The organism is Agrobacterium tumefaciens, from assembly GCA_025560025.1.
Lineage (GTDB): Bacteria > Pseudomonadota > Alphaproteobacteria > Rhizobiales > Rhizobiaceae > Agrobacterium.
On record CP048486.1, the window covers coordinates 1257843 to 1372576 of the forward strand.

Annotated in this window: 107 protein-coding genes and 1 tRNA gene (2 of these 108 cut by a window edge); 47 read left to right on the forward strand and 61 right to left on the reverse strand. The window is 60.0% G+C overall.

Going from position 1 to position 114734, the window contains the following annotated elements; translation table 11 throughout:
* From fhuB to FY152_19745, 4 genes are all read left to right on the forward strand, one after another.
* On the forward strand, positions 1–826 hold the 3' portion of the coding sequence (gene fhuB / locus FY152_19730) for a Fe(3+)-hydroxamate ABC transporter permease FhuB (GenBank protein ID UXS34364.1). The gene continues 1139 nt to the left of window position 1, outside the view; 826 of the gene's 1965 nt are visible here — the last part of the coding sequence; its start codon lies beyond the left edge, outside the window; its stop codon occupies positions 824–826.
* 34 nt (positions 827–860) lie between these two features.
* A complete protein-coding gene (locus FY152_19735) occupies positions 861–1670 on the forward strand; it encodes an ATP-binding cassette domain-containing protein (protein UXS34365.1) in 810 nt (269 codons plus the stop codon).
* 248 nt (positions 1671–1918) lie between these two features.
* Positions 1919–2446, forward strand: coding sequence for a DUF992 domain-containing protein (locus FY152_19740; GenBank protein UXS34366.1), 528 nt, complete (start codon positions 1919–1921; stop codon positions 2444–2446).
* Between the two features lie 89 nt (positions 2447–2535).
* On the forward strand, positions 2536–2943 hold the full coding sequence (locus FY152_19745) for a cytochrome c family protein (GenBank protein ID UXS34367.1): 408 nt from the start codon (positions 2536–2538) through the stop codon (positions 2941–2943).
* Positions 2944–2946: 3 nt separating this feature from the next.
* Here FY152_19745 and recX read toward each other — a convergent pair whose 3' ends face one another.
* The 6 genes from recX to FY152_19775 all read right to left on the reverse strand — a co-directional run bounded on the left by recX (position 2947) and on the right by FY152_19775 (position 9026).
* A complete protein-coding gene (gene recX, locus FY152_19750) occupies positions 2947–3537 on the reverse strand; it encodes a recombination regulator RecX (protein ID UXS34368.1) in 591 nt (196 codons plus the stop codon).
* A 71-nt stretch (positions 3538–3608) separates the two neighbouring features.
* Positions 3609–4529 carry an SMP-30/gluconolactonase/LRE family protein gene (locus tag FY152_19755; protein UXS34369.1) on the reverse strand — a complete coding sequence of 307 codons (921 nt, stop codon included), beginning with the start codon at positions 4527–4529 and terminating at the stop codon, positions 3609–3611.
* A gap of 35 nt (positions 4530–4564) precedes the next feature.
* Positions 4565–5512, reverse strand: coding sequence for an ABC transporter permease (locus FY152_19760; protein UXS34370.1), 948 nt, complete (start codon positions 5510–5512; stop codon positions 4565–4567).
* On the reverse strand, positions 5509–6450 hold the full coding sequence (locus tag FY152_19765; protein ID UXS34371.1) for an ABC transporter permease: 942 nt from the start codon (positions 6448–6450) through the stop codon (positions 5509–5511). Before FY152_19765 ends, FY152_19760 begins: the two co-directional genes overlap by 4 nt.
* Entirely contained in the window at positions 6447–7910 is a 1464-nt protein-coding gene (locus FY152_19770; GenBank protein ID UXS34372.1) for a sugar ABC transporter ATP-binding protein, read from the reverse strand. Before FY152_19770 ends, FY152_19765 begins: the two co-directional genes overlap by 4 nt.
* A 99-nt stretch (positions 7911–8009) precedes the next feature.
* Positions 8010–9026, reverse strand: coding sequence for an ABC transporter substrate-binding protein (locus tag FY152_19775; GenBank protein ID UXS34373.1), 1017 nt, complete (start codon positions 9024–9026; stop codon positions 8010–8012).
* 304 nt (positions 9027–9330) lie between these two features.
* On the opposite strand from FY152_19775, the gene FY152_19780 reads away from it, so the two are divergent.
* Both FY152_19780 and FY152_19785 read left to right on the forward strand, forming a co-directional pair.
* Positions 9331–10566 (forward strand): GAF domain-containing sensor histidine kinase, encoded by a 1236-nt coding sequence (locus FY152_19780; protein ID UXS34374.1) that lies wholly within the window; start codon positions 9331–9333, stop codon positions 10564–10566.
* Position 10567: 1 nt separating this feature from the next.
* Complete coding sequence (locus FY152_19785; GenBank protein UXS34375.1) at positions 10568–11290, forward strand: response regulator transcription factor; 723 nt, start codon at positions 10568–10570, stop codon at positions 11288–11290.
* Between the two features lie 3 nt (positions 11291–11293).
* On the opposite strand, the gene FY152_19790 is transcribed toward FY152_19785, so the two are convergent.
* Both FY152_19790 and FY152_19795 read right to left on the reverse strand, forming a co-directional pair.
* Positions 11294–12310, reverse strand: coding sequence for a DNA topoisomerase IB (locus tag FY152_19790; GenBank protein UXS34376.1), 1017 nt, complete (start codon positions 12308–12310; stop codon positions 11294–11296).
* Between the two features lie 104 nt (positions 12311–12414).
* The gene (locus FY152_19795; protein UXS34377.1) at positions 12415–13644 is read right to left on the reverse strand and encodes a PQQ-dependent sugar dehydrogenase; all 1230 of its coding nucleotides are present in this window, start codon (positions 13642–13644) and stop codon (positions 12415–12417) included.
* A gap of 184 nt (positions 13645–13828) precedes the next feature.
* On the opposite strand from FY152_19795, the gene FY152_19800 reads away from it, so the two are divergent.
* Entirely contained in the window at positions 13829–14014 is a 186-nt protein-coding gene (locus FY152_19800; GenBank protein ID UXS34378.1) for a hypothetical protein, read from the forward strand.
* Here the strand turns inward: FY152_19800 and FY152_19805 are convergent, their stop codons facing one another.
* Genes FY152_19805 through FY152_19815 form a run of 3 tightly spaced genes read right to left on the reverse strand, consistent with a single transcriptional unit; the run spans position 14015 to position 15946 of the window.
* A complete protein-coding gene (locus FY152_19805; protein ID UXS34379.1) occupies positions 14015–14641 on the reverse strand; it encodes a class I SAM-dependent methyltransferase in 627 nt (208 codons plus the stop codon).
* A gap of 8 nt (positions 14642–14649) precedes the next feature.
* A complete protein-coding gene (locus tag FY152_19810; GenBank protein UXS34380.1) occupies positions 14650–15318 on the reverse strand; it encodes an RNA pseudouridine synthase in 669 nt (222 codons plus the stop codon).
* Positions 15319–15358: 40 nt separating this feature from the next.
* Positions 15359–15946 carry a YigZ family protein gene (locus tag FY152_19815; protein ID UXS34381.1) on the reverse strand — a complete coding sequence of 196 codons (588 nt, stop codon included), beginning with the start codon at positions 15944–15946 and terminating at the stop codon, positions 15359–15361.
* 52 nt (positions 15947–15998) lie between these two features.
* Between FY152_19815 and FY152_19820 the strand changes: the two genes are divergently transcribed.
* Complete coding sequence (locus tag FY152_19820) at positions 15999–17243, forward strand: TIGR03862 family flavoprotein (protein ID UXS34382.1); 1245 nt, start codon at positions 15999–16001, stop codon at positions 17241–17243.
* On the opposite strand, the gene FY152_19825 is transcribed toward FY152_19820, so the two are convergent.
* The 3 genes from FY152_19825 to FY152_19835 all read right to left on the reverse strand — a co-directional run bounded on the left by FY152_19825 (position 17235) and on the right by FY152_19835 (position 20384).
* Positions 17235–18296 carry a glycine betaine/L-proline ABC transporter ATP-binding protein gene (locus FY152_19825; protein UXS34383.1) on the reverse strand — a complete coding sequence of 354 codons (1062 nt, stop codon included), beginning with the start codon at positions 18294–18296 and terminating at the stop codon, positions 17235–17237. The genes FY152_19820 and FY152_19825 overlap by 9 nt on opposite strands.
* Entirely contained in the window at positions 18289–19176 is an 888-nt protein-coding gene (locus FY152_19830; GenBank protein UXS34384.1) for a proline/glycine betaine ABC transporter permease, read from the reverse strand. Before FY152_19830 ends, FY152_19825 begins: the two co-directional genes overlap by 8 nt.
* Positions 19177–19385: 209 nt before the next feature.
* Positions 19386–20384 carry an ABC transporter substrate-binding protein gene (locus FY152_19835; protein UXS34385.1) on the reverse strand — a complete coding sequence of 333 codons (999 nt, stop codon included), beginning with the start codon at positions 20382–20384 and terminating at the stop codon, positions 19386–19388.
* Between FY152_19835 and FY152_19840 the strand changes: the two genes are divergently transcribed.
* Together FY152_19840 and FY152_19845 are read left to right on the forward strand one after the other, a co-directional pair.
* Complete coding sequence (locus FY152_19840; GenBank protein ID UXS34386.1) at positions 20362–20649, forward strand: hypothetical protein; 288 nt, start codon at positions 20362–20364, stop codon at positions 20647–20649. The genes FY152_19835 and FY152_19840 overlap by 23 nt on opposite strands.
* Before the next feature lie 98 nt (positions 20650–20747).
* Positions 20748–23720, forward strand: a complete 2973-nt coding sequence (locus FY152_19845; GenBank protein ID UXS34387.1) for a PAS domain-containing protein — start codon at positions 20748–20750, stop codon at positions 23718–23720.
* A gap of 18 nt (positions 23721–23738) precedes the next feature.
* On the opposite strand, the gene FY152_19850 is transcribed toward FY152_19845, so the two are convergent.
* The 10 genes from FY152_19850 to FY152_19895 all read right to left on the reverse strand — a co-directional run bounded on the left by FY152_19850 (position 23739) and on the right by FY152_19895 (position 36222).
* Positions 23739–24683, reverse strand: coding sequence for a glyoxylate/hydroxypyruvate reductase A (locus FY152_19850; GenBank protein UXS34388.1), 945 nt, complete (start codon positions 24681–24683; stop codon positions 23739–23741).
* Between the two features lie 129 nt (positions 24684–24812).
* Positions 24813–27161 (reverse strand): polysaccharide biosynthesis tyrosine autokinase, encoded by a 2349-nt coding sequence (locus FY152_19855; protein UXS34389.1) that lies wholly within the window; start codon positions 27159–27161, stop codon positions 24813–24815.
* 108 nt (positions 27162–27269) lie between these two features.
* Entirely contained in the window at positions 27270–28175 is a 906-nt protein-coding gene (locus tag FY152_19860) for a UTP--glucose-1-phosphate uridylyltransferase (GenBank protein UXS34390.1), read from the reverse strand.
* A gap of 67 nt (positions 28176–28242) precedes the next feature.
* A complete protein-coding gene (locus FY152_19865; protein UXS34391.1) occupies positions 28243–29238 on the reverse strand; it encodes a glycosyltransferase family 2 protein in 996 nt (331 codons plus the stop codon).
* On the reverse strand, positions 29238–30182 hold the full coding sequence (locus FY152_19870) for a glycosyltransferase family 2 protein (protein ID UXS34392.1): 945 nt from the start codon (positions 30180–30182) through the stop codon (positions 29238–29240). Before FY152_19870 ends, FY152_19865 begins: the two co-directional genes overlap by 1 nt.
* A complete protein-coding gene (locus FY152_19875; GenBank protein ID UXS34393.1) occupies positions 30179–31177 on the reverse strand; it encodes a glycosyltransferase family 2 protein in 999 nt (332 codons plus the stop codon). Before FY152_19875 ends, FY152_19870 begins: the two co-directional genes overlap by 4 nt.
* Before the next feature lie 17 nt (positions 31178–31194).
* Positions 31195–32376 carry a glycosyltransferase family 4 protein gene (locus FY152_19880; protein ID UXS34394.1) on the reverse strand — a complete coding sequence of 394 codons (1182 nt, stop codon included), beginning with the start codon at positions 32374–32376 and terminating at the stop codon, positions 31195–31197.
* 61 nt (positions 32377–32437) lie between these two features.
* The gene (locus FY152_19885; GenBank protein ID UXS34395.1) at positions 32438–33229 is read right to left on the reverse strand and encodes a family 16 glycosylhydrolase; all 792 of its coding nucleotides are present in this window, start codon (positions 33227–33229) and stop codon (positions 32438–32440) included.
* A gap of 4 nt (positions 33230–33233) precedes the next feature.
* Positions 33234–34343 (reverse strand): acyltransferase, encoded by a 1110-nt coding sequence (locus tag FY152_19890; protein UXS35122.1) that lies wholly within the window; start codon positions 34341–34343, stop codon positions 33234–33236.
* Positions 34344–34743: 400 nt separating this feature from the next.
* The gene (locus tag FY152_19895) at positions 34744–36222 is read right to left on the reverse strand and encodes a lipopolysaccharide biosynthesis protein (GenBank protein ID UXS34396.1); all 1479 of its coding nucleotides are present in this window, start codon (positions 36220–36222) and stop codon (positions 34744–34746) included.
* A gap of 118 nt (positions 36223–36340) precedes the next feature.
* Between FY152_19895 and FY152_19900 the strand changes: the two genes are divergently transcribed.
* Both FY152_19900 and FY152_19905 read left to right on the forward strand, forming a co-directional pair.
* Complete coding sequence (locus FY152_19900; GenBank protein UXS34397.1) at positions 36341–37306, forward strand: glycosyltransferase family 2 protein; 966 nt, start codon at positions 36341–36343, stop codon at positions 37304–37306.
* Positions 37307–37358: 52 nt separating this feature from the next.
* On the forward strand, positions 37359–38327 hold the full coding sequence (locus FY152_19905; GenBank protein ID UXS34398.1) for a polysaccharide pyruvyl transferase family protein: 969 nt from the start codon (positions 37359–37361) through the stop codon (positions 38325–38327).
* 150 nt (positions 38328–38477) lie between these two features.
* Here FY152_19905 and FY152_19910 read toward each other — a convergent pair whose 3' ends face one another.
* Positions 38478–39470 (reverse strand): glycosyltransferase family 2 protein, encoded by a 993-nt coding sequence (locus tag FY152_19910; protein UXS34399.1) that lies wholly within the window; start codon positions 39468–39470, stop codon positions 38478–38480.
* A gap of 110 nt (positions 39471–39580) precedes the next feature.
* Positions 39581–39859 carry an exopolysaccharide production repressor exox gene (locus FY152_19915; protein ID UXS35123.1) on the reverse strand — a complete coding sequence of 93 codons (279 nt, stop codon included), beginning with the start codon at positions 39857–39859 and terminating at the stop codon, positions 39581–39583.
* A 320-nt stretch (positions 39860–40179) separates the two neighbouring features.
* Between FY152_19915 and FY152_19920 the strand changes: the two genes are divergently transcribed.
* Complete coding sequence (locus tag FY152_19920) at positions 40180–40446, forward strand: hypothetical protein (GenBank protein ID UXS34400.1); 267 nt, start codon at positions 40180–40182, stop codon at positions 40444–40446.
* Positions 40447–40519: 73 nt separating this feature from the next.
* Here FY152_19920 and FY152_19925 read toward each other — a convergent pair whose 3' ends face one another.
* Both FY152_19925 and rpsU read right to left on the reverse strand, forming a co-directional pair.
* Entirely contained in the window at positions 40520–41416 is an 897-nt protein-coding gene (locus FY152_19925; protein UXS34401.1) for a tetratricopeptide repeat protein, read from the reverse strand.
* A gap of 135 nt (positions 41417–41551) precedes the next feature.
* Positions 41552–41779: a 30S ribosomal protein S21 gene (rpsU, locus tag FY152_19930; GenBank protein UXS34402.1), complete on the reverse strand. Its 228-nt coding sequence runs from the start codon at positions 41777–41779 to the stop codon at positions 41552–41554.
* A gap of 319 nt (positions 41780–42098) precedes the next feature.
* On the opposite strand from rpsU, the gene FY152_19935 reads away from it, so the two are divergent.
* Genes FY152_19935 through soxG form a run of 5 tightly spaced genes read left to right on the forward strand, consistent with a single transcriptional unit; the run spans position 42099 to position 47594 of the window.
* Positions 42099–43352, forward strand: a complete 1254-nt coding sequence (locus FY152_19935; GenBank protein UXS34403.1) for a sarcosine oxidase subunit beta family protein — start codon at positions 42099–42101, stop codon at positions 43350–43352.
* Entirely contained in the window at positions 43352–43762 is a 411-nt protein-coding gene (locus tag FY152_19940; GenBank protein UXS34404.1) for a hypothetical protein, read from the forward strand. Before FY152_19935 ends, FY152_19940 begins: the two co-directional genes overlap by 1 nt.
* Positions 43763–43775: 13 nt before the next feature.
* On the forward strand, positions 43776–44090 hold the full coding sequence (locus FY152_19945) for a sarcosine oxidase subunit delta (GenBank protein UXS34405.1): 315 nt from the start codon (positions 43776–43778) through the stop codon (positions 44088–44090).
* A complete protein-coding gene (locus FY152_19950) occupies positions 44087–47047 on the forward strand; it encodes a sarcosine oxidase subunit alpha (protein ID UXS34406.1) in 2961 nt (986 codons plus the stop codon). Before FY152_19945 ends, FY152_19950 begins: the two co-directional genes overlap by 4 nt.
* Entirely contained in the window at positions 47040–47594 is a 555-nt protein-coding gene (gene soxG, locus FY152_19955) for a sarcosine oxidase subunit gamma family protein (protein ID UXS34407.1), read from the forward strand. The genes FY152_19950 and soxG overlap by 8 nt, the downstream gene beginning before the upstream one ends.
* A gap of 77 nt (positions 47595–47671) precedes the next feature.
* Here the strand turns inward: soxG and FY152_19960 are convergent, their stop codons facing one another.
* The 13 genes from FY152_19960 to FY152_20020 all read right to left on the reverse strand — a co-directional run bounded on the left by FY152_19960 (position 47672) and on the right by FY152_20020 (position 64624).
* On the reverse strand, positions 47672–48280 hold the full coding sequence (locus FY152_19960; GenBank protein UXS35124.1) for a metalloprotease: 609 nt from the start codon (positions 48278–48280) through the stop codon (positions 47672–47674).
* A 142-nt stretch (positions 48281–48422) separates the two neighbouring features.
* Complete coding sequence (locus tag FY152_19965; GenBank protein UXS33297.1) at positions 48423–48947, reverse strand: hypothetical protein; 525 nt, start codon at positions 48945–48947, stop codon at positions 48423–48425.
* Positions 48948–49038: 91 nt separating this feature from the next.
* Positions 49039–50094 (reverse strand): DUF2332 domain-containing protein, encoded by a 1056-nt coding sequence (locus FY152_19970; GenBank protein UXS34408.1) that lies wholly within the window; start codon positions 50092–50094, stop codon positions 49039–49041.
* A gap of 28 nt (positions 50095–50122) precedes the next feature.
* Complete coding sequence (locus FY152_19975) at positions 50123–50845, reverse strand: transporter substrate-binding domain-containing protein (GenBank protein ID UXS34409.1); 723 nt, start codon at positions 50843–50845, stop codon at positions 50123–50125.
* A gap of 36 nt (positions 50846–50881) precedes the next feature.
* Positions 50882–51370, reverse strand: a complete 489-nt coding sequence (locus FY152_19980) for a MaoC family dehydratase (GenBank protein ID UXS34410.1) — start codon at positions 51368–51370, stop codon at positions 50882–50884.
* Positions 51371–51424: 54 nt separating this feature from the next.
* A complete protein-coding gene (glgX, locus tag FY152_19985; GenBank protein ID UXS34411.1) occupies positions 51425–53380 on the reverse strand; it encodes a glycogen debranching protein GlgX in 1956 nt (651 codons plus the stop codon).
* A 283-nt stretch (positions 53381–53663) separates the two neighbouring features.
* Positions 53664–55292 (reverse strand): alpha-D-glucose phosphate-specific phosphoglucomutase, encoded by a 1629-nt coding sequence (locus FY152_19990; protein ID UXS34412.1) that lies wholly within the window; start codon positions 55290–55292, stop codon positions 53664–53666.
* A gap of 4 nt (positions 55293–55296) precedes the next feature.
* On the reverse strand, positions 55297–56739 hold the full coding sequence (gene glgA / locus FY152_19995; protein ID UXS34413.1) for a glycogen synthase GlgA: 1443 nt from the start codon (positions 56737–56739) through the stop codon (positions 55297–55299).
* 5 nt (positions 56740–56744) lie between these two features.
* Positions 56745–58007 (reverse strand): glucose-1-phosphate adenylyltransferase, encoded by a 1263-nt coding sequence (gene glgC, locus FY152_20000; protein ID UXS34414.1) that lies wholly within the window; start codon positions 58005–58007, stop codon positions 56745–56747.
* A 21-nt stretch (positions 58008–58028) separates the two neighbouring features.
* Positions 58029–60236: a 1,4-alpha-glucan branching protein GlgB gene (gene glgB, locus FY152_20005; protein UXS34415.1), complete on the reverse strand. Its 2208-nt coding sequence runs from the start codon at positions 60234–60236 to the stop codon at positions 58029–58031.
* Positions 60236–62698, reverse strand: a complete 2463-nt coding sequence (locus FY152_20010) for a glycogen/starch/alpha-glucan phosphorylase (protein ID UXS34416.1) — start codon at positions 62696–62698, stop codon at positions 60236–60238. The genes glgB and FY152_20010 overlap by 1 nt, the downstream gene beginning before the upstream one ends.
* 441 nt (positions 62699–63139) lie before the next feature.
* Positions 63140–63910, reverse strand: coding sequence for a class II glutamine amidotransferase (locus FY152_20015; protein UXS34417.1), 771 nt, complete (start codon positions 63908–63910; stop codon positions 63140–63142).
* Positions 63911–64624 (reverse strand): aspartate/glutamate racemase family protein, encoded by a 714-nt coding sequence (locus FY152_20020; protein ID UXS34418.1) that lies wholly within the window; start codon positions 64622–64624, stop codon positions 63911–63913. It abuts the gene before it with no gap.
* A gap of 167 nt (positions 64625–64791) precedes the next feature.
* On the opposite strand from FY152_20020, the gene FY152_20025 reads away from it, so the two are divergent.
* Positions 64792–65253, forward strand: a complete 462-nt coding sequence (locus tag FY152_20025; GenBank protein ID UXS34419.1) for an Lrp/AsnC family transcriptional regulator — start codon at positions 64792–64794, stop codon at positions 65251–65253.
* Positions 65254–65271: 18 nt separating this feature from the next.
* Here FY152_20025 and FY152_20030 read toward each other — a convergent pair whose 3' ends face one another.
* The 3 genes from FY152_20030 to FY152_20040 form a co-directional block, all read right to left on the reverse strand.
* On the reverse strand, positions 65272–66261 hold the full coding sequence (locus FY152_20030; protein UXS34420.1) for an aldose 1-epimerase: 990 nt from the start codon (positions 66259–66261) through the stop codon (positions 65272–65274).
* Between the two features lie 171 nt (positions 66262–66432).
* Entirely contained in the window at positions 66433–67326 is an 894-nt protein-coding gene (locus tag FY152_20035) for an NAD(P)-dependent oxidoreductase (protein ID UXS34421.1), read from the reverse strand.
* A gap of 86 nt (positions 67327–67412) precedes the next feature.
* Positions 67413–68168, reverse strand: coding sequence for an SDR family oxidoreductase (locus FY152_20040; GenBank protein ID UXS34422.1), 756 nt, complete (start codon positions 68166–68168; stop codon positions 67413–67415).
* Between the two features lie 216 nt (positions 68169–68384).
* Between FY152_20040 and FY152_20045 the strand changes: the two genes are divergently transcribed.
* The 7 genes from FY152_20045 to cydX all read left to right on the forward strand — a co-directional run bounded on the left by FY152_20045 (position 68385) and on the right by cydX (position 76734).
* On the forward strand, positions 68385–69416 hold the full coding sequence (locus FY152_20045) for an L-idonate 5-dehydrogenase (protein ID UXS34423.1): 1032 nt from the start codon (positions 68385–68387) through the stop codon (positions 69414–69416).
* 280 nt (positions 69417–69696) lie between these two features.
* On the forward strand, positions 69697–70275 hold the full coding sequence (locus FY152_20050) for a GbsR/MarR family transcriptional regulator (protein ID UXS34424.1): 579 nt from the start codon (positions 69697–69699) through the stop codon (positions 70273–70275).
* A gap of 17 nt (positions 70276–70292) precedes the next feature.
* Complete coding sequence (gene cydD / locus FY152_20055; GenBank protein ID UXS35125.1) at positions 70293–72089, forward strand: thiol reductant ABC exporter subunit CydD; 1797 nt, start codon at positions 70293–70295, stop codon at positions 72087–72089.
* Positions 72086–73777 (forward strand): thiol reductant ABC exporter subunit CydC, encoded by a 1692-nt coding sequence (cydC, locus tag FY152_20060; protein UXS34425.1) that lies wholly within the window; start codon positions 72086–72088, stop codon positions 73775–73777. The genes cydD and cydC overlap by 4 nt, the downstream gene beginning before the upstream one ends.
* Before the next feature lie 69 nt (positions 73778–73846).
* A complete protein-coding gene (locus FY152_20065) occupies positions 73847–75424 on the forward strand; it encodes a cytochrome bd-I ubiquinol oxidase subunit CydA (protein UXS34426.1) in 1578 nt (525 codons plus the stop codon).
* Positions 75425–75430: 6 nt separating this feature from the next.
* Entirely contained in the window at positions 75431–76588 is a 1158-nt protein-coding gene (gene cydB, locus FY152_20070) for a cytochrome d ubiquinol oxidase subunit II (GenBank protein UXS34427.1), read from the forward strand.
* Positions 76589–76611: 23 nt separating this feature from the next.
* A complete protein-coding gene (gene cydX / locus FY152_20075) occupies positions 76612–76734 on the forward strand; it encodes a cytochrome bd-I oxidase subunit CydX (protein ID UXS34428.1) in 123 nt (40 codons plus the stop codon).
* 85 nt (positions 76735–76819) lie between these two features.
* On the opposite strand, the gene FY152_20080 is transcribed toward cydX, so the two are convergent.
* The 7 genes from FY152_20080 to FY152_20110 all read right to left on the reverse strand — a co-directional run bounded on the left by FY152_20080 (position 76820) and on the right by FY152_20110 (position 82222).
* Complete coding sequence (locus FY152_20080; GenBank protein UXS34429.1) at positions 76820–77008, reverse strand: hypothetical protein; 189 nt, start codon at positions 77006–77008, stop codon at positions 76820–76822.
* A 22-nt stretch (positions 77009–77030) separates the two neighbouring features.
* Positions 77031–77441: a DUF3597 domain-containing protein gene (locus FY152_20085; GenBank protein UXS34430.1), complete on the reverse strand. Its 411-nt coding sequence runs from the start codon at positions 77439–77441 to the stop codon at positions 77031–77033.
* A gap of 12 nt (positions 77442–77453) precedes the next feature.
* Positions 77454–77705 carry a GlsB/YeaQ/YmgE family stress response membrane protein gene (locus tag FY152_20090; protein UXS34431.1) on the reverse strand — a complete coding sequence of 84 codons (252 nt, stop codon included), beginning with the start codon at positions 77703–77705 and terminating at the stop codon, positions 77454–77456.
* A 152-nt stretch (positions 77706–77857) separates the two neighbouring features.
* A complete protein-coding gene (locus tag FY152_20095) occupies positions 77858–78715 on the reverse strand; it encodes a carboxylating nicotinate-nucleotide diphosphorylase (protein UXS34432.1) in 858 nt (285 codons plus the stop codon).
* A 1-nt stretch (position 78716) separates the two neighbouring features.
* Positions 78717–80282 (reverse strand): L-aspartate oxidase, encoded by a 1566-nt coding sequence (locus FY152_20100; protein ID UXS34433.1) that lies wholly within the window; start codon positions 80280–80282, stop codon positions 78717–78719.
* A complete protein-coding gene (nadA, locus tag FY152_20105; GenBank protein ID UXS34434.1) occupies positions 80279–81250 on the reverse strand; it encodes a quinolinate synthase NadA in 972 nt (323 codons plus the stop codon). The genes FY152_20100 and nadA overlap by 4 nt, the downstream gene beginning before the upstream one ends.
* 69 nt (positions 81251–81319) lie before the next feature.
* Positions 81320–82222 carry a hypothetical protein gene (locus FY152_20110; protein UXS34435.1) on the reverse strand — a complete coding sequence of 301 codons (903 nt, stop codon included), beginning with the start codon at positions 82220–82222 and terminating at the stop codon, positions 81320–81322.
* Positions 82223–82428: 206 nt separating this feature from the next.
* Between FY152_20110 and FY152_20115 the strand changes: the two genes are divergently transcribed.
* Together FY152_20115 and FY152_20120 are read left to right on the forward strand one after the other, a co-directional pair.
* Complete coding sequence (locus tag FY152_20115) at positions 82429–82803, forward strand: PAS domain-containing protein (protein ID UXS34436.1); 375 nt, start codon at positions 82429–82431, stop codon at positions 82801–82803.
* A gap of 51 nt (positions 82804–82854) precedes the next feature.
* The gene (locus FY152_20120; GenBank protein ID UXS34437.1) at positions 82855–83355 is read left to right on the forward strand and encodes a thermonuclease family protein; all 501 of its coding nucleotides are present in this window, start codon (positions 82855–82857) and stop codon (positions 83353–83355) included.
* A 75-nt stretch (positions 83356–83430) separates the two neighbouring features.
* Here FY152_20120 and FY152_20130 read toward each other — a convergent pair.
* Positions 83431–83506 (reverse strand) — tRNA-Ala (locus FY152_20130).
* 152 nt (positions 83507–83658) lie between these two features.
* Entirely contained in the window at positions 83659–84045 is a 387-nt protein-coding gene (locus FY152_20135) for a TIGR02300 family protein (GenBank protein UXS34438.1), read from the reverse strand.
* Positions 84046–84247: 202 nt separating this feature from the next.
* On the opposite strand from FY152_20135, the gene FY152_20140 reads away from it, so the two are divergent.
* Both FY152_20140 and rpsA read left to right on the forward strand, forming a co-directional pair.
* On the forward strand, positions 84248–84928 hold the full coding sequence (locus tag FY152_20140) for a (d)CMP kinase (protein UXS34439.1): 681 nt from the start codon (positions 84248–84250) through the stop codon (positions 84926–84928).
* A 150-nt stretch (positions 84929–85078) separates the two neighbouring features.
* On the forward strand, positions 85079–86779 hold the full coding sequence (gene rpsA, locus FY152_20145) for a 30S ribosomal protein S1 (protein UXS34440.1): 1701 nt from the start codon (positions 85079–85081) through the stop codon (positions 86777–86779).
* A gap of 99 nt (positions 86780–86878) precedes the next feature.
* Here the strand turns inward: rpsA and FY152_20150 are convergent, their stop codons facing one another.
* From FY152_20150 to FY152_20165, 4 genes are all read right to left on the reverse strand, one after another.
* Positions 86879–88417: a hypothetical protein gene (locus tag FY152_20150; protein ID UXS34441.1), complete on the reverse strand. Its 1539-nt coding sequence runs from the start codon at positions 88415–88417 to the stop codon at positions 86879–86881.
* 260 nt (positions 88418–88677) lie between these two features.
* Positions 88678–88986, reverse strand: coding sequence for a hypothetical protein (locus tag FY152_20155; protein ID UXS34442.1), 309 nt, complete (start codon positions 88984–88986; stop codon positions 88678–88680).
* 49 nt (positions 88987–89035) lie between these two features.
* Positions 89036–90265, reverse strand: coding sequence for a hypothetical protein (locus FY152_20160; protein ID UXS34443.1), 1230 nt, complete (start codon positions 90263–90265; stop codon positions 89036–89038).
* An 83-nt stretch (positions 90266–90348) separates the two neighbouring features.
* Positions 90349–90975: a ribonuclease D gene (locus tag FY152_20165; protein ID UXS34444.1), complete on the reverse strand. Its 627-nt coding sequence runs from the start codon at positions 90973–90975 to the stop codon at positions 90349–90351.
* A 176-nt stretch (positions 90976–91151) separates the two neighbouring features.
* On the opposite strand from FY152_20165, the gene FY152_20170 reads away from it, so the two are divergent.
* The 8 genes from FY152_20170 to FY152_20205 all read left to right on the forward strand — a co-directional run bounded on the left by FY152_20170 (position 91152) and on the right by FY152_20205 (position 99645).
* Positions 91152–91766: a nucleoside 2-deoxyribosyltransferase gene (locus tag FY152_20170; GenBank protein UXS34445.1), complete on the forward strand. Its 615-nt coding sequence runs from the start codon at positions 91152–91154 to the stop codon at positions 91764–91766.
* A complete protein-coding gene (locus tag FY152_20175) occupies positions 91763–92512 on the forward strand; it encodes an SDR family oxidoreductase (protein ID UXS34446.1) in 750 nt (249 codons plus the stop codon). Before FY152_20170 ends, FY152_20175 begins: the two co-directional genes overlap by 4 nt.
* 554 nt (positions 92513–93066) lie before the next feature.
* A complete protein-coding gene (locus FY152_20180) occupies positions 93067–94254 on the forward strand; it encodes an aminopeptidase P family protein (GenBank protein ID UXS34447.1) in 1188 nt (395 codons plus the stop codon).
* A 120-nt stretch (positions 94255–94374) separates the two neighbouring features.
* Positions 94375–95979 (forward strand): ABC transporter substrate-binding protein, encoded by a 1605-nt coding sequence (locus FY152_20185; protein UXS34448.1) that lies wholly within the window; start codon positions 94375–94377, stop codon positions 95977–95979.
* A 62-nt stretch (positions 95980–96041) separates the two neighbouring features.
* Positions 96042–97049, forward strand: coding sequence for an ABC transporter permease subunit (locus FY152_20190; GenBank protein UXS34449.1), 1008 nt, complete (start codon positions 96042–96044; stop codon positions 97047–97049).
* Complete coding sequence (locus tag FY152_20195; GenBank protein UXS34450.1) at positions 97046–97960, forward strand: ABC transporter permease subunit; 915 nt, start codon at positions 97046–97048, stop codon at positions 97958–97960. The genes FY152_20190 and FY152_20195 overlap by 4 nt, the downstream gene beginning before the upstream one ends.
* A 3-nt stretch (positions 97961–97963) precedes the next feature.
* On the forward strand, positions 97964–98803 hold the full coding sequence (locus tag FY152_20200) for an ABC transporter ATP-binding protein (GenBank protein UXS34451.1): 840 nt from the start codon (positions 97964–97966) through the stop codon (positions 98801–98803).
* The gene (locus FY152_20205) at positions 98800–99645 is read left to right on the forward strand and encodes an ATP-binding cassette domain-containing protein (GenBank protein UXS34452.1); all 846 of its coding nucleotides are present in this window, start codon (positions 98800–98802) and stop codon (positions 99643–99645) included. Before FY152_20200 ends, FY152_20205 begins: the two co-directional genes overlap by 4 nt.
* Before the next feature lie 56 nt (positions 99646–99701).
* Here FY152_20205 and FY152_20210 read toward each other — a convergent pair whose 3' ends face one another.
* Together FY152_20210 and FY152_20215 are read right to left on the reverse strand one after the other, a co-directional pair.
* Positions 99702–101171 carry a mannitol dehydrogenase family protein gene (locus FY152_20210; protein ID UXS34453.1) on the reverse strand — a complete coding sequence of 490 codons (1470 nt, stop codon included), beginning with the start codon at positions 101169–101171 and terminating at the stop codon, positions 99702–99704.
* Positions 101172–101295: 124 nt separating this feature from the next.
* Positions 101296–101970, reverse strand: coding sequence for a GntR family transcriptional regulator (locus FY152_20215; protein ID UXS34454.1), 675 nt, complete (start codon positions 101968–101970; stop codon positions 101296–101298).
* A 277-nt stretch (positions 101971–102247) separates the two neighbouring features.
* On the opposite strand from FY152_20215, the gene FY152_20220 reads away from it, so the two are divergent.
* Positions 102248–103366, forward strand: coding sequence for a mandelate racemase/muconate lactonizing enzyme family protein (locus FY152_20220; GenBank protein ID UXS34455.1), 1119 nt, complete (start codon positions 102248–102250; stop codon positions 103364–103366).
* A gap of 186 nt (positions 103367–103552) precedes the next feature.
* On the opposite strand, the gene FY152_20225 is transcribed toward FY152_20220, so the two are convergent.
* The gene (locus FY152_20225) at positions 103553–104575 is read right to left on the reverse strand and encodes an LLM class flavin-dependent oxidoreductase (GenBank protein UXS34456.1); all 1023 of its coding nucleotides are present in this window, start codon (positions 104573–104575) and stop codon (positions 103553–103555) included.
* Positions 104576–104711: 136 nt separating this feature from the next.
* Positions 104712–105629 carry a LysR family transcriptional regulator gene (locus tag FY152_20230; protein ID UXS34457.1) on the reverse strand — a complete coding sequence of 306 codons (918 nt, stop codon included), beginning with the start codon at positions 105627–105629 and terminating at the stop codon, positions 104712–104714.
* 232 nt (positions 105630–105861) lie between these two features.
* Between FY152_20230 and FY152_20235 the strand changes: the two genes are divergently transcribed.
* From FY152_20235 to FY152_20270, 8 genes are all read left to right on the forward strand, one after another.
* Positions 105862–107070: an ABC transporter substrate-binding protein gene (locus tag FY152_20235; protein UXS34458.1), complete on the forward strand. Its 1209-nt coding sequence runs from the start codon at positions 105862–105864 to the stop codon at positions 107068–107070.
* A 25-nt stretch (positions 107071–107095) separates the two neighbouring features.
* Complete coding sequence (locus FY152_20240) at positions 107096–107881, forward strand: ABC transporter ATP-binding protein (GenBank protein UXS34459.1); 786 nt, start codon at positions 107096–107098, stop codon at positions 107879–107881.
* A gap of 1 nt (position 107882) precedes the next feature.
* The gene (locus FY152_20245) at positions 107883–108584 is read left to right on the forward strand and encodes an ABC transporter ATP-binding protein (protein ID UXS34460.1); all 702 of its coding nucleotides are present in this window, start codon (positions 107883–107885) and stop codon (positions 108582–108584) included.
* Between the two features lie 2 nt (positions 108585–108586).
* Positions 108587–109474: a branched-chain amino acid ABC transporter permease gene (locus tag FY152_20250; GenBank protein UXS34461.1), complete on the forward strand. Its 888-nt coding sequence runs from the start codon at positions 108587–108589 to the stop codon at positions 109472–109474.
* Position 109475: 1 nt separating this feature from the next.
* Positions 109476–110483: a branched-chain amino acid ABC transporter permease gene (locus FY152_20255; GenBank protein UXS34462.1), complete on the forward strand. Its 1008-nt coding sequence runs from the start codon at positions 109476–109478 to the stop codon at positions 110481–110483.
* Positions 110484–110558: 75 nt separating this feature from the next.
* Positions 110559–112154 (forward strand): GMC family oxidoreductase, encoded by a 1596-nt coding sequence (locus tag FY152_20260; protein UXS34463.1) that lies wholly within the window; start codon positions 110559–110561, stop codon positions 112152–112154.
* Positions 112155–112167: 13 nt separating this feature from the next.
* Positions 112168–113052 carry a 3-hydroxyisobutyrate dehydrogenase gene (gene mmsB, locus FY152_20265; GenBank protein UXS34464.1) on the forward strand — a complete coding sequence of 295 codons (885 nt, stop codon included), beginning with the start codon at positions 112168–112170 and terminating at the stop codon, positions 113050–113052.
* Positions 113049–114734: the 5' portion of an acetoacetate--CoA ligase gene (locus tag FY152_20270; protein ID UXS34465.1), read on the forward strand. It continues 270 nt past the right edge of the window; 1686 of the gene's 1956 nt are visible here — the first part of the coding sequence; its start codon is at positions 113049–113051; its stop codon lies beyond the right edge, outside the window. The genes mmsB and FY152_20270 overlap by 4 nt, the downstream gene beginning before the upstream one ends.

Sequence of the window (114734 nt, forward strand, 5' to 3'; positions counted from 1 at the left end):
AAGCCTGCTGCCGTTCCGCTGGCCGCGGCTGGTGGCTGCCATGGCCGCTGGCGGTCTTCTGGCCATGGCGGGTGCGCTGCTCCAGCGGCTCACCGGCAATCCCATGGCAAGCCCGGAGGTGATCGGCGTCAGCGGCGGTGCAGGCCTCGGTTTTGCCGCCGCCATCACGATTTTTCCGGCGGCCGGTCTTTTCGAACTGTTCGTTGGCGCCGGCATCGGCTCGGCCGTGGTCATGATCCTCGTGCTGTTCTTTTCGGTGCGCCGGCATCTGGCACCAGAAAAAATACTGCTCGCCGGCATCGCCATCAGTTCGCTTTGCTCGGCGGTGCTCTCGGCGCTGCTTGCCATTGGCGACCAGCGCGCCTGGCAAATTCTCGCCTGGCTCAGCGGCTCGGGTTCAACGGCGACGCCCGTTTCGGCGATCTTTCTTGGGGTGCTTTCCATCGTGCTGCTTGCGGGTGCGCTTTCGGTGACGCGCTGGCTGACGATCCTGCCGCTCGGCAGGGATGTGCCGCTCTCGCTCGGTCTGCCGCTTGGTGCTGCGCGCATCGCCGTCATTGCGGTGGCAGGCATTGCCACGGGGGCTGCCTCGCTGCTGGTTGGTCCCCTGAGTTTCGTCGGGTTGATGGCGCCGCATATTGCGCTTCGTGCGGGTTTCACCACGCCGCGCGACCATCTGCTCGCCTCGTTCCTGTTCGGCGCGGTGCTGATGGCGCTTTCAGACCTCGGGGCGAGGACCATGACCTTTCCTTATGAACTGCCGCTCGGCCTTTTTGCGGCTCTTGCCGGTGCGCCCTACCTGATCTGGCTTTCAGGCAGGCGCTGATGTTGTCTTTGAGCGATTTACGGAGATGAGAACCATGGGTCAGGCTGCACTTGCCGTCAATTATGACGATATCCCGCTTTTTTCACTGGAAAAAGTGACGATGGAGGTGCCGGGCAGGACATTGCTGCATCCTCTGACGGCAAGCTTTCCGACCGGCAAGACGATCGGCCTGATCGGCCATAACGGTTCCGGAAAATCCACGCTGCTCAAGATTCTCGCACGCATTCAGGAGCCGACGGCGGGTAGCGTCTCATTTGAGGGAAAGGCGCTCGGAAACTGGGGCAATCGCGAATTTGCGCGAAAGCTGGCCTATCTGCCGCAATATACGCCGGCCGCCTCCGGCATGCTGGCCAAGGAACTGGTGGCACTTGGCCGCTACCCCTGGCATGGCGCGCTTGGCCAGTTCACCCGGGCGGATCAGGACAAGGTGGACGAGGCCATCGAGCTGACCGATACGGTGGCCTTCAGGGACCGGCTGGTGGACACGCTTTCAGGCGGTGAGCGCCAGCGCGTATGGCTGGCAATGCTGGTTGCCCAGAACGCTGAAAGCCTGCTTCTGGACGAGCCCATTTCGGCGCTCGACATGGCGCACCAGCTCGAGGTTCTCTCCCTGGTGCAGAGACTGTCGCGGGAAAAGGGTCTCGGCGTCATCGTGGTGCTGCATGATGTCAACATGGCGGCGCGGTTCTGCGACGAGATCGTCGCGCTCCATTCCGGAAATCTGATTGCAAGGGGAACGCCTGAAGAGATCATGACGCCGGAGACGCTGGAGCGGATTTATGGTGTGCGCATGGATGTCATGACCCATGCCGCAACCGGCCTTCCCGTCGCTTTGCCGCTTTAAGCTTGTTGCAGCAAAACAACGCGCGGAAAAGCCTGCTGTTGACAGTAATTCTCCCGGCATTTTTCGCCCTAACAATGTCTTAATGGCATCCTACCGCCAATAGACATTGTTAACTGTTTTGCTTTCCTTGCATCCAATTAAGTTGTTTTGGATCGATTCTGGGGAACAAACGTTAACAGTGCGGAATTCAATATCCGGAGAGGGCAAGAAGGGCTGCTGCGGGTAGGAATGAAACAGGAGAAAATCAGATGAAAAAGGCTGTTGCCGTAACTTTTGCCGCATTGACGATGGGCTTCGGCGGAACCGTTTCCGCACTTGCTGCCGACCTTGCAAGATATGAACCGGCTCCGCAGGAGCAGGACGACCGCAACGGCGTCAAGATCGGTTACCTTACCTGCGATATCGGTGGTGGCGTCGGTTACGTGATCGGCTCGGCCAAGGAACTGGATTGCACCTTCCAGTCTACGCTGGGCGCTCGCCGCACCGACCATTACACCGGCGCGATCCGCAAGATGGGCGTCGACCTTGGCTTCACCACGCAGGGCCGTCTGGTCTGGGCTGTTTTCGCCCCGACGGCTGGTTACCACCGCGGCTCGCTCGGCGGCCTTTATCAGGGCGCAACGGCTGAAGTCACCGTCGGTCTCGGCGTCGGCACCAACGTTCTCGTTGGCGGCACGTCCGGCTCCATCCAGCTGCAGACGGTCAGCGTGACGGGTCAGGTTGGCCTCAACCTTGCCGCCACCGGCACCTCGGTGACGCTGACGGCCATGAACTGATCAGCGAGATGCCCGGTGTATTGCGCCGGGCATTCTGTCGCATGTCTAAACACGCCCTCTTCGTTGTCAGACGAAGAGGGCGTTGTATTATGCGGATCATGATTTCCACATTCAAAAGTGTCGCGGCGGTCACCGCCTGTTCTTTCCTTCTTGCGACAGCCGCTTTTGCCGAGGGCGATGCGGCCCATGGGGAAAAGGTCTTCAGCCGCTGTTCCACCTGTCACAGTGTCGACACCCCGCGCACTCGCATGGGCCCGCATCTGATGGGTGTCGTCGGCAGGCCGATGGCTTCCGTGGCCGATTACGGTCATTATTCGCAGGCGCTGAAAGATGCCGGTGCGGCTGGCCGGGTGTGGTCGGAGGATGAACTGCAAAAATTCATCGCCAGCCCGAAGAAGGCGATACCGGGAAATGCGATGCGTTTTTTTGGACTCTGGAGCGAGACGGATATTGCGGATCTGATCGCCTATCTGAAAACGCACCCCATGCCGCAATAGCGGTCAGAGCGGTGCTTCAGCGATAACCTCTTCCGCTTCTTCGAAGGTCATCGCCATGACTTTCGCGCCGATCTCGAAGCTGAAGCCATTGCGGGCGAAGGCGGAGAATTCCTTGGCCTTGCGCTTCTCGTCCAGTTCGACACGACGAAACGGCCCGAAGGCGCGCTTGCGGGCGAAGATGACGGCTGCGACCAGATCATCGGTCTCTTCAAGCGCAACGGCGGCCGTTTCCCGTGCGATGCCCTTGGCCTGAAGTTTCTGCGCGAGCCCGCGTTTCGACTTGCCGCTGCGCTGGCCACTCCGCACGGCGATTTCCGCATAGGCGGTGTCGTCGAGCGCCTTGATGCCATAAGCGAAGGTCACGGCAAATTCGCCAAGCGCCTTCACCTGTGCCGGGCTGATATCCTCGAATTTTTCCCGCGCCTTGCGCATGATGGCGTCGCGCAGCTGCTTTTCCGTCATCATGCGCTGTTCCAGCCGGTAAAGAGCGGAATTGCGCGCCCAGGACAGCATGCGGCTGGTGGGTTCAATGGCCGGCGCGTCGCCGTCCACGGCCATATCGTCGGTCAGGAAGGGGCTGGAATCGTCGTTCATTCCGCTTTTATAGCGCGGTGAACCCGTCTTGCCAGTTCCTTCCCGTCCCGTTTCCTCCGGTTTTCAGTAGCTCAAGGTGTTTGCGCGCCGGTTGCGGCGACATAGACCGAGTAAAGCGATTTCGTCGCGGTGATGAACAGGCGGTTCTTTTTCGGGCCGCCGAAGGTGAGGTTCGCGACCGTCTGCGGCACCTTGATCTTACCGAGGAGCGCTCCTTCGGGGGAAAAGCAGTGAATGCCGTCGCCGGCGCTGGTCCACAGGTTGCCGGCAGTATCCAGACGGAAGCCGTCCGGCAGGCCATTGTCGAGGTTGCAGAATTCCCGGCCGTTGGTGAGCTTTACGCCATCCACCACATCGAAGACGCGGATATGGCGGGGGCGGGAGACATCGTGGCTGTAGGAACTGTCGGCGACGTAGAGCTTTGTTTCATCAGGCGAAAAGGCAAGCCCGTTCGGCTGCATGAAGTCGTCGATGGCGATCGTAACCTCTCCCGTTGCGGGATCGAGCCGGTAGACATTGCGCGTCTTCTGTTCCGGCTCGGCCTTGTACCCCTCGTAATCGGAAAGAATGCCGTAGGTCGGGTCAGTGAACCAGACGCTGCCATCGGATTTGACCACCACGTCATTGGGTGAGTTCAGCCGCTTGCCGCCGTAGCTGTCGGCGAGAACCGTGATCGAGCCGTCCACTTCGGTACGGGTGACGCGGCGCCCGCCATGTTCGCAGGAAACGAGCCGTCCCTGCCTGTCGCGGGTATTGCCATTGGTGAAGTTGGAGGGTTCGCGGAACACCGAGATTCCGCCATCCGGCACCCAGCGCAGCATGCGCTGATTGGGAATATCGCTGAACAGCAGGCAGTTCAGATCGGCAAACCACACCGGGCCTTCGGCCCAGCGGCAGCCGGAATAAAGCTCTTCCAGTTCGGCATTGCCGACGATCAGATGGCGGAAGCGGTCATCGTGGATTTCGTAAGGGGAGGTCGTGTCTGTGGTCATGAGCGTGGTCCGCTTGGGGGCTTGTCGTTATGGGGTCAGCGCGTGGCCTTGGGGCCGCTTGCCAGAAGAATGACGGAGATGATGATGAGGCCGGTGAGGATGAGGCGGATGCCGGCGCCGAAACCATAGGTGTTCAGCATCGACACCACCAGGAACATGAAGAGCGATGCCCCCCATATGCCGGGAACGTTGGAATCGCCGCCCGCCACCGCCGTTCCTCCGATGACGACGACGGCGATGGACATCAGCAGATATTCCGAGCCCATATTGAGCGCCGCCCCGCCGGAAAAGCTGGCGAGCAGATAACCGGCAATCGCCGCCAGCACCGCGCAGAGCACATAGGTGACGAAACGTGCGCCGTCCACGGGAATACCGGTCATGCGAGCGGCGAAGGTGCTCTGGCCGATGGCGGAAATCCAGCGACCGTAAAACGAGCGGTCGAGCAGCAGCCAGGCGATGACGGACAGCAGCAGGGCCACGAGGGCGACGTTCGGAATGCCGAAGAAACTTGACGTGGCGAATGTGGCCAATGTTTCCGGCGGCTTGATGCGCAGGCCGCGGTTCGACCAGATGGCGATGGACTGCACGATGAAGCTCATGGAGAGCGTCGCGATGATCGGCGGGATGCGCAGGAGCTTGATCAGCGCATAATTGCCGATGCCGATGGCGATGCCGATCAGAATGGCGATCAGCAGTCCGGGCAGGATGAGACCGTCGGACACATCCATGAATTTCAAGGCCAGCGTGCCTGACAGCGTCATCGTGGCGGGAACGCAGAGGTCGATATTGCCCGGCCCGAGCGTGATGACGAACATCTGGCCAATGCCGACGATGACCGAAAAGGCCGCGAAGGTGAGGGCGGCATGCGACAGGCCGAAGGAGCTTGCGCCGCCGGTGAAGAGCACGGTGACGATCCAGACCGCAATCGTTGCGGCAAAAGACCAGATCCATGGTTTTCTGGTGAGGGAAGAGAGCCCGTTCATTGGTTTTTCTCCCGCTTTTCAAGACGGTTGAGCAGAATGCGCAGCGCCAGCACGATGATGAGGATCGCCCCCTGCGCGCCGATCTGCCAGTCGGGTGAAATGCGCATGAAGGAGAGGAACGAACCGGCGAGCGTCAGCGTCAGTGCGCCGATGACCGCGCCGATAGGCGATACCCTTCCGCCGACGAATTCGCCGCCGCCGAGGATGACACCGGCAATCGAGAGCAGCGTGTAGCGCAGCGCGATGTTGGCGTCGGCCGATGTCGTCAGCCCGACAAGGGCGATACCGGACAGCACCGCGAAGAAACCGGCCAGCGCAAAGGTGGCGGCGCGGATGCCGACGACCGACCAGCCGGAGCGCTCGACCGAACGGAAATTGCCGCCGACCCCGCGCATCAGCACGCCGAAGGAAGAGCGCATGACGATGTAGTGGGCGACGACCGCGATCACGATGCTGGCGACGATGGCGATCGGCACGAAAGGCGGTTTTGCCGTCATCAGCGCTCGGATGAAGGCGGGGGCCTGGCCGCCGGGCGAGGGGAGAATGAGAACGGCGAGACCGCCCCAGACGAAGCTCATGCCGAGCGTGACGACGATGGAGGGCAGGGCGCGGATATGGATGATGGCGCCCAGCAATGCGTAAACCGCAATCGCACCGGCAAAGATCGCAATGCCGAGGATCGGCGTGGTTTGCAGGAAAGTGGCGGTCACACAGGCGCAGAAACTGACGAAGGTGCCCATCGACAGATCGAGATCGTTGACCGACATGATCAGCATCTGCGCAATGGTGGCGAGCGCAATCGGCACCGCCAGATTGAACAGCAGGTTCATGCCGGTATAGCTCATGGCGCGCGGCTGCATGTAGAAGACGGCGGCGAGCAGGAAGGCGAGCGAGGCGGCGGGAATGATGAGGCGGAGCGCGTTTGCCGAGAGTTTCATGCGTGGTCTTCTCCGGCAAAGGAGGCCGCCAGCACATTCTGCTCGGTAATATCGTCGCCGACGAGTTCCGCCTGGATGGCGCCGTCGCGGAACACATAGACCCGGTCGCAGAGACGGATTTCGTCCATTTCGGTGGAGTACCAGATGAAGGTGCGGCCGTGGGAGGCTTCGGTTCTCAAGATGTCATAGACCTCCTGTTTGGTGCCGATATCGACGCCGCGCATCGGGTCGTCCATCAAAACGGTGCTGGCGGTGGTGGCGAGCGCGCGGGCGAAAAGCACCTTCTGCTGGTTGCCGCCGGAAAGCGAAAGGATCTTGTTGCCCATGTCGGGCGTGCGGATTTCGATACGCTTTTTCCATTGCGCCCCAAGCTCGGTTTCCCTGCCCCTGTCCACCATCCCTGCGGCTGAAATATCCCTGAGCGAGGCGATGGACAGGTTTTTGAGGATGCTCCACAGCGGAAAAGTGCCGTTCAGGCTGCGGTCGCCCGCCACGAAGGCGAGATCGGTCTTGCGCGCGGGCAGCCAGCTATTGTTGCGGGCAAGATAAAGATCGAGAAGCGCTTCGGTCTGGCCATGGCCGCCGAGACCGGCAAGGCCGACGATCTCGCCGCGAAAGGCTTCGAAGGCAAGGCCTTCGCCCCGGCGTGCCGGCATGGAAAGCACCTTCTCGCCTGCCTTGCGGCTTTCACCCCGCCGCCTGTCCTGTTCCTTGACGACGCTGCCCATGGCCTCAACCAGCGAGCGGGTGGTGAAGTCGGCTGCCTTCCGGTCGGCAACCACCCGGCCATCCTTCATCACCACGATACGGGTGGCCGTCGAAAGAATTTCGCCGAGAATATGCGAGATCAGCAGAACCGAGCCGCCCTCACGCACGAAACGGCGGACATAATCCATCAGTTGCTCGGCGAGACCGGCATCCAGCGAAGAGGTGGGTTCATCGAGGATCACCAGTCTCGGCGCGTGCGGTATGCGGCAGAAATTGATGGCGATTTCCACCATCTGCCGTTCGGCGATGGAAAGTTCGGCGATGGTCAGCTCGCAATCGATGCCGTGGCCGGGGAAAATTTCATCCAGTGTCTGGCGGATCGTCGTCAGCGCACGGTCGCGCCAGTTTCGCCCACCCGTGGCGGCATGCATGATGCGGACATTTTCGCTGATCGTCAGGTTCGGGCAAAGCGACAGTTCCTGAAACACGCAGCGAACGCCGTTCGCGCGCGCGGCGGCAATGCCGTGGCGGTTTTCGTTGCCGCCATAGGAAACGGAACCCCCATGCGGCGTCAGCCCGCCATTGATGACGTTGACGATGGTGGACTTTCCCGCGCCGTTATGGCCGACGAGCCCGAGGCATTCCCCAGCGCGGATGACGAGATCGGCCCCATCCAGCGCCCTTACCGCGCCGAACACGACCTTGACGCCGCGCGCAGCGACGACTTCTTCCGCCTCGATGATGTCATTCATGAGCAACTACGCCAGTGATGTGAAAATCGGATAATATGGTGGCTATTGCGGCGCCCGTTCCGGGAGCGCCGCAATAGTCAGGCTCTGGGCCGATCCGGCCTATTTGGCCGATGCGATGGCCTTCTGGGCGTCTTCCTGCGAATATTCCACATTCGCCACGCCGCCCTTCTGGGTCGTCTTCAGGTTTTCCTCGAGATTGGCCTGATCGATGCGCAGGAAGGGCACGGTCAGGTCCTTCTTCACATCCTTGCCGTCGAGGATTTGCTGCGCCACCCAGAAAGCCAGCGTCGAGACGCCGGGAGCGATGGAGACGGACATGGTCTCGTAACCGCTTGCGTCCTTCTGCTGCTTCCACCATTGCAGCTCGTCTTCGCGGTTGCCCATGACGATGGTGGGTGTCGGGCGCTTGGCGGCGGCAAAAGCCTGTGCCGCGCCGTAACCGTCGCCGCCCTGCGTCACGACGGCCGCGACTTCCGGAAGGCTCGGCAGGATGCCGGCGACGGCGCGCTGCGCCACATCCTGCGCCCAGTCGCCATTGACGGAACCGACGATCTTGAACTGCGGGTTCTTGGCAACGCCCGCGGCGATGCCGGCGTGGATCTCATCATCCACCGAAACACCCGCAAGGCCGCGAATTTCGAGCAGGTTTCCACCCTTCGGCATGGCCTTGGCGAGATAGTCGATCTGGCTTTCGCCCATCGCCTTGAAATCGACCGCGATGCGCCACGCACAGGGCTCGGTTACGATGCCGTCGAAGGATACGACGGTGATGCCGGCATCGCAGGCTTCCTTCACCGCGCCGTTAAGCGCGGTCGGCGAAGCGGCATTGATGACGATGGCGTCGTAACCCTGAAGAATGAGGTTCTGGATCTGCGCGGCCTGTTCGGTCGCCTGGTTTTCGGCAGTCGTGAAGGCGTCAGCGGCGGCGACCTGCTTGTCTGCAACCGCCTGCTTGGTGATCTTGTCCCAGCTCGTCAGCATTGCCTGACGCCAGGAATTACCGGCATAATTGTTTGAAAGCGCGATTTTTTTGGCCGACGTATCGGCATGAGCGGTGATCGGCAAAGCTGCGCATGCGACAGCGGCCGATGCCAGAAGCATCTTCCTGAAAGCCATTTGATTTCCTCCCTCGTGGCTTGCCCTTTTCGAGCCCGGAATCCTCGCACGCCGCAAATCTCCTCGGCGGCAGGTGGAATTCCTTTGCACTGGAGCTCCTTTCCCCAGTAGAAGCGAGAATGACCAAGAAGATTTGGCTTGTATAGGCGGATCGCGGCAATCTTCCTGCGGGTTTCCGCAGAAAGCATGCGGGAACCCGCAGGACGAAACGCCACTGCCGGGCGCAGAATGGATGATGCGGCGCCCTAGGGGTTGAAGCTTCGCCGCGATGGTCGAAGGCAGGCGCTTGGGAGGGCGTCCGCACATGCTGGATACGCCGAAAAGCGCTCTTTTTCATCATTATATGGGCATTTCGCGGCTGCTTGCCGGGCAGCTCGAATTTAATGCCATCATCCAGGCGGTCGCCACCGAGATCAGCCACATTATCCCGCATGACCATATGGATGTCTGCATCAAGCAGCTGGATGACAAATATCACATCGCCTATGAAAGCGGTCTGGCCAGTGCCTGGAGCAGGCTCCCGCCCGCCCTTCTGACCGGCAGCCCGATCCGTTCGCTGCTGTCAGGCGAGGTGGAATACCTCCTGAGCGGCGACGCCTGCGCCGATCCGCGCTTTCATTTCGAAGGGTCGTTTTCAAGCCCGATCATCGAACTCAACCTGCATAGTCGCCTGCATGTGCCGATGAAGGTGCATGGCGACATTATCGGCGCGCTGAGTTGCTCCTCCCACCAGTCGGACGCCTATACGATGGAGGATGTGGCGAATGCCCGCGCGGTCGCCGATTTGCTGGCGCCCTATTTCTACGCCATCCGCGCCGCCGAGCAGGCCAAACGCTCCGCCATCGAGGAAGCGCGCGCCAATGCCCGTGAGGAGGGGTTGCGGCTCGGCGCGCTGCAATTGACCGAGGCGCTGGAGGCCGAACGGCAGCGCATCGGCATGGATCTGCACGACCAGACGCTGGCGGACCTGACGCGGCTGGCGCGGCGCATCGAGCGCATGAGCCATACCCCCGACCTGTCAGGCGAGATGCTGGAGCCGGTGGTGCGCAGCCTGCAGCATTGCATGCAGGATCTGCGCGAGATCATCGAGGAGGCGAAACCTTCGATCCTGCAATTGTTCGGCGTCGTTGAGGCCATCGAGACCTATGTGGACCGCTCCGTGCGCGATAGCGGGTCTGCAATTGACTGGTCGGTGACGGATGAGACGGACGGGCTGGTGGAAAGGCTGGACAAGACGGTGGCCATCTCGCTGTTCCGCATCGTGCAGGAGGCGGTGAACAATGCCATTCGCCATGCGCAGCCCGAAGCGATTGCCGTGAAACTGACCGCAATCGACGGCGGCTTGCGGGTGACGGTCAGCGATGACGGCAGCGGCGGCGGCGAAGGCGGGGCCTCCGGCGGCCTCGGCATCGGCAATATGAAGACGCGGGCGCGGCTGATTTCGGCGAGATTCGATATTGGCGGCAATGGCACGGGAGCGGGAACCCGCATCACGGTGACGTTGCCGGCAGGTGCTTTCGACCGGCGGGAGGAGTTGTGACATGGACGTGCTGATCGTCGAGGACGATGCGCTGCACCGGGCCTATCTGAACGAGGCGGTAAGAGCCGCGCTGCCGGAATGCGACAAGGTTCTGGAGGCGGCAAACGGAAGAACCGGCGAGAAGCTCGCGCGCGAAAATCGCGCCGCCCATATCGTCATGGATTTGCAGATGAACGAGCGCAACGGCATCGAGGCGGCGCGCACCATCTGGAAGGAAAGGCCCGATACCCGCATCCTGTTCTGGTCCAACTATTCCGACGAGGCTTATGTGCGCGGTGTTTCCCGCATCGTGCCGGAAGGGGCCGCCTATGGTTACGTGCTGAAATCGGCCTCCGATGACCGTCTGCGGCTGGCGCTGCGCAGCATCTTCATCGAGGCGCAATGCGTGATCGACCGGGAAGTGCGCGGCCTGCAGGAAAAGAGCCTCGGCAAGGCCCATGGCTTTACCGATTCCGAATATGAAATCCTTGTAGACGTCGCGCTCGGGTTGACCGACAAGGCGATTGCGCGCCGCCGCAATCTGTCGCTGCGCAGCGTACAGAATCGGCTGCAAAGCCTCTATGAGAAGCTGAACGTGCATCAGGCCGCCGGCGATGACGAGGCAGAAGGCCGGTATAATCTCAGAACCCGCGCCGTTACCGTCGCTTTCCTGCGCAAGCTGTTGAATTACAGCGCGCTGGAAAGGGCCGAGCGGGAGCTGGCGGAATGGGCCGGCAGCCGCTGATCCTCAGGGCAGGAAGGCAAGCAGCCGTCTTTCATCCGCCCTGAGGCCGGAGACGGGCTTTGCCCCGACCTTCAAGATGCGGCCAAGCTTTTTCTGCGCTTTCTCTTCCGTCGCGATATCGAGGACGGCCGGGTGCACATAGCTCTTGCGGCAGATGGCGGGCGTGTTGGAAAGCTCCGCCGCCGCTGCCTGGCACATGCCCTTTATGCTCGGTTTTTCACCCGCCGCCACATGTTCCATCGCGTTGCAGAAGGCGGCGAGCGTTCCGCCCCAGGTACGAAAAGTCTTGGCGGAAATGCCTTGCCCGCCGATACGGGAGAGGTAAGCGTTGAGATCGCTGGAATCGACCGAATGCACCCGGTGTTCGCTGTCCTGCCAGACGAAGAGTTCCTTGCCGGGCAGATCGGCGATCTCCTCGAGGATTTTCTGAAGGCGGGGGTGGCGCAATTGCCGTTTCACCTTCTGTCCGCCCTTGGCGGCAAATCGCAGCTCGATGGTTTCACCGAAGGAGACGTGCCGCTTGAGCAATGTCGTTGCGCCATAGGTGCCGTTGGTTTCGAGATAAGAGCGGTTGCCGACGCGCAGATAGGCGGCATCGAGCAGCAGCGTGAGCGCTGCCAGCGTCATTTCCTGCCCGTGATCCTGTTTTTCGATATCGGCGATGGCGCGGCGGCGAATGGCGGGCAGCGCCCTGCCGAAGCTTTTGAGCTGGAAGAATTTCGTTTCGCCCCGGAGCGCGTGCCAGTCGGGATGATAACGATACTGTTTTCGCCCGCGGGCATCGAAACCCGTAGCCTGCAAATGGCCGGCGGGGTCGATGCAGATCCATACGTCCTTATAGGCGGGCGGCACGCCGAGCGCTTTGATGCGCTTCAGTTCGACGCTGTCGGAGAGAAGCTCGCCGCCCGGAAGGCGGTAACAGAAGCCGCGTCCGCGTTTCTCGCGGGCAATACCCGGCTCCTGATCGTTGACATAGGCAAGTCCGATTTTGGCAAGAAGGCGGGTGGGCGGCTGTGGCATGGTTTTTTCCGGCAGGTTTCACGCTGCGGCAAACGAAAAACAGGCCGCCTTCGTTCCGGCGGCCTGTCGCTTCGATCATCTGTTTTATCAGCCGGCCTTTTTAATCAACTCGCCTTGGCGATCCGCAGAATTTGCGATTCACCGCCGCCGCGCTCTTCTGTCACGGCATAGATCGCACCATCTGGCCCGACCTTCACGTCGCGGATGCGTGCTTCAAGCGGCAGCCGGCTTTCGGTGGCAACCTTGTCGCCATCAAGATGCAGGATGACGAGGCCCTGGCTTACCAGACCGCCGACGATGAAGGCGCCCTTCCATTCAGGAATCTGGTCGCCGTCGTAAAAGGCCATGCCGGAGGGGCCGATGACCGGGTCCCAATAATAGACCGGCTGCTCCATGCCTTCTTTTGCCGTGGCGCCTTCACCAACGGACCGGCCGCTATATTCGATGCCGTAGGTTATGACCGGCCAGCCGTAGTTCAGGCCGGCTTTCGGCAGGTTCAGCTCATCGCCGCCGCGCGGGCCGTGTTCCACGGTCCAGAGCCTGCCCTGACCATCCAGCGCTGCCGCCTGCAGGTTGCGGTGGCCGTAGCTCCATATCTCGGGCAGGGCGTTCTGTTGGCCGGCGAAAGGATTGCCTTCGAAGGCCTTGCCCTGTGTATCGATGCGGAAGACCTTGCCAAGCCCGCTCGACAGGTCCTGCGCCTGCACGCGCGGCGTCGCATCGGAGCGTTCGCCGACAGTGACATAAAGCTCGTTATTCGGCCCGAAGACCAGACGCGAGCCGAAATGCTTGTCGCCATCATAGGTCGGCATCTGGCGGAAGATCACCGCGACATTTTCAAGTTTGGCCGCGCCGCCTTCCTCCGTAAGTTTTGCAGAGGCAACCGAGGTGCCGTTGCCGCCGTCACGCGGTTCGGAGAAGGAGAAGAAGATGGTACGCGATGTCTCGAAATCGGGAGCCAGCGCTATGTCGAGCAGGCCGCCCTGTCCTGCGGATGCCACTTCCGGCACGCCGTCAATGGCGGGGCCAGCCTTGCCGTCGGCGACGATATGCATGGCGCCTTCCTTGGCCGCAACGATCATGCGGCCATCGGGCAGGAATTCCATCGACCAGAGATGGGGCAGGCCCTCGGCAATAACGGTTTTTTCGACATTCGGCTGGGCGGCGGCCTGCGGCGCACGGGTCTGACCCTCAAAAGCCGGTTTCTGATTCGGCGCATTGGCCCTTTTCGTTTCGGCAGCCGGGGCGGTCTGTGCATGGGCCGCGCCAGCAAGTGGCACGGCAAGCAGCGCGAATAGCATCGTCGAACTCAGAAATCGGTTGTTGCGGAACATGGGTCTCCCTTCCTTCGTTTGCGTCAGGCCCAAACCATTTGGGGAGGATTTCGTTTCTTGCGATAGCTTCAAGAAAACTTGATGAGTTCGTGTGCAGGCGGTGCCCTCTTTTATCATCCGTACGAATTCGTAGGGAACCGCAATCATGCACCCACGTTTTCCCTCTGGTTATACGGAGGGCGCCATGCAGATCATCGATAACAAGACCATAGACGGGAACAGAACCAAACCGATCCTCAATGTCGCGGAATTCTGCCGCCGCTACCGGCTGGACAAGGCCGAGGAGACCCGGCTCAGAAAGCTGTTCGGCGAGTTCGCTTCGCGGCACGAGCTTCTGATGAATGCGCAGCGCAAACCGAACTTCCGCTGATCATTCCTCCGGGTCGAGAGATTTCCCGAAGATCATGAAGACATCATAACGGGTGTTCTTGCCCATTATCTGATGCGAAGGCTTGCGAATGCCCGGCATCGGCTCGGCGCGCAGGGGCCATTTCAGAACCACCCGTTTCGTCGCATTCTCCAGTGCAGCCTCCATCAGCTCCACCTGGTCCGGGTCGGAGCCAACCAGTTCTCTCAGCACCCGCATCTCCTTTTTCACCAGCGCCGTGTTGTGGCGTGGCGGATGCATGGGGTCGACAATCACCACTTCCGGCGAAAGCTCTTTCAGCAACTGGCGTGAATCTCCGTGAAGCAGCGTCATGCGTGCTGCCGCCTCGGCATAGGCGCCGCCAGCCTCCAATGCGCGGCGAATGCCGTCCGCAAGATGGGCATGCATTCCCGGCGAGCGTTCGATCAGCGTTACTTCCGCTCCCAGTGAGGCCAGCAGAAAGGCGTCGCGCCCGAGGCCTGCGGTCGCATCCACGATCTTTGGCATGCGGCCCTTTGTGAAACCCGCGGCTTTCGGCAGGGCCTGTCCGCGCCCCTCGCCGGAGCGGAAACGGTGTCCGACTGCACCGCCGACAAAATCTACTATGAAGCTTTCGTCTTTTTCTTTCATCGCAGGCCTCAGAAGGGGCAGGGCACGGTATAGGTGACGTCGCGGCCATCGGGATGGCGGAACCCAACCTCCTGCGCATGCAGCATCAGGCGCGGCGCGGCGGCAAGCGCTTCGCCCTCGGCATAAAATTCATCGCCGAGAATGGGGTGGCCAAGTGCCTTCATATGCACCCGCAATTGGTGGGTACGGCCGGTAAGGGGTGTCAGCGCCAGCCGCGTTGCCGGAAGCGGCAATCGTTCCAGCACCCGCCAAAGGCTCTGTGCCGGCTTGCCGCTCTCGCGGTCGACGCGGTGGCGGGGCTTGTTTTCGGGATCGATGGCGAGCGGCAGGTCCACTTCGCCCGCTTCTCCCGCAACCTCTCCCCAGACAATGGCGACATAGGATTTGCGCGTCTGGCGGTTTTCAAACTGCGACGCAATCGCCGCATGCGCCTTGCGGTTCAGGGACATCAGCACGATGCCCGATGTGTCCTTGTCCAGCCGGTTGATCATCAGCGCTTTCGGGAACTGTTTCTGCACACGCGTCATCAGGCTGTCGGAAAGCGCGGGATCGCGCCCCGGCACCGATAAAAGCCCGCTCGGCTTGTCCAGCACCAGAAGATCGTCATCCCGGTGCACGATGGTGAGCCAGGGGTCGAGTGGCGGATTATAGACGGGGTTGGAAAGCTCGGATGACATGGCGCTTCCTTAGCATGAATCTCGCATTCGGACAGACGTGCTAGTCGGGAATGTGGAGATTGACGCGTCCGCTGGTCAGGTCGCTTAAAAGCCGGGTGAGCCGTTCGGCTTCCTCTGCCGGAACCGAAAGCAGCATATCTGCGCCGGTTCCGGTGAAATCTTCCTTTTCCACCCGCAGGTTTTGTGTGGCGGAAAGGCGCGATTTCACCAGCGCCAGATCGGAGAAGGGGCAGCTCAAAGTCGCGCTGACATAGGCGATGACCGGCGAGGTTTCTCCAAGCCGGAGACACGCCGCCGCCGTGCTGCCATAGGCGCGCATGAGACCACCGCTGCCGAGCAGGATGCCGCCGAACCAGCGGATGACGAGAACGGCGACATTGTCCAGCGCCTGGCCGTCTATGGCCTGAAGGATCGGTTTTCCCGCCGTGCCGGAAGGTTCGCCGTCATCGCTGAAACGATAGGTCTGACCCGTTCGCCAGGCCCAGCAATTGTGGTTCGCATCGACGTCAGAATGTGCCGCCAGAAAGTTTTTCGCGTCTTCCTCTCCGGTCACGGGTGCTGCAAAGGCGATGAAGCGGCTTTTCTTGATATCCTGCGAAAAGGTGACGGGTCGGTCGAGCGTGAACATGCGCGTTTCAATATCGCATATATTCATTCACGGAAATCGGTATAAGGCCACAATGGCGAAGATGGCGATGGAGCGGGTTTTGAGGGAAGCGAGGCGGGTCGCGATTGTCGGCGGCGGACCGGCGGGGCTGATGGCGGCCGAAGTGCTCTCGGCCGCAGGCCATGTCGTGACGGTGTTCGAGGCGATGCCGACCGTGGCGCGCAAATTGCTGATGGCCGGAAAATCCGGCCTCAACATCACTCATGCCGAAGACTATGACAGCTTCCGTCACCGGTTCGGCGATGCGGAACCGAAGCTGCGCGCCGCTCTCGATGATTTTACGCCCGACATGCTGCGCGACTGGGCGCAGGGGCTGGGGCAAGAAACCTTCGTCGGCACTTCCGGCCGTGTATTTCCCACTGTCATGAAGGCCTCGCCGCTGCTGCGGGCATGGCTCGCCCGGCTGGAAGCGCAGGGTGTGACCATCAGGACGCGGCACCGCTGGACGGGTTTTTCAGGCGATCGACTGGTTTTCGCGACACCGGAAGGCGAGGTTACCGTCGAGGCCGATGCCATTCTCCTGGCGCTCGGTGGCGCGAGCTGGCCGCGGCTAGGTTCGGATGCCGCATGGGTTCCAGTGCTTGCGGCAAAGGGTGTGGCGCTTGACCCGTTCAGACCTGCCAATTGCGGTTTCGACGTCTACTGGAGTGATGTGTTCCGGCAGCGTTTTGCAGGCGAGGCGTTGAAATCCGTCATCACCATTTCTCCCGCAGGTGCGTTTCAGGGTGAGTTCGTCGTGACGCAGCACGGCGTCGAGGGCAGCGTCATCTATGCCCATTCCGCCGCACTGCGCGACCGGTTGGAACAGGCGGGCAAAGTCTCGCTTGTCGTCGATCTGGCGCCGGGACGAACCGTGGAACGCCTCGGCCTCGATCTGGCAAAGCTTGGCCGCAAGGAGAGTTTTGCAAACCGCATGCGCAAGGCGGCTGGCCTCTCTGCCGTCAAGGTCGGCCTTCTCAGGGAAATCTTTCCCGACATCGCGGCCATGCCGGACGAGTTCGTCGCCGCGAGAATAAAACATGCCGAGATACCGCTTTTGCGGCCGAGGCCGATTGCCGAGGCGATTTCGTCGGCCGGTGGTGTCGCCTGGAACGGTGTTGATGAGAACTACATGCTGAAAAGCATCCCCGGCCTATTCGCTGCCGGGGAAATGCTGGACTGGGAAGCGCCGACAGGCGGTTATCTGCTGACCGCCTGTTTCGCCACCGGCAAGGCCGCCGCCAAGGGCATTGCCGGGTGGCTTGAAGGCTCAGCCTGACAGCCGTTCCGCCATGTCCGCGTCGTCACCGGAAGCGGTTCTGACTAGGCAGCGCATGATGGCGTCGGTGGTGACGGTGCCGAGCGACTTGCCGTTTTCTCCAACGACCGTGGCGCTGCTGACATTTTCCCGAACGAGCGCGCGCAGGCCCTCTTCAACCGTCATATCCGCAGCGAGCTGAAGCCGCGACTGACCGGAAAATTCCGGTTGGACGATAGCGCCGAGGCGGATGACACGGCCGCGATTGACCTCCTCCACGAAGGCCTCGATATAGCTGTCGGCCGGTGACATGACGATTTCGGCCGCCGTGCCCTGCTGGATGATTTCGCCGTCGCGCAAAATGGCGATCTTGTCGCCCAGCCGCAGGGCCTCGTCCAGATCGTGGGTGATGAAGACCACGGTCTTCTTTAACTCCTTCTGCAGTTCCAGCAGTACCGTCTGCATGTCGACGCGGATGAGCGGATCGAGCGCCGAATAGGCCTCGTCCATCAGCAGGATTTCGGCATTGTTGGTGAGCGCCCGGGCAAGACCCACACGCTGCTGCATGCCGCCGGAAAGCTGGTTCGGATAATGGCTGGAGAAACCTTCCAGCCCCACGCGCCGGATCCAGACTTCGGCCCTTTCCTCCCGCTCGCGCTTGTCGACGCCCTGCACCTCGAGCCCGTAGACAACATTCTGCAGCACGTTGCGATGTGGCAAGAGGCCGAATTTCTGGAACACCATCGCCGTCTTGTGGCGGCGGAATTCCAGAAGCTCGGCTTCGTTGAGGCGACAGACATCGGCGCCGCCATAGAGGATTTCCCCGGCGGTCGGGTCGATCAGCCGGTTGACGTGGCGGATCAGTGTCGATTTTCCCGAGCCGGAAAGGCCCATGATGACGGTAATCTGCCCGCCCGGCATGGTGATGTTGATATCGCGCAGGCCGAGTACGTGGCCGTGTTTGGCGTTGAGTTCCGCCTTGGACATGCCGGCTTTGACGGGCTCGACATAGTCCGTCGCCTTGGAGCCGAAAATCTTGTAGAGGCTGCGAATTTCGATCGATTGACTAGCCATGCGCCACTTCCCGGTGTTTTTGCAGGCGAAGGCCATAGGCCTGGCTGATGCGGTCGAAGATGATGGCGATGCCGACGATGGCAAGCCCGTTGAACACGCCGAGCGTGAAATACTGGTTGGCGATGGCCTTCAGCACCGGCTGACCGAGGCCCTGCACGCCGATCATGGAGGCGATGACGACCATGGCAAGCGCCATCATGATGGTCTGGTTGATGCCTGCCATGATGGTGGGAAGGGCAAGCGGCAGCTGCACCTTGAAAAGCTTCTGGCGCTTCGATGAACCGAAGGCGTCGGCCGCCTCCAGCACGTCGCGGTCGACCATGCGGATACCGAGATTGGTAAGCCGGATCATCGGCGGGATGGCGTAGATCACAACAGCGATGACGCCGGGCACGCGGCCGATGCCGAGCAGCATGACGACGGGAATGAGATAGACGAAACTCGGCATCGTTTGCATCACGTCAAGAATGGGATTGACGACATTCTGCAGACGGTTGGAGCGCGCCATGGCGATGCCGATCGGCAGGCCGATGACGATGGACAGCACGGCGCAGACGAAGATCATCGAAATCGTCTTCATCGTGTCCTCCCACATGCCGAACCAGCCGATGGCAAACAGGATGCCGCAACACAGGGCAACAATGGTGGCGCTGCGGCTGGCAAACCAGGCGAGAGCGCCGACAATAAGAATAACGACCGGCCAGGGGGCGCCGATCAAAAGCCTTTCCGCCCAGATGAGGAAGCTCTGCAGGGGGGTGAACAGCCCCTCTATTGCGCTGCCATAGGTTCGGGTGAATGCCCGAAATCCCTCGTCGATGACTTTTTTCAGCGCGCGCAGAGCATCGTCATTCATGGTCGGAAATTTGAAAAGCCATTCCATATCCTGTTCTCCATGACGAAGCGGAGGCGGGGACCCAAATCCTCCGCGCTCCGGGAGTAAGATCGTCAGAGCGCCGCGCGGCCTTCAGGCATGCCGGGCGGGACGCTCTATCCTGTTGAGCCGGCGCAGCCTGCCTCGCAAAATACGCGATGCAGCCCGGCATCGCCTTTGGCGCACGCCGGTTGCCGGGCAGATATGTCGAGGCGGCCTTATAGGGCGGCCTTGACCTTTTCCGCGACGTCAGGGGACACCCAGCCGGTCCACAGCGCCTCGTTTTCTTTCAGGAAATGCTTGGCGCCGTCTTCGCCTGTCGCCTGGTTATCGGTCATCCAGGCAATCAGCTTGTTGACGGTGTCGTTGGTCCAGGCGCGCTTGTTCAGATAATCCATGGCCGGACCGGCGCGGTCGGCAAAGGTTTTGCTGACCAGCGTCTGCACGTCGTCCACCTGCCATGCGTTTGGCTTCGGATCGGCGCAGTCAGCGACAGACGTGCAGCGCTTCCATTCGGCCGCATCGTATTCCGCGCCGAAGCCGAGCTTCACCATCTCATATTTGCCGAGCAGCGAGGTGGGCGCCCAATAATAACCGACCCATGGCTGCTTGGCCTCGTAAGCCTTGGCGATCGAGCCGTCGAGACCTGCGGCGGAGCCGGTGTCGACAAGCGTGAAGCCTGCCTTTTCACCATCGAAAGCCTTGAAGAGCTGGGCGGTGACGACCGTGCCGCCCCAGCCCTGCGGACCGTTGAAGACGGCGCCCTTCGCCTTGTCTTCGGGCGAGGGGAAAAGCTCGGGATGTTTAAAGAGGTCCGGAATGGTCTTGAGATCGGGATTGGCGTCGGCGACATATTTCGGAATCCACCAGCCCTGGACGGCGCCGTCCGAGAGGATCTTGGCGGCGGCGACGACCTTGCCGCCTTCCAGCCCCTGCTTGACGATTTCCGGCTGCAGGCTGACCCAGGCTTCGGGTGCGATGTCCGGCTGGCCTTTTTCGGCCATGGACGTCAATGTCGGTACGGTATCGCCGGTGACGATTTCGGCGGAGCAGCCATAGCCTTTTTCAAGAATGAGCTTGTCGAGATTGGCGGCGACTTCGGCGGATTGCCAGTTCATGCTGGCGATGGTGACGTTTCCACAGTCGGCGGCAAAGGCGGCACCGCCTGAAAAGGCGAAGCCGGCGGAAAGAATAGTGGCACCCAAAAGTATTTTCATTTTTGTTCCCTCTGGTCGCGGTGTGGCGGAGACCCGGGCGCGGACGGCACCGCGACCGTCAGCGTTCGTATTGAGGCTTAATAATTCCTTTGTTGTCGTTCCGTTTGCGGCAATTTCTGGCGTATTGAGGATGGCAATCGTCAATCAATCTTCACGTCTGGCGGAGACATCGGTGAAAAATGCCGCTTGCGGATGTCGTTTTCGCGTGACGCTGCTGCGCGTCCAAGCAAATATTTCACGCCACTGGAACTTTTCCGAAATCTGAAAAAGCCTGGAACAATAAACGGAAGTTTTTGTTTTCTTGGACATTTATTCCGTTCTGTATTACGGGAAATTTCGTCTCTGTTTTTGTGGTGATATTGAATGACCAATCTTCGTGCTGCCCCGATATGGCCAATCGGTGGTGGTGAAACGGGTGAGCTTGTGCGTGGTTTCGACTGGTCGAAGACATCGCTCGGTCCGATTGGCGGCTGGCCGCAAAATCTGAGGCAGAAGGCCAATTCCGTCGTCAATTCCCCCATTCCGCAGGTGCTGATGTGGGGTGGCGATCATGTGATGATCTATAATGACGGCTATGCGGAGATAGCTGGCAACTACCACCCGCGGGCGCTTGGTGGAACGGTGCCGGGTATCTGGCCGGAAATATGGGACTGGAACAGCCGCATTCTGGAAGCCGGCTTTCGCGGCGAGGTCATGTCCTATCGTGACCAGCCGATGACGCTGATGCGGCACGGCCAGCCGGAAGAGGTGATCTTCGACCTGTTCTACACGCCGATCTATAACGAAGGCGGCACGGTGGACGGTGTTTTATGCACCGTGCTCGAAAATACCGACAAGGTGAAGGCGCTCGAGGCACTGGAGCAGAGCCGCGAGGAACTAAGCCGGCTCACCAATGCCCTGCCTATTCTGGTCGGATATGTCGATCGTGACTACGTCTATAAGTTCGCCAATGACGGTTATCTGGAATGGTTCGGCCGCCGCGCCGAGGAGGTTATCGGCCGCAGCGCTCCCGAAATCGTCGGTGAGGCGTTTTTCGAGGCCCGCAGGGCTTATCTCGATCGTGCCCTCAGCGGCGAGAAGATCGTTTCGGATACCGTGATCAACAGACCGGACGGCACCACGCGTGCGGCCGAAATCCGCTATGTTCCTCGTTATATCGCCGATGGCTCCATCGATGGCATCTATGTGCTGATCATCGATATCGAGGAACGGAAGCGTTCGGAGCGGGAAATCCTGCTCAGCAACAGTCGCTTCCGCGCCGCGGTGGAAGCCGTCCACGGCGTGTTGTGGACCAACAGCGCCGAGGGCAGGATGCTCGGCGAGCAGCCTGCATGGGCCGCGTTAACGGGCCAGACTCCGCAAGAATATCAGGGTTTTGGCTGGGCGGATGCCGTCCATCCTGAGGACAGGCAGGGGTCTGTCGACAGCTGGAACAAAGCGGTTGCGGAAAAGTCGACCTATATCTGGGAACATCGTGTGCGCCGCCATGACGGCATCTACCGCACATTTGCGATCCGTGGCGTTCCGATTTTCGACACGACCGGCACCATTGCCGAATGGGTCGGCGTCCACACGGATGTCACCGAACAGCGGCAGGCCGAAAATACGCTGAAGGAGCATGCCAGCAATCTGGAACGCGAAATTCGCCACCGGATCAGGGCGGAAGAGCAGCTTCGCCAGCTTAACGAAGGGCTGGAAGCGCGTGTCGAGACGGAAATGGCCGAGCGTCACCAGACCGAAAGGGCGTTGCAGCAGGCGCAGAAAATGGAATCCATCGGCCAGCTGACCGGCGGCGTGGCGCATGATTTCAACAATCTGCTTCAGGTGATCGCGGGCAATCTGCAATTGCTGTCAAAGGACGTGAGTGGCAATGAGCGCGCCGAACGGCGGCTGGAAAATGCACTTGCCGGCGTCCATCGCGGTGCAAAGCTTGCAAGCCAGCTTCTGGCTTTCGGCCGGCGTCAGGCGCTGGAACCGCGTGTCATCAACATTGCCCGTTTTGTGACGGGCATGGACGATCTGTTGCGACGCTCGCTCGGCGAGGCGATCGAGGTGGAGGTCATCACCTCCGGCGGCCTGTGGAACACCTATGCCGACCCCAACCAGGTGGAGAATGCTCTCCTCAATCTCGCGATCAATGCGCGAGACGCCATGGAGGGGCAGGGCAAGCTGACGATCGAGGTCGGTAATGTGGTTCTGGATCGCGATTATGCCCGCAAACATTCGGAGGTTTCAGCGGGGCAATATGTCATGCTCGCCGTTACAGATACCGGATCGGGCATGTCGCCGGAGATTCTGGAGAAGGTTTTCGAGCCGTTCTTTTCGACCAAGCCGGAGGGCAAGGGCACAGGCCTCGGTCTTTCGATGGTCTATGGTTTCGCAAAACAGTCGAGCGGCCACGTCAACATCTATAGCGAGCTCGGGCAGGGCACGACGGTGAAGATGTATTTGCCGCGCTCCGCCGCCGACGAGGACAGGGAAGTGGTGATGCCGGCCGGTCCCATCGAAGGTGGAACCGAGACGATCCTGGTGGTGGAGGATGACGAGGAGGTGCGCGGCACCGTTGTCGAGACGCTTGGTGATCTCGGTTACCGGGTGCTGACCGCCCGCGATGCGCAGGCCGGTTTGACCGTGGTCGAAAGCGGCATGCCGATCGATGTCATCTTCACCGATGTGGTGATGCCGGGACCTTTGAAAAGCCGGGAAATGGCACGTCGCGCGCAGGAACGGCTGCCCGGCCTCGCCGTGCTCTTCACATCGGGTTACACCGAAAACTCCATCGTGCATGGCGGCAAACTGGATGCCGGGGTTGAGCTTCTCTCCAAGCCCTATACGCGTGAAGCGCTGGCGCGGCGCATCCGCCACGTCATCGCCAATCGCAAGCAGGTTTCTCTGGCCAAGACGAGGCCGGCATCGGCATCGAATACGTCAAAAATCACCGAAACCGCCAAGGTCGGACATGAAGACAGACCGGTTCGCGTGCTTCTGGTCGAGGATGATGCGCTGATCCGGATGAGTTCGACGGAGATGCTTTCGGATAGCGGCTACACCGTGGTCGAGGCCGGCAATGCAGCTCAGGCGCTGAAGGCGATCGAGGCTGACCATATCGATGTTCTCGTCACCGATATCGGCCTGCCCGACATGCGGGGCGGGGAACTGGCGGTGGAGGCTCTGCGCCGCAAGCCGGGGCTTGCCGTCGTTTTTGCGACGGGGGACAGCCATCTGCCGGAGGGAGCACCGGAAAGTGCGGTTCTCCTGACCAAGCCCTATGACGAACAGCAGATCATCTCGGCCGTTGAAATGGCCTGCAGGGCAAAGACGGTGGCGGGAGAATAGGTCGCCCGCCATCCTGTTTTAATAACCACGCGCCATATCGACAGTCTCGGGCAAAGTGCCGGTCTCGCGCCATGTGCGGACATTGCCGGCGACGATCCGGGCCGAACTCTCGCGGCTTGTCGGCGCGGAAATATGCGGCAGGACGGTAACTTTGGGATGCTGCCAGAAGGCGGAAGAGGCGGGCAAGGGCTCCTGTTCGAAGACATCGAGAACGGCGTGCGAAAGCCGGCCGGAATCAAGCGCCGCGATCAGGTCGTCGGCGACGATGACCGCGCCGCGGGCGAAATTGATGAGTGCCGCTCCCTGTTTCATTGCGGCGAGACGGCCGGCATCAAGAAGACCGCGCGTGGCATCGGTAAGGGGTACGAGGCAGACAAGAATGTCGCTCTTTTCCAGCAATGCCTGCAGCCCGTCGTCGCCGGTCAGCGTTTCCACGCCTTCGATGGCCTTGGCCGAACGGCTCCAGCCGGCGACGTTGAAACCGGCATGGATAAGGCGCTCCGCCGCAGCCGTGCCGAGGGCTCCGAGGCCGAGGAGACCGACGGTCATCTCGCCGGGGTGGCGGTAGTTGAGCTCCTGCCAGAGCGCCTTTTTTTGGTTTTCGCGATAGGCGGGCATGTCGCGCTGCAGGTAATAGGTCCATGCCAGCACGGCTTCGGCCATGACGCGGGAAAGCTCGGGGTCCTTCAGCCGAACGATGGGGGGAGCCTTGTCGCCCAGCTCCAGCACCAGCCGCTCGACACCCGCCCACAGGCTGTGGATCCATTTGAGACCCGGAAGAGCGGCGATATCGGCCGGATCTGGATTGGCGACGATGGCGAAATCCACTGCCCGTCGCTGCTCGTCCGTCAATTCGGAAAAGGAGAGGATTTCCTCCTGCGGCATGGCGGCGCGCAGCGCCTGTTTCCAGACGGCTTCCGTTTCCGCATTCATCCGTGAAACAAAGGCGATGGGTGATGGCATGGGACTGATCCTGCTTGCGATTTTAGCTTTAAGCCATCAATGCGCAATTTCAGGGGTCAATGCCAGAGGCCTGTCGTTTTAATCTTCGGCAGAATAAAACGGCCCGGTTTTCACCGGGCCGTTTCATCATTACGCGTCTTCCTTTACCGGCGGCTTCGCATCGCCGTAATAGGCCGAGAATTTCTCGTGGTAGTGTTCCGAACCGCCGGGGCCGGCATAACGCTGCAATTCCGTCATGTCGGTCTTATTCAGCACGATGCCGAGCGTCTTGTTGGCGATCTGCGGTTCGTTGGCCATCAGGTTCTGCACCATCTGGATCGGCGTCTTGCCCCATTCGGTGACGAAGACGAAACCGTCCACCTGCGGCGCAAAGGCCTTGGCGTCGATGACAGGAACCACGGGGGCAAGGTCGACGATGATGTAGTCGCAGGCCTCGCGGGCTGAGTCGATGAATTTGCGCATGCCGGAAGAAGACAGCAACTCGCTGGAATGGGCGAACTGGTTGCTGGTGGAAACCGGCAGGATGCCCATTTTCGTGCGCGTATCCACCTTCACCGCCTGCGTCCACGGAACTTCATCGAGCACCACTTCGACGAGGCCGGCGGATTGCCGTGTCGTCAGCATGCGGCTGAGGCCGGGATTGCGGATATCGGCATCCACCACCAGCGTGCGCTTGCCGGTGGAGGCGATCAGCCCGGCGAGATTGAGCGCCACGACCGACTTGCCTTCGTTCGGCAGGCAGGAAATGACGCCGATGACCCGGCACTGGCGTTCCTGAATGACGACATCTGCCGTCAGTTTCACGTTGCGAAGCGTTTCCGCAAAGCTGGAGCGCGGGCTGTCCACGGCCAGGCGCAGCATTTTCTGGAACGAGACCTGCCCGCTTTCATCAAGCGTCGCATTCTCGCCGCCGGGGGTGGCGGCGCTGTTGCCTGCTTTGGCGTTTTCCACACCCCTTTCGCCGATGAAGGGCAGATAGCCCAGAAAACGCATGCGCAGATTGTCACGCACATCGTTGCCGGTGTGGAAGAAACGATCCCGGAATTCCAGAAGTGCGGCGATACCGCCACCCAGCATCAGGCCGAGAATGACCGAAAGTGCCATGGTCATGGTCTTTTTCGGGCTGGAAGGCGAGGTCGGCAGGCCGGCTTCGGAAATGATGCGGGCCTTGGCGATCGGCAATGACTGTTTCTGCGAGGCTTCCTCAAAGCGGCCGAGATAGGACTGGTAGAGGGTGCGTAGCGCCGTTGCCCGCTGCTCGAGCTCACGCAGCTTCACCATGGTGATGTTGGCTTCGGAATTGCGGCCAGCCACCTTGTCGATATTGTCGCGCAGCGACTGTACGCGGGAATTGGCGACGTCATATTCGTTCTTGAAGCTGCCGGTCAGCTGCTGCAATTCCTGGAAGATCTGCTGTGATACTTCCTTCTTCTCGGCATCGAGCGCGGCTGCCTGCGGATGGTCGGCGCCGAATTGCTGGACGATGCCGCGCTGCCGGTCGGAGATGGTGATGTAGCGCTTTCGCAGGTCCTGAATGACCGAATTGTCGGTATCGCGGGCCGAGACAACGGCGTTATCGACAGCCGTTTCCGGTCCACGGTCGATGATCGATTTATACTGGTTGTAACGGGCAGATGCCGTGGCGGCATCCGCCTGCGCGGCGATCAGCTGGCCATTGAGATCGGCAAGCTGGCTTTCCGACATCAGTTCGCCGCGTGAGGATACGATATTGTTGTCGGACCGGAATTTCTGGACCGCAAGTTCCGCTGCCTGGGCGCGCTGGTTCAGGTCCGTCATGCGTTCCTGCAACCATACCGAAGCGCGCTCGCTGGCGTCGAAATTGGCATTCAGTTGTTCGGTTAGGTAGGCCTGCGCATAGGTCTTGGCAATCTGCGCGGCAAGCTGGCGGTCGGTCGAGCGGGTCGAGATGGCGATGACCGAGCTGCGGCCGACACGTTCCACCGTCAGCGACTGCTGCAGCACGGCGGCGGCCTTTTCGCGGCGCCCGGCGCGGATTGCGGCTTCGGAGACCGGCGGATCGCCCGGCAGGACGAGATCGAGAATGCCGCGCACGGAGGACTTGACGAGTTCGACCGGCGACATCGGCGGATTGACGATGGTGTCGTTCTCGTAAAGCCTTGCCTTGTCGACCACGGTCAGGGCCATTTCCTTGGATTTTAAAATTTCCACGGCGCTGGCGATGCGGTTGTCGACGATCTGCGCGGCGGGAACCGGCGATTCCTCTTCCGCATAACGGGAAAGGCTTTCATCCAGGAGCACCTGCGTCATCGCGGTGTAAACGGGGGTCGCAAGCACCAGATAAAGGCCGGCCAGAACCACGGCGGCAATGACGGAGGCGGCAATGACATTGGCACGACGCACCACGGCGGCCCACAGGCGGTCGAGGTCGATGAACGTGTCGGAATCCTTGCCGGACTCCGGAAAACCGATATTGGATTTAAAGGTCTTGTGGTGCATGGACCTACCTTGTGAATTAAAAATGGTACGCGGGAAGCCGAGCCTTGGCTCGCCTTCCCGCCCCCCGTTATTGGTGCGCCGGCCGCCTCCCCGGCGGCGCGATTAAAGTCAGGCCGCCTGGACGCGGCTTTCGTGGTTTGCCACCAGTTCCTTCACGGAAGCGAGAACCTGGGCTTCCATGTCCGCGCGCATCAGCGAGAAGGCGACGTTGGCGGCGATGAAGCCCTGCTTGCTGCCGCAGTCGAAGGTGCGGCCGCTATATTTCTGCGCATGGAAAGACTGCTTTTCGGCAAGCCGCTTCATACCGTCGGTCAGCTGGATTTCATTGCCCGCGCCGCGTTCCTGCCTGGCGAGAATATCAAAGATTTCCGGCTGCAGGATGTAACGGCCATTCAGGTAATAATTCGAAGGCGCCTTGGATGGTTCCGGCTTTTCGACCATTTCAGTGACGGCGAAGCCATGATTGACCTTCTGGCCGACGCCGACGACGCCATAGGACGAGACTTCTTCCGGCAGGCATTCCTCGACGCCGAGAATATTGCCGCCGACTTCATCGTAAAGTTCCATCAGCCCGGCAATGCAGCCGCGTGCGCCATAGGAAACCATATCAGGCAGCAGCAGGGCGAAAGGCTCCTTGCCCACCAGTTCGCGCGCACACCAGACGGCGTGGCCGAGACCGAGCGGCACCTGCTGGCGCGTATAGCTCACCGTGCCAGCAACCGGCAGCATCTTTTCAAGCTGCAATACCTGCACGGTCTTGCCGGAGCGGGTGAGCGTGTTGATGAGTTCCGGCGCGCTGTCGAAATAGTCTTCGATGGCGGTCTTGTTGCGGCTCGTCACGAAAATAATGTGTTCGATGCCGGCCTGCATGGCCTCGTCAACGGCATATTGCACGACCGGACGATCCACGATCGTCAGCATTTCCTTCGGCATCGCCTTGGTGGCGGGCAAAAACCGTGTGCCGTTGCCAGCTACGGGAATGACGGCTTTTCTGACAGTTTTGTTCAGGTCCATCGCGTTCTCCTTCATCAAGGTTTGATCTGTCCCCAGTCCCCGCGCAGATTTCGTCCACGCGTCAATTTCACGAAATCTGTCTTTTCACCCCTGTATTCGCCGCGGGCGCAAACATCGCGTCCCGCAGCCTCCTCAGCCGCACTGCAATCGGCATTCGCAAATGCCCCAGTACGGCAGGATCCCTTATCGTGGTCTTCAAGGCGCCCAGTACCGAGCGGCTCTTGATGTTTTCCACCAATGTCAAAAAATTATGCGCCAGCCGCAGGCTGCGGGCTCTCGCCTGCTGCGCATCCATGGCGGCGGGCAGCAAAGTGTAATGGCTGAGGAATTCCCGATCTGCCCGCATCATCGCTTCGACGTGATGAAGTTCGAGCACGCGCGAAATCGAGCCTTCGCGGATATTGTAGACATAACCCGGCTTCGGTTCGATGACGCAGAGACCGCCGGCGGCGAGCGCCGAGGCGAGCAGGATATAATCCTCGCCGATGCGGATATCCTCGCGGAAACGCAGTCCCTCGCTATTGAGGAAATCGCGCCGGAACATCGGTTTCATATAGCCGAAATTGAAGGTGGCGCGGAAAAGAATGTTGGAGGAAATGAAGTCCTCAAGCGTGAGAACCGGCCGTTCCTCCAGAAATTCTTCCGGAAACATCGTCTCCATGGGCCTGCCGTCGGTATAGACGACATCGAGATTATCGACCGCAATCGCCGCATTAGCAGCTTCCGCCCGGCACATCATGCAGGCGGAACGCTCCGGGCGAATGACATCGTCGGAATCGAGCACGGCGATCCAGCGCCCGGTTGCGGCTTCGATGCCGGCATTGCGCGCCCCGCCCGGACCGAGGTTTTCGGCAAGAGCAAGCAGGCGGACGCGCGGATCGATGATGGCGATACCTTCCACGAGCGCAATGGTGTCATCGGCGGAACGGTCATCGACGACGATAACCTCCAGCGTCACACCCTGCTGGTCGAGTGCGCTTTGAATCGCGGCTTCAATCGTATCGGCGGCATTATAGGCGGCGATGACGAAGCTGATATCGGGCGGCGAGGCAAGGTTTTCCATCAGGTCGCCTCCACCGCGCCATACTGGCGGATTTCACGCACGCCGAAAGCGCCGCTCATCGAGCCCATATGCAGTGCGCCACGCAGCGCATAACGGTTGCGGCGCACGGCGTTGAAACCGTTCAAGGCGGCGAAGACGGCGCAATAAAGCACTTTCGAACCTGCCTTCAGCACCTGCACCGCGCGGCGTATACCGGGTTTCCTGTCCGCCAGCACGCGGCCATGGGTCTGGCCGGAGCGGAAGCGGCGTTTGGCAAGCCACATGAAGCTTGCGCGGTTTTCCGGCACCGGTTCGGACAGCATGGCATCTTCCGCAAAGACGATGCGGCCGCCGGCGGCGTGAAGATGCGAAAAGAAATGAGTGTCTTCGCCGCCGCTCTGGCCAAGCGCCAGCGCGAAGCGCCGGCCCTTTACCGAGGGCGCATCCATCTTGAGCAATGTGTTGCAGGTATAGCCGGTAATGATCTCGCCATTGACCCAGACGGGAACGGTCGAGTGGAAATCGCCGCGTTTCATCCAGCCCGGCGCGTTTTCGCGATAGACGGCCGTCACCGGGCCGAGAACGGTTTCCGCACCGGTCTCGTCGGCCTTTTCCAGAAGGGCGGAGAGCCAGTGCGACGGGGCGGTCTCGTCATCATCGATGAAGGCCAGATAATCCGCCTTGCATTCTGACAGGCAGGCATTGCGGGCAATCGAAATATTCGATTTCGGGCAATGCACATAGGTAATCTCGAAGGGCGCGGTGTCGCGCAGGCGATCGACGCTCGCCCTGGCGCTTGGCTCCTCGTCATTATCCGCGACAATCAGCCGAACTTTCACGCCTTCCGGTACGTCGAGCTCGAAGAGTGACAGAAGTGTGGCGACAAGCGCCGGGCGTCTGTAGGTGCAGATGCCGATATCGACGGTTTTCGAATCATCTGGGCGGGTGACGGTGTTGTCGGTCATGAGACAGCCTTTCTTCCCCGGAATTTCAGGAGTTCCAGCCAGAAGCCGGTGGACCAGGCCAGATGCATCACCATTGCCGAAAAGGCGGCGAGCGGGCCGTATGGGTTTTTCTGACCTATTGCCATCCACAAGCCATAACCCACACATGCGGCGATCCAGAGGCCAAGCGGAATAAGTGCCGCCCAATGCACAAGCGACAGCAATGCGAAGATGAAGACCGGCAGGACGGCGAGCGGAATCATCTGGCGGATTTTCGGGATGGAGCGATGTTTCAACAGGTTCTTCGCCCGGCCGCGGCCATAGGCGAGATATTGCCGGAACAACGGCATGACGCTCGCGCGCGGATAATAGGTCATGCGGGTCTTGTCGGTCATCCAGATGCGGAAACCGGATTTGCGCAGGCGGAAATCCAGTTCGGCATCCTCATTATGGCTGAAGCTCTCATCATAACCGCCGACCGCGTCGAAAGCGGCGATCCGCATCAGCGCGTGATGGCCATGGTCGATCCAATGGCCTTTGGCACCTTCGCGGTGCTTGGAGCCGCCATTGCCGAGCTTGGAATTCTGGGCGATGGCCGTCGCCTTCTGAAACAGGCCGTGGCCGACCGTATCCATGGCGACGACGACGGAATCCGCGCCGGTGCGCTCCGCATCCTCGATCAGCCGCTGGCAATAATCATCGGGATAATCGCCATGGGCGTCGATGCGGATGAGATAGTCGAAATCCTCGCCGAAGGTGGCGACGGCAAGGTTGATTCCGGCGCTCTGGATGCGCTTCGGATTGGCGAGAAGCGTCACGCGGTCATCCGCCGTCGCAAAGGCGGAAACGATATCGCGGGTTCCATCCGTGCTGCCGCCATCGGCAACCACGATGCGGAAAAGACGCCCCTGCATCGCACCGGTGAATTTGACAAGCAGCCCCTCGATCGTCTTCGCCTCATTGAGGCAGGGAATGACGATCAGCGTTCTTATGCCGGAATGACCAAGACCTTCCATGATTTGCCCCCTACGCACTACACGGGTGAAAACTGCGCTTCGCGGGCATGGCCGGAAGCGGATTTGGCGAGAGAGGACAATTGCTGGACCAGCAGACGGCAATCGTCGCGGTCGGTCAGCCATTGTTTCCTGTCGAGTGTTGAGAGGGTGTTGAAGGCATCCGCATAGGTTTGCGGGCTCATCTGGTTAAACAGCGCGGCGAGATCGTCAGCGCCGGCATGGTGCAGGACGAAGCCGATATCGCGCTTTTCGATGAAGCGGGCGGTTTCCGTGCCGGCAAGCGCAATCGGCAGAGTGCCATAAAGGCAGCCTTCGTAAAGCCGGTTGGGCAGCAGCCAGCTGGAATTCTGGCCTTCCTCGAAAAAGTCTATCGCCCAGGTGAACTGCACCTCGTTATAGATGGCGGCAAGGTCCTCGGGGTTCTTGTAAGGCCCATGGAAATGCACATGCGGGGCGGTAGCCACGAAGCCGTCGAAATCGGCAAATTCCGAATAGGCCGGCCGGCCGCGCAGGATGATTTCGACCTTGCCCTCCATTCGACGGGCAAATTCGGCGAGGATTTCCAGCGACTTGCGGCAGCGAAGCGCGCCGAACCAGCCGATTTTCCAAGGCTCGCCGGGGGCGGGAGCGCGTGGCTGCGGTGTGGCGGCAACAGTGGCGTCGAGCGCCAGCACCTTGTTTTCCTGTAGCAGGACGGGAAGATCGAGGCCCGACACGGGCTTGAAATAGTGCTCCACAAAGGCCGGAGAGCTGGTGATCAGCAGCTTTGCGTCGCGGGCGAAATAACGCTGCGCGGCATTCAGCATCTGTCCGGGCTTGCCCGGGTTGAGAAGCAGGCGGTGAATGTCGAGACATTCATAAACCAGCGCCGGCTGCCCGGCATAGATCGACATGGCCCGCTTTGCCAGAGCCAGCATTTCCAGGTTTCTGGCAAGAATGACGTCAGGGGCGGGGATGCCGCTTAATGTCTTGCCGAGCGAAAGGTTGGCTTTCGCCACCGCGGCCATGCGCTGCAGAAACTGCCCGTCAGCGGTTTCCCCGAGCACGACCGGCACGACGCCTTCGATCTCCGCCAGTCGGTTCTGTCCGCGCCGGAAGCCCGCCAGCGTCACCCGCGCCCCGCCCGCAAGCAGGGTCAGCACCCGCCGACGAATGGCGGGGTCCGACAGATCATGCGCGAGATATAGAACATGGGTCATGCAAGGGTCCGGTTGGTTCATGCGTCAGAGACGCCGCGGATGACGGTTTGGTTCAAAAAAATCAGTTGAGGGCGCAGGCGATGGATTCCGGGAACTGACATTTGTCGCCGAGCGCAGTGAAGGCAAACCGGTCAACGATCATTTGCGATGGTCCTGCATAAGAAAACCGGCCCATCCAGTCTTTCAGCGTGTCGGTGCCCCACAGGCTGAAGAAGATCTTCTGGGCATTCTGGGGAATTTTCGTTTCGTCCGTCACTTCATGGACGAGCTTGCCGTTGACGTAGTAACGCAGGCGCTGCGGTTCCCAGACAAAGGCGTAATCGTTGAAGCCGGCATCGGCGCCGCCTTCCACCGGCACCAGCTTCTCATTGCCGCCCTTGGCGGAAATATACTGGTTGAGCTGCACCTGGCCCGTATTCCTGCCCAGAACCTCGAAGTCGATTTCATCGTGCGGTTTCTTGTCGGTTGGGCCGATATAGGTGAAGAAGGCGGAGTTCAGGCCGGAACCGGTGGCGGCCTTCATACGCGCTTCATAGGTGCCGTAACGATAACGCCCTTTGGTCTGGATTTCGCCGCAGGCGAATTTGCGGTCGCCGGCCTTGGCGTCTTCAAAACCGAGCGTCAGCTGGCCGTTTTCCACCGTCGCCAGTTTCTTCGACCAGGTGCAGTTCTGATGCGCACCATTGTTCCAGCCGTCGGAAACGTACCAGAAGCTTCTGTCCATGGAATCGAAGTTCTCGATGAAGGATGCGCCATTGCCTTCCTGCGCCTGGCCGGGCGTTGCAAAGGGGGTGACCAGAAGGGCCGCGGCGAGAAGAATGCGTGTCTGAACGCGGGTGACAAATGTTGTCATTGGTTCACCTCTGTCGTTGCGAATAAAGTGTTTCGGATGTGGGCGGACCGATCATGGAGGCCCGTTTGGTCGCAAAATCGGCCTTCGTCTTGCCTTTGCCGTTTCGGCTTCCGGTCAGCACGGCATAGACGGCCGGCAGGTATTTGCGGGTTTGGGCATTGCTGACCACCAGAATGACGAAGGCGGAGAGCGTCGCGCTGATATAGAAGGCGGGGTAGAAATCCGGCCCGCCCTTGTTCCACACCATCCACATGATCACGAGCAGCGGATAATGGGCGCAGAATATCCAGAAGCTCAGGCTTCCGGTTTCCGCAAGCCGCCGGCCAAGCCTGCTACGGATCAAAAGCGCGGACGATGCCCAGAAACCGAGCGCGCCGAAGACTGCGAGGAGATTGCGCGACATGTTGAGCCAGAAGGTGAATTCCGGCCCGGTGAAATAGAGGCCTGTCGCCAGCATGGCCGAGGCGGCAAAGGTCAGCGCCATGATCGGCAGGGCGTAAGGATCGAGCGCCTTGACGTCGACGCGGTGGAGCGCGAGCGCAATGCCGAGCGAGAAGCTGAAAAGGATGGATTTCTTCTGGACGATGAAGATCGTCAGGTCGGGCAGGGCTGTGATGAGCAGCAGGATGGCGAGCGTCGGCAGGGCAAAACGGCGCATCAGAAAGGCGAGCACCGGCGACAGCAGGATGCAGACGAAGAGGTCGCGCAGGAAATAAAGCGGCACATTCACCGGCAGCTCTTCGAGCGCCGTACCATGGCTGATGATCTCACGCGGGCTGGCGTTCCACAGATCGGGGAAATAGCCTACACCGACATCAAAGAGCTGGATGAGCAACACGGCGGCAAACAGCGCACCATTCCAGAGAAGGAAGGGCAGCAGCACGGTTTTCGACTTGGAACGGATCGTCGCCGGATAATCGAAACCGCTCATGCCGCGTCGAAACAGCAGATAGCCGGAAATGGCGCTGAGACAGGGCACGCCGATGCGAAACAGCGCATCGCCCAGAAAAACCCGCAGCCAGTCGAAGAAGCCGTAAAGGCCGAGAAAAGGGCTGGTTTCGGCATCGTGCGGCACATGGACGAACACGATTCCAGATATCAGCAATATGCGCATCAAATTGATACGGGAGGATAGGTTCTGATCGACAGTCACATCAGTCACCCCTATTGGGCGGCGTCCACCCACGCCGCGTTGCAACCAGAGCGAACTTAAGCCCGCACTCGCAAGTCTGGTTTCGACTTAAGGGTAAAATGTGGCGACGCGGGAAAAACGCAAGCTTAGATATTGCGGGTAATTGTCTGGCGTTTCGCCATATGCTGCTGAGACGGAAAATTAAATAATTGAAATTATTCAATTTTATTCAGGATTGGCGATGATTAAAAATAGCTGAACTGTGTGAAATTGTCATTTGTCGTGATGCTGCATCGCAAAAATCAGACCCTGGCGCCCCGCGTCGGCGCGTGAACCCACGGTGAAACAGGTTGGTTCACGGCCGAAATGAGGCGCAGTTATTCTAACCTTGGGTTGCGCTTTCGCGTGTTCGCCGCGATTTGACCATTCCGAGGATTTTTTTCAGCAATGCGCGTTCGGTGAGCAGGATGAGCCCCGTATAGATGATGCCGCCGACGGCTGCCCCGATGAGGACCTGAAGTGTCGCATTGGGAATGCGGTCTGCAAGGATGTGAAGTAGGTAACGCACGGAAACGGCCATCACCAATGCTGCAATCATTGGCCTGCTGCTGATGTAGAGACCGCTGAAAAAGGGCGTGTCGCTTGCCTTGAACACGGCCCAGGAATAGGCCACGAGAGTGACCGCATTGACGATGCAAAGCCATATCATCGCATCGATCAGGGTGCCGTAAACAGCGGCAGCCCAGACCGCGACCGTGGTGACGATGGCGCGGATCGTGGCCGACCAGAACAGCACGCGCCCGTAACCCGCACCCTTCAGATAGGGGATGAAGGTGCTGCATGGCGTCAGAATGGCCTTTGACAGGGCCAGAAGTCCGAGAACCGGCCAGGCATAGGCCCAATTCTGGCCGAAGATGACAAGCATGGCCGGCTCGGCCACGGCCCAGAGGCCAAACATCATCGGCGCAAGCAGCACGGTGAGCACCTGTGTGCTGAACATCAGCGCGTCACGCCGGCGCTGCGGATCGTCCATCATGCGGCTGAAGGCCGGAAACAGGACGCCCATGACGGCTGACAGCACGACCTGATTGGGAATGCTGGCAAAGCGGTTGGAGGCGGAATAGGCGCCGGCATCCGCCAGACCCAGGTGTCGGGCAATGACCACCATCGGTGACTGGAAGGTAACGAAATTGGCGATTTCCGAGCCCATCAGCCCCGAACTGAAGCCGAGAAGCGGCACCAGCCGGCGCGGTTTCATGACGAAACGCGGGCAATAACGGGAAACGGCATAAAGCCCGACAAGACGGATGAGGGCTGCGGCGAAAAGCTGGATGATGAGCGCCCAGACGCCGAAGCCGAGAAGGGCGAGAGCGACGGCGACGACCGCCGCGATGCTTTCCGACGCCATGCTCCACACCGCGTCCTGGCTGAAGTTCATGCGCCGGGCGAGCAGCGAATAGGCGACATCGCCTGCGAGCTGCAGCGGAATGAGGAAGGCCATGATGCGCAGCAGATAGGCACTCTCCACCGCACCCAGCAGCCCGCCGAAAAATTCCGCCCAGATGTAGAGAACGGCGGCCATGGTGCAGGAGATCGCCAGATTGGCCCAGAAGACGGTATGGATCGTATCCATATCCTCTTCCTTTTCGACGATCAGGGCAGAGGTCAGCCCCGCGCCGGCGATCATGGTCAGAAACTGTACAACCGTTAGTCCTACCGCGACCACCCCGAATTCCTCCGGGGAAAGCAGTCGAGCGAGAATCGGGACGGTGACAAATTTAAGCCCGAATGTGCCTGTTTTAGACAGGACGCTCCAACCGACATTCGTGGTGATGGTCTTTACATTTGGAGCTGGGGGCATACAAGCATCCTGTTTCTGGAGGCCGGCGGGAGGATTGCCGGTTGGGAGTTGCCGATACCATCGGGGCCGTTTTTAGGATCGGGCCCGACACTTCTTGATCAACGCAAGGGGCGAAACAATGGCAAGATTTACTGTCGTCATTCCCTATTACCAAAAGCAGCACGGGATTCTGGGACGTGCGCTCGCATCGGTTTTTGCGCAGACTTACCAGGAGTTCGATCTTGTCATCGTCGATGACGAATCGCCCTACCCGATAGACAAGGAACTTGCGGAACTTTCGCAAGAACAGAAAGACCGAATTATTGTCATCAAACAGGCCAATGGCGGTCCGGGCGGTGCGCGCAATACCGGTCTCGACCATGTTCCTGACGGCAGCGACTACGTGGCATTTCTGGATTCGGACGACATCTGGACGCCGGATCATCTCCAGAACGCCGCCTCCGCTCTCACGACATTCGGCGGTGAGTGCTACTGGGCATCCATGCAGGCAAGTGACGAATTTTATTATCATTTCGCCATTTCCGCGCTGGAGAAGAATGAGGGTGCGGCAAGGCTTTCGGAGCGGCCTCTGCTGATTGAGCTGCCGGATCTGGCAAGCGTGATGCTGCGCAACTGGAGCTTCCTGCATCTCTCCTGCATGGTGATCGGCCGTCCTCTTTTTGAAAAGATTCGCTTCGACCCGGCGCTGCGTCTGGCGGCTGAAGACGTCCTGTTTTTCTGTGATTGTATCCTTGCATCGAAGCGAACGCTTCTGTGTGACGATGCCGGCGCGATGCGCGGCATGGGGGTCAATATCTTCCACAGCATCGACAATACCTCGCCGGAATTCCTGCGCCAGCAGTTCAATACCTGGGTGGCGCTCGATACGCTGGAGGGCCGTTTTTCGCGGCGGCCAGCCGATGTCGCCTCCATTGCTTCTTATAAAAACACGGCGCGAAAACAGGCGCTGTGGAGCCAGGCGGGCAATCTGAAACGGCGCAAGGCGCCCGAATTCGGGCTGCTCCTGAAGTGGGCGATGCGCGATCCGGCACTTCTGCGCGCCGCTTTCGAGCTAGGTGCTGGAAAAATAGTCCGCTCCAGATGAGCGAATTCTCGCCCGCAAGAATTTATATGTTTTTTCACCCAGGAGTGACCTCATGAAACCTTACCACTGGGAATCTCATCACGGAAATTTCGGTGACGATCTCAACCTGTGGCTGTGGGATTTTCTGCTTCCGGGCCTGCGCGATGTGCATGACGATGTCATGCTCGTCGGCGTCGGCACCGTGCTGAATGATGTTCTTTTGCCCGCAAAGCAGCGCAAGCTGGTGATCGGCAGCGGTTATGGTTATGGCGCGGTGCCGGATACCAGCACCGAGTTCTGGGATATTCGCTGCGTGCGCGGCGAAAAAACCGCCGCCAAGCTGGGGCTCGCGCCTGAGAAGGGCATTGTCGACCCGGCTGTCATGGTCACCGAGATGCCTGATTTCAAAGGCCTGCCGAAGCTCTACAAGAAGACCTTCGTTCCGCATTGGGAATCGGCGGAATTCGGCATGTGGGAAACGGTCTGCGAGCCGGCCGGGCTGACCTATCTCGACCCGCGCGGCGAGGCAAAAGCCGTCATCCGGGCCATCGCCCAGTCGGAATTCATCGTGGCCGAATCCATGCATGGCGCAATTCTCGCCGATGCTTTCCGCGTGCCATGGGTGGCGGTCACCACATCCCCCTCGATCAACAGTTTCAAATGGAGCGATTGGGCCGGCAGCGTGGGTGTGGAATATAATCCACGTTACGTGCCCGTTTCCACCCGCGCCGAAGCGGCGAAAAAGGGCTCGCGTTTCTGGGGCATGAGTTTCCCGCCGCCACCGGCCTCTGTTATCGCTGAGACCGGTTCTGTTCCGGCGCATGAAGGCCCGGTGCATGAAGGTGATGTGCTGGTGCGGCCGCAGGAAACCCAATCCCGGTCGTTGCGCAAACTGGCCAAGCAGGTTCTAGCCGCCCCTTCCACGCTTGCACTGTGGCAGGCAAGCCGTGCCGAGCCGCGTCTCAGCCCGGATGGCAGGCTGGAAGAGCGCAAGGAGCGTTTTTCCGCCGTGCTGGAAACGATCAAGCGCGATTATCTTTGAAGGTGGAAGCACCGGCTGCGGCGGGGAATTTTCTGCCGCCTTTTGCCTGAAATGTTAGTTAGCCAGTCACTCTACCGTCATCCTCGGGTCAAGCCCGAGGATGACGGTGGCGTATTTGGCGAAGTTTGCCTCACCCGATACGCGGTACCCTCACGAAACCGGCGTGCCGTCGAGAAGATAGCGCACGTCCCGCACCGGCTGCACCGGTTTGCGGAAACGGGCTGTCTTGTCGGTCCAGAGGCCGTGCGTGATGGCGGGCAGGGCCGGAAGGCGTGTCAGTGCGTGGCTCAGTGCGCCTCCCATTCCCTTCTGCTTTTTCGCATCGAGAAAGTGGCGAAGCTCGAATTTGGCGCGCACATGTTTCTCGTGTTCGCGCAGGATCGCCGTCTCGCTTGCTGAAAGCTTGCAGCCCGCGAGTATCGCCCTGTCCGCCTCATATAATCGGCGAAGATCTTCGGTGCTGTGACGCCCGCTCAGCGAATTGCCACGAACGATCGCGCCATAACCGCAATGGCGGATGACCTTGTAGCGGGCGCCGGCGGCAAGCGCGCGCACGTAAAGCTCGTAGTCTTCGCCAAGCCGCAGGGCCTCGTCATAACGCAGCGCATGTTTGTCGAGAAAGGCGCGGCGTATCACCGGCTTCAGGAAGCCGGTTTCCCCGCGCTCCACGCCGGGTCTGGAAATGTTTCCTTCCACGAACTCTGTGAGTGACAGAAAGCGGGCTTGTGGCTCAAAGCGGGCAGGCTGCATGGAGGATGCGCCTGGAACCGATTGCTGGATGAAGGCGATATTGTCCGCGACGAGGTCCCAGTCGTCATCGGCCAGCATGGCGGCGAAACGGCCTCTGAAAAAGAAATCGTCCGCATCGAGAATGCTGATCAGCGGCGCGGATGAAATGGAGATGGCGTGATTGCGTGCAGCCGAAGGGCCACGATTGATCTCGAACCGCACCACTCTCAAGCGGCCCGTGCCGTCGTCCGCCGCATGGGCCACCTCGCTTGTCGCGTCGGTCGAGCCATCGTCGATCACCACGACCTCCGCGACTTCCGGTTCCACAAGGGCGGAGCGGATGGCGATGTCTATCGTTTCGGATGCATTTTTTGCAGCGATGATGACGCAAATGGGCTGTGAACCGCTCACCATGGAATGTCCTTCTGCTGTGACGAACCGTCAGGATTTGGCCAGCAGAAAGTGTCAGGGGTGTGGATGCAAGTGATTTTTTTGCATCGCAATAAATCACTGTGCGTGAAATGTCACATATCGGTCAGTTTTGCGCCATGCGGCGGGGCGTTATTTGCGGCGTCCGCCGTCGCATTCTCGGCGCTGCGATCACGCGAGAATGTCTCGCGCATCCGGCGCTTCTCCCGGGCAACGAGAACCAGAATTGCAATAAAATAACCCACTTGCAGAATGACGGCGCAGATAAGGGTCTGGATAAATGCCGTATAGAGCGACCCGTGAATGAAATATGTGGCAACCGCAAAGATGAGCAATGCACCGATCATGCTGAAAAAAACACGAGGTGCATACATGGTGCTCTCCTCCCGAGAACGATTTCTCCATTTTTGGCTGCGCTGCGGCATTTTTTTTCTTTGCAAGAAATATACGATGAGACCGGTGTTGTTTCAACACACATATACTTCTTCTATCTGCCATGGCATGAAATTTCGGTAATCTTGATTGGTAAATTCCTCGGTAATCGGCGTTTTGCCCGTGTCATATCGGTCTAAAAGCACGGGCCAGGTCCTCCGCTCACCGTAAAACCAGCCTTCTCACGCGCTCTGCAGACTTCGTTAACCATCTCGCCTTTAAAAAAGTCGGTATTGATTCCTCAGACGAGCAGGGTGCCCGCGTGACGACGAGTTCAGAAGTAATCGCCTTTCCGGCAAAGAACCGTATTGCCGACGTAAAACGGTGTGCAACCATGCTCGACCAGCTGCATGGTGTGGAGGCGAATGATTTCTGGCGCAGGGAATGCCGTGAACTGGCCGCCTATCTGATGGGCCTTGGTTATGAGGACGCCGCCATGCGGCGCGAGGTCATGGAGTTTCAAAACGCGGTGCAGGCGGAATTATGGGCGGGCGATGTTGCCCCCGAGGCGCGCCGCGACAGCCACTGAGGCCTCAGCGTTTTCCATAAAAAAAGCCGGCGAGTGTTGCACCGCCGGCTTCTTTTGTTTCTGCCTGTTTCGATCAGGAGGCGCTGGCGCCGCGCGTGCGGGCAACACCGTCGAGAGCGGGCTTATATTTCGGATCGAGCCGTGCCGCATGCCCATAGGACTTGGCGGCCTTGGCCATCTCGCCGCGCCGCTCATAGACCAGCGCCTGGTTGGCCCAGGATTCCGCGACGTTACCGTCGAGCGAAATGGCGTGGTTGAAATCGGCGAAGGCGTTTTCGTCATCATTCAGCGCGACATAGGAAAGGCCACGGCCATTATAGGGCTCTGGCGAGGTGGAGGACAGCGAAATGGCCTTTGAGAAGTCCTCGATTGCCTGGGCGTGCTGGTTGCGCAGCTGGTAGATCAGGCCGCGATTGTGCCATGCGCGTCCGTCGGTGGTCTCAAGCTCGATAGCGCGGGAGAAGTCGTTGAAAGCCTCGTTCACGCGTCCGGACTGGCGGTAAAGATTGCCGCGGCCGATCAGCGCCACATCATAGCTCGGATTGATCTGCAGGGCCGCATTGTAGTCCTGCAGGGCCTGCTGCTGCTGGCCGGAGTTGCGGTAGACCAGCGCGCGGTTGGCATAGGCCTGGTAGAAGCGCGGGTTGAGCTGCAGCGCCTTGTTGAAATCCTCGATGGCGCGGCGGGAATCACCTGCGCGGCCGTAAGCCGAGCCGCGGACATTGTAGCCTTCGGGATCCTGCGGATTGGCGTTGATGACCGAGGTGAGCGAGGCGATGTTTTCCTGCGAGCCCTGGGCGCGGTCGATCCTGAAGACATCATCCGTCTGGTTGGACGTCGCGCAGCCGGAAAGTCCGGCGAGAACGGTGCAGACGACAAGGGAAAGATGAAGCCGCTTGTTGTTTCTCAGCGGTACCCGGCGCGTGGAGGCATCGGAGTTGTTTACAACACAGGCATCAACAGCGGTCATTCGGTGTGGGTTCCCTCGCAGGCCGGTCTCATAATCGTTGTCCCACGATCGGTCTCCGGCCACAAACACAAAGAGCGGCGGCGAATTGATCGCCCCCGCCCAACAAGCATTCAAAAACGTCCAAAAGACGGCCTATTAACGGCTCGCGCGCGGGGCCGCAATCAGACCTTCGCGCTGCGCACGCTTGCGTGCCAGCTTGCGAACGCGGCGAACGGCTTCAGCCTTTTCGCGAGCGCGCTTCTGGGAAGGCTTTTCGTAATAATCGCGCATCTTCATTTCGCGGAAAATGCCTTCGCGCTGCATCTTTTTCTTGAGAGCGCGAAGCGCCTGATCAACGTTATTGTCGCGGACTAGTACCTGCACGTGAATCCCGTTCCTTTTGTTTGGTTATCTTGCTGCGCGAATAAAGGCATTCGCGCGCAAACACAAAATCGTTCGCTAGGCCGTTTTGGCCGTGCGATTGGTGACGTGCATTATCAGATCATTTACGGCAAGTCCAGCCGGTAACCCGCAAACAACCGCTAAAATGCGACCGGTCCGCCTTTCTTGCCTTCATGTCAAAACAAAACCATCGCCGCGTCGCAAAAGGGATATTGCCTCCGGCCCCGATTTGCCATGTGTATTATACGTGCCGGCGCCATGATGTCCGGCTTCTGGCCGGTTCTTGAGGAGCAGACAGCGAATGCGCAAATATTCCGTTTTTGCCGTGGCGCGCGAGGCGTTGCGGGGTCATAAAGGGTGGGATGCGCAATGGGCGTCGCCCGAGCCGCGCAAGGACTATGACGTCATCATCATCGGCGGCGGCGGCCACGGTCTTGGGGCTGCTTATTATCTTGCCAAGGAACACGGCATCACCAATGTCGCGGTGCTGGAAAAAGGCTGGCTCGGCGGCGGCAATACCGGCCGCAACACCACCATCATCCGCTCCAATTATCTCTATGAAGAGAGCATGGATATTTATGAGCATTCCCTGAAACTGTGGGAAGGCCTGAGCCAGGATCTCAATTACAACGTCATGTATTCGGCGCGCGGCGTGATGATGCTCTCGCACAATATTCACGACCAGCAGTCCTTTAAGCGACATATCAACGCCAACCGCCTTTATGGCATCGATAATGAATGGCTGACGCCCGAACAGGCAAAAGCATATTGTCCGCCGCTCGATATTTCCGGCAATGCCCGTTATCCGATCAATGGTGCCGCCCTGCAGCGCCGCGGCGGCACGGCGCGCCATGATGCGGTCGCCTGGGGATATGCGCGCGCTGCTTCTGATCGCGGCGTGCACATCATCCAGAATTGCGAGGTCACGGCCATCAGGCGCGGGCCGGACGGTGCGGTGACGGGTGTCGAAACCAATCGCGGTTTCATCGGCGCGAAGAAGATCGGCGTTTCCGCCGCCGGTCACTCCTCCATCGTGATGAAGATGGCGGATGTTCGCGTGCCCCTGCATTCCAACCCGCTGCAGGCGCTGGTGTCGGAACCGCTGAAGCCGATCTTCCCCTGTGTGGTGATGTCCAACACGGTCCACGCCTATATTTCGCAATCCGACAAGGGCGAGCTGGTCATCGGCGCGGGCACTGACCAGTATAATTCCTACTCCCAGACCGGTGGCCTGCAGATCATCACTCATACGCTCGACGCCATCTGCGAGCTGTTCCCGATCTTCCGCCGCGTCAAGATGATGCGTCAATGGGGCGGTATCACCGACAACACGCCGGATCGTTCCGCCATCCAGAGCGTGACGCCGGTGCCCAATCTCTTCGTCAATTGCGGCTGGGGAACGGGTGGTTTCAAGGCGACGCCTGGCTCGGCCAATCTGTTTGCGCATCTGATTGCGCGCGGCGAGCCGCATCGTCTGGCTGCCGGACTGACGCTCGACCGGTTCCGCACCGGACGTCTGATCGATGAGGCCGCCGCCGCCGCGGTGGCGCATTGATGCTGGCGGCGGCTTTGGTTGCGGCCAATATGTCCGGTGCGTCGGCAATGGTGCCGGCGGGCAGCTTCGTTCCGGAGGCGGGAGATTTTCGCAGCCAGCAAATCCGCAGGATGCAGGGCGAACGCGACTGGCCCTTCGTGGCGGAAAAAGGCCTGCTTCTCTGCGCGCCGAGCCTGATGGAGAAGCTCGTCTATTTCGTCGGCGAGAAGGAAAATGGCGAACAGGACGAACCCTTCGCGATCGACACCGACATGATGGCGGTTGCCATCATCAATATGGGTCGGGCCTCGGCGCTGAAACCATTCGATAATTTCGAGCAGCTCTTGAAGCGGCTTTCCCCCTTTGTTGCGATGGGAAAGCGGCTGTGTGACCAACCCGCCGGAAGCGTCCTTCCGGAAAATTCTCTTTGAAGGTGGAGCGACGATGCTTCTGATCCATTGCCCCTATTGCCGGGAAGACCGTTCCGAACTCGAATTCCGCTGGGCGGGTGAAGCCCACATCGCCAGGCCGGAAAACATCGCCGATATTTCCGACGAGGCCTTCGCCGAATATTTCTTCATTCGCGACAACGACAAGGGTCTCGTTTTCGAGCGCTGGCGTCACATTCACGGCTGCGGCCGGTTCTTCAACGCAGCCCGCGATTCGGTCAGCGACAAATTTCTGATGACCTACAAGGCAGGCGAACCGAAGCCGGATGCCGAGACAGTTCTTTCCGGAGAGAAGGGAGAGGCGCAATGAGCGGCGCTTATCGCATCAAGGGCGCTGGCCGCCTGACACCCGCCAGAACCGCGCGTTTCACCTTCGACGGCAAGATCTATCAGGCGCTGGAAGGCGATACGGTCGCATCCGCACTGCTGGCAAACGGTGTGCATCTGATCGGTCGTTCGTTCAAATATCACCGGCCGCGCGGCTTTCTCTCCGCAGGTCCGGAGGAGCCGAATGCGTTGATCGACGTCTCGCGTGACAGCATGCGCAAGCAACCGAATGTCCGCGCCACGGTGCAGGATGTGTTCGACGGCGCGATCATCGCCTCACAGAACCGCTTTCCGTCGCTGTCCTTCGATATCAGCGCGATCAACGATTTCCTGTCGCCGATGTTTGCGGCCGGCTTCTACTACAAGACCTTCATGTGGCCGAAGGCCGCCTGGCATAAAATCTATGAACCCATCATCCGCCGTGCCGCCGGTCTCGGCAAGGCGCCGTCCGAGCCGGATGCAGACCACTATTCCGGTCGATACGCCCATTGCGACGTGCTGGTGGCCGGCGGCGGCGTTGCCGGCCTGACGGCGGCTCTCGCGGCTGCGAAAACCGGCGCCAGCGTCATTCTGGTTGATGAGAATGCCGAAGTTGGCGGTGCGCTGCGTTTCGATACCGGCGCAGTCATAGACGGCTTGCCCGGCTATGAGTGGGCGCAGAAGGTTCTGGCTGAGCTCAAATCCCTGCCCAATGTGCGTGTTCTGACCCGCACGACGGCCTTCGGTTATTACAATCATAATTTCGTGGCGCTCGCGGAGCGCGTGACCGATCACCTCGCCACGCCGGCCAAACACCAGCCGCGCGAGAGACTGTGGCAGGTTCGAGCCGGGAAGGTCGTCCTGGCAGCGGGTGCGATCGAGCGTCATATGGTCTTTGCCAATAATGACCGTCCCGGCATCATGCTGGCCTCGGCTGCCCGTATCTATCTCAATCATTATGGCGTGAGCGTCGGCAATAATGTCGGCGTCTATACTGCCCATGATTCCGCCTATGAAACGGCGTTCGATCTGAAAAAAGCAGGCGTGAAGATCGCCGCCATCGTCGATTGCCGCGAGAACCCTGATGCACGGCTGCTGGACGAGGCGCGGGCGCTGGGCATTGAGGTGCTGGCCGGCCATAGTGTTTACGACACGGCGGGGCGCCTGCGCGTTTCCTCCATGACCGTTGGCCGCAATGGCGGCTCGAACAAGCGCAAGATCGCCATCGACGCGCTCGTCGTTTCGGCCGGCTGGACGCCTTCGGTGCATCTCTTTTCGCAATCGCGCGGCAAGCTGAAGTTTGACGCGGCTAACCAGCGCTTCCTGCCGGATATCCATGTGCAGAACTGTGTGTCCGTCGGCGCCTGTAACGGCACGGACGATCTCACCGCATTGATTGCCGAGGCTGCCGCTGCTGGCGGTGGCGCCGTGGAATTTTCCGGCGAGAATGCGCGGGCCTGGACCGGCGGCATGATCGGTGCTGCCGAAGGGGCGGGTGAGGGCACCGGGGTCAAGGCCTTCATCGATTTCCAGCACGATGTCTGCGCCAAGGATATTCGCCTTGCCGTGCGCGAGGGCATGCACTCCGTCGAGCATATCAAGCGCTTTACCACCAATGGCATGGCGTCCGATCAGGGCAAGATGTCCAACATGCACGGTCTTGCCATCGCCTCTGAAGCGCTTGGACGGGATCTGCCGAAGGTCGGTCTCACCACCTTCCGCCAGCCCTATACGCCGGTCACCTTTGGCACGCTCATCAACCATTCACGCGGCGCGCTGTTCGATCCGGCCCGCAAGACGCCGATGCATGAGGAAGAGCTGGCTGCCGGTGCGGTCTTCGAGGATGTCGGCAACTGGAAGCGTGCATGGTTCTTCCCCCGTCCGGGCGAAGACATGCACGAGGCCATCAACCGTGAATGCAAAACGGTGCGTGAAAATGTAGGCGTGTTCGATGCCTCGACACTCGGCAAGATCGAGGTCGTTGGGCCGGATGCGGCGAAGTTCCTGAACCTCATCTACACCAATGCCTGGGATACGCTGAAACCCGGCCGCTGCCGTTACGGTATCATGACCCGTGAGGATGGTTTCGTTTACGACGACGGCGTTGTCGGGCGTCTCGCCGAGGATCGTTTCCATGTGACGACGACGACGGGCGGCGCGCCGCGCGTGTTGCAGCATATGGAGGATTATCTCCAGACCGAATTCCCCGAGCTGAACGTCTGGCTGACATCGGCCACCGAACAATGGGCGGTGATTGCGGTGCAGGGTCCGAAGGCGCGCGAGGTGATTGCGCCCTTCGTCGAGGGCATCGACCTTTCCCCGGAAGCCTTCCCGCATATGGCGGTGGCCGAAGGCACCTTCTGCGGCGTGCCGACGCGGCTCTTCCGGGTGTCCTTTACCGGCGAACTGGGTTTCGAAATCAACGTTCCGGCCGATTACGGCGCGGCCGTCTGGACCGCGATCCGCGAAAGGGCCGAAGCCGTGGGCGGTTGCCTTTATGGCACCGAGACCATGCACATATTGCGTGCGGAAAAGGGCTACATCATCGTCGGGCAGGATACCGATGGCACGGTGACACCTGACGATGCCGGGCTCGCCTGGGCGGTTTCGAAAAAGAAGACGGATTTCGTCGGTATCCGCGGTCTGAAGCGCCCGGATCTGATGCGCTCCGGCCGCAAGCAGCTTGTGGGACTGAAGACAAAGGACCGGCTGACCGTTCCGGAAGAGGGCGGCCAGATCGTCGTCGATCCGAACCAGCCAAAACCCATGACCATGCTCGGCCATGTCACGTCGGCCTATTGGTCGGAAAATCTCGGCCACTCCATTGCATTCGCGCTGGTGGCTGATGGCAGGGCGCGCATGGGCGAAACCCTTTATATCCCGCTTGCCGATAAAACCATTGCCGTCGAAGTGACCGACATGGTCTTCCTCGACAAGGAAGGAGCCCGTCTCAATGGCTGACACGCTGCATGCAAAACGCAAATCTGTGCTCGAGGATTTCCACGGCGGCTCGCCCTTCGTCTCGCTGAAGCCCGCCGCTTCCGCATCGCGGCTGTCGCTCCGTGCAAGGGAAAGCGCCGTGCCGGCCCTGTCGGAAGCGCTCGGTCTTGCCCTGCCCAGCAGCCCGAAAAGCTTCGTTACGTCGGGTCTGCGTTCCGCTCTCTGGCTCGGTCCGGATGAATGGCTGGTGATCGATCAGGGCGAAAGCGACCTGGTGGCGACGCTTGCCGGTGTCTCCGGCCTGTTTTCAGCAACCGAAATTTCCCATCGCAACACGGCCGTCATCGTTTCCGGTCCGGGTGCGGAAGCAGCACTCAATGCCGGTTGCCCGCAGGATCTGTCGCTCGAAAAATTCCCCGTTGGCGCCTGCTCGCGCACGGTTTTCGGCAAGGCTGAAGTGGTATTGCTGCGCACGGCTGACGATACGTTTCGCGTGGAATGCTGGCGCTCTTTCGCCGAATATGTCGGCGGCCTGTTGCAGGAGGCGGCGCAGGACATATTCACCTGAATTTCCATGCCGCCCCAGAAATGAAAGGCCCTCTATCGGCCTCGAATAGCTTTCTCGGTCAGAAAAGATGTCTGGGCCTAGAGAGTCTGCACATAGCCGACGCCGGCCTCCAGCGCATCCTTGAACGCCAGGCGTTGATGATAACTGGCTAGAAAACCCGCTTTTACGGCATTACCGCGCTCGTCCGGTGTGCCGTGATGCCCCGGATGGTCAACCGCGTGATCTCCGACGCTGAATTGTGCCAGGGCGATCGTCGCCGCAGGGAAATTTTCGTTATCGAGCTTGCGGCGGCCTGCGAAATATCCTGCGAGATAGTCCGCATGCAGCTCTATTCTTTTGACCGTCGGTTGCCCGCCCAGCCGGTCATCTATCCCATATTTATATTGTGCTATATGGCCGAATTCATGGGCGCAAACCGCTGCGATATAGGCGGCCGGATAGGCTGGCTGGTTCAGAAATTCCTGGAGAAAACGCAGGCCAAAAAGAACCGTGCCGTCCGAGCGGCCCATATAGTTGGCCGGGCTGGCATAGGCATTCTTTCCCTTCGCATCGTCGAGATAGGTGAAGCCGGGGAGGACATCAAACAGGTTACTCAGATAGTTCAAGGTCTGGGCCAGTGCATAATCGAAGTCCTTGTCCCCGGAAGTGGAGACCGGGGACTGGCCATCAACATATGAGAATTCCATCGTCTGGTTATTCGTTTCGGATGCAATCTCTGCGGCCGTCAGCGTGCAGCCGCTATAGGTTTGACACCAGCATTTACCAGGCAATGCGAGGCTGGCGCCACATCCGACAAGAAGGCCGCGTCTTGTAATCATGGCGTTCACCTCAGGGGCAAAGTTCGGGAAATTTTTGGCATGCCTGGTTGTCTGGGGGTGGCTTGGGGACCGGATTGGGATTGGGATTGGGATTTGGGTTTGGGTTTGGGGTAGGGGGAGTGGGGTTCGCGATTCCGCCAGGCACCGAATTAAACTGAAAATTCTCAAACCGCTGCGTCATTTGAGAAAATGCGAGTTGCCAATCCGCATATCCATTCTGGTGAACGGTCCTGCAAGTCAAAAAACTACCCAGCGGCAGTACATTTTCCCCGCCGATCATAACGTTATGAACAGGTCCAAGTTGAACCAGTGGAGGATAACGACCTGTTCCACCTGTCTGTTGAAGGATAGCAAATAATGCCTGCTGTCCAAATGCGGACTGTAGTTGCGGTCCCCCCATTTGAAGCAGGGTGGCAATAGTTGCGCAGGCATTAATGGCGGCCTGTGACCCCATTTGCTGCTGCGCAGCTGCCGGATCTGCAGCCAAGGTGAAAAATGCAAGTATATTTATGAGTTTCGGGGCTTTGATACGCAATTAAAATCCCCCTCTAGATAAGGTTTTATGAAGAGGAGCACGGTTGTATTTCTTTTACAAGTACTAGTTGGATTTTTGGCGGGCGCTTCGTTTAAAATCTCTGCTTTTCCGCTTTCCATCCCCGCCATTCCACCCAGCGTCCATGGAAATCGGCACGGCCGATTTCCTGCTTCTCGCCGGTCGGCCAGATTTGCAGGGTAATAGCGGCGCTTCCCGGTGTCGTATCCCCTTCCATCTGCAGGCGGGCAAGCGGCGCATCCGGCGTTGCGCGGGCGCCGGCTTCGGTAATCAGTGCCTCGCCGGCCTGTTTCAAAATCTCCGGGAAATATTGCCAGGCAACCGAATGATAGATGACATGGGTAGCGCCCGGATGGCCCGTGGCAAGGCGGCGTTTCAGCCAGTCGATTGCGTCGGCTTTTTCAACATGCAGGCCGTTTTCCTCTGCAATGCGAAGGGCCGCTGCCGTCCGCTCCAGCCTGTCGGTCTGGTCGGCCCAGAGATAGGACATCAGCCGCGAGCGATCCTCGGCGGATGACGGGTCGAGGGGGTTGAGATCGCAGCCGGCCCGCTCGATGACCTCGACCTGCGTATCGGGTGGGGCATTTCCGCGCCATTCGGGTGACATGAACACTGAGGATTGCCGACCCCAGGCAAGATCACCAAGGCGATACTGGTAACGGTCGAATTGCAGGTTGAGCCCGGCGCTTGCGCCGACCTCGGAAAGGGCCAGCGGCTTACCGGTAAGTCCTGCTACGGAAAGAAAGGCTGGTAGCAATACGGCGGAACGACGGACTTCGTTGGTCTGCGGCGGTGATTTCAGTCTTTCGAGGATGAAGGCCGAATGGAAACGCAGGGCATCTGCACAAGCCCGCCAGAGGGCATCCTCGTTTTCGGGTGCGATATCGACAAGCGGTCCGATCTTATCCTCAAGAACAAGCGCATGCAGGGCACCTGCCAGCCGCAGGGGTACGGAATCGCCCGAGGGGCCGACATCGCCGGGCCAGGATAAAATCCTCTCGCCGACCTCCGTCTGGCGGTCCAGTCGCGCCGCCACCGCGCGGCAAAGCCGTGCGGTAAAGGGCGAACCAAGGCTGTCGCAGGCCCTTGCCTGCACGAGAAACGCATTCCTTACGGCTTCGTCATGCATGGGGCCGTCTCCTTTGCGCAATCTGGCGTTAACTGGCTCTATCGGCCTTACCATTGGCGATGGCTTGATCATCGAAACCGAAGTTTCGCATCAGTGCGTGATGCTCGTCCGATCCAATATAACGACGCAGCGCCGCATCGACCGCGCTCTGGAGCTTCCGGTCTGATTGGCGGAAAGCAAATGCGCCTGAGGCCGCCGGTCGTTCTTCTGGTGATACGGCGACAATTTCGAGATCCAGCTGGGGATTTTGCTGTAGAAAGCCGAGATGTGCCATGGCCACGCTCGCATAGGCGTCGGCGCGCCCATCGAGGACGGCTTGAGCGGCGGCGTCGTAGGTCTCGCAGATGAGGATGCGGTCATTGGGCATGCCCGCTTCCACAATTACGCGATGCTGGATCTGATCACGGATCGCGACGAGCGTACATTCTGGATCTCTCGTTGCCGAGGCGTATCCGTCCAGATTTCTGGGGTTGCCCTTCATCACCAGCAGGCCATCGGGCAATGCCCAGATCGGATGGCTGAATGCAACGATCCTTCTGCGTTCAGCCGTATTGAAGAGGCCAGTGGTCATGTCCCAGAGGTTCTCGTTCAGGCCGGGCAATAATTGCGAGAATTCGGCTTCGATGAATTCAATGTCGTGAATGCCGATCATGGCCAGAATGACTCGCGCCAATTCCACATCGCAACCGGTGACATCACCGGCTTCGTTCCTGTAGTTGAACGGAGGTTCTATCAAATAGGCGAATCTCACAGACACTCCGATCTCAAGCCGCGATGCATTTCCCCCTCAGACGTCCTGTGGCCTGTCCTCGGGGTTGAACTGGGTGATGGTGGTCCAGCGGGCGGTGAGCGCCGGTTTCTGCTCGTTTTCGATCTCCACCGTCACATCATAGGTCGTCACCAGCATGGCGGCGCCACGAAAACGCGCCTCGGCCAAGATGAAACGTCCGCGCACGCGCGCGCCGCTTTTGACCGGCGCGACGAAGCGGACGGCGTCAAAGCCGTAATTGATGCCCATGGTCGTTTCGCGAATGCGGGGCAGGGCATCGTAATTCAGCGCCGAAAGCAGCGAGAGCGTCAGGAACCCATGCGCGATGGTGCCGCCGAAAGGGCTTTCCGCCTTGGCGCGTTCGGGGTCCGTATGGATGAACTGCTCGTCCAGCGTTGCTTTTGCGAAGGCGTTTATCATCGACTGGTCGACGGTAATCCAGTCGGAAACGCCCATTTCCGTACCGACGAAATTTTTCATTTCCGCCAGCGCTATGTCCTTTGCCATGTTACCTCTTCTGGGTTGTCTCGCGGCACTTATAAAGGTGCCGGGGCCAGGCGATCAACCGCGTCGATAAAACACCACAGAGCGGGCGGGAAGGAAGGCGGGATTGCCGAAATCCGTACCGATCGCCCGCCAGCCATCGCCGGGCAGGGTGAAGGGAACGATCTTGCGGCCGCGGTTGATGAGAACGGCAAGCTCGGCGTCGTCCCCGGTTTCATGATCTAGGGTTGAGAGCACCATGGCGAATGCCGGCCCGTCCGGTCTTTCCCATTCTTCCACCGTCATCGGTTTGCCGCCCGGCGCAAGCCATTCCACGTCGCCATTGCCGGAGAAAAAGCCGGTTTGCGAAAAAATGCCGAACCTTTTGCGAAGTGTGGAAAGGAACGCCGTGTGATCGATCAGTTCGGGTGAGAGTGACGACCAGTCGACCCAGGTGATGTCGTTATCCTGGCAATAGGCATTGTTGTTGCCGTGCTGGCTGCGGCCTCCCTCATCGCCGGCGGTCAGCATCAATGTGCCGCGGCTGACGAATAGCGTGGAAAGCAGCGCTTTCACATCGGCAATGCGCGCGGCGACAATGGCAGGATCATCGGTCAGACCCTCGATACCATTGTTCCAGGAGTGATTTTCATTGTGGCCATCGCGATTGTTCTCGCCGTTTTTCTCATTGTGCTTGTGTTCGTGGCTGACAAGATCGAACAGGGTAAAACCGTCATGGGCGGCAAGGAAATTGACGCTGCGGGTGCTGGAGCGGCCATGGCGGGAAAAGATCGGCGAAGAGCCGGAGAGCGCATTGGCCAGGGCGCCGGTCGTTCCCGCATCACCGCGCCAGAACCGGCGCATATCGTCACGGGCGCGGTCGTTCCATTCCAGAAAGCTTTCAGGAAAATTGCCCAGCTGATAACCGCCGGGCCCGATATCCCATGGTTCGGCAATCAGCACACGGTCATAAAGCACGGGGTCCGAATGCATGGCCGCCAGCGTTTCGCTTGCCATGTCAAAGCCGCTCGCGGTTCTTCCGAGAATTGGGGCGAGATCGAAACGGAAGCCATCTATGCCCGCACTCAAGACGAAATGTCGAAGTGAATCGATGATGAGCTGGCGAATATAGGGATGATCGCAGGCGACCGTATTGCCGGTACCGGTATCGTTGACCAGCACGCCGGGCTTATCCTGCGGGTGGCGAAAGGCAGTCAGATTGTCGAGCCCACGCAATGACAGGATGGAGCCGGCGCTGTCGCTCTCACCGGTATGGTTGAAGACCAGATCGAGAATGACGCCGATGCCTTGCGCATGCAGCGCGGCGACCGTGTCGCGCAACTCGCGCACACCGCCGGGGCAGAGGCGCGGATCGAGCGCCATGAAGCCGACCGGATTGTAGCCCCATGCATTGGAAAGGCCGAGCGGCGGCAGGTGGCGCTCATCGATCCAGGCGGTGATCGGCATCAGCTCCACCGCATCGACGCCGATTTTTTTCAGGTGCGCGAGAATGGCAGGGTGGGCCAGCGCCGCCACGGTGCCTCTCAACTCTTCCGGCACTTGCGGATGTAATCTGGTGAAGGATTTGACTGAAAGTTCGTAAATCAGCCCGCCCTCGGTAAAAAGCGGCGGCTGGCGCTTGAGCGGCTCATACTCTGAAAGGATCGCCTTTGGCGTGACCGCGCCTGTTTCCTCGCCAAAGGCATAAAGCGCCGGATCATGCCGGAACGGCCGGTCTATCTGTGTCGCGTAGGGGTCGAGCAGCAGTTTTGAGGGATCGAACCAGAGACCATGTTCGGGAGCGTAAATGCCGTGGGCACGGAAGCCGTATCGCGTGCCGGGGCCAGCTTCTGTGACCGTCAGCCGGTGAATGTCATTCTCACCGCGCGACATCGGCAAACGGGCTATCTCTTTTTCGCCCTTTGCATCGAAAAGGCAAAGGGCGATTGCAGAGGCGTGCCGGGAATAGACCGTGAATTCCGTACCGTTTTCCGTCTGGATCGCACCTTTGGGGAAAACGGATGGTGTCTGCATGGTCTGTTTCTCCGGGGATGATGTTTCTTCTCAAACGCGTCGGCAGGGTTGGAGGAGGCTTATCCTTTCACCCCAAACTCCCAAAGGGCTGAAACCTCTCTTCCGTCATCCTCGGGCTTGACCCGAGGATCCACGACCCCCGCCGCACCATGGATCCTCGGGTCAAGCCCGAGGATGATGCCGAATGTGGCGAAGGGTGTGTCACCCCGATAAGCTGCCTTGCCAAACGCCATCGTATTGCGCGGCGCTCTCTCTTCCGGAAGAGGCAAGCGCCTCAATAACCTTACGTAATAACGCTCGGTTCGTTGCGGCCGGTATGGGCCTTGATGCCGGCGATCGTATCGGCAACGGAAATCAGGTCGGCGAGCGCCTCCTGGGTTTCGATGCCGTGACGGGCCGCATCCGCCTCGTAGCGTTCGACGTAAAGCCTGAGTGTGGCCCCTGCCGTTCCGGTGCCGGAAAGGCGCAATACGATACGCGAACCGCCCTCGAACAGGATGCGAATGCCTTGATTTTTGCTCACGGACTGATCGACCGGATCGTGATAGGCAAAATCATCCGCAGCCGCGACCTTCAGATTGCCGCAACTGGTGCCGGGAAGCGTGGCGAGTTTTTCGCGCAGCGTGGCGACCAGCGTATTGGCGGCGTCCGAATCCACTTCCTCATAGTCGTGGCGGGAATAATAGTTGCGGCCATATTCGGCCCAGTGCTTGGTGACGATGTCTTTTACGCTTTCCTTGCGGGCAGCGACGATGTTCAGCCAGAACAGAACGGCCCACAGGCCATCCTTCTCACGCACATGGTTGGAGCCGGTGCCGAAGCTTTCTTCACCGCAGATCGTCACCTTGCCGGCATCCATGAGGTTACCGAAGAATTTCCAGCCGGTCGGTGTCTCATACATGCCAAGGCCAAGCTTTTCGGCAACGCGGTCCGCTGCCGCACTGGTCGGCATGGAGCGAGCGATACCCGAAATGCCGGCCGCATAACCGGGTGCGAGTTTCGCATTGGCGGCGATGATCGCCAAACTGTCGGACGGCGTGACGAACATGCCCTTGCCGACGACCATGTTGCGGTCGCCGTCGCCATCCGACGCCGCGCCGAAATCGGGACCTTCCGCGCTCATGACATCGTCATAGAGCTCCTTGGCATGCACCAGGTTCGGGTCGGGGTGGTGGCCGCCGAAATCCGGCAGCGGCGTGGCGTTGCGGACCGAGCCCTTCGGTGCGCCAAGACGCTTTTCGATGATCTCCACGGCATAGGGGCCGGTGACGGCGCTCATGGAATCGACCACTACCTTGAAGCCGCCGGCGATCAGGGCGCGAATGGCGGCGAAATCGAAGAGTTCCTCCATCAAAGCGGCGTAATCGGCGACCGGGTCGATAACCTCGACCGTCAGCTCATCCACCTTGAAGCTGCCCACCTTGTCGAGATCGATATCGGCGGCATCGGAAATCTTGTAGCTGTCGATGACCTTTGAGCGGGCATAGATCGCGTCGGTAATCTTTTCAGGGGCCGGACCGCCATTACCGATATTGTATTTGATGCCGAAATCTTCGTTCGGGCCGCCGGGATTGTGGCTTGCGGAAAGCACGATGCCGCCAAAGGCCTTGTATTTGCGGATGATGTTGGAGGCGGCAGGCGTGGAGAGAATGCCGCCCTGACCGACGAGTACCTTGCCGAAACCGGCAGCGGCGGCCATCTTGATCGCCTTCTGGATAACTTCGCGGTTGTAATAACGGCCGTCGCCGCCGATCACCAGCGTCTGACCCTGAAAACCCTCAAGCGCGTCGAAGATCGACTGGATGAAGTTCTCGGCGTAATTTTCCTGGGCGAAGACTGGCACCTTCTTGCGCAGGCCGGATGTGCCCGGCTTCTGGTCCTGATAGGGCTTCGTCTGAACAGTCTTGATCATTGTTTCAATGGCCTTTCGAAATAAGCTGGCTGTAAAGCGCGGCGTAGAGACCGGCGCTTTTTTCCCAGGAAACATCGGATTTCATTCCGAGCTTCTGCATTTGTGTCCATAGTTTCGGGTCGTGATAATAACGGACGGTCCGGCGGATCGCCTGTTTGAGACCGTCCAGCGTGACAGGGGAAAACTGCACGCCGGTCGCCGCCTTGCTGGCGACAGCGGCATGGTTGGCGTCGATTACGGTATCGTTGAGGCCGCCGGTGCGGGCGACGACCGGAATGCAGCCGTAACGCAGCGCGTAAAGCTGGGTAAGCCCGCAGGGCTCGAAGCGCGAAGGAATGATGATCGCATCGCAGCCCGCCTGCATGAGATGCGACAGGGGTTCGTTGTAACCCACAGCCACGCCGACACGGCCATGGTGGCGGGATGCCGCCGCCAGAAGCGCACCCTCCAGGGCCACATCGCCGGCTCCCAGAACCACGAGGCGCCCGCCCAGGGAAACGATCTCGTCCACGGCTTCCGCCATGAGGTCGATGCCTTTTTGCCAGGTCAGGCGGGAGATGACGCAGAAAAGCGGGCTGTCATCCTCATCGATACGGAAATGCTCGGCGACCGCCTTCTTGTTCAATGCGCGGTTCTTCAGGTTTGCGGCGGAATAATTGTCATGGATCAGATGGTCGGTGGCCGGGTTCCAGACATCGGCGTCGATGCCGTTGACGATGCCGTGCAGCACATGGGAACGACTGCCGATCACCCCTTCCAGCCCCATGCCGAATTCCGGGGTCAGGATTTCCTCCGCATAAGAGGGGCTGACGGTACTGAGCGCCGTCGCCGTCTGCAGGCCGCCTTTGAGGAAACTCACATCGTTGTAATATTCGATGCCTTCCATGCCGAAAGCATGGGCGGGCAATTCGAGCTTGCTGAAGATATTGGCGCCGAACTGACCCTGAAAGGCGATATTGTGAATGGTAAGGAGGCTCGGAATTTCCGGTGTCTCGGCATAACGCATATAGACCGGTGTCATCGCTGCCTGCCAGTCATGGGCATGCACCATATCGGGACGCCAGCCAGGGAGAGCTCCGGCGCCGATGCGCGCCGCCGCCAGCGACAGCGCCGCAAAACGCTTCCAGTTATCAGGATAGTCCTTGCCCGTCTGGCCGAGATAGGGGCCGCCGGAACGCTCGTAATAGGCGGGCGCATCGAGAATGAGGAGGTCGAGCCCCTCATGCCGCACTTCGAGCACGTCGGCCTTTTCCCCGAGCAGGTCGGAAAATTCCAGACATTTGACGGGGTCGGTCACGGCGGCTTTCACCGCCGGATAGCCGGGTATCAAGGTCCGCGTTTTGACGCCATAGGCTTCGAGCGCGATGGGGAGCGCGCCGGCAACGTCGGCGAGCCCTCCGGTCTTGATCAGGGGATAAATTTCGGATGAAACCGAAAGGACATTCATGGGCTCTACAGGTCCAGCTTGTCGATCATCGATTGGGTGATAAGGCAAATGCCGTTTTCAGTGCGGCGGAAACGTTTGGCATCCAGTTCTGGGTCTTCTCCTACAATCAGTCCTTCCGGAATGACCACGCCATGATCGATGACGACGTTGCTCAGCTGGGCATGACGTCCGATCTTCACACTCGGCAGTACTACGGCATTCTCAAGGCGGGAGTATGAATTGGCGCGCACGCCCGTGAACAGAAGGCTGCGGTTGAGAGCGGCACCGGAAATGATGCAGTCGCCGGAGACGACCGAAGACACGGCCGAACCGCGTCGGTTCTCATCGTCATGCACGAATTTCGCCGGCGGGGTGATTTCCGCATAGGTCCAGATCGGCCAGGACTTGTCGTAGATGTCGAGGTCCGGCACCACATCGGTCAGGTCGATATTGGCCTGCCAATAGGCATCGATGGTGCCGACATCGCGCCAGTAGGGTCCGTGTTCGAAATCCGAACGCACGCAGGAATCCGCGAAGCGGTGGGCGACGGCTTTGCCGTGCTTGACGATATAGGGAATGATGTCCTTGCCGAAATCGCGGCTGGAGGTCGGGTCGGCGGCGTCGCGGCGCAGGGCTTCCATCAGGAATTTCGTGTGGAAGACGTAGATGCCCATCGAGGCGAGCGCGAAGCCCTCATTGCCGGGAATGCCCGGCGGATCGGCCGGCTTCTCGATGAAATCGATGATCTCGTCTTTTTCGTTCACATGCATCACGCCGAAACCGGTCGCTTCCATGCGCGGCACTTCCAGGCAGCCGATTGTTACGTCAGCGCCGGAATCCACATGCTGCTGCAGCATGTATTCGTAGTCCATTTTGTAGATATGGTCGCCGGCCAGAATGACCATATATTCCGGCGCATAGGGCTCGATGATGTCGATGTTCTGGTAGACGGCGTCGGCTGTGCCTTCATACCATTGCGTTTCGGAAACGCGCTGGGAGGCCGGCAGAATATCGAAGCTTTCGTTACGCTCGGGACGGAAGAAGTCCCAGCCGCGCTGCAGGTGACGGATAAGCGAGTGCGCCTTGTATTGCGTGGCGACGCCGATGCGGCGAATGCCGGAATTGAGGGCATTGGAGAGCGCAAAATCGATGATGCGCGCCTTGCCGCCGAAATAGACGGCGGGTTTGGCCCGGCGGTCCGTCAATTCCTTCAGGCGGCTTCCTCTGCCGCCCGCGAGGACATAGGCCATTGCATCACGCGCCAGTGGCTGAACTCTTTTTTCCGACATGGTGTCCTCCCTCTCTGTCTGTCAGTTTTCCGGTTCGAGCATGATCGTCGCCAAAGGCGGCAGGACCAGCATTGCCCCGATGTCTCCGCCGGCATCGACCGCCTGAACGCGTCCGCCATTTCCCTTGCCGCTGCCGCCGTAGATTTCGGCATCGGTGTTGAGAATCTCCCGCCACCGCCCCGCCTGAGGCAGCGGCACATAATAGTTTTCCCGATAGACCGGGGTCAGATTGCAGATAACCGCCACCGGTTTCTCGCCGGGCGCCGTGCGCAGCCAGGCAAAGACCGAATTCTCGTGATCATCGACCACCAGCCAGCGGAAGCCGTCGGGTTCGCAGTCGCGGGCGTGCAGGGCCGCTTTCGAACGGTAGGTGAGGTTGAGATCGCGCACGAGGCGGCGCATGCCTTCATGCATTGGATATTGGCGCAGGTTCCAGTCGAGCGATCCCTTTTCGCTCCATTCGCTCCACTGGGCGAATTCCTGTCCCATGAACAGCAGCTTCTTGCCGGGATAACCCCACATGAAACCATAATAGGACCGCAGATTGGCGAATTTCTGCCAGTCGTCGCCGGACATTTTGGCGATCAGCGATCCCTTGCCGTGTACCACCTCGTCATGGGAAAGCGGCAGCACGAAATTTTCGGTGAAGGCGTAAAGAAGCCCGAAGGTCAGTTCCTGATGGTGGAACTTGCGATGCACCGGCTCACGCGAGAAATAACTCAGCGTGTCGTGCATGAAGCCCATGTTCCACTTGAAGCCGAAACCAAGACCGCCCTCATGGACCGGCTGGGACACTTTCGGCCAGGAGGTGGATTCCTCGGCGATCGTCATGACGCCCGGATGGGTGCCGTAAACGAGCGAATTCATCTTCTGCAGGAAGCGGACGGATTCAAGGTTCTCGCGCCCGCCATATTCGTTGGGAATCCACTCGCCTTCCTTGCGGGAATAATCGAGATAGAGCATCGAGGCGACCGCATCGACACGCAGGCCGTCGAGGTGGAATTTTTCGGCCCAGTAAAGCGCATTGTTGATGAGGTAGGACATCACCTCGATGCGGCCGAAATTGTAGATCGCCGTGTTCCAGTCCGGATGAAAACCCTGACGCGGATCGGCATGTTCGTAAAGCGCCGTCCCGTCAAACCAGCGCAGGCCATGCTCGTCTGTCGGAAAATGCGCCGGAACCCAGTCGAGAAGAACGCCGATGCCGACCTTGTGAGCGCCGTTGACGAAACGCGCAAAGCCTTCCGGATCGCCGAAACGGGCGGTCGGGGCGTAAAGGCCGGTCGTCTGGTAACCCCAGGAGGGATCATAGGGATGTTCGGTGATCGGCAGGAACTCGATATGGGTGAAGCCCATATCCGTGCAATAGGGGATGAGTTGCGCGGCCAGTTCGTCCCAGCTGAGGAAGGTGCCGTCCTCGCGGCGCTGCCAGGAGCCGGCATGAACCTCGTAAATGCTGATCGGCTGGCGGCGCTGGTCCACCTGGGCCCAATGTTCCCGGTGAGCCTGGTCTTCCCATTTTTGCGTCAGTTCCGGCGCGGTGACGGAGGCGTTTTTCGGCCGCAATTCGCCGCGCCGCGCATAGGGGTCGGCCTTCAGCGGCAGAAGCTCGCCATTCGCGCCAAGGATTTCAAACTTGTAGGCGCAGCCGGCGTAGACGTCAGGTGCGAAAATTTCCCAGATGCCGGTATCCTTGCGGAAACGCATCACATGCCGGCGCCCATCCCAATTGTTGAAGTCGCCGACGACGGAAACGCGCCGGGCATTGGGCGCCCAGACGGCGAAGTGAAAACCTTCCACACCCTCGAGCTTGAGGGGATGCGCGCCCATCTTGTCGAAGAGCCTCAGATGCGAACCCTCGCGGACGAAATAATCATCCATCGGCCCGAGAACCGGACCGAAGCTGTAAGGGTCCGTCACCGCCCATTCCGCATCGTCACGGCCGGCCCGATAACGCACGGGCTGGCGTGACATGAGATCGACAGGGCCTTCGAAAAAGCCTTCCGGATCGAGCTGTTTCAGTTCGCCGATGAAATTGCCGTCGAGCGTGAGGACGGACACTTCTTCTGCGCCGGGAATGAAACAGCGTGCGGAAAACCCTTCCGGCGTTTCGTGAACGCCGAGAAGGGCAAAGGGATTGGAATGCAAACCGCTCTTGATCGCCTCGATTTCAGCCTTTGTGACAGCGCCAGTCTTTTTCTCTTCGGCCGAATTGAGCGGTTTTTTCATCAGGCTCTCCAGATGTCGGCGGCATATTGCCGGATCGTCCTGTCGGACGAGAACCAGCCCATGCGTGCCGTGTTGCGGACTGTTTTGGCATACCAGCTATCCGGATTGCTCCAGATGGCATCCACCTCGCGCTGTGCATTGGCATAGGCGTCGAAGTCGCCGGCGACCATGAACCAGTCGCTATTGTAAATACCGTCGATCAGAGCGGAAAAGCGCGAGCGGTCATCGGGAGAGAACACGCCAGACGCGATGGATGACAGCGCCTGCGACAGTTCTGCCGATTGTTCGATGATCGCGCGGGGATTGTGGCCTTCGGCGCGTGCCTTGGCCACTTCTTCCGCCGTCATGCCGAAGATGACGATATTATCGTCACCCACATGTTCGAGCATTTCAACATTGGCGCCATCGAGCGTGCCGATGGTGAGAGCGCCGTTCAGGGCGAACTTCATGTTGCCAGTGCCCGAGGCTTCCATGCCCGCCGTCGAAATCTGTTCGGAAAGATCGGCGGCCGGAACCATGATTTCCGCAAGCGAGACGTTATAGTTCGGAATAAACACCACTTTCAGGAGCCCGCGCACGGCCGGATCGTTGTTGATGACCCGGGCAATATCGTTGGCAAGCTTTATGATCAGCTTCGCGTTGTGATAACTCGGCGCCGCCTTGCCTGCGAAGAACTTAACGCGCGGCACCCAATCCAGTTCCGGGTGGGAACGGATCTGGTCGTAAAGGGCCACCGTTTCCACAAGGTTCAGAAGCTGGCGTTTATATTCGTGAATACGCTTGATCTGGATATCGAACATGGCCGAAGGATCGACACGGATACCCATGCGCTGCGCCACCGTATTGGCAAGCCGCACCTTGTTCAGACGCTTCACTTCGGCGAATTTCGCACGGAAACCGGCATCGTCGGCGAAACGGTCGAGCGCTGTCAGCTTTTCCGCATCGTCGAGGAAATCGTCGCCGATCGCTTCCCTGATCAACCCCGTCAGGCCGGGATTGCACTGCATCAGCCAGCGGCGTGGCGTGATGCCGTTGGTCTTGTTGTTGATGCGGTCGGGATAGAGGCTGTGCAGGTCGGCGAAGACCGTTTCCTTCATCAGCTCGGTATGAAGCGCTGAAACACCGTTGATGGAATGCGAACCGATGAAGGCCAGATTGCCCATGCGCACGCGGCGCTCACCACCCTCGTCGATCAGCGAGATGGAGCGGATCTGCTGATCCGGCATCTTCTTTTCCTTGCGGGCATAGACCAGGGTGTTGGCGTTGATCGCATAGACGATCTGCATGTGCCGCGGCAGCAGCCGTTCCAGCAGAGGCACCGGCCAGCTTTCCAGAGCCTCCGGCAGAAGCGTGTGGTTGGTATAGGAGAAGGTTCCCCGGGTGATCGTCCAGGCCTCGTCGAATTCCAGACCATGCACATCGCACAGAAGACGCATCATTTCGGCAATGGAAATGGCCGGGTGCGTATCATTGAGCTGGATCGAAACCTTCTCGGGCAGCGATGTGAAATCAGGATATTGCTGCAGGTGGCGGCGCAGAATGTCCTGCAATGAGGCGGAGGAGAAGAAAAACTCCTGCCGCAGGCGCAGTTCCTGGCCTGCCGGCGTCGCGTCCGCAGGATAAAGAACCCGCGTCAGGCTTTCCGCCTTGTTGCTCTCACGCAATGCGCCGATATGGTCGCCGGCGTTGAAGGCGGCAAGCAGAATGGGGTCGATCGGCTGGGCCGACCACAGGCGCAATGTGTTGACACGCGTGCCGCGCCAGCCGACGACCGGCGTGTCATATGCCATGGCGATCACGCGCTCGGCCGGTTTCCAGACGAAACGCTGCGGATCTTCATAGCCGCCGATCGTCTCCACCGATCCGCCGAAGCCGATTTCATAGGAGCTTTCCCGGCGTTCGAACTCCCAGGGATTGCCGTGCGCCAGCCAGGTCTCGGGCAGTTCCACCTGCCATCCATCCGCCATCTGCTGGCGGAAAAGGCCGTGCACGTAACGGATACCATAACCGTAGGCGGGAATATCGACGGTTGCCATCGATTCCATGAAGCAGGCCGCGAGACGACCAAGACCGCCATTTCCGAGTGCGGCATCCGGCTCCAGCCCGGCGATGACATCCAGATCGACGCCGAGCGAGGAAAGCGCATCCCGGATTTCGTGCATCAGCCCGATATTGGAGATGGCGTCGCGCATGAGACGGCCGATCAGGAATTCGAGCGACAGGTAATAAACGCGCTTGGAATTGTTCTGATAGGCCTTGCGGGTGGATTCCATCCATTTGTCGATGATGCGGTCGCGGACGACGAGAATGGTTGCAGTCAGCCAGTCATGCGGCTTGGCGACTTTGACGTCCTTGCCGATGCGGTAGGTCAGTCGCTCGATGATTTCCGCCGCCATGATTTCCGGATTGGAACTGCGCGGGGCGGGGCGGGGAAGATCGGCGGCGTTGAGATTATTGATCATTGGTCGGTCAGCACCTTGGTGGGAGGAGAGGGTCTGATGAGGTCGATCCGGTTTGCCTTTGCTGATGCCAGTTTATGCATCGATATAGAGGCGTGGCAACAGCAATTTTTCCGGAAAGTTGAACAGCTTAATGTAATGAAAAATAAGACTTTTCCCTCAGCGCCAAAGGGTCGCCGAAGGCATTGCGCGCTCTTTTTGCGCCGTTCATGAACGGGTTTGCGTGGTCGTTGCGATGCCGGGCATCGTTCAAGAAAGGGAGAGAAGCTGCAACACTATCGAAATGGTTCACCGGTCCTGAAATCTGTTTCGGTCTATCGGATCACACACTAGCCTTCGCGGCTGAGAAAATTCAATGAAAATAAACGAGGCGCTGCCGCCGCGGCACAGGCCGGCGGCGGCTACGGTCTCAAAACCGGCCCTGATCAGGGGGAAATACGAGATTTATGCCGGAAAAAATGGTTCGGTCTTCATCTCGCTGGCGCGGATCGTCACCCTTGTATTTGGCGGAACGGCGCACCACGGGGTGCAATCGAAGGAAAAGGGCTCCGAACTTAGCGCGATACCCTCATCGAGACCACGCCAGTAAAGTGTCGGCGGCTTGTCATCGCTGGACCAGCGGAAGGCATGCAGGCAATCGCCATCCATCAGCACGGCGCTGAATCTCAGCGCGGAAGATACGCCAGCGGCGATCATCCGTTCCTGGCAGAGGTGCAGCGCGGTGGAAATGGCCCGGACCGGGTCCGCATCGAGGCCGTGACCGGCGGCGATCAGGAAAATGGCTTCGCTGTCGCCGGTGCCGCGCCGGGAGGCATAGATATCGTCGGGGATGAGGGAATCGATATCGCGCCTGATCTGTTCGTAACCGCCGATCTGGCCGTTATGCATGAACAGATACCGCCCATGCGCGAAGGGGTGGCAATTGGCGCGCGATACCTCGCCCGATGTGGCGGAGCGAACATGGGCCATGAACATGCCCGAGCGAAGCTGGTGGCAAAGGGCGGCCAGATTGGCGTCGGACCAGGCGGGTCTGGTGTCGCGAAAAACGCCGGGCGTTCCGCGCTCGCCATACCATCCAAGACCGCAACCATCGCCATTAACGACGGTCTTTGCTTCCCGCGCGGCCATGGACTGGCTGACCAGCGATGCTTCCGGCTCGATCAGAAGACTGTCGAGCCAGACAGGTTTACCGGAATAGGCAAAGAGGCGACACATTCATGCGGCCCTGTTCAGGGCCTTGTTTCCGAGTGCGAAACCGACGGCGGCCTTTGCGTGAATGGCGGTCGAATCGTAACCCGGCAGCGGCAGCGCATCGGGATCGATCAGCAGCGAAATCTCGGTGCAGCCGAGAATGACGGAATCGACGCCGAGTGCGCGGGCTTTCTCGATGACTGCGAGATAGCGCTCGCGCGAGCAGGACTTGATCTCGCCCTGGCAAAGTTCACCGAAGATGATGTCGTGGATCGCAGCCCGGTCTTCCGCGTCCGGAACGACCACCTCGACGCCGTGGCGGCGCATGCGGTCGGTGTAGAAACCATGTTCCATCGTGTAGCGGGTGGCGAGCAGCAGCGGCTTGCGGCGTCCGTCCACCTTCAGGGCTGCGGCGGTTTCGTCGATGATATCGATCAACGCCACGCCTGACATCTTCTCAACCGTGTCAGCGACAAGATGCATGGTGTTGGTGCAGATGAGCACACAATCGGCACCCGCATTGGCAAGGCGTGCGCCGGCGGCGCCCAGAAGCGCGCCAGCCTCATCCCAGCGGTCAGCCTTCTGAAGGGCGACGACTTCGGAAAAATCGAGCGAATGCATGACGATGTCTGCCGAGACCAGTCCGCCGCGGCTGTCGCGCACGGCCTCATTGATCATCCGGTAGTAGGTTGCGGTCGATTCCCAGCTCATGCCGCCGATCAGGCCGATCCGTTTCATAAGAGTTCCCTTATCAAGTTTGATTGAAGACAAGAATGCCATCGCCGGGACGAAAACGGCATGCGTTTTTGCGGGGATTTCGCAGTGTAGATGCAAAACTAGCGCGCTCTTTGTGTGAAAATCGCAAATTTCTTGCGTCATTGCGTTAACCTGTGCATTCTTTGTCGATGATTGATGATCGCGACCGCCGAATCCTTGCGATTCTCCAGGAAAATGCTGAAACGCCGCTCGCCGACATTGCGGAGGAAGTGTCGCTGTCGCTATCCGCCTGTTCGCGCCGCATCACGCGGCTGCGGGCGGAAGGTTATGTAACGGGCACGATGGCGCTGCTTGACCGGCGCAAGATCAATCTGCCGACCACGGTTTTCCTGCTGGTGAGGACTGGCCTGCATGCGGAGGATTGGCTGGACCGCTTCCATGCCGCCGTCAGCACCATACCGGAGATCGTCGAGGTTCATCGGCTGACCGGGAATTTCGATTATATTCTGAAGTTGGTGCTGCCGAATGTCGAATATTACGACACGATCTACAAACAGATTCTGCGCCGCGTCGAGCTTTACGACATGTCCGCCTATATCTCCATGGAGACGGTGAAGCTGTCATCGTCGCTGCCAACGACACATATATGATGAGGCCACTGGCTTTTTTCAGCGTGCGGTTTCGAAGTGAAAACCGAAGCGGAAATTTCGTGTCTCACCGGGTTGAAGGGTGATCGCAGCGGCAAGTTCCGGCTGGTTGAAAGCGTTGGTGGGGGTCTCAACGGGTTCGAGCGCGATGGAAGTTCGCCTGTCGCGGGCAAGCGTGTCGCCGGTGAAGACATGCGTGTGGCCACGCTCCTGCCAGATGGTCAGGCTTGATCCGTTCCGTCGGTTCTCCAGCCGTGTCTCGTACAGTCCATTTTCGGATGCGATCAGATCGGTAAAGCAGACATCGAGCACATGGTCGGCAAGCGGCGCGGCGGCAAGAAACGTCGCATCGTCCCGCCGCTTGAGAAGTCCGTTTGTCCTGTCGAGCAGCGGTATCAAATGCTCATCCGTCTCGATCGCCGTTCGCGAAGGGAGCCTTAGATCGAGATCGTCGATGGACGCCATGCCGGGCAGACGGAAATAGGGGTGCCAGCCGGCGGCGAAGGGCAGCGGCCGGTCGTCACCATTGATGCCGCGTATGTCTATGGTGACGTCATGGCCGGAGAATTGGTATTCCACCTCGATGGCGAGATGATAGGGATAACCCTTGAAGTCGCCAGGCGATATCTCCGTGCGGAAAAGGAGCACATGGACGCCATCCTCTTCGAAAGACCGGGTGAGGGCAAACGGCAGGGCTCTGGCGAAACCGTGGAAAACGAGGCTTTCGCTGGCAAGCACCGGCTCTATTTGATGCGTCTCTCCGCCAAAACTGAACCGGCCGTCCGGGATGCGATTGGTAAAGGGAGCGAGAATGCCGTTTCTCACGCCGCCCTGGGATTGCAATTCCGCAGGGGTCAAATAGCCGTCGACAAGGTTTTCACATTTGCCGTCTTCGGCAAGGTGCGGCTGCCAGCTCAGAAGGGTAGCGCCCTCATAAGCGATCTCGGCGCTGAAACCATTTCCGGAAATGGCAATACCGGCAATCCCCGTGCCTGTCACAGAGGTGGTCATCGGGAAATTGTCCTTTGCATGCATGCGTCTGCGGTCACCGGGCCTGCCGCCCCGCCGATTCGTCAGATCATCTTCGTTGCGGGGACATTTCGCAATGGCCGAGCAGCAAAGATGCATGACCTGTGCATCCAGTTCGGCAATTCCGATTTGATCGCCTGCCCGTGGTGAATGTCAGTCCGGAAAGGTTCGTTTCGCGCCGCTGAAAAATTCCATGAGCGCGGCCTGGTCCTCGCCGCCCAGTCCCGCCGCGGTCAGCATACGATGCACCTCGGCGCAAAGCGCCGTCAGGGGCATGGCCGTGTTGGTGCGTCGCGCAAGATCCTGCGCGCCGTTCAAGTCTTTCACCATATTGTCGATGCGGCCGGTGCGGCGGTAGTCCTTCGCCACGTAACGCGGCATATATTCCTGCAGGATGGCGCTGTCGGCGCGGCCGCCCTTCAGCGCCTGGGGAATTTTGGCGGCATCGACGCCCGCATCCAGCGCAAGCTGGGTTGCTTCCGCGACGGCGAGGAAATTCAGGCCGCAAAGAACCTGATTGATGAGTTTCGTCGTCTGGCCGGCGCCGCTTGGCCCCATATGGGTATAGTTGCTGGCGACATGCTGCAGCACGCGGTGGGCGTCGGCCACATCCTTTTCGGTGCCGCCGGCCATCAGCGTCAATTGCCCGATGAGCGCCTTGGGTGCACCGCCCGAAAGGGGGCTGTCCACCCAGCGCAGGCCCTTTTCGGCAGCATCGGCCGCCAGTTCCTTGGTCGCTTCGGGGTCGATGGAGGACATGTCGATGATGAGCGTGCCGGGCTTCGCTCCCGCCGCGACACCATCCTTGCCGAAGACGGCGATGCGAACAATTTTCGGCGAGTTGAGGCTGAGGATGACCACATCGGAAACCGAAGCCGCTTCCGCGGCTGTACCCGCGCTCTGTGCGCCGAGGCTCGTCAGCGCCGCGACCTTTTCCGCATCCAGATCGAAAACCGTCAGGTGATTGCCGGTCTCGATCAACCGCGTGCCGATCGCCCCACCCATGGCGCCTGCGCCGATGAGGGCGACTTTATTCTTGTCGGTCATGGTGCTCACGGTCTCCTCCCAAAGCGTCGTGGTATTGTCGGCCCGATCCGGCTGGCGGGTTCAGCGCGCCAGCCGGACGAGAGATTTTAAAGCGAGGCGGTGATGCCGCCGTCGACGTAGAGAATATGCCCGTTCACGAAGGACGAGGCATCGGACGACAGGAAAATGCAGGCGCCGACAAGCTCTTCGACCTTGCCCCAGCGGCCGGCGGGGGTGCGCTTTTCAAGCCATGCCGAAAAGGTCTCGTCCGCCACCAGCGCGGCGTTGAGCGGCGTGTCGAAATAGCCGGGCGCAATGGCGTTGCATTGCAGGCCATATTTGGCCCAATCCGTCGCCATGCCCTTCGTCAGATTGCCGACGGCGCCCTTGGTGGCGGTGTAAGGCGCGATCCCCGGGCGGGCAAGAGCGGTCTGCACGCTGGCAATGTTGATGATCTTGCCGCGTCCACGGCTGATCATATGGCGCGCGGCAGCCTGTCCGGCATGGAAAACCGAGGCGATGTTGGTCTGCAACAGGCGCTCAAAGGCATCCGCCGGAAAATCCTCGAGCGGCGTGCGGTGCTGCATGCCGGCATTGTTGACCAGAATATCGATGGGGCCGACATCCGCCTCGAAACCGTCTATGGCCTTGCGCACCGCTTCATGATCGGTGGCGTCGAAGGCGAGCGTCTTGGCGCCCTTGATGCCGGCGGCAGCCGCTTTCAGCTTCGCCTCGTCGCGGCCGTTCAGAACCACTTCAGCCCCCGCTTCCGCCAGCCCTTGCGCCAGCGCGAAGCCGATACCCTGGGACGAACCCGTGATCAGGGCGCGGCGGCCGGAAAGATCGAACAAATTAAGGCCCACTGTTTCCTCCAGTCTCTCGACATTGCATTCGTGCAGGTTTATGTTATCGATAACATTCATCCCTTTCAGACAAGGATGTCAAGGCTTAAACGCCCGGTTTCGGTACGGATCGGGCGCGGGAGGAGGTTGCAAGGGGCTATTGCGCGCCTTGCAGCGGGATCGGGATGCGGAAAATTTTGCGCGCCACAGTGGCGTGCGGTTGAACGGGAGTTGTTTATGAGAGCGATTGTCGCCCATGGGGCAAAGGATGTGCGCATCGAGGAGCGGCCGGAGGAAGCGCCGGGGCCGCAGGAAGTGCGGCTCCGTCTGGTTCGGGGCGGCATCTGCGGCAGCGATCTTCATTATTACAACCATGGCGGCTTCGGCGCGGTGCGGCTTCGTGAACCCATGGTGCTCGGCCATGAGGTCTCCGCCGTCATCGAAGAACTCGGCGAAGGCGTCGAGGGGTTGAAGGTCGGCGGCCTTGTTGCGGTTTCGCCGTCCCGCCCGTGCAGGAGCTGCCGTTTTTGCCAGGAAGGCCTGCACAACCAATGCCTCAACATGCGCTTTTATGGCAGCGCCATGCCTTTCCCGCATATTCAGGGTGCTTTCCGGGAGGTTCTTGTCGCGGATGCGCTGCAATGCGTTCCGGCCGATGGCCTGAGCGCCGGCGAAGCGGCCATGGCGGAGCCACTGGCGGTTACACTGCACGCCACCCGCCGCGCCGGGGATTTGCTGGGAAAACGTGTGCTCGTCACCGGCTGCGGCCCCATCGGCATCCTCTCCATTCTTGCCGCCCGCCGCGCTGGTGCGGCTGAAATCGTCGCGACCGATCTTTCGGATTTCACGCTGGCCAAGGCGCGGGAAGCCGGTGCGGACCGTGTCATCAACAGCAAGGATGAGCCCGATGCGCTTGCCGCCTACGGCGCAAACAAGGGAACATTCGACGTTCTCTATGAATGCTCGGGTGCTGCCGTCGCCCTCGCGGGCGGAATTGCGGCGCTTCGGCCGCGCGGCATTATCGTCCAGCTTGGCCTTGGTGGTGATATGAGCCTGCCGATGATGGCGATCACGGCCAAGGAACTCGATCTGCGCGGTTCTTTCCGTTTCCATGAGGAATTCGCCACCGGCGTCGAATTGATGCGCAAGGGCCTGATCGACGTCAAGCCTTTCATCACCCAGACGGTGGATCTCGCCGATGCCATCTCCGCCTTCGAATTCGCCTCCGACCGCAGTCGCGCCATGAAGGTTCAGATCGCTTTTTCGTAAGGGCCTGTCCCTCGAGGCATGTGTGTCGATATTTTGATCGGCGGCGGATTATTTCCGTCGCCGATTTTTTTTGGGCGCTTTTCGCGCGCAACAATATACTGATTATGTTATCGATATCATAGCCAGCTTACGGGCCACGCAGGACAACTTGGTCTTGCCGGACTGACCCCGTTTCAGCCGATTTGCACATTTTGACGCAGGTCAAAAAGGTGATTTGCCGCTCGCCATTTTTTGCGTTATCGAAATTTCAGAAATTACTGAAAATACAGGAAACGAAGAAATGCCGGCTAATCTTTCCCCGCTTGTTCAGTCCTTCGTGCTGCATTTCGGCGAAATGGGAAGCCGCTGGGGCATCAATCGCACGGTCGGGCAAGTCTATGCATTGCTTTACATTTCGCCGCAGCCGCTCTGTGCGGACGACATTGTCGAGGCGCTCGGCATTTCGCGTTCCAACGTGTCGATGAGCCTCAAGGAGCTTCAGGCGTGGAACCTTGCAATTCTCAAACATTTCCCCGGTGACCGGCGCGATTTTTTCACCACGCCGGAAGATGTCTGGCAAATTCTGCGCACCCTTGCCGAGGAGCGCAAGAAGCGTGAGATCGACCCAACCCTCAGCGTGCTGCGTGAAATCCTGATGGAAACACCGGAGAATGAAGATGAGCGGCATGCGCAGAAGCGCATCGACGAGATGAAAACGCTGATCGAGCAGCTCACCGGCTGGTATGACGATGTGAAGAGGCTGGAGACGGAGAGGCTGGCTTCGCTTCTGGCGCTCGGTTCGAAGGTCACGAAGTTGCTGGAGGCCAAGGACAAGATCGTCTCGCTTGCAAGGCCCCGTGGTGCGAAAAAGGACGGGTGAGGAGATCGGCCTTGAGCATGTCAGCACAGATCCACCAACCCGCTGATGGCAAGGGAGCAGACTGTCCCGCGCCTGGAGCAGCCCCGCCCGATGCAGCGCGGCGGCACTCTTTGGACGCTGCCACCGGGAAACACACCCGTGGCACGGGCTCCAGCACGGCAGAAATGGCGAAGGCCCCGGCGGTGGGAAGGTTCGTGGCCCTGCTTCATGTGCTGCCGGCTTTGCTATGGCTGCCGCAGGCGGGCCTGCTTGCCTTTTCGGTTGGAAAGATCGCCGATGGCGCATCGGTGATGGCAATCCTGCCAGCGGCTGTGGCTGTCCTCATCCTTGGCCTGATCAAGGCCTTTCTGGAAAAAATCGCGGCGAGGCAATCGTTTCGCGCTGCACGCACCGCACTGTCGCAGCGACGGCTGGAAGCACTGAATGCCGTAGCGCAGGTGTCGCCACTCGATCTGTCGCGCACGGCATCCGGGGAGGTTGCTGGCGTCGTTGCCGAGACGGCGGAAGCGCTGGTGCCCTATCTTTCCCGTTTCCAGCCGGCGCGGATGAAAGCCACCATCGTCCCCTTGGTGTTCGTGCTGGCAATCCTGCCATTCACCTGGATTGCGGCCCTCGTGCTGCTCCTCTCCATGCCGACCATCCCGCTTTTCATGGCGCTGATCGGCTGGCAGGCAAAGGCTGCCAGTGAAAAGCAGCTGGCCGAGACCGGCAACATGAATGCCTTCCTGCTCGATCGCCTGCGCGGGCTGGAAACGATCCGGGCGCTTGAAGCCGTCGATCTGACCGCTGGACGCCTGAGCAGAGACGCGGAAAACCTCAAGAAGCGGACAATGGCGGTGCTGCGGATCGCCTTTCTCTCCTCGGCCGTGCTGGAACTTTTCGCCGCCCTCGGTGTTGCGATGACCGCCGTTTATATCGGTTTTCATCTGCTCGGTTTTCTCGATTTCGGCGCATGGGGCGAGAAGCTGACGCTTGCCGAGGGGCTCTTCATTCTGCTGCTGGCCCCCGCTTTCTTCGAGCCATTGCGGGAATTATCTGCCGTGTGGCATGACCGTGCAGCCGGCGAAGCAGCACTCGGCGCGCTTGGCACATTGACGGAAGGCGGCACCACCATCGTGGGCGAGGGCACCGAAGCCGTGTTAACCCCAAACCCGATGCCCGGTTTGGTGGAACTGGATAATCTCTCCTTCGCCTATCCGAATTCTCCACCCGTCATTCAAAATCTCAACCTTGCGGTTCAGCAGGGCGAGAGAGTTGCGATTCTCGGGCCTTCCGGTTGTGGCAAATCCACTGTACTCTCCTTGATTGCCGGGTTGGCCGAGGCTGGCAGCGGCACAATAAGGATCGCCGGCGTGACGCTCGATCATGCGAGTGCCGACGGGCTGCGCAGGACAATCGGCTGGGTCAGCCAGAAGCCGTTCTTTTTTGCCGGTTCCCTGAAGGCGAATATTCGCTTTGGCCGTGCAGGTGTTGGTGAAGGCATGGTGGAAGAGGTGCTGCGCCGCACCGGGCTGGATACATTGTGGCATGCGCGCCGGCATCTGCCGATCGGAGATGGCGGATATGGCATTTCAGGCGGGGAAGCCGTGCGGCTCGCCATTGCGCGCGCCTTTGCCGATCCCGCAACGCAGCTGGTTCTGGTGGATGAGCCAACGGCGCATCTCGACCGGGAGACGGCGGCTCTGGTGACGGAAAACCTGCTGCAGCTTGCAAAGGGCAGGACATTGATTGTCGCAACACATGATCCGGTGCTCGCGGCACGCATGGACAGGATCGTGGACATAACGGCGATCCATTCGGGGGAACGGTCATGATTGCGCGTTTTGCCATATTGAAACCCGTCATCGCGCTGTTCTGGTCGGCGCGACGCGGTATGCTGCTTGCCGGTGCCGTTCTGGCGGCAACCACGGTGCTGGCGGGCATCGGCCTGCTCGGCGTTTCCGGCTGGTTCATCACGGCCACCGCAATTGCCGGTCTTCTGCCGGCCACGGCCTACGCATTTGACGTCTTTGCGCCGTCGGCAGCGATCCGCCTGCTGGCGCTGTCGCGCACCGCCGCGCGTTATGGCGAACGTATGACCACCCATGAAGCAACGCTGTCCGTGCTTGCAGCTCTTCGGGAAAAGCTGTTTCGCGGCTTTGCCGCGCCGCAGGCGGCAAAAACTCTGGAGGCAAGGCCCGCCCGTCTGCTGAACCGTCTGACCGCGGATATCGACGCGCTGGATTCGCTTTATCTACGCGTATTGGTGCCCGCGGCCGTTGCTGTTCTTGCCGCCATCGCGACAGGTATCGGGCTTGCTTTTCTCAGCCCGCTTGCAGGTGCTCTGGCGGCGATCTTCCTTGTCGCGGCGGGGCTCGGCATTTCGGTGCGGTCGGCATTGCGGGCGGAAAAATTCTCACGCCGCCGGGCAATCGGGCTTGAAGCGCTCCGCGCCCGCACGGCTGATCTCGTCAACGGACAGGCGGAATTGCTGACGACATCCCGTCTTTCCGCGCAGATTACCGCAGTAAAGCAGGCGGACGACTATCTGTCTGTCTGCGACGACCGCCTGAACCGGATCGAAACGAATGCCGGCTTTTCCTTCGGCATGTCAGCGGCGGTTCTTTTGAGTGCGGCTCTCCTCGGCATGGCCTGGCTTGCGGAACAGGGGGCGGTGACTGCGCCGGCTGCGGCCCTCGGTCTGCTCGTCTGTTTCGCTGCGCTGGAGCCCTTCACGGCGCTGCGCCGTGGTGCAATGGAACTCGGGCGCACGCTCTTTTCGGCAAGACGCATCGCGCCGCGTCTTTCCGCCGAGGCAGCCGTCAACTGTCTGTGCGTGCCTGCCACCGGCATGGCGGCCGAGCTTGATGGCGTGCGGCTGGAGCGGGACGGGAACGAAAACGCCGTTCTGACAAATATCAACCTTGCGATTGCCGCCGGAGAAACGGTCGCGATTATCGGGCCGAGCGGTGCCGGCAAGACCAGCCTCATTCAGCTTCTGGCGGGCGAATTGCAGCCGGCGGCGGGCACGGTCAGCGCTTTGCCGTGCTCTCTCATGACGCAGCGCAGCCAGCTTTTCCGCGACAGCATCGCCGATAATCTGAGGCTGGCAAAACCTGCCGCGACCGAGCGTGAAATGTGGGACGCCCTGCAATCGGCAGGCCTTGGTGAGCACGTCAAAACCCTGGCCGCCGGGCTGGATACAAAGCTTGGCGAGGCGGGGCAGGGCCTCTCCGGCGGCCAGTCGCGGCGGCTTGCACTTGCCCGCTTCCTGCTGCGCGACAAACCGCTCTGGCTTCTCGACGAGGTGACGGAAGGGCTCGACGGCGAGACCGCCCGCGACGTGCTGGGCCGGCTGTTTGCCAGGGCACAGGGAAAGACTGTCGTGATGATCACCCATAATCGCCGTGAGGCGGAATTTGCCGATCGCATCATCGTACTGAAAGAGGGTCGCCAACTTGATCAATGTCAAAGCGGCACCCCGGAATACGACGTAATGCTGCAAACATTGCGTCCGGACTGAGTGATTTTTTCAGGGCCGGCGCCGTCTCGTAACAGAAGGCCGGCCTTTCCTGAAAGGTGGGGTAAAAACATGGAACTCGACATCGTGGCGCTATCGCGCCTGCAATTCGCGGTTACCGCTTTATATCACTTTCTATTCGTTCCCCTGACGATCGGACTATCGGTGGTGATCGCCATCATGGAAACGGTCTATGTCATGACCGGCCGCGTGATCTGGCGGCAGATGACGAAATTCTGGGGCACATTGTTCGGCATCAATTTCGTGCTTGGTGTTTCCACCGGCATCGTCATGGAATTCCAGTTCGGCATGAACTGGAGCTATTACAGCCACTATGTCGGTGATATTTTCGGTGCGCCGCTGGCGATCGAAGGAATGATGGCCTTCTTTCTGGAAGCCACCTTTGTCGGTCTGTTCTTTTTCGGCTGGGACAAGCTGTCGAAACTTGGCCATCTCATCGCAACATGGTGCGTGGCGATAGGCTCGAACTTCTCGGCGCTATGGATATTGATCGCCAATGGCTGGATGCAGAACCCGGCGGGATCGGCTTTCAACCCCCAGACCATGCGCATGGAAGTGACTGACTTCTTCGAGGTACTGTTCAACCCGGTGGCGCAGGCGAAGTTCGTCCATACCGTTTCTGCGGGCTATGTGACCGCCTCCATCTTCGTGCTCGGCGTTTCGGCCTGGTATGTTCTCAAGGGGCGTCACGTTGATCTCGCCAAGCGGTCGATGACGGTCGCCGCTTCCTTCGGTCTGGCGGCGGCGCTGTCGGTTGTCGTGCTCGGTGACGAAAGCGGATATCTTTCGACCGAACACCAGAAGATGAAGCTCGCCTCCATCGAGGCCATGTGGGAAACGGAACCGGCGCCGGCGCCTTTCACCGTCATCGGTTTTCCCGATCAGGAAGCGCGTGAGACGCATTTCGCCGTCAAAATCCCTTGGGTCATGGGTCTTATCGGCACCCGCTCGCTCGACACGGAAATCCCCGGCATCAACGATCTGGTGGAGCTGGCAAAGAACCGCATCCGCGATGGCATCAAGGCCTATGATGCGTTGATGCAGATACGCGCTACCGGCAAGGGCGCGGAACTGCCCGAAGAGGTGCGTGGCACCTTTGCGGAACTTGGCCACGAACTTGGTTACGCCCTGCTGCTGAAACGTTATGTCGACGATCCGCGCCAGGCGACCGAGGAACAGATCGCCAAGGCGGCCGCCGATACTATCCCGCATGTGCCGACGCTGTTCTGGGCCTTCCGCATCATGGTCGGTCTTGGCATGTTCTTCATTCTGTTGACGGCGACCTTCTTTTATCTCTCGGCCCGCCGCCGGCTGGATCGCTATCCGCTGTTGCTGAAGGTGGCCGTCTTCGCCATCCCGCTGCCGTGGATCGCGGTTGAAATGGGCTGGATAGTTGCGGAATTCGGTCGCCAGCCATGGATCATCGAGGGCGTGCTGCCGACGGCCGCCGCCGTCTCCAGTCTCAGCGCCTCGACGGTTCTGATTACGCTTCTGTGTTTCATCGCCATCTACACGGTGCTGTTCATCGTCGAAATGGGGCTGATGCTGAAGGCGATCCGCAAGGGGCCTGATCCGGATCACGAGCCGGAAGCGCCGCTCGTTCCTGAAAAACTCGTCGCTGCGGAGTAAACGATCATGATATTGCACCAACTCATCGACTACGAAATCCTCCGCGTTATCTGGTGGCTGCTGCTCGGCGTGGTGCTGATCGGATTTGCCGTCACCGGCGGTTTCGATCTGGGCACCGGCGCGCTTTTGCCCTTCGTCGCGAAAACGGATCTCGAGCGGCGCGTCGTCATCAATTCCATCGGCCCGGTCTGGGAAGGCAATCAGGTCTGGCTCATCCTTGGCGGCGGCGCCATCTTTGCCGCCTGGCCGCCGCTTTATGCGGTGTCGTTTTCAGGGTTTTACCTGGCGATGTTCGCCACCCTGTTTGCGCTGATCCTGCGACCGGTCGGTTTCAAATACCGCTCCAAGCGTGAGAGCACGACATGGCGCAGTGCCTGGGATTGGGCGCTGTTTATAGGCGGCTTTGTTCCTGCGCTGATCTTCGGTGTGGCGGTCGGCAATGTGCTGCAGGGCGTCCCCTTCCGCTTCAATGACGACTTGAGGATTTTCTACGACGGCACGACGCTGTTCGAACTTCTCAACCCTTACGCCATCCTCTGCGGCCTCGTTTCCGTTGCCATGCTGGTGATGCATGGTGCTGCCTGGCTGGTGCTGAAGACCGAAGGCCCGGTTGCAGCCCGCGCCCGCAGTTTCGGCAGCATTGCCGCACTCGCCACATCAGTTCTTTTCGCACTCGGCGGCGTTCTGCTGTGGCTTGGTGTCGATGGGTATCGCTTCACCTCGGAAGTCGTGACCGACGGTCCGTCCAATCCGCTGTCAAAGACGGTCGAGGTCGCAAGCGGCGTCTGGTTTGCGAATTATGCGGCCCATCCCTGGATGATGCTGGCGCCGGCGCTCGGTCTTGCCTTCCCGCTCGTCGCCTTCCTGTTGTTCAGGGTCGGGCGTGAGGTGCTGGCGCTACTTTCCAGTTCGCTTGCCATTTTCGGCATCATCTCGACGGTCGGGCTGACGATGTTTCCCTTCATCCTGCCGTCGTCGATCGATCCGAAATCGAGCCTGACGGTCTGGGATGCATCGTCCAGCCATATGACGCTGTTCATCATGCTGGTCGTCGCCCTCATCTTCATCCCCATCATCGTTGCTTATACCTCATGGGTCTATCGCGTGCTGTGGGGCAAGGTTGATGAAAAGGCGATCCGCGACGACAGCGGCCACGCCTATTGATATCAAACAGAAGGAGATCGACCATGTGGTATTTCGCCTGGCTGCTTGGCCTGCCTCTCGCCGCCATCTTCGCCGTCATGAACGCGATGTGGTATGAGCTGATGGAAGAAAACGCCAGAAAGGCCGAGGCCAAGCCGGAAAAATAGTGTTTCGGGGCACGAGGTAAAAAAGGGCGGCATCCGTTGTGAATGCCGCCCTTCCTGTAAAAATCGCCGCGCTTGACGTGCGGCTTCAGTGGATTGCGATGCCGCGCTTGTCCGCTTCTTCCTTGATGATGTCTTCGACCAGCGCTCTCTTGAGATTTGGGTTTCCCAGAAGATAGTCGTCGGCAATCTCGAAAATCGATTTCGGGTTCTCGGTCCTGTGCAGGGTGTCGAGGTCCTGGCCGATCTGCTCTCGCAAGCTAGAATAGTCGTCCATCGCGGCTCTCCCGTTCGCTGGTTCAGTCCAGAAGGTCGGCAGGAACCTTGCCGCCGTTCTCTGACAGTTTCTTGATAACGGCCTTATGCAGCCAGATGTTCATGGTGGCGGAATCCGAGGTGTCGCCGGTATAGCCGAGTTCACCGGCCAGTTCCTTTCTGGCGGTGAGGCTGCTGTCCAGATTGAGCGCCTTCAGAAGGTCAACGATTGAACGTTTCCAGTCGAGTTTCTGTCCGTTCTGCTTGACGGCCGCATCCAGAATGGAGGCGACGTCGACGTTGCCCGTGCTTGCCGAAGGTGTGGCTGCTGGAGCAGGTGCTGCTGGCTGGGCCGGTGCGGCCGGGCTTGCGGTTGTTGCAGTTGGAGCCGAAGCTTGTGGAGCGGCTTCGGCCTTGCCGAAAATCGCGTTCTTGATCTTGTCGAAAAAGCTCATTGTGTCCTCCCTTTATCGGCGAAATGCGCGCCCGACGGCGATGAGAATGCAGGCGCCGATGAAACCCGCGATGAGATATCCAATCCAGCCTCCGAGCGAAATGCCCACAAGCCCCAGAAGGAAATTGGCGACGATGGCGCCAACGATGCCGAGGATGATGTTCATGAAAACACCCATGTTGCTTTTCATGAACTGTTCAGCGAGCCAGCCGGCCACGCCGCCAATGATGATTGCTGCAATCCAGCCGATTTGTGCGTCTTCCATAACAGGCCTTTCCTTTGTGAGAGAGGTCCACCGGCATATGGACAGGCTTTTGCGCGCACTGATCCCCCCGCCTTGAATCGACCCCAGGCGAGGCAATAACGAAAATGCTGGCGGTTGGTTCCGTGCGGCGGGCTGTATCGCGGCCCTTTCGTTCAGCTCCGGCTTTGGAAGTCCAGCCCGATATCCAGAACCGGCGCACTATGGGTCAGCCAGCCGACGGAGATGAGATCGACGCCGGTTGCGGCAATAATGGCGGCTGTTTCCGGGTTGATCCGGCCGGAGGCCTCGATGATCGCACGACCGGCGACGATTTCCACCGCTTCGCGCAGCTGTTCCGGCGTCATATTGTCCAGAAGAACGGCATCGACGCCTTCCTCCATCGCCTCGCGCAATTGTGCGAGCGTATCGACCTCCACTTCGATCTTGACGAGATGTCCAACACCCTGCCGGGCGCTGCGGATAGCCTCGCGCACGCCCCCGGCCACGGCGATGTGGTTGTCCTTGATGAGTACGGCGTCATAAAGGGCGAAACGGTGGTTCATGCCGCCGCCGGCGCGCACGGCATATTTTTCCAGCGCCCTGAGACCCGGCGTGGTCTTGCGGGTGCAGGCGACGGAGGCTCTGGTGCCGGAGATGGCGGCTGCGATCTTTGCGGTGACTGAAGCAATGCCCGACAGATGGCCGAGGAAATTAAGCGCAGTGCGCTCCCCGGTCAAAAGGCCGCGCGAGGGACCTTCGATTGTCGCGATGATATCACCGGGTACGACGGTCGCCCCATCCTGCACGTGGCGCTTCATCACGATTGCCGGGTCGACGAGCTGGAATGCGAGCTCCGCGGCATCGAGACCGGCGATGACGCCCGGTTCCCGTGCGGCCATGACAACGACGGAACGATGATCGGCGGGAATGACAGCGGCGGAGGTTATATCGCCGGCGAGCCCGAGATCTTCCAGTAGGGCGTTGCGGACGAGCGGTTCCACGATGAGGCGTGGCAGGGGGGAAAGGGTCATGTCAGGCGCTCCGCGCAATACTGGGGGAGGAAAGGCTGCTGGAGGAAAGGTCGCGGGCAATGGCGATGATGTCGGTCAGGCAAAGCCTGCGCCTTGTGGCGGTCACGTCCTTTTCCGGGAAATCGTTACGGAAATGGCCGCCGCGCGATTCCGTGCGCAGGGCCGCGAAGACGGCGATGGCGAGCCCGACAATGGCGGGATCGGACGCCGGGCCATTCTGTTCGGCGAGCGGCAGAAGATCGCGGATCGCCTCGGTCAACCCGGCTTCATGTCTTGCGATGCCGAGATGGCGGGAGACGATTGGCCTGACGATAGATGGGTCTGCGGCCGAAAGAACAGGCGTCGCGAATGGTGTGACGGTCGCCACCGGTTTCGATGTCGACTGGCCGGCAATATCTTTCGCCGCGCGCATGCCCATGGCGGCCGCTTCCAGCAGGGAGTTGCTGGCAAGCCGGTTGGCCCCGTGAAGGCCTGTGCAGGCGGTTTCGCCCGCAACCCAGAGGCCCGGCACGGAACTGCGGCCATTCCCGTCAGTGGCGACACCGCCCATGTGATAATGTACGGCGGGACGGACGGGAACCAGCTCGTAAGCGGGGTCTATTCCGGCCTCGCGGCAGAGCAGGTCTATCGAGGGAAAACGCGAAGCAAAACCGTTGCCGAGCGCCTTGCGGGCATCGAGAAAGACCCTGCCACCCCGCAGGATTTCCCGGTCGATGGCGCGGGCGACAATATCGCGGGAGGCAAGCTCGGCACCCGGGATGGCCGCCATGAAACGTTCGCCGTTTTCATTGAGCAGCAGCGCGCCTTCGCCCCGCACCGCCTCGCTGACCAGCGCCAGCGGCCGCCGGTGGGAGGAAAGCGCCGTCGGATGGAACTGGACGAATTCCATATCGGCAAGCACGGCGCCAGCGCGCGCGGCAAGCATGATGCCCTGTCCATAATTGCCGGAAGGATTGGTCGTCGCCTCATAAAGCCCGCCGAGTCCGCCCGTTGCGAGAATGACCTTCGTGGCCGGCAGAATAAAACTGCCCTTTTGTCCGGCGCAGACGAGACCGGTCAAGGCCCCGTCTTCCGTCAGCAGCCGGCGCACCTCCGTGCCTTCCAGAACTGCAATGGACGGCGTGTTGAGAGCGGCGGCCGCAAGAGCACTGACAATGGCCGCGCCCGAGCCGTCACCTTCGGAATGGAGGATGCGGCGACGGCTATGGGCGGCTTCCAGTCCAAAGACGAGTTTGCCCTGCGCATCGCGGTCAAAACGGACGCCGGCGCTCTCCAGTGCATCAATGACGTCAGGGGCGGCGGAGACGATGCCCGCTGCCATATCCGCGTCGCAGAGGCCATCACCCGCGGCAAGCGTATCGGCGAGATGGAGGGCTGCGCTGTCATCCGCGCCAAGACTGGCCGCAATGCCGCCCTGCGCCCAGGCGCTGGATGTCTCTCCGCCGAGGGCGCTGCGCGTCAGAAGCAGCACAGGCTGTGGCGCAAGCGTCAGCGCCGCCATCAGGCCCGCTATGCCGCTGCCGACGATGACCGTCCTGCCCGCATATTGCGACAGCGCTTCGCTCATACCGCCAGCATCCTTTCCACCGCGCGGCGGGCCGCGACCGCGATCGCCGGATCGACGGTCACTTCGTGGCGGTTTTCCTCAAGTGCCGTGCGGATATTGCCGAGCGTGATGCGCTTCATGTGGGGGCAGAGATTGCAGGGGCGGATGAATTCGACATCCGGGTGATGCACGGCGACATTGTCGCTCATCGAGCATTCCGTCAAAAGCACCACGCGGGCCGGCCGCTCCCGGCCGACATAATCTGACATGACGGCGGTGGAGCCGGAAAAATCCGCAGCCTCGACGACATCGGGCGGACATTCCGGATGCGCCAGCACGGTGACGCCCGGATGGCTTTCCCGCAATTCCCTGATGTCATCGGCGGTGAAAAGCTCGTGCACCTCGCAATGGCCGCGCCAGGCGATCAGCTCGACACTGGTTTCCCGCGCCACGTTCTTCGCCAGATATTCATCCGGCAGCATCAAAACGCGCGGCACGCCGAGCGATTCCACCACCTGGCGGGCATTGCCGGAGGTGCAGCAGATGTCGGAAGCCGCTTTCACTGCCGCCGATGTATTCACGTAAGTGACGACCGGAACGCCGGGATAGGCCTTGCGCAGAAGCGCTATGTCTTCGGGCGTGATGGAATCGGCGAGCGAACAGCCGGCGGCCATATCCGGAATGAGCACGGTTTTTTCCGGATTGAGCAGTTTTGCCGTCTCGGCCATGAAATGAACGCCGGCCAGAACGATCACATCCGCCTCCACCTCCATCGCCTTGCGGGCGAGGGCCAGGCTGTCGCCGACGATATCGGCGACGCCGTGGAAGATTTCCGGTGTCTGGTAATTATGGGCGAGGATGACGGCGTTGCGCTTGCGTTTCAGCTCAAGGATCGCATCCACATCGTCCTGAAAGCCCATCCATTCGGCCTTGGGGATGACGCGGCTGACGCGGTCATAAAGGCTTGCGGCAGAAATCTGTTCGTTCACGGCGCTCTCCCATTTATACTCTTTTTGAGCATATCTATGGCAAAGAGATATTCTCATTATGAGCATATGTCAATTGCGGGAGAGTGGCAGTTTCGTTCCGGAAAGGGCGCGTTCATCGAGAACCGTCTGGCGGAAGCGGAAAAGCTTTGCCGGGCGGCCGCCGGTTTCGGTCGCCATGTCGCCGGTTTCTTCCACCAGTTGCTGCTGTTCGATCAACCGGCGGAAATTCTGCTTGTGCAGCGTCAGCCCCGCCAGTGCCTCGATGGCGCGCTGTAATTGCAGCAGGGTGAAGGCATCGGCCATCAGCTCGAAAACCACAGGCCGGTATTTGATCTTGGCTCTCAGCCGGGCAATGCCGGTGGCGAGGATGCGGCGGTGATCGGCAAACATGGGTGTGCCGAAATTGATCCGGGGTTCACCCTGGGCTTCCTCGACCAATCCCGCCTCATAGAGCAATTCGTAGCGCTGCAGGGTGAGTTCCTCGTTCCAGCCGCCGCCGTCGAGGCCGAAGGTGAAATCGGCACGCAAATGGCGCTGGCTTTTGCAGGCTGGATCGGAGTCCGCCCAGGCGCGCAGCCTGTCGATGATGGTGTCCAGAACTGCTGGCCGACCCTGACGGTGGTCCTCCCACGGAAAATATTCGTACCAGCCATGCCACAGCGGGCGTCCATTGCCGGATGATTCCTGCTCCCGAACCAGCCCGAGATAGCCGATCGAAATGGTTCTGCCGCCCGGAATGTCGTTGTTCCGGTCGCGGTCGGCGAAGGTGTAGAGTTGCTCGAGATAACCGACGGGGTGATGCGTCTGTTCGTGGATCCATTCCCGCAGCCCGCTCTGAAGCGTTCTGTGCCCGAATTCGAACGGTCCTGAAGGAAGGGCAGTGCCCGCCCGCACGGTCATTACCCGCGGCTCATCTCCGGTAATGGCGGTGACGACGGCAATGAGTTCGGCATGGGCAAGCCCGATGGTCACGGCGACTCCTGTTGCAGGTTGCGATTTCAACCTTCTTTGGCACAGGAAGAGCGGTTCGCCAACAAGCGGACCAAAAGTGCCGCCGGTATTCGCGTAAATCCTAAAATAATGTCCTGTTAGACGAAAGGACGAATTCCTGTGGTTAGTCGCGTATATTTTGTTATGTTATAAAAATGTTATAAGCATTCTAATAGTGTAGAAAGCCGATGTTGGAAGATATATCTCTAGAAGAGACGCTTATTGGCTATTATACGTGGAATATCGGACAGAATCTGGTTTATCTGGATGCTGTGGCCGCTCGTGTGCGGGATTTTTCCTTCGATGAGGCGTCCGGTGGCATTCCGGTGGAAGCGTTCATTGCCCAGGTCGAGATCAACGCTCGGGCGAGGGTGGCAAGGGCTGTCCATAATTCGCTGACGCGCGGTGAGTTTTATGACCAGGAGTACCGGATCGGGCTGAGGTCAGGCGGCTTTCGCTGGCTGCGGACGACAGGCAGGGTAATACATGACTGCGACGGTGTCCCGATGATGGCAATGGGCACGGTGCGCGAGATTGCCGCCCGCAAGGTCTTGTTGATGTAGTCCCCGCCCCGGCGACGAATTCATATTTTATTGTTTTGATGTTTCGGTGACATGGTCCGGCAGGTCGCAACGTTGCTTTTTCAGATCACGCTGGTCGTGAGCCTCGGTGTCGCGGGCATCCGTATCGCCTCGCTCGTGAACGGCGAGGCCGGATATGCGACGGCAGGCCTTGCCGCCAACACGGAAATGCTGTGGACGACCTCACCGGTGCGGGTCGATCCTCGTCGCCAAAACTATGAACGCATCCCGACGCCGCCCGATCTCTATCCCCTCAAAATGCATGCGGATCAGCGCCTGCGCGTGGTTGCCAGCAACCGCTTCACTTTCAAGGGGCAGGAATTCCGGCTGGCGGGCGTGGAGGAAGTCGATCGCAACCGGGTCTGCGCGGGTTCCGATGGCCGCCGTTATGCCTGCGGCCTGAACGCTTTCAAGGCGCTGGAGAACCGATTGCGCGGGAGATATCTCGAATGCCGCGTGGTGGAGGAGGGTGCCGCTGCCCGTTCTATCGAATGCCGGATCAACGGACAGGATGTGCGGGCATTATTGCAATAGGCGATCGGGATTGGCTGCCAACAAGGTGGATCGAAATGATTGCCTGAAGACGAGATTTGCAGGTTCTGGGAAATTTGGTGGAGCTAAGCGGGATCGAACCGCTGACCTCTTGCATGCCATGCAAGCGCTCTCCCAGCTGAGCTATAGCCCCATAAGGGTTCCGGCATTTCTTCCGGTTCCGGGAACCGAAGCGGCTGTTGTTCCGTTCGGTGGCGGCTTACTACTTCGGCTAATCGAAGAGTGCAAGCACAAAAAACAGCCCGGCTTCATTTTTTTGTCGCCGGGCTGATTTATTCAATAGGATCAAGCTTCTTCGTCGTCGCCCGTTACGCCGATGATGCCGGACATGTCGTCATCATCATCGTCTTCGTCGGCTTCGAGGAAGGTGTCGTCATCGTCGTCGATTTCCACGTCGTCGTCGTCGCCCATATCCGGGATCTCGTCGCCGCTGTTGTCTCCGTCGGCGTCTTCCAGCGATACGAGTTCGACTTCCGTGTTTTCGGTATCGACTTCCGCCACTTCCTCTTCTTCAGCCTGCTCCATCTTGGCCTGGGCGGTGCTTTCCTCAAAGAAGGAGAGCGGCCAGGACTTGCCGGTATAGGGAGAAACGACCGGGTCGCGGTTCAGATCGTAGAACTTCTTGCCGGTATCGGGGTCGGTGCGCTTGGTACCAAGTTCCGCTTTTGCCACTGTCTAAGCCTCAAATTGTCGAATGAGTTTCGGTGTGTACGCCGTAAAACCGGCATAGACGGTAAAATTTCTAGCCGGTCCCCTTAATCGTTGCGGTCTTTCGTGTCAAAGACAAACTTCGGATGTCGCCTTCCCTTGCCGCAAGCTGTATGCGGGGATGCTCATAAATATCGGGAAACATCCCGTACTCCATATTGTATCAATGACCAATGCACAGGCAGAAAGCTTCATGACCTTCACGATCGCCATAGACGGGCCGGCTGCGGCGGGCAAAGGCACCTTGTCACGCAGGATTGCGCAGACCTATGGTTTCCATCATCTCGATACCGGGCTGACCTACAGGGCGACGGCCAAGGCGCTTCTTGATGCCGGCCTGCCGCTCGATGATGAGGCCATCGCTGAAAAGGTGGCGCTGGAACTCGACCTTGCCGGCCTCGACCGCTCTGTCCTTTCCCGGCACGATATCGGCGAAGCGGCTTCGAAGATTGCGGTCATGACGCCGGTAAGGCGGGCGCTGGTCAAGGCACAGCAGCGTTTTGCATTAAAGGAGCCGGGCACGGTTCTGGATGGCCGTGACATCGGGACGGTGGTTTGCCCGGATGCGCCGGTGAAGCTTTACGTCACCGCTTCGCCCGACGTCAGGGCGCGGCGGCGTTATGATGAAATCCTCGCCAATGGCAGCGTTGCGGATTATCATGCCATTTTCGCTGAAGTGAAAAAACGCGACGAGCGCGACATGGGCCGCGCCGACAGCCCGTTGAAGCCGGCTGAAGACGCGCACTTGCTAGATACGTCGGAAATGAGTATAGAGGCGGCGTTTCAGGCCGCGCGGACGATCATCGACGCCGCCCTGGAGAAACAGGTTTCTCGCGGAACCGCTTGAATTCGGTCCGCGTTTAGTCCGGAATTGCCCGAAGACATGTCCTTGCGCCGGAAAGCCTTTTGAAAAGGCGGGCATGGGGTCGGGTATCAACAACACTAGCCCACCGGCGCTTTTGTATTCGCCATTGCGCGGATGCAATCAGGAGATTTCATGTCAGTATCTACCCCCACGCGCGAAGATTTCGCAGCGCTTCTCGAAGAATCCTTTGCCTCCAACGATCTTGCCGAAGGCTATGTTGCCAAGGGTATCGTAACGGCAATCGAGAAGGACGTTGCCATCGTCGACGTCGGCCTCAAGGTTGAAGGCCGCGTACCGTTGAAGGAATTCGGCGCGAAGTCCAAGGACGGCACGCTGAAGGTCGGCGACGAAGTCGAAGTTTACGTCGAGCGCATCGAAAACGCTCTCGGAGAAGCCGTTCTGTCGCGCGAGAAGGCTCGCCGCGAAGAAAGCTGGGTCAAGCTCGAAGCCAAGTTCGAAGCTGGCGAGCGCGTCGAAGGCGTTATCTTCAACCAGGTCAAGGGTGGTTTCACCGTCGATCTGGACGGCGCTGTTGCCTTCCTTCCGCGTTCGCAGGTCGACATCCGTCCGATCCGCGACGTTACCCCGCTGATGCACAACCCGCAGCCCTTCGAAATCCTCAAGATGGACAAGCGTCGCGGCAATATCGTTGTTTCGCGCCGCACGGTTCTCGAAGAGTCGCGTGCAGAGCAGCGTTCTGAAATCGTTCAGAACCTCGAAGAAGGCCAGGTTGTTGACGGCGTCGTCAAGAACATCACCGATTATGGTGCGTTCGTTGACCTCGGCGGCATCGACGGCCTGCTGCACGTTACCGACATGGCATGGCGCCGCGTCAACCATCCTTCGGAAATCCTCAACATTGGCCAGCAGGTCAAGGTTCAGATCATCCGCATCAACCAGGAAACCCACCGCATCTCGCTCGGCATGAAGCAGCTCGAGTCTGATCCGTGGGATGGCATCTCCGCCAAGTACCCGGTTGGCAAGAAGATCTCCGGTACGGTCACGAACATCACCGACTACGGTGCATTCGTTGAGCTGGAGCCGGGCATCGAAGGCCTGATCCACATTTCCGAAATGTCCTGGACCAAGAAGAACGTCCATCCCGGCAAGATCCTGTCCACGAGCCAGGAAGTCGACGTTGTCGTTCTCGAAGTCGATCCGTCCAAGCGCCGTATCTCGCTCGGCCTCAAGCAGACGCTGGAAAACCCGTGGCAGGCATTTGCCTACAGCCATCCGGCCGGCACTGAAGTTGAAGGCGAAGTCAAGAACAAGACTGAATTCGGTCTGTTCATCGGCCTCGAAGGCGATGTCGACGGCATGGTTCACCTGTCGGATCTCGACTGGAACCGTCCGGGCGAGCAGGTCATCGAAGAGTACAACAAGGGTGACGTCGTCAAGGCTGTCGTTCTTGACGTTGACGTCGAGAAGGAACGCATCTCGCTCGGCATCAAGCAGCTCGGCAAGGATTCCGTCGGCGAAGCCGCGACCTCCGGCGATCTGCGCAAGAACGCCGTTGTTTCGTGCGAAGTCATCGCCGTCAACGACGGTGGCGTGGAAGTGAAGCTCGTCAACCACGAAGACATCACCTCCTTCATCCGCCGCAACGATCTCGCACGCGATCGCGACGATCAGCGTCCGGAGCGTTTCTCGGTCGGTCAGGTTTTCGACGCTCGCGTCGTCAACTTCTCCAAGAAGGACCGCAAGGTCATGCTTTCGATCAAGGCGCTGGAAATCGCTGAAGAGAAGGAAGCCGTCGCACAGTTCGGTTCGTCCGACTCGGGCGCTTCGCTCGGCGACATCCTCGGCGCGGCTCTGAAGAACCGCGGCGAATAATCGCTTCGATCCTTTGAAAATGAAGAACCCGCCGGAATTTCCGGCGGGTTTTTTATTGGGTTTATTGTCCGCGTCAGGAATGGAAGAGCGGCACGGTGCTCAGAGCATGCCGCTCATCCGCAGATAATAGTTTTCAGCGCTGTCATCGGAAGCTGCTTCCGGCTCATCGGTCTCGTCATTGGCGGCGACACGTTCTTCGGCTTCATCCTGAGCGCCAGGATTTTCACCCTCCGGTTCGCCTTCCGCCTCCTCCTCGGAAAACGGCCCGCTTCCGCGATGCGGACTTTCCGATTCGTGATCGTCTTCCGCCGGGGGGTAGGCGACAAGTGGTAGCGGCGTGCCTTCTTTCGCAAGAGCCGCCGCGATCAGCGATTGCGACGCCGATTGTTCCAGCATCGCCATTCTGGCTTCCGGATCGATGGCGGCGCGGGGAAGGGGCTGGGCTTCGGGCCTATTGGCAACTGTTTCCGTTTCCTCGCCGGACGGGCGGGCGGCGGCCGTTGCCGAAGCGGTTTTTTCGGCAGGCTGTTCTTCCGGCTGCTGTGGCGGAATGCCCGGTGGAGTGGCGGCGGGCTGGGGCGTGGCTGTTGCCCTGGCAGGAAGTTTGCCGGTCAGGGCGGCAAGCAGCAGGTTTTCCATATCCCGGGCATCGCCTGCAGGTTGGCCGGATGGCTGGAGCAAGGTTGTCCGCACGTCCTTCTGTTCGGCCTTCACCACATCCCGAAGCGGCAGGGCAGGGCGCGTTTCGACATTTTCTGCCCGTGAGGATTTTGACGCATGGGTCTCCGCCGGTACGGTCACTTCCTTTGCCACGTTTCCCGTTTGCAGTTGAGGCGGACGTACCGCGCTTTCGGCTTTTCCGTCCGCTCTTGCGGCTTCAGGTGAAGAATCGGGCAGGTCGGCGGGTGAGGCAGGAAGATTGGTCCGCAGGTCCGGCAATGCGGGCTGTGCGGTGGCCATGGCTTTTACCGCTGCGGCACCAAGGGCAGGCAGGCTGATGAATTGGGACAGGAGCCTGCCGGTTGTCTGCGCATTTGACAGTTGCGCGGCCGCAGCCGCATTCGGGCGGCTGTCCGCGTTCTGGCCTTGGGGTGTCTGGGCCTTCGGTTGTGGTGGCTGTGCTGGCGTTGGATTGGCCGAATTATTCTGCTGATAGGAAGAGACGACCGCCTTTGCGGCAAGATCCATTCCCTTGTAGCGGGAAAGCTCGATCAGAAGTGCGAGGCGTGCGGCATCCGGTCCCGTCGGCTGTTTCAGGATTTCGGCCAGCATTGAAAGGCTCAATCCCTGCAGGACCTTTGCGACCTGTTGTTCCAGTGCCAGACGCTGCGGGGCGGGCAGGGCGCGAATGGCGTCCGTCAGACGCACCACGTAGGCCTGAATGGCTTCGCCGTCCTGTCTTGGCAGGTTCATCAGCTTGCCGAGCGTTTCCGCCAGAATGGCGGTGCTGCGGGAAAGCTGAAATTCGCTGGCGAGAGAGGCGATCGCGGCTCTGGCAAAAAGACCGCTGCCATTGTCGGGTGCGGCATTGCTTGCCTGTGGCTGCGCGACCTCTTTCTGCTGCCCGCGCGGTGTCGGTGTGGCTGAGGCTCCATAGGCGGCATCGGCGGCCGGAATTTTCGGTACAGGCGGTAACATGTTGCGCTCCGTTCCTATCGATTACCGCCGCTGGCTGCGAAAGGGCCCTCCTGGCTCTCTGATCCGCATTTGGCTGTATGTTGAAAGATTGCCGCGCCGGTGATGTACAGGTGTCATCTCGCCCGCTCATGCGGGAGCGCCGTGCGCGCCACCGGCCCGAATGCCAGCTGTTGTCGGAGCACACAGAATCATCAAGCCGAAGCTTGACCTGCAGATATTAAGATTTGGCTAACCACGGGCAGTGCCGTTCACTGGCGTCGTCAGGGAGAAACGCCGATGAACATGCGGTAAAGCCCGTTATCGTCGGAATTGACCGATGAAATGTGATCCGGGTCGCTGATCGTCTGATCCAGAGCCTCCGGCGGCATCGCATCGAGCCAGCTCGCCTTTGGAAAGCTTCTCTCCGGACGGATATCTTCAGGGGCGATGAGGTTATCTTCCTCGACCGGCGCGACAAAAACAACGTCATCCGGGACAAGCGACGGGGCAGCCATGGAGAGCAGCGTCTGTGCCGCATTCTGTTCGGCATCGTGACTGGCGGTGCCGGATATGCCTGAAATATCGGACATGTCTGAACTCACATCATGTTTCGCTCAAGTGACTATTGGGAAGCAGCAATCATGCCGCCTTTTTCTTCAGCAGTTCATAAAGGCCATTGTCGTCGATCGAGATCGGCAGAATGGTGTCTCGGGCATCCTCGATAACGGCCTGCGCATCGAGCAGTTTTTCGGCGTCGTCTTCCGCTTCAGCTGGCGACGCAGGTGCATCCTTGCCTGCAGCTTCTTTATCGTTTTCAGGAGGAGCAGGTTCAGCGGCCGGCGTGGCGGCAAGTACGGAAATCAGGGCCATTTCCGAAGAAATATCGACTGGACCCTGCCCGCCTGCCGCGTCCGTTTTTTCATCGGCGGAGGCGTCCAGATGTTCTTTGACGACATCCTGCAATTCCTGCACGTCTTCAAGCTTGCCCTGCGCATCGCGGGTCTGGATATCCTGTTCCCGCTCGGCGGCAACTTCCGCATCGTTGATCTCGCCGATGCGATTTTCCCCGCGCTCAGCCTGCAATTCTTCCTTACTCTTCGGGTCTGCGACATCTTCAAGGCGCTGGATGACCTTCAGCGTCTCCCGTGTCATGAAGCGCGTACCTTGCGCCTGCTCGTTCAGCGCATCCTTGACGGCGCGCGCGGCATCGCCATAAGGGTTGGCGATGGCGGCGATCATCTGTTGTGCCGAAACACCGAGTTCCTTGAGACCCGTGGATTCTTCCAGATCATCGACGGTTCGGGGCAGGGTGGCGCGGGCCGCCATGATGGCCTTCGACAGCTGCTCGCCGAAATCCTCTTCCTTGCCTGACAGGCCGGCGCCTGCGGCGATACGTGCAGCAAGGGCGGCCATGGGATCTGTCTTGGCGCCGACGCCGTTGTTCAGAACCTCCAGGACCTGCGCTTCCGAGACACCGAAGGATGTCAGGGAAATCTTCGTGGCTTTTCCCTGTGCATCGGTTTTTTCGAAATTTTCGGTCAGGGTCAGCGCGTCCTGAAGCCTCTGCGCGAAAGAGGTGTTCGATTCATCGGCTTCCTGGGTGATGCCGAGGGCGGAGGAGAAGCGGGAAACAAGCGAGGCGAAGGGATCCGCGTCCGGCTTCATGATGCCGAACAGATAGGCGCTTATCTTTTCATTGGCGACACGCTGGCTTTCGTCCGGCTGCGGCTGCGTTTTGACCGCGTCATCCTTTTGGGTGCCGTTTGCCTTTTCCTGCTCTTCGCGCTGGCGTTCCTCGATGGTCTCGACCATCGACCGCATGATGTCGCTGACTGCAATGCCTGCCGTCTGCTGTAGCGGAGTAATCATCTGGAAAGTCCCCGGCCGCCCAAAGTTGCGGCCGAGAATAGGCAGTTCTGGTAAATCAGTGCTTAAACAATCTGCGCGAACGCTCAGCTATGGGCGAAAATATCCGTTTCTTCCCAGCCGAGGAGGTCGAGCTTCGCGCGGGTCGGCAGAAAGGCGAAACAGGCATCGGCGTGATCGAGGCGACCGTCGCGGATAAGGCGGGCTGTCAGCTTGTCGCGCAGCGCATGCAGGTAAAGCACGTCGGAAGCGGCATATTCAAGCTGCGCGGGCGACAGGGTTTCCGCTGCCCAGTCCGACGATTGCTGCGCCTTGGAAATATCGATTTCCAGCATTTCCTTCAGATTGTCCTTCAGCCCATGCCGGTCCGTATAGGTGCGGGTCAGGCGCGAGGCGATCTTGGTGCAGAAAACCGGTGTGGTCGTCACGCCGAAGGTGTGGAACAGAACGGCAATGTCAAAACGGCCATAATGAAAGATTTTCTGGCGGGCGGGATCGGCAAGCATCCGGACGAGGTTCGGGGCCTCCTTCTGGCCGGCGGCGATGCGGATGACGTCTGCCGTGCCGTCGCCCGGCGAAAGCTGGACGACGCAGAGGCGGTCACGGCGCGGCACCAGTCCCAGCGTTTCCGTGTCGATGGCGATGGCGCCGGTATAACGTGCGGCATCTTCGGCGGAAATATCGCCTTCGTGGTAACGGATGGGTGCGGCCATGTCTTGCTCCAGGAATTTCCAGTTCGTTGCTCCGGCTATAACGGAAAGAGCGGGCGGACGATACCGTTTTATAGGCCCGCCCAAGGTCCTTCGCGCGCCTCTTGGCACTTGCCTTTGCGAAAGTCCCCGGGTTAGGTTCGGGAAATCCTTTTCTTCCAGATTGCATGAAATTCCCGATGACAAAGAAAATCTATCTCGCCGGACCGGAAGTTTTCCTCCCGAACGCGCGTGAAATGCTTGATCTCAAGGCCGCGCTTGCGCGGGAAGCCGGTTTTGTGCCGCTATCGCCGGGTGATCTGCAAATCCCTCCGGCGGATACGAAGATTGGCCACGGTTGCAACATCAATGCCATCGATGAGCAGATGATGCTGGAAGCGGATGCGGTGATCGCCAATCTAACACCGTTCCGTGGTATCGCCGCCGATACGGGAACGAGCTACGAACTTGGGTTCATGTGCGCGCTGGGCAAGCCGGTTTTCGCCTATACCAATGTCGCGGCCAATCATTTCACCCGCATCAAGGCGCATTACGGCGGTATTGCCGCAATTGACGAAACCGGCCGGTATCGCGGGCCGGACGGGCTGTCGATCGAGAATTTCGACATGGTCGACAATCTCATGCTGCATGGCGGGATCGTGCGGCGCGGCGGCGTCATCATCGTCGGCAACGCGTCCGGGGAGGCGCTGTATACGGATCTGGACGCCTACAGGCGCTGCCTCGCTGTGGCCGCCGAAAAATTATTGACAGAGACTGACCCTGACAGAAGAAATCTAGCGGAGACATCATCATGAGCGGTACCATCCTCATCACCGGCGCTACATCCGGTTTCGGACAGGCCACGGCGCAGCGCTTCATCAAGGAAGGCTGGAAAGTCATCGGCACCGGCCGCCGGGCCGAACGCCTGGAAGCATCGGCGAAGGAACTCGGTTCCGCCTTTCATGGTGTCGCTTTCGACATCACAGATGAAGATGCAACTAAAAAGGCGCTTGCGGCACTGCCGGAGGATTTCCGGGACATCGATATCCTCGTCAACAATGCCGGCCTGGCGCTTGGTACGGCGCCTGCGCCGCAGGTGCCGCTGAAAGACTGGCAGACCATGGTGAACACCAACATCACCGGCCTCCTGAACATCACCCATCAGCTTTTGCCGACCCTGATCGACCGCAGGGGCATTGTCGTCAATCTTTCATCGGTGGCTGCGCATTGGCCCTATGCCGGCGGCAATGTCTATGCCGGCACAAAGGCCTTCCTGCGGCAGTTCTCGCTCGGTCTTCGCTCAGACCTGCATGGCAAGGGCGTAAGGGTTACCTCCATCGAACCCGGCATGTGCGAAACCGAATTCACGCTGGTGCGAACCGGCGGCAACCAGGATGCCTCGGACAATCTCTATAAGGGCGTCAACCCGATCACGGCCGAAGATATCGCCAATACGATCTATTGGGTCGCCTCGCAGCCGAAGCATATCAACATCAACAGCCTCGAACTCATGCCGGTCAACCAGTCCTTTGCCGGTTTTCAGGTCTATCGGGAAAGCTGATTTCTCAGTGTATTCCGGGGAGTGCTGAAAAACAGAGCAGGATTTTTCGAGCTATGCAGAAATGCAATGCTGCATTGCGAGACTCGCTCTGTTAAAAAGCGCGGAAGTCGCTATATTCAAATCATCGAAGCGACGCACTCCTCCTCCCAGCGTCGCTCGATGTGGATCGGTGGCACTCCTCCTCCCAGTCGCCGATCAAGTTTGAAGCCTGCCGCACCTCCTCCCGCGGCAGGCTTTTTCCTTTTCTGGGCCTCATTTCCGAAGAGTCTCATGCGCGAGTTTCCGCGCGCCGGCTATGTGCCGGCGGTGCTTTTGCATCTTCCCCCATGGATTTCCGGGGGATTTCGGATTTCTCCGTCAAGGCGACGAGTGCGGAAATCGGACGCGTGTCGATCACGATTTCGTTATGTCTAGATGAATATGCACAGTTTTGTGGCAGTGGGCGGTGCTGGCCCATTGCTTAGCCTCCGGCCTGTGTTTAAGCATGGGCAAAAGAACGCTTGGGAGGTTGCCGGCACGCTTGTGTCTGTGCGCCCGAAAGCGGCGGGGAGAGAATGGCAGACTTTCAAGAGGCGCTGAAGCGGTTTCAGCCGATCGCGGTTTCATCGATCGCTGAAGACGAACTAAGGTTGCGACTACGCGGCCTGCAAGCGCGAATGATCCAGCAGAACATCAAGGCGGTCTGGCTCGATGCATCATCGTCGCTGACCTATTATACCGGCCTGTCGCTCGGTCTTTCCGAACGAATTCACGGCGCCCTGGTGCCGGCGGAAGGCGCCCCGGTCTATGTCAGCCCGACCTTCGAGGAGCCGAAGCTTCAGACCCTGATCCGTATCCCGGGTGAGGTCGTCGTCTGGGAAGAAGATGAAAATCCCTTTGACCTGATGACGACGCGTATCGACGCACTTTCCTGTTCCGGCCATCTTGTCGCTATCGATCCAGCCACACCTTTTGTTTTTGCATCGGCTTTGATGCAGCGTCTGGAAGGACGGATCATTTCCGCCCAGCCGCTGATCGTCGCCCAGCGACAGGTCAAGTCCGCCGCCGAAATCGCCCTCATCCAGACCGCCATGGATGCAAGCTACGGCGTGCAGAAGGCTGTGTTCGAGGGGCTGCGTCCGGGCGTTTCCACCACCGAAGTAGCTGATTTCGTTAACGCTGCCCATATTGCGCTTGGCCTGAAGCCGCTTTTCGTGGCGGTGCAGTTCGGCGAGGCGACGGCCTATCCGCATGGCGTGCCCTATGCGCAGACGCTGAATGAAGGCGACATGGTGCTGGTCGATCTCGGCGCCATTCTTCACGGCTATCGTTCGGATATCACCCGCACCTATGTTTTCGGCCAGCCGACGGATCGGCAGCGCTTTCTCTGGAACGCCGAACGCGATGCCCAGGCTGCGGCCTTTAACGCGGCTAAGGTCGGCGCTGCCTGTTCGGATGTGGACAAGGCCGCGCGCGACAGTCTGAAGGCGGCCGGTTTCGGCCCGGATTATCAGCTTCCCGGACTGCCGCACCGCACCGGCCACGGGCTCGGGCTGGATATTCACGAAGAACCCTATATCGTTGCAGGAAATGCCACGGCGCTTGAGCCGGGCATGTGCTTTTCCATCGAGCCGATGCTTTGCGTTTATGGGGAATGCGGCGTCCGTCTCGAGGACATTGTTTATATGACGGAGGCCGGGCCGCGCTGGTTCTGCCCTCCGGAGAAGAACCTCGACCGGCTGTTTCAGCCGGTCGCCGGGTAATTGGTCGGGAGGCAAAGGACCGAACAGCGACACGGGGGTTCCCGCGTCGCTGCTGACCAGAAGAGGTAGGCCCCCGGACGGGGCCGCAGGAACTCAGAAAAAGAGGGAAAGGACCACCAGATGAAAACGCTGACCCGCAGTTTGCTTATCGCCTCTGCGCTTGCGATTACTTCCGCCGTGCCTGCCATGGCGAAGACCTTCGTTTATTGCTCCGAGGCGTCGCCGGAAGGCTTCGATCCGTCGCCCTACACCGCCGGCGGCACCTTCGATGCCTCCGCGCATCCGGTCTACAACCGTCTGACCGAGTTCAAGAAGGGCACGACCGAAGTTGAGCCGGGCCTTGCTGAAAAATGGGATGTTTCGAGCGATGGCCTCGAATACACCTTCCACCTGCGCAAGGGTGTGAAGTTCCACTCCAACGACAAGTTCACGCCGAGCCGCGATTTCAACGCCGATGACGTGATCTTCAGCTACAACCGCCAGGGCGACGCGAAGAACCCGTGGAACCAGTATATCGCAGGTATCACCTACGAATATTACAACTCCATGGAAATGCCGTCGCTGATCAAGGAAATCGTCAAGGTTGACGATTACACGGTCAAGTTCGTGCTGACGCGCCCGGAAGCGCCGTTCCTCGCCAACATCGCCATGCCTTTCGCTTCGATCGTGTCGAAGGAATATGCCGATGCGCTCGACAAGGCCGGCACCAAGGAAGACTTCAACAACCTGCCGATCGGCACCGGTCCGTTCAAGTTCGTCGCCTATCAGAAGGACGCGGTCATCCGCTACCAGAAGAATGCCGACTACTGGGGTGACGCGCCGAAGATCGACGATCTGATCTTCGCAATCACGCCGGATGCCGCCGTTCGCCTGCAGAAGCTGAAGGCCGGCGAATGCCACCTGATGCCTTATCCGGCACCGGCTGACCTTGCCGCCATCCGCGCCGACAAGAACCTCAAGCTCGATGAACAGCCGGGCCTGAACGTTGCCTACTTCGCCTACAACACCACTGTTGCACCTTTCGACAAGCCGGAAGTGCGCAAGGCGCTGAACATGGCGATGAACAAGCAGGCGATCATTGACGCCGTGTTCCAGGGCGCAGGCCAGGTTGCCAAGAACCCGATCCCGCCGACCATGTGGTCCTACAACGACAGCATCAAGGACGATGCCTACGATCCGGAAGCTGCCAAGAAGGCTCTCGAAGCCGCTGGCGTCAAGGATCTGTCGATGAAGATCTGGGCAATGCCGGTGCAGCGCCCCTACATGCCGAACGCCCGCCGCACGGCCGAACTGATCCAGTCGGATTTCGCGAAGGTCGGTGTCAAGGCCGAGATCGTCTCCTTCGAATGGGGTGAATACCTCAAGAAGTCGACCGAAGTGAACCGTGACGGTTCCGTCATCCTCGGCTGGACCGGCGACAACGGTGACCCGGACAACTTCATGGGTGTTCTGCTCTCCTGCGCCGCAACCGGCGAAGGCGGTGCAAACCGTGCTCAGTGGTGCAACAAGGAGTTCTCCGAGCTGCTGTCCAAGGCAAAGCAGACCACTGACGTTGCCGAGCGCACCAAGCTTTATGAGCAGGCGCAGGTGATCTTCAAGGAACAGGCTCCGTGGGCGACGCTTGCGCACTCCACGCAGTTCGTTCCGATGTCTGCCAAGGTTTCCGGCTTCACCATGAGCCCGCTTGGCGACTTCACCTTCGAATCCGTCGACATCGCGGAGTAATCCCAAGTAACAGGACGCGCGGAAGAACTCGGTTCTTCCGCGCGTCTTTTCAGGAAAAAACCATGATCCGGTTCATTTTCGGCAAACTTCTCTATCTCGTTCCGACATTTCTCGGGATTACCATTGTCGCCTTTGCCTTCGTTCGCGTCCTGCCGGGAGATCCCGTGCTGTTGATGGCGGGTGAGCGCGGCATTTCACCCGAACGGCATGCGCAGCTTGCCGAACAGCTCGGCTTCAGCCAGCCAATCTGGCAGCAATATCTCCATTTCCTCGGGCGGCTGCTTCAGGGTGATCTCGGCAATTCGCTGGTCACCAAGAAACCCGTTCTGACCGAGTTCCTGTCGCTCTTCCCCGCGACGGTCGAGCTTGGCCTCGTCGCCATCATCATTGCAACGCTGATCGGCGTGCCGGTGGGCGTCATCGCCGCCATCCGCCGTGGCTCCTGGTTCGACCAGATTTCCATGACGACCGCGCTGGTGGGCTTCTCCATGCCGATCTTCTGGTGGGGCCTGCTGCTCATCATCATGTTCTCCGGCATCCTGCAATGGACGCCGGTGTCGGGCCGCATCTCGCTGATGTATTTCTTCCCCTCCGTCACCGGTTTCATGCTGATCGACAGCCTGATTTCGGGGCAGAAGGGCGCCTTCGCTTCGGCCTTGTCGCATCTCATCCTGCCCTCGGTGGTGCTTGCCACCATTCCGCTGGCGGTGATTGCGCGCCAGACGCGCTCGGCAATGCTGGAGGTCCTGAGTGAGGATTACGTGCGCACCGCGCGTGCCAAGGGCATGTCGCCCTCCCGCGTCGTCGGTATCCATGCGCTGCGTAACGCCATGATCCCGGTCATCACCACCATCGGCCTGCAGATTGGCGTGCTGATGGCGGGCGCGATCCTGACCGAAACCATCTTTTCCTGGCCGGGTATCGGCAAGTGGATGATCGATTCCATCTCGCGCCGCGACTATCCCGTCGTGCAGAGCGGCCTGCTTCTGATCGCGGGTCTGGTAATGGTCGTCAACCTGCTCGTCGATCTGACCTATGGCCTCATCAATCCGAGGATCCGTCACAAATGAGCGATGTGACCACCACCCCCGGCGTCCGTCTTTCGGACGCCGCCATCCGCCGCCGGATGATCGCCGATTTCTGGTTCTACTTCCGCCAGAACCGTGGCGCCGTCATCGGTCTCGCCGTCTTCCTTCTTCTGGTGCTGGTGGCGGTTTTTGCGCCGCTCATCGCGCCGCATGATCCGACGCAGCAATATCGCGACGCTCTGCTCGTTCCGCCCGTATGGCAGGATGGCGGCCGCGCCGGCTTCTTCTTCGGTACCGATGCGGTCGGTCGCGACATGCTGTCCCGGCTGATCTACGGTGCGCAGTATTCGCTGTTCATCGGCGTTGTCGTCGTCTCCATCGCCCTTGTCGGCGGTATCGTCATCGGTCTCGTCGCCGGTTTCTTTGGCGGCTGGGTCGATACCGTCATCATGCGTGTGATGGATGTCATCCTGGCGTTTCCCTCGCTGCTTCTGGCGCTGGTGCTGGTTGCGATCCTGGGGCCTGGGCTCACCAATGCCATGATCGCCATCGCCATCGTCTACCAGCCGCATTTCGCGCGTTTGACGCGTGCGGCTGTCATGAGCGAGTTGCGCCGTGAATATGTCACGGCCGCCCGTGTGGCGGGTGCCGGCAATTTCCGGCTGATGTTCAAGACCATCCTGCCGAACTGCCTTGCGCCGCTGATCGTGCAGGCGACGCTTTCCTTCTCGTCCGCCGTTCTTGATGCGGCGGCTCTCGGCTTCCTCGGCATGGGCGCGCAGCCGCCCGCCTCCGAATGGGGCACGATGCTGGCCGAGGCCCGCGAGTTTATCCTGCGCGCCTGGTGGGTCGTTACCCTTCCGGGTCTCACGATCCTCGTATCCGTGCTCGCCATCAACCTGATGGGTGACGGGCTGCGCGATGCGCTCGATCCCAAACTGAAGCGGAGCTGACCGATGAGCCTGCTGAAAATCAAGAACCTCACCGTCAAGTTCGCCACGGCCACCGGCGCGTTCACGGCCGTCAACGGCATCGACGTGTCCGTGGACAAGCACGAAGTGCTCGCCATCGTCGGGGAGTCCGGTTCGGGCAAGTCGGTATCCATGCTCGCCGTGATGGGGCTTCTGCCCGATACGGCGACGATTACCGCCGACGAGATGACCTTTGACGGCACGAACCTGCTGGCCATGACGCCACAAGAGCGTCGCAAGCTGATCGGCCGCGAGATCACCATGATCTTTCAGGAGCCGGTCGCTTCGCTCAACCCGTCGTTCACGGTCGGTTTCCAGATCGAGGAGGTGCTGCGCCTCAATCTCGGCATGGGCCGGTCCGCCGCGCGTGCGCGGGCGCTCGAACTGTTCCGGGCCGTCGGTATTCCCGATCCTGAAACCAAGCTCAACGCCTATCCGCACCAGATGTCCGGCGGTCAATGCCAGCGTGTGATGATCGCGATCGCAATCGCCTCCAAACCGCGTCTGCTGATCGCCGACGAGCCGACGACCGCGCTCGACGTGACGATCCAGAAACAGATCCTCGATCTGTTGATGAACCTGCAGGAAGAATATGGCATGGCGCTGATCCTCATCACCCATGACATGGGTGTTGTGGCGGAAACCGCAGACCGCGTCGTGGTGCAATATAAGGGCCGCAAGATGGAGGAGGCGGATGTCTTAAGCCTCTTCGAAGCCCCGCAGCATCCCTATACCAAGGCATTGCTTTCGGCCCTGCCGGAAAATGCGACCGGTGACCGCCTGCCCACGGTTTCCGATTTCTTCGGCAAGGAGGGCGTTCAATGAGCATCGTTGTCGAAGGCAGGGGCATTACCCGCCATTATCACGTTCCGGGCGGCCTGTTTGGCGGCGCCAAGACGGTTCAGGCGCTGAAGGGCATCGATTTCGCTGTCGAGCGTGGCAAGACGCTCGCCATCGTCGGGGAATCCGGTTCGGGCAAGTCGACGCTTGCGCGCATCATCGCGCTGATCGATCCGGCATCCGGCGGCGAGCTGAAGATCGATGGCCAGCCGGTCGATATCGCCAAGCGTCGTCCCGGCACCGACATGCGCTCCAAGGTGCAGATGGTGTTCCAGAACCCCTATGGCAGCCTCAATCCGCGCCAGAAGGTGGGCGACGTGCTGATGGAACCTTTGGTCATCAACACGGGGATGCCGGCTTCCGAGCGTCGCGAGCGGGCTGAAGCCATGCTGGTGAAGGTGGGCCTGGGGCCGGAACACTTCAACCGCTATCCGCACATGTTCTCGGGCGGCCAGCGCCAGCGCATCGCCATTGCACGGGCGTTGATGCTCAATCCGGCACTTCTGGTGCTGGACGAACCGGTCTCGGCGCTCGATCTGTCGGTACAGGCGCAGGTGCTGAACCTGCTCAGGGATCTGCAGGAAGAGTTCGAACTCACCTACGTCTTCGTCAGCCACGATCTTTCCGTGGTCCGCTATATCGCCGATGACGTGATGGTCATCTCGAAGGGCGAGGCCGTGGAGCAGGGAACGCGCGAGGAACTGTTCGCCGATCCCAAGCACGCCTATACGCGCCAGCTTTTTGCAGCCACGCCGATTACGGATGTCGACGCCATCCGCGCCCGCGTGGAACGCCGTAAGGCGGCACGGCAGGCTGCGACGGCTTGAGTGATTTTTACCGGTGAGTAAAGTTGGGCAGGCCGGATTTCCGGCCTGTTCTTTTTTCAGGACTTCAAAAACTTGCCGATGGCCCCCAGCGCGCCATTTTCCCGAATATTGCGATAAGCGGCCTTCAGGGTTGAGACGAAGGTCTCGTTTTCAGGAAGGTCCTCGCCAAATGTGCGCCCGAAGGTGAGAAAACGGTCGACGACGGCATCGGGCGACATTGTCAGTTGGTCCGGGGCATCCCATTCCTTGAAAGCAGGATCGAGAATGGTGATCGGCTGACCCTTTTCATCCATGTCCGCGCAGGACCTGATCCACAGGGCGACCGCGAAAATGACGGCCCTGCTTTCGGCCTTCTCTTCCAGCAATTCGCGTAAGGGGGCGAGAATGCGCAGCGGCACTTTCTGCGAAGCGTCGGAGGCGATCTGCATCGTCTTGTGTTGCAGGGAAGGGTTGGCGAAACGCTCCCGCAGGCCAGCCACGAATTCCGCGCCGTCGACGGCGGGGTCGAGTGTCCGGTCGATCTCGCGCCAATAGGCATCGATGAAATCGCGCACGGGCGTTTCGGCCCAGGCATCGGCCACTGTCGGAAGGCCGGCGATCTGGCCGATGGCCGCGATGGCGCTATGGGAACCGTTCAGCATTCTGAGCTTCATATGCTCATATGGTTCGACATTGCCGACAAATTCCACACCCGATTTTTCGAGCGCCGGCCTTCCATGCGGAAAATTGTCCTCGATGACGAAGCGGAAATAGGGCTCGGCCACCACGGGCCAGGCATCGCGCGCGCCAAGTGCCGCGGATACCGCATCCCGATCCTTATCGGTGGTTGCGGGAACGATCCGGTCCACCATCGAGCAGGGGAAGGCAATATTGGTTTCGATGAATGTTCCCAGCTCCTTGTCCGCAAGGCTTGCAAATTCCAGCAGCAGCTTTCGCAGCACATGTCCGTTGGCCGGCAGGTTATCGCAGGACAGAAGCGTCAGCGGCAGGGAGCCTTCAGCGCGCCTGCGCCTTGTGGCGGCAAGAATGAAACCGAAGATGGAACGCGGCCGGTCCGGATGTTCGAGATCATGGAGAATATCGGGATGATCGCGCAGCAGGCTTCGGGATGCGAGATTGGTCAGATAACCCTTCTCCGTCACCGTCAGCGTCACGATAAGGACGCGCGGATCGGAGAGCCGTTCCACCAGCCGTTCGGGGTCCTCAGGTGCGACGATGGTTTCGAGGATGGAGCCGATGACGCGCAGGCGCTCGTTTTCTCCGTCACGCAGGCAGAAGGTGTAGAGATTATCCTGCGGCTCTATGGCGTCGCGGGTGTCCGGGCTTCTGAGGGAGGCGGCGACAATGCCCCATTGCGTCTCGCCGCGGTTGAGGCAATCGTCGATGAAAACTGCCTGATGCGCGCGATGAAAGGCGCCGACGCCAAGATGCACGATGCCCGGTGTAGCGGTCTGGCGGTCATAGGTGGGTGTTGCGACGGATTGCGGCAGGCGGGGCAGGGCGGCAGCGGAAAGCCTCTCTGTCATCGATGCGACTTTCCCGTTCCGAATGAGAAATCCGTGGCATGGGCCACTGGAATTGCGGCGTCCGGGTTTTCGCCCATGATGTCAGTTCCTCCCGTTTTATCTGAATGGCGGTATTTTGAATGGATCAGGCCCGGGCCTCTTTGAGTATGCGTACCTGGCGCAACGTATTCTGCCGGCTGCGCTCGAGATGCCGCCATAGGGCGTCGACAATCTGCGCCTTGCTGCCGGCGGCAATGGCATCGGCAATATTCTGGTGCTCCTCGACCGAGCGGGCATAGTCGCCGAGGATCGACACGAAAACCGTATGGGTCTGGTCGAGAATGCGCTCATGCGAACCGGAAATGACCGGAATGCGTGCGGCTGAAACCAGATCGGTGTGAAAGCGGCGGTCGTAAAAAAGCGCCTTTGACAACTCGTCGAGGGTGGAGCCTTTGGCAAATTCGCGATGTTTTACGAGGCTTTGCAGAAGCTGCGCATGCAGCGCTTCATCCAGTTGCCCGGCGTCGAAGGCCACTTCCACGGCACCTTTTTCCAGCAGCATTCTGGCGGCGTAGAGTTCCTCCACATCCTCCACCGTAAAATCACGCACCACCATACCGCGCCGGGAGGAGTTGACCACCAGCCCGTCCGCCTCGAGTTTCAGGCAGGCTTCCTTGACCGGCGTGGGGCTGATGCCGAGATCGGCGGCAAGCTCATTGGGCAGCAGGCGCTCGCCGCCGCGCAATCTGCCGCTGACGATGCGTGCCCGCAATTCCTGATGCGCCTGTTCGGCGAGTGTGACTTTGACCAGCGTGTTCATGAAAACATCATCGCTCAGCTTTACGAGGCAGGCAATGGTCAAATATTAAAAATAAAAAATTTTTTATTTTACAATGGTCGTTTTTCCGTTAGCTCTATCGGTCATCGGAAGCTGGCTGCTGGAGGAGGGCGGTCTGGCGTTCCCCCGAAGGGCTTCCTGCGGTCAATGACTGCGGGGGTGAGGATTTTCCGGCGGCCAACCGTCGGGCTTCGATCAGAAAGGGGCATCCGTTTATTCCTCCTCAAAGGCCGCTCAAGCGTCGAGGAACTGACCGATCATGAAAATAACCGCTGTCGAACCTTTCATCCTGCATCTGCCGCTGACTTCGGAGTCGATTTCCGATTCCACCCACAGCATCACTCACTGGGGCGTCGTCGGCGCAAAAATCACCACCAGTGACGGTCTCGAGGGCTATGGGTTCACCGGCACCCATGCACATTTGCCATCCGACAGGCTGATCACATCCTGCATCAGCGATTGTTATGCGCCCCTGCTGGTGGGGGAGGACGCCTCCGACCATTCGCGGCTCTGGATGAAACTTGCCCGTTACCCCGCATTGCAATGGGTTGGCCGTGCAGGCATCACGCATCTGGCGCTGGCCGCGGTCGACGTGGCGCTCTGGGATTTGAAGGCGAAAAAGGCGGGCGTGCCGCTCTGGCATTACCTGGGCGGCGCGCGCACGGCCGGCGTGGAAGCCTATAATACCGATATCGGCTGGCTTTCCTTCACGCTGGAGAAGCTGCTGGCGGGCAGCGCCAAGGCGGTGGAGGAAGATGGCTTCACCCGCCTGAAGCTCAAGGTCGGGCATGACGATCCGAATATCGACATTGCGCGTCTCGCCGCCGTCCGCAAACGCGTCGGCTCTTCCGTCAGGATTGCGATTGACGGCAATGGCAAGTGGGACCTGCCGACCTGCCAGCGCTTCTGCGCGGCGGCGAAAGATCTCGATATCTACTGGTTCGAGGAGCCGCTCTGGTATGACGATGTCACGAGCCATGCGCGGCTGGCGCGGAATACGTCCATTCCCATCGCGCTTGGGGAGCAGCTTTATACGGTGGATGCGTTCCGCTCATTCATCGATGCGGGTGCGGTTGCCTATGTCCAACCGGATGTGACCCGGCTCGGCGGCATCACCGAATATATCCAGGTCGCCGACCTTGCACTCGCCCATCGCCTGCCCGTCGTGCCGCATGCCGGCGAGATGAGCCAGGTGCATGTGCACCTGAGCTACTGGCATCCGGCCTCGACCATTCTCGAATATATTCCGTGGATCAAGGATCATTTCGAAGAACCGATCCATGTTCGCGACGGCGTTTACAAGCGGCCCGAGCTTCCGGGCGCCAGCACCACGCCTCTGGTCGAAAGCATTGCCCGCTATGGCAAGGCTGTGAAATGAGCAGCGATACACAGCCCGGATTTTAAGGGAGGGAAGCCCGTCCTCCGTCATGCCGGACTAGATCCGGCATCCAGCCACGGCGCGTCTGCGCCGTGAAAAGAGTCTCTTGCGATCAAGGACTTGATCGCGCTGGACCCCGGATCAAGTCCGGGGTGACGGAGTGTGGATTATGTAGGTTTGCCAGACCTAGCGCCAGCCAAGTGCGGGCGCCACCTGCTTCAGGATCGTCTCGATCACATGGGCGTTGTATTCGACGCCCAGCTGGTTAGGTACGGTGAGGAGCAGCGTGTCGGCCTCGGCGATGGCCTCGTCGGCTTTCAGCTGTTCGATCAGTTTTTCAGGCTCGGCGGCATAGCTGCGCCCGAAGATCGCGCGCGTCTTGTCGTCGATATAACCGATCTTGTCGTCACCCTCGTTGCCGTAACCGAAATAGGACCGGTCGCGGTCATTGACGAGAGCGAAGATGCTGCGGCTGACCGAAACACGGGGTTCGCGGGTGTGGCCTGCTTCCTTCCAGGCTTCCCGGAAGGTGCGGATCTGTTGCGCCTGCTGGACATGGAAGGGCTCGCCCGTTTCGTCCGTCTTCAGGGTGGAGCTTTGCAGGTTCATGCCAAGCTTCGCCGCCCACACTGCCGTGGCGTTGGAACTGGAACCCCACCAGATGCGCTCGCGCAGCCCTTCGGAATGCGGCTCCAGCCGCAACAGGCCGGGCGGGTTCGGGAACATCGGGCGCGGGTTCGGCTCAGCGAAACCTTCGCCCTTCAAGAGTTCGAGGAAGACCTCGGTATGCTGCCGCGCCATATCCTCTTCGCTCTGGCCTTCAGCGGGGCGGTAACCGAAATAACGCCAGCCGTCGATCACCTGTTCCGGCGAACCGCGGCTGATGCCGAGTTGCAGGCGGCCGCCGGCGATAAGATCGGCAGAACCCGCATCTTCAGCCATGTAGAACGGGTTTTCATAACGCATGTCGATGACGCCGGTGCCGATCTCGATGCTTTTCGTTCTGGCGCCCACTGCGGCCAGAAGCGGGAAGGGTGAAGCCAGCTGACGGGCGAAATGATGCACGCGGAAATAGGCGCCGTCGGCTCCCAGCTCTTCCGCCGCGACAGCGAGGTCGATCGATTGCAGCAGCGTGTCGGCAGCCGAGCGGGTCTGCGACTGGGGCGAGGGCGTCCAGTGGCCGAAGGATAAAAATCCGATCTTTTTCATGATGACCTTCCAGATGTCGGAGGATGCCGGCTTTCACAAACCGGCTTCGTTGTTGTCAGTCATATAGGCAATGGCGCGCATCCTCCAATCCGCCGCCCGTAAACACGGTGTCGCCGAAATGTGAACGATGGCTGCTTTAGGCAATCGTCCTGCGGTCGAGGATGAAGAGATTTTCGTGGGCGCGCGCGGTGGTGAGGATGAAGTCCATCAGCGAGCGGACGCGCGGCACGTTGGCAAAGTCCTGATGGCTCGTCAGCCAGTAGCCCCGTCGCAGTTCCACTTCCCCGGCAAGCACCATCTGCAAATCGGGAAAGCGCGCGGCGATGAAATTCGGCAATATGCAAAGGCCACGGCCGCTGAGAGTAGCGGTCAGCTGGGCAAAAATGCTTGATGACTGGAAGTTGGGTCTGAGGCCGGGCAGCACGTCGCGCATATAGTCGAGACCCGGCGAAAAGATCAGGTCCTGCACGTAACCGATAAAGAAATGATCGAGCAGATCCTCGCGCTTGGTGATTTTCGGTCGCCCGGCGAGATAGGAACGCGAGGCATAGATATGCAGCGTGTAATCGATGATCTGTTCGTTGATATAGGGACCGGCCTTCGGTGGGTCGAGCGTGACCGCCACGTCGGCCTCCTTTCTCGACAGCGCCATGATCTGCTGGATCGTCACCATTTCCACCATGATGTGGGGATGCGTGATGGCGAAGTCCTTCAGCCTTTCAACGAAGAAAAAATTGGAAAAACCTTCCGGTGCGCTGAGCCGCACCACGCCGCGCAGCAGGCTGCCGCTTTCGGAAATATCCGATTGCAGTCTTTCCGCTTCCGCCTCGATACGCTCGACCGTATCCACCAGCCGCCGGCCGACGGTCGTGAGTTCATAACCGCGCGGGTTTCGCTCGAACAGCTTGGTTTTAAGCGAGAATTCCAGCCGGTCGATATGGCGGGAGACGGTGGCGTGGCTGGTGCGCAGGCTTCTGGCTGCCGATGAGAGCTGCCCGGTGCGGGCTACGGCCAGAAAATATTGCAGGTCGTCCCAGGTGAAAGGGGTGGCCATTTTCGTCTCCCATCAAGAGTTCTGTTCAAAAATGAACAGTTCCTGTTCGCAATTTGATGATGCCCCGCTCTTGTGTCAACGGCCGAATTCGAGAAGTCTAGGCTCAGGATGCACCGCTTTGAGGAGGGCGGTGTGACCATTCGGGTGCAATGGCATGGAAGCCCGCAGGCGGTTTCGTTCACCGTTGCACAGACCCATCTGAGGCTCGCAATCATCTCTGGGAGGAGAAGTCATGCGCAAGAGTATTCTTTTATCCACGGCCATGGTCCTAGCCGCGGGCACCGCCGCTTATGCCGCCGAGATTTCCGACGGCAAGGTCAAGATCGGCATCCTGAACGACCAGTCGGGCGTCTATGCCAATTTCGGCGGCAAATATTCTTACGAGGCCGCGAAGATGGCGGTCGAGGATTTCGGCGGCAAGGTGCTCAATGCGCCGGTGGAAGTGGTGACCGCCGACCACCAGAACAAGGCGGATGTCGCCTCCAATATCGCCCGCCAATGGTACGACACCGAACAGGTCGATTCGATCATGGAATTGACGTCGTCCTCGGTGGGCCTCGCCGTACAGGCGCTTTCCAAGGACAAGAAGAAGATTACCGTCAATACGGGTGCGGCAACCACCGAGCTGACGGGCAAACAATGCAGCCCCTATGGTTTCCATTGGGCCTATGACACCTATTCGCTGGCAGTCGGCACCGGCGGCGCGCTTGTCAAGCAGGGCGGCGACAGCTGGTTCTTCCTGACCGCAGACTATGCCTTCGGTTATTCGCTGGAAGAAAACACCGGCAATTTCGTCAAGGCCAATGGCGGCAAGGTGCTGGGTTCCGTGCGCCATCCGCTGGCCACGACGGATTATTCCTCCTTCCTGCTGCAGGCGCAGTCTTCGGGCGCGAAGGTCATAGGCCTTGCCAATGCCGGTCTCGATACCTCCAACGCCATCAAGCAGGCGGCCGAATTCGGTATCGTGGCGGGCGGCCAGCGGCTTGCGGCGCTTCTCTTCACGCTTGCCGAAGTCCACGGCCTCGGTCTGGAAGCGGCTCAAGGGTTGACGCTGACGGAAGGTTTTTATTGGGACCGCGACGATGAATCGCGCAAGTTCGGTGAACGTTTCAAGGAACGCACTGGCGCCATGCCGAACATGGTTCATGCCGGCACTTACTCTGCCGTGCTGCACTACCTGAAGGCCATCGAAAAGGCCGGTACGGATGATGCCGATGCCGTCGCCAAGGCCATGAAGGAAATGCCGGTCAACGACGTTTTCTCGAAGGACGGCCGTGTGGCCGCCAATGGCCGCATGATCCACGACATGTATCTCATGGAAGTGAAGAAGCCGGAGGAAAGCAAGCAGCCGTGGGATTATTACAAGGTACTTGCCACCATCCCCGGCAAGGAAGCCTTCATGGACCCCGCAAAGAGCGGTTGCCCGCTGGTAACGCAGTAAAGAAGAATAAAAAGGGGAAAGCTTGATGACGATCGCTCCCGCCCTTGCCGGGCAGGCCGAACCTCGCGTCGTTCTTTCGGCGCGCGGTCTCTCCAAGACCTTCGGCGCATTCGCGGCCGTGAAAAACGTCGATCTCGACGTCCACCATGCCCGCGTGCATGCGCTTATCGGTCCGAACGGTGCCGGCAAAACCACGGTCTTCAACCTGTTGACCAAGTTTCTCCAGCCGACAGGCGGGGCGATCACCTTCATGGGAACGGACATAACAAGGACGCCGCCGGACAAGGTGGCGCGTCTCGGCCTCGTCAGGTCTTTCCAGATATCGGCGGTGTTTCCGCATCTGACGGTTCTGGAAAACGTGCGGGTGGCGTTGCAGCGGCCCAACAGCCTTGCAACGCAGTTCTGGCTGCCGCTCTCCTCGCTCGACAGGCTGAACGCCCGCGCCGAGGAGCTGATCGCCATGGTCGGCCTGACACGAGAAAAACATGCGCTTGCGGCCGATCTTTCTTACGGCCGCAAGCGGGTCCTCGAAATCGCCACCACGCTGGCGCTCGATCCGAAGGTTCTGCTGCTCGATGAACCGATGGCAGGCATGGGCGGCGAGGATGTCGCCCACGTCGCCGAACTCATCCGTGAGGTGGCAAAGACACGCGCGGTGCTGATGGTCGAACACAATCTGAAAGTCGTGGCCGATATTTGCCACCACGTCACGGTCCTGCAACGCGGTGAAATTCTGGCGGAGGGCGATTATGCCGCTGTTGCCGCCGATCCGCGTGTGCGCACGGCCTATATGGGCACGGAGGAGGCTTGATATGGCGGCAATGCTCGAAGTCTCCAACCTGAAATCCTGGTATGGCGAAAGCCAGGCGCTGCACGGTGTCGATCTGACGGTCGGCGAGGGTGAAACCATCACCATTCTCGGCCGCAACGGCGTGGGGAAGACCACGACGCTGCGCACCATCATGGGCATCATCCGCAACCGCAAGGGTTCCATCAAGCTCGGCGGCAAGGATATGATGCCGGTGCCGCTGCATCGAACTGCGAAATACGGCCTTGGTTTCGTGCCGGAAGAGCGCGGCATCTTCGCGACGCTGAGCGTCGAGGAAAATCTGAAGCTGCCGCCCGTCGTCGCATCCGGCGGCATGACTCTCGATGAGATATACGAGCTGTTTCCCAATCTTTATGAACGTCGGGCGAGCCCCGGCACGAAGCTCTCCGGTGGCGAGCAGCAGATGCTGGCCATGGCGCGCATCCTGCGCACCGGGGTGAAGGTGCTGCTGCTTGATGAACCGACCGAGGGACTTGCCCCTGTTATCGTCCAGCGCATCGGCGAGGTGCTGAAGACACTGAAGAGCCGCGGCATGACCGTGGTTCTGGTCGAGCAGAATTTCCGTTTCGCCAGCCGCATCGCCGACCGCTTCTACCTGATGGATCATGGCCAGATGGTCGGCAATTTTCCGGTGGGCGAGCTTTCCGGCCGCATGGGCGAACTCAACAAGGTGCTGGGGGTTTAACGATGACGATGATCTTCGGCGTTCCAATTCAGGCACTGCTCGGGCAATTGCTGATCGGCCTCATCAACGGTTCGTTTTATGCCCTGCTGTCGCTTGGCCTTGCCGTCATTTTCGGCCTGTTGCGTGTCATCAATTTTGCGCATGGCGCGCAATATATGCTCGGCGCTTTTGTGGCCTTCCTCGGCCTGCAATATTTCGGCATCAATTTCTGGGTGGCGCTGGTGGTGACGCCGCTTGTCGTGGCGCTTCTCGGTGCGATCGTCGAACGTCTCATGCTGTCACGGCTTTACGATCTCGATCCGCTTTATGGGCTGCTCTTCACTTTCGGCCTGGCGCTGGTGGTGGAAGGCACGTTCCGCTGGCTTTATGGCGCTGCGGGCCAACCCTATTCGGTTCCGCCGCAGCTTGCCGGCGGCACCAATCTCGGCTTCATGTTCCTGCCGAACTACCGCGCTTTCGTCGTCGTCATTTCGCTGGTCGCCTGCATTGCGACATGGGCGCTGATCGAAAAAACAAGACTCGGCTCCTATCTGCGGGCCGCGACGGAAAACCCGACGCTGGTGCAGGCTTTCGGCATCAACGTGCCGGTACTGCTGACGCTGACCTACGCGCTGGGTGCCGGCCTTGCAGGCTTCACCGGCGTGCTGGCGGCGCCCATCTATCAGGTCTCGCCGCTGATGGGCACCAACCTCATCATCGTCGTTTTTGCCGTGGTCGTGGTTGGCGGCATGGGGTCGATCATGGGTGCCATTGTCACCGGTTACATGCTCGGCATTGCGGAGGGCCTTACCAAGGTGTTCTACCCGGAAGCCTCCAACATCGTCATTTTCGTCATCATGGCCTTTGTGCTGCTCATCCGCCCCGCCGGACTTTTCGGAAAGGACGCCTGATATGTCCAAAGCCACCCATAGCCCCACCGCCGGAGCAATGCCGCAGACGGAGGTTTCGACGACTGCCGGCACCATCAAGACCGTGCTTATTCTCGCAGGGCTTGCCGTTCTCATCGCCGCGCCGATGTTCGTTTATCCGATCTTTCTGATGAAGCTGCTGTGCTTTGCGCTGTTTGCCTGCGCCTTCAACCTCCTGATCGGTTACACGGGCCTTCTGTCCTTCGGCCATGCCGCGTTTTTCGGCGGTGCAGCCTATTTCACCGCCTATTCGGTGAAAGAATGGGGCGTGACGCCGGAGATCGGCCTTGTCATCGGCATGGCGGGTGCGGCGCTGCTCGGTCTTGTCATCGGCTTTTTCGCCATCCGCCGCCAGGGCATCTATTTCGCCATGATCACGCTGGCGCTGTCGCAGATGTTTTATTTCTTCTGCCTTCAGGCGCCGTTCACCCATGGTGAGGATGGCTTGCAGGGCGTGCCGCGCGGCCATCTCTTCGGCCTTCTCGATCTCAACGCGCCGCTCAACATCTATTATACGGTGCTGGCCGCCTTTGTGTTGGCGCTTCTGGTCATCTGGCGTTTCGTCAACTCGCCCTTCGGCATGATCCTGAAATCGATCCGCGAAAACGAGCAACGCGCCATTTCGCTGGGCTACAGCGTGCAGCGCTACAAGCTCGGTGCTTTCGTGATGTCGGCGACGCTGGCCGGTCTTGCGGGCGGTCTGAAGGCGCTGGTCTTCCAGTTCGCAACGCTGACGGATGTGACCTGGCAGATGTCCGGCGAAGTAATCCTGATGACGCTGCTCGGCGGCATCGGCACCATGATTGGCCCGATTTTTGGCGCGGGCCTTGTCGTCACCCTGCAAAACTATCTCGCGACATCGGATTTCCCGGTTACCATCATTACCGGCCTCGTTTTCATGGCCTGCGTTCTGGTGTTCCGACGGGGTCTTATCGGCGAATTCTACGCGTCGCGGCTTGGGAGAAAACTCGGCTTCCAGCACCGCGGCTAAACATTTTTTGAAAACACTGGAAAGGCCTCCCCCGCGTCCGGGACGACGCGGCAAGGGCGGCGTATGGAGAAGAGTATGGGCGAATATGACTATATCGTCATCGGAGCGGGGAGTGCCGGATGCGTTCTCGCCAACCGCCTTTCGAAAGATCCGAACAACCGCGTGCTGCTGCTGGAAGCGGGCGGCAACGATAATTACCACTGGATCCATATTCCGGTCGGTTATCTCTATTGCATCAACAATCCGCGCACCGACTGGTGTTTCAAGACGGCGGAAGAGCCGGGGCTCAACGGCCGCTCGCTGATCTATCCGCGCGGCAAGGTGCTTGGCGGCTGCTCCTCCATCAACGGCATGATCTATATGCGCGGCCAGGCGCGCGATTACGATATGTGGCGGCAGCTCGGCTGCGAGGGCTGGGGATGGAACGATATCCTGCCCTATTTCCTGAAGTCGGAAGACTTTTATCGCGGCAAGAACGAGATGCATTCCGCCGGCGGCGAATGGCGCGTGGAAAAGGCCCGTGTGCGCTGGGATGTGCTGGATGCTTTCCAGAAGGCGGCGGGCGAGGCGGGCATTCCCACGACCGATGATTTCAACCGGGGCGACAATGAGGGTGCCGGTTATTTCGACGTCAACCAGCGGGCGGGCTGGCGCTGGAACACGGCGAAAGCCTTCCTGAAACCGGCGCTTGGCCGCAAGAACCTGACGGTTCTGACCAAGGCCCATGTCAAGCGCCTGATCATCGAAGAAGGCCGTGTTACCGGCGTCGAGTTTCACCATGACGGCGTCTTGAAAACGATGCGGGCTCGGCGTGAGACGGTGCTGTCCGCCGGTGCCATTGGCTCGCCGCATATTCTGGAGCTTTCCGGCGTTGGCCGTGGCGATGTGTTGCAGGCGGCCGGTATCGACACAGTAGCGGAGGTTCAGGGTGTGGGTGAAAATCTGCAGGACCATCTGCAACTGCGCATGGTCTATAAGGTCTCCGGCGTCCTGACGCTGAATGAAAGGGCTTCCACCCTGTTCGGCAAGGCGCGGATCGGCCTCGAATATGCACTGACGCGCTCCGGGCCGATGTCGATGGCGCCGAGCCAGCTCGGTGTCTTCACCCGTTCGTCACCCGAGAAGGAAACCGCTGATCTGGAATATCATGTCCAGCCGGTTTCACTCGACAAGTTCGGCGATCCGGTTCACACTTTTCCGGCCATTACCGCAAGTGTCTGCAATCTGCGGCCGGAAAGCCGGGGCTCAGTGCATGTGAAAGGACCGGATTTCGCCATGCAACCGGAAATCCGCCCGAACTATCTTTCCACCGAAGGCGACCGCCAGGTGGCCATCGATTCCATGCGGCTGACGCGCCGCATCGTCGCCCAGCCGGCCTTTGCGCGGTTCAAGCCGCAGGAATACAAGCCGGGTCCCTCCTTCGAAAACGACAATGATCTTGCAAAGGCCGCGGGCGATATCGGCACCACCATCTTTCACCCCGTCGGCACGCTGCGCATGGGGTCGGATATGGAAAGCGTGGTCGATGCGCGGCTGAAATTCCGCCGGCTCGCCGGGTTGCGCGTCGCCGATGCATCAGTGATGCCGCGTATCACATCCGGAAATACCAATTCCCCGACGATCATGATTGCCGAAAAGGCCGCCGACATGATCCTTGCGGATAATCGCTGAAAGGAGCGCTCCGATGAAGACCGTCGCTTTTATCGGGCTGGGACATATGGGCCTGCCCATGGCCGCCAATCTCGTCAAGGCCGGATATGCCGTCAGGGGTCACGATCTTTCCGAAGCCTGCCGCGCGGCGGCGAGAGAGGCGGGCATTCCCGTTGCCGCGGATTCCGCCGAGGCCATCGAAGCGGCTGACGTGATCATCACCATGCTGCCGAAGGGCGAACATGTCGTGTCGGTCTATGGCGATCTGGTTCGGAAAATCCCTGCTGGAACGCTGCTCATCGATTGCTCGACGGTGGATATGGAAAGCGCGCTTAAGGCGCATGAACTGGCTGCTTCCGCCGGTTGCCCCTCGGTCGATGCGCCCGTTTCCGGCGGGACGGGCGGGGCTGCGGCGGGCACCCTGACCTTCATGTGCGGCGGCGAGGCTGAGGCCTTCTCTGCGGCAAAGCCGGTGCTGGAGGCGATGGGCAAGAAGATCGTGCATTGCGGCAAGGGCGGTAACGGCCAGGCGGCCAAGATCTGCAACAACATGATCCTCGGCATTTCCATGATCGCCGTTTCCGAAGCCTTCGTGCTGGGCGAAAAACTCGGGCTTTCGCATCAGGCGCTGTTCGATGTCGCCTCCACCTCCTCCGGGCAATGCTGGTCGCTCACCACCTATTGCCCGGTGCCGGGCCCGGTGCCGACATCGCCCGCCAACAAGGAATACCATCCCGGATTTGCAGCGGCCCTGATGCTGAAGGATCTGAAGCTTTCGCAGGAGGCCGCGAATGGAGCCGGGGCCTCCACCCCACTCGGTGCGGCGGCGGCGGCGCTTTACGAGAACTTCGTCGATGAGGGGAGCGGCGGGCGTGATTTTTCCGCCATCGTCGAAATGCTGCGCGGGAGCGAAGCATGACGGACGCCGCGCCATCCGACATCTTATGGGTGCCGCCGGAGAAGAGGCTGGAGCGTTCGGCGCTTTTCGCCTTCGCCACGAAAACGGCAAAGCTGCACGGGCAGGCCGCCAATGACTATGCCGGCCTGCTGCGCTGGTCCATCGACGCGCCGGATGAATTTTACGATGCGCTGTGGGACGAACTCGGCATTATCGGCACGCGAGGCGATGTGGCATTCAAACCGGGCGCGACGATCCGGGAGGCCGAGTTCTATCCGGGCGCGAGGCTCAATTATGCGGAGAACCTTCTGCGCAATGCCGACGCGCGGCTGGCCATCATCGCCCATCGCGACGACGGCACAAGGCGCGAGATTACCCGCAGAGAGCTTTACGACGAAGTGTCCCGCATGGTGCAGGCGCTTGCCCATGCCGGTGTGAGGCAAGGCGACCGCGTCGGGGCCATCGTCACCCATGATATCGAGGCGATCGTCAGCTATCTGGCCGCGAGCGCCATCGGGGCGATCTGGTCGTCCTGCTCGCCGGATTTCGGCCCGGCGGGAGCCTCCGACCGCCTGTCGCAGATCGGCCCGAAAATCCTCATCGCCGTGCCGGAATATGGTTATGCCGGCAAGCGCATCGATGTCGGCCCGACCATCCGCGCCGTCGCGAAAAGTGCGGCTCCTGAAAAGATCGTGCTGATCGGCGACACCGTTCCCGAAAGCCTTGCCGATCTCGGCTGCGTGACGCTTACGGATTTCGTCGCGCCTTATGCGGCGGGCGAGATTGCCTTCAACCGTCTGCCCGTCAAGGCGCCGCTGGCGATCCTTTATTCCTCCGGCACCACCGGCAAGCCGAAATGCATCACCCATTCCGGCGGCGGTTTGCTTCTTCAGCACATGAAGGAGCTGAAGCTGCAATGCGATATTCAGGAAGGGGAGCGCTTCTTTTATTTCACCACCTGCGGCTGGATGATGTGGAACTGGCAGGTCTCCGGTCTGGCGCTCGGCGCAACGCTCATCACCTATGACGGCAATCCCGGTTATCCAACATCGGCGCGGCTGATCGATCTCATCGACGCCGAGCGGATCGCCACTTTCGGCACGTCGGCGAAGTTTATCGACGCCTGCCTGAAGGCCGGGCTGAAGCCGCGCGAAAGCCACGATCTTTCATCGCTGAGGACGATCCTTTCGACAGGCTCGCCGCTCATTCCGCAATCCTTCGATTATATCTATCGCGACTGGAAGGCCGACGTGCACCTCGCCTCTATTTCCGGCGGCACGGATATCTGCGCCTGTTTCCTCGGCGGCAACCCTTTGCAGCCCGTGCATCGCGGCGAATTGCAGGGTGCGATGCTCGGCATGGATATCGACACGCTGGATGATGAGGGACATTCCGTTCGTGGCGTTGCCGGCGAACTCGTCTGCCGCAATGCGCATCTGTCCATGCCGGTGAAGTTCTGGGGCGATGAGGATGGCTCGCGCTATCAGGCTGCCTATTTCGACCGGTTCCCCGGAATATGGGCGCATGGCGATTTCGCCGAGATGCGCCCTTCCGGCGGCTATGTTATCCATGGACGTTCGGACACGACGCTCAATCCCGGCGGGGTTCGCATCGGCACGGCCGAAATCTACCGGCAGGTGGAAACCGTGCCTGAAGTCGAAGAGGCCATTGCCGTGGGGCAGGATATCGAGGGCGACCAGCGG

What these genes read in the sequence shown, in the direction of transcription:
- FY152_19760 (UXS34370.1), bottom strand. Translation starts at nt 5,512, where the DNA reads ATGAACGGGCTCTCTTCCCTCACCAGAAAACCATGGATCTGGTCTTTT.
- FY152_19820 (UXS34382.1), top strand. Translation starts at nt 15,999, where the DNA reads ATGGCGAAGATGGCGATGGAGCGGGTTTTGAGGGAAGCGAGGCGGGTC.
- FY152_20155 (UXS34442.1), bottom strand. Translation starts at nt 88,986, where the DNA reads ATGTCCGATATTTCAGGCATATCCGGCACCGCCAGTCACGATGCCGAA.
- FY152_19915 (UXS35123.1), bottom strand. Translation starts at nt 39,859, where the DNA reads ATGTATGCACCTCGTGTTTTTTTCAGCATGATCGGTGCATTGCTCATC.
- cydX (UXS34428.1), top strand. Translation starts at nt 76,612, where the DNA reads ATGTGGTATTTCGCCTGGCTGCTTGGCCTGCCTCTCGCCGCCATCTTC.
- FY152_19775 (UXS34373.1), bottom strand. Translation starts at nt 9,026, where the DNA reads ATGGCTTTCAGGAAGATGCTTCTGGCATCGGCCGCTGTCGCATGCGCA.
- FY152_20220 (UXS34455.1), top strand. Translation starts at nt 102,248, where the DNA reads ATGAAAATAACCGCTGTCGAACCTTTCATCCTGCATCTGCCGCTGACT.
- FY152_19910 (UXS34399.1), bottom strand. Translation starts at nt 39,470, where the DNA reads ATGGTGAGCGGTTCACAGCCCATTTGCGTCATCATCGCTGCAAAAAAT.
- cydC (UXS34425.1), top strand. Translation starts at nt 72,086, where the DNA reads ATGATTGCGCGTTTTGCCATATTGAAACCCGTCATCGCGCTGTTCTGG.
- FY152_20170 (UXS34445.1), top strand. Translation starts at nt 91,152, where the DNA reads ATGACAAAGAAAATCTATCTCGCCGGACCGGAAGTTTTCCTCCCGAAC.
- FY152_20150 (UXS34441.1), bottom strand. Translation starts at nt 88,417, where the DNA reads ATGTTACCGCCTGTACCGAAAATTCCGGCCGCCGATGCCGCCTATGGA.
- FY152_19735 (UXS34365.1), top strand. Translation starts at nt 861, where the DNA reads ATGGGTCAGGCTGCACTTGCCGTCAATTATGACGATATCCCGCTTTTT.
- FY152_20250 (UXS34461.1), top strand. Translation starts at nt 108,587, where the DNA reads ATGACGATGATCTTCGGCGTTCCAATTCAGGCACTGCTCGGGCAATTG.
- cydB (UXS34427.1), top strand. Translation starts at nt 75,431, where the DNA reads ATGATATTGCACCAACTCATCGACTACGAAATCCTCCGCGTTATCTGG.
- FY152_19925 (UXS34401.1), bottom strand. Translation starts at nt 41,416, where the DNA reads ATGACCGCTGTTGATGCCTGTGTTGTAAACAACTCCGATGCCTCCACG.
- FY152_19785 (UXS34375.1), top strand. Translation starts at nt 10,568, where the DNA reads ATGGACGTGCTGATCGTCGAGGACGATGCGCTGCACCGGGCCTATCTG.
- FY152_19765 (UXS34371.1), bottom strand. Translation starts at nt 6,450, where the DNA reads ATGAAACTCTCGGCAAACGCGCTCCGCCTCATCATTCCCGCCGCCTCG.
- FY152_19980 (UXS34410.1), bottom strand. Translation starts at nt 51,370, where the DNA reads ATGGCAAAGGACATAGCGCTGGCGGAAATGAAAAATTTCGTCGGTACG.
- recX (UXS34368.1), bottom strand. Translation starts at nt 3,537, where the DNA reads ATGAACGACGATTCCAGCCCCTTCCTGACCGACGATATGGCCGTGGAC.
- FY152_19890 (UXS35122.1), bottom strand. Translation starts at nt 34,343, where the DNA reads ATGCGCATATTGCTGATATCTGGAATCGTGTTCGTCCATGTGCCGCAC.
- FY152_19960 (UXS35124.1), bottom strand. Translation starts at nt 48,280, where the DNA reads ATGGAATTCTCATATGTTGATGGCCAGTCCCCGGTCTCCACTTCCGGG.
- FY152_19935 (UXS34403.1), top strand. Translation starts at nt 42,099, where the DNA reads ATGCGCAAATATTCCGTTTTTGCCGTGGCGCGCGAGGCGTTGCGGGGT.
- FY152_19740 (UXS34366.1), top strand. Translation starts at nt 1,919, where the DNA reads ATGAAAAAGGCTGTTGCCGTAACTTTTGCCGCATTGACGATGGGCTTC.
- FY152_19795 (UXS34377.1), bottom strand. Translation starts at nt 13,644, where the DNA reads ATGTTCCGCAACAACCGATTTCTGAGTTCGACGATGCTATTCGCGCTG.
- FY152_20160 (UXS34443.1), bottom strand. Translation starts at nt 90,265, where the DNA reads ATGATTACTCCGCTACAGCAGACGGCAGGCATTGCAGTCAGCGACATC.
- FY152_19865 (UXS34391.1), bottom strand. Translation starts at nt 29,238, where the DNA reads ATGGAAAACCTTGCCTCGCCGCCCGATATCAGCTTCGTCATCGCCGCC.
- FY152_20120 (UXS34437.1), top strand. Translation starts at nt 82,855, where the DNA reads ATGGTCCGGCAGGTCGCAACGTTGCTTTTTCAGATCACGCTGGTCGTG.
- FY152_20100 (UXS34433.1), bottom strand. Translation starts at nt 80,282, where the DNA reads ATGAGCGAAGCGCTGTCGCAATATGCGGGCAGGACGGTCATCGTCGGC.
- FY152_19745 (UXS34367.1), top strand. Translation starts at nt 2,536, where the DNA reads ATGCGGATCATGATTTCCACATTCAAAAGTGTCGCGGCGGTCACCGCC.
- FY152_20020 (UXS34418.1), bottom strand. Translation starts at nt 64,624, where the DNA reads ATGAAACGGATCGGCCTGATCGGCGGCATGAGCTGGGAATCGACCGCA.
- FY152_19875 (UXS34393.1), bottom strand. Translation starts at nt 31,177, where the DNA reads ATGGAAGGTCTTGGTCATTCCGGCATAAGAACGCTGATCGTCATTCCC.
- FY152_19815 (UXS34381.1), bottom strand. Translation starts at nt 15,946, where the DNA reads ATGTTCACGCTCGACCGACCCGTCACCTTTTCGCAGGATATCAAGAAA.
- FY152_19940 (UXS34404.1), top strand. Translation starts at nt 43,352, where the DNA reads ATGCTGGCGGCGGCTTTGGTTGCGGCCAATATGTCCGGTGCGTCGGCA.
- FY152_20090 (UXS34431.1), bottom strand. Translation starts at nt 77,705, where the DNA reads ATGGAAGACGCACAAATCGGCTGGATTGCAGCAATCATCATTGGCGGC.
- FY152_20085 (UXS34430.1), bottom strand. Translation starts at nt 77,441, where the DNA reads ATGAGCTTTTTCGACAAGATCAAGAACGCGATTTTCGGCAAGGCCGAA.
- FY152_19895 (UXS34396.1), bottom strand. Translation starts at nt 36,222, where the DNA reads ATGCCCCCAGCTCCAAATGTAAAGACCATCACCACGAATGTCGGTTGG.
- FY152_19790 (UXS34376.1), bottom strand. Translation starts at nt 12,310, where the DNA reads ATGCCACAGCCGCCCACCCGCCTTCTTGCCAAAATCGGACTTGCCTAT.
- FY152_20175 (UXS34446.1), top strand. Translation starts at nt 91,763, where the DNA reads ATGAGCGGTACCATCCTCATCACCGGCGCTACATCCGGTTTCGGACAG.
- FY152_20165 (UXS34444.1), bottom strand. Translation starts at nt 90,975, where the DNA reads ATGGCCGCACCCATCCGTTACCACGAAGGCGATATTTCCGCCGAAGAT.
- glgB (UXS34415.1), bottom strand. Translation starts at nt 60,236, where the DNA reads ATGAAAAAACCGCTCAATTCGGCCGAAGAGAAAAAGACTGGCGCTGTC.
- FY152_19945 (UXS34405.1), top strand. Translation starts at nt 43,776, where the DNA reads ATGCTTCTGATCCATTGCCCCTATTGCCGGGAAGACCGTTCCGAACTC.
- FY152_20210 (UXS34453.1), bottom strand. Translation starts at nt 101,171, where the DNA reads ATGACAGAGAGGCTTTCCGCTGCCGCCCTGCCCCGCCTGCCGCAATCC.
- FY152_20095 (UXS34432.1), bottom strand. Translation starts at nt 78,715, where the DNA reads ATGACCCTTTCCCCCCTGCCACGCCTCATCGTGGAACCGCTCGTCCGC.
- glgA (UXS34413.1), bottom strand. Translation starts at nt 56,739, where the DNA reads ATGAATGTCCTTTCGGTTTCATCCGAAATTTATCCCCTGATCAAGACC.
- FY152_19805 (UXS34379.1), bottom strand. Translation starts at nt 14,641, where the DNA reads ATGAAAGAAAAAGACGAAAGCTTCATAGTAGATTTTGTCGGCGGTGCA.
- FY152_19950 (UXS34406.1), top strand. Translation starts at nt 44,087, where the DNA reads ATGAGCGGCGCTTATCGCATCAAGGGCGCTGGCCGCCTGACACCCGCC.
- FY152_19905 (UXS34398.1), top strand. Translation starts at nt 37,359, where the DNA reads ATGAAACCTTACCACTGGGAATCTCATCACGGAAATTTCGGTGACGAT.
- FY152_20245 (UXS34460.1), top strand. Translation starts at nt 107,883, where the DNA reads ATGGCGGCAATGCTCGAAGTCTCCAACCTGAAATCCTGGTATGGCGAA.
- glgX (UXS34411.1), bottom strand. Translation starts at nt 53,380, where the DNA reads ATGCAGACACCATCCGTTTTCCCCAAAGGTGCGATCCAGACGGAAAAC.
- FY152_19860 (UXS34390.1), bottom strand. Translation starts at nt 28,175, where the DNA reads ATGGACCTGAACAAAACTGTCAGAAAAGCCGTCATTCCCGTAGCTGGC.
- FY152_20235 (UXS34458.1), top strand. Translation starts at nt 105,862, where the DNA reads ATGCGCAAGAGTATTCTTTTATCCACGGCCATGGTCCTAGCCGCGGGC.
- FY152_20215 (UXS34454.1), bottom strand. Translation starts at nt 101,970, where the DNA reads ATGAACACGCTGGTCAAAGTCACACTCGCCGAACAGGCGCATCAGGAA.
- mmsB (UXS34464.1), top strand. Translation starts at nt 112,168, where the DNA reads ATGAAGACCGTCGCTTTTATCGGGCTGGGACATATGGGCCTGCCCATG.
- FY152_19835 (UXS34385.1), bottom strand. Translation starts at nt 20,384, where the DNA reads ATGAAAATACTTTTGGGTGCCACTATTCTTTCCGCCGGCTTCGCCTTT.
- FY152_20025 (UXS34419.1), top strand. Translation starts at nt 64,792, where the DNA reads ATGATTGATGATCGCGACCGCCGAATCCTTGCGATTCTCCAGGAAAAT.
- FY152_20180 (UXS34447.1), top strand. Translation starts at nt 93,067, where the DNA reads ATGGCAGACTTTCAAGAGGCGCTGAAGCGGTTTCAGCCGATCGCGGTT.
- FY152_19885 (UXS34395.1), bottom strand. Translation starts at nt 33,229, where the DNA reads ATGACAACATTTGTCACCCGCGTTCAGACACGCATTCTTCTCGCCGCG.
- FY152_20030 (UXS34420.1), bottom strand. Translation starts at nt 66,261, where the DNA reads ATGACCACCTCTGTGACAGGCACGGGGATTGCCGGTATTGCCATTTCC.
- FY152_20190 (UXS34449.1), top strand. Translation starts at nt 96,042, where the DNA reads ATGATCCGGTTCATTTTCGGCAAACTTCTCTATCTCGTTCCGACATTT.
- FY152_19990 (UXS34412.1), bottom strand. Translation starts at nt 55,292, where the DNA reads ATGATCAAGACTGTTCAGACGAAGCCCTATCAGGACCAGAAGCCGGGC.
- soxG (UXS34407.1), top strand. Translation starts at nt 47,040, where the DNA reads ATGGCTGACACGCTGCATGCAAAACGCAAATCTGTGCTCGAGGATTTC.
- FY152_19810 (UXS34380.1), bottom strand. Translation starts at nt 15,318, where the DNA reads ATGTCATCCGAGCTTTCCAACCCCGTCTATAATCCGCCACTCGACCCC.
- FY152_19870 (UXS34392.1), bottom strand. Translation starts at nt 30,182, where the DNA reads ATGACCGACAACACCGTCACCCGCCCAGATGATTCGAAAACCGTCGAT.
- FY152_19845 (UXS34387.1), top strand. Translation starts at nt 20,748, where the DNA reads ATGACCAATCTTCGTGCTGCCCCGATATGGCCAATCGGTGGTGGTGAA.
- FY152_20015 (UXS34417.1), bottom strand. Translation starts at nt 63,910, where the DNA reads ATGTGTCGCCTCTTTGCCTATTCCGGTAAACCTGTCTGGCTCGACAGT.
- FY152_19970 (UXS34408.1), bottom strand. Translation starts at nt 50,094, where the DNA reads ATGCATGACGAAGCCGTAAGGAATGCGTTTCTCGTGCAGGCAAGGGCC.
- FY152_20035 (UXS34421.1), bottom strand. Translation starts at nt 67,326, where the DNA reads ATGACCGACAAGAATAAAGTCGCCCTCATCGGCGCAGGCGCCATGGGT.
- FY152_20140 (UXS34439.1), top strand. Translation starts at nt 84,248, where the DNA reads ATGACCAATGCACAGGCAGAAAGCTTCATGACCTTCACGATCGCCATA.
- FY152_20255 (UXS34462.1), top strand. Translation starts at nt 109,476, where the DNA reads ATGTCCAAAGCCACCCATAGCCCCACCGCCGGAGCAATGCCGCAGACG.
- FY152_20195 (UXS34450.1), top strand. Translation starts at nt 97,046, where the DNA reads ATGAGCGATGTGACCACCACCCCCGGCGTCCGTCTTTCGGACGCCGCC.
- FY152_20205 (UXS34452.1), top strand. Translation starts at nt 98,800, where the DNA reads ATGAGCATCGTTGTCGAAGGCAGGGGCATTACCCGCCATTATCACGTT.
- FY152_20065 (UXS34426.1), top strand. Translation starts at nt 73,847, where the DNA reads ATGGAACTCGACATCGTGGCGCTATCGCGCCTGCAATTCGCGGTTACC.
- FY152_19830 (UXS34384.1), bottom strand. Translation starts at nt 19,176, where the DNA reads ATGGAATGGCTTTTCAAATTTCCGACCATGAATGACGATGCTCTGCGC.
- FY152_19880 (UXS34394.1), bottom strand. Translation starts at nt 32,376, where the DNA reads ATGACCCATGTTCTATATCTCGCGCATGATCTGTCGGACCCCGCCATT.
- FY152_19800 (UXS34378.1), top strand. Translation starts at nt 13,829, where the DNA reads ATGCAGATCATCGATAACAAGACCATAGACGGGAACAGAACCAAACCG.
- FY152_19855 (UXS34389.1), bottom strand. Translation starts at nt 27,161, where the DNA reads ATGCACCACAAGACCTTTAAATCCAATATCGGTTTTCCGGAGTCCGGC.
- FY152_20115 (UXS34436.1), top strand. Translation starts at nt 82,429, where the DNA reads ATGTTGGAAGATATATCTCTAGAAGAGACGCTTATTGGCTATTATACG.
- FY152_19850 (UXS34388.1), bottom strand. Translation starts at nt 24,683, where the DNA reads ATGCCATCACCCATCGCCTTTGTTTCACGGATGAATGCGGAAACGGAA.
- FY152_20240 (UXS34459.1), top strand. Translation starts at nt 107,096, where the DNA reads ATGACGATCGCTCCCGCCCTTGCCGGGCAGGCCGAACCTCGCGTCGTT.
- FY152_20045 (UXS34423.1), top strand. Translation starts at nt 68,385, where the DNA reads ATGAGAGCGATTGTCGCCCATGGGGCAAAGGATGTGCGCATCGAGGAG.
- FY152_19780 (UXS34374.1), top strand. Translation starts at nt 9,331, where the DNA reads ATGCTGGATACGCCGAAAAGCGCTCTTTTTCATCATTATATGGGCATT.
- FY152_19770 (UXS34372.1), bottom strand. Translation starts at nt 7,910, where the DNA reads ATGAATGACATCATCGAGGCGGAAGAAGTCGTCGCTGCGCGCGGCGTC.
- FY152_19900 (UXS34397.1), top strand. Translation starts at nt 36,341, where the DNA reads ATGGCAAGATTTACTGTCGTCATTCCCTATTACCAAAAGCAGCACGGG.
- FY152_20050 (UXS34424.1), top strand. Translation starts at nt 69,697, where the DNA reads ATGCCGGCTAATCTTTCCCCGCTTGTTCAGTCCTTCGTGCTGCATTTC.
- FY152_20080 (UXS34429.1), bottom strand. Translation starts at nt 77,008, where the DNA reads ATGGACGACTATTCTAGCTTGCGAGAGCAGATCGGCCAGGACCTCGAC.
- FY152_20200 (UXS34451.1), top strand. Translation starts at nt 97,964, where the DNA reads ATGAGCCTGCTGAAAATCAAGAACCTCACCGTCAAGTTCGCCACGGCC.
- FY152_20260 (UXS34463.1), top strand. Translation starts at nt 110,559, where the DNA reads ATGGGCGAATATGACTATATCGTCATCGGAGCGGGGAGTGCCGGATGC.
- FY152_19825 (UXS34383.1), bottom strand. Translation starts at nt 18,296, where the DNA reads ATGGCTAGTCAATCGATCGAAATTCGCAGCCTCTACAAGATTTTCGGC.
- FY152_20010 (UXS34416.1), bottom strand. Translation starts at nt 62,698, where the DNA reads ATGATCAATAATCTCAACGCCGCCGATCTTCCCCGCCCCGCCCCGCGC.
- cydD (UXS35125.1), top strand. Translation starts at nt 70,293, where the DNA reads ATGTCAGCACAGATCCACCAACCCGCTGATGGCAAGGGAGCAGACTGT.
- FY152_20230 (UXS34457.1), bottom strand. Translation starts at nt 105,629, where the DNA reads ATGGCCACCCCTTTCACCTGGGACGACCTGCAATATTTTCTGGCCGTA.
- FY152_19755 (UXS34369.1), bottom strand. Translation starts at nt 4,529, where the DNA reads ATGACCACAGACACGACCTCCCCTTACGAAATCCACGATGACCGCTTC.
- glgC (UXS34414.1), bottom strand. Translation starts at nt 58,007, where the DNA reads ATGTCGGAAAAAAGAGTTCAGCCACTGGCGCGTGATGCAATGGCCTAT.
- FY152_20185 (UXS34448.1), top strand. Translation starts at nt 94,375, where the DNA reads ATGAAAACGCTGACCCGCAGTTTGCTTATCGCCTCTGCGCTTGCGATT.
- FY152_20225 (UXS34456.1), bottom strand. Translation starts at nt 104,575, where the DNA reads ATGAAAAAGATCGGATTTTTATCCTTCGGCCACTGGACGCCCTCGCCC.
- rpsA (UXS34440.1), top strand. Translation starts at nt 85,079, where the DNA reads ATGTCAGTATCTACCCCCACGCGCGAAGATTTCGCAGCGCTTCTCGAA.